Raw genomic sequence first — 115,008 nt, forward strand, 5'->3', positions numbered from 1 at the left:
CTTGATGTCGAGCGCCTCGCCCATCGTCGGTGCCGCGCGCCGATCGCGCGGCAGCAGGCGATACGCGAAGCGCAGATAGATCAGCCCCATCACCGTCAGCCCCAGGCCGACAGGCGCATAATCGAACATGCCGAACGGCTGCCCGGTCATCTCCTCGCGCACGCGGCTGACGATGATGTTGGGCGATGTGCCGATCAGCGTGATCAAGCCGCCGAGCAACGACGCCGTGGCCATCGGCATCAGGAAAACCGACGGGCTGGTATTGTTCTTCTTGGCCATCTGGAACGCGGCGGGCATCAGCATCGCCAGTGCGCCGATATTCTTGACCAGGGCGGAGGCAAAGCCGACTGCAGTGGTCAGCACGACCAGTTGCGAGCGGACCCGCGTCACGCGCCTGGACACGAACGACAGGGCGATCTCGATGATCCCCGAACGCTGCACGGCGGCAGAGATGACCAGCGCCGAGCCGACGATGATCACGATATCGTCGGAAAAGCCGGAAAAGGCCTCCTTGGGCTTGACGATGCCCAGCGCCAACGACGCGAGCAGCGCCAGTATGGCGACCACATCGTAGCGGAACTTACCCCAAATGAAGAGCAGCATCATTCCCGCCAGCGTGGCGACGGACAGCATCTGGGGAACGGTCATCGGGCCTCATCGATCGGAATTGGTGACATGCCTAACCCGCGACGCGCCAACTATCTCCCTCAAACGAGGGCGGCGGAGTGCTTTCGCGTCATCAAGTGGCGGCGCGGCTCGCTCAATAATCCTTCGACACGCGCACATTGGCGCTCTGCCGCCCCAGCGTCGAAATGCTCGACAGCAAAGACAACCAGCGCGTCACCTGGAACTCGATCTGCGTCGCCGAATAGCCCTGCCCGTCGGTCACGATCTCGGCGAACAGCCGGCGCGTGATATATTTCCCCGCCGCCACCGACGTTCCCTGCCCGGTCTGCGGATCGGCCGGGAGAATGCGCAACCGATCCAGCCCCGCCGCGCGCCGCACCGCGTTGATCGGGTTGAGCCCGCCGCTGCCGTTCTGCAACGCCGCCACGGCGGCTGCCAATTGCAGCGCTTCCGGCGCTGACAGATTGGTGATCGACGTGCCGAACAGCAATCGCGAGAGCAATTCGTCCTCGGGCAGCGCCGGCACGCTGGAGAAATTGATCTCCGGCTTCTGCGCGTTGCCGGTCACGCGGATCGTCGCGTTGATCCCGGTCGATCCGGCATTGGCGGCGATATCCAGCGAGGGATTGGCCGGCACCGATCCATCGAACAGGATGATGCCGCGTTCCAGATCGAATTCGCGCCCGGCAAATTCGTAATCACCGCGCACCAGATCGGCGCGGCCTGTGATCACCGGATTTTCCGGCACGCCCCCGATCTTGATGTCGGTCGACCATTCGCTCGAAAGTCCGAGCCCGGTAACGCGCAAATTGTTCGGCGCGCGCGCGCGAATGTCCAGTCGCCACGGCTTGCGCGGCGCATCTTCCTCTTCGCCGCCATACGGCACGTTGATCTCGCGAATGTTGAGCCGCGGCACTGCGCTTGCCGCCGTCGCCCGGCCGAGCCGATAGCTGCTATAATCCAGCGTCACATCACCCGAGATCATCCCGCCCGCCCCGTCCGACGTAAAGCTCAGCGGCCCGGTGACCGAGGCGGCGATATCATCGCGGTTGATCAGTGCTGCATTGCGCGCCTGCATCCGCAGATCGATGCCGAAGCCATTTGCCGCGGAGAGATCGAACAGGCCGGTGCCGGAAACCTTGCCTTTGCCGGCGTCGGCGGTGAACGTGGCGAGCCGCAACCGTGATCCGGCGAATTGCCCGCTCGCCTGCACGTTGGTCAGCACCGAACCGGTAACCGCGCTTTCGATCCTGGCGCCGCTCGCGCGCACCACACCGCGGATCTGCGGATTGTTCGCGCGCCCGCCGACATCGGCGGCGATCGCCACCGGCCCCGTCAGGTCGAACAGTTCGATCCCGGTCAACCGCCACAACGTATCCGCCGGGCCGCTGTAGCGCAGTTGCCCGAACACCGCGGCGGTGCTCAGCCGGCTGGCGAGATCGCCGCTGCCGAGCGGCATCAGCCGCGCCTGCGCCCGCCCGACCGTCCGCCCGCCGCTCGCCATCACCGCGCGGGCCACCGCCTTGTCAGCCTGCAGCACCGCGGCAATGCCGACGTCGATCGGCTGCGATGACAGCACCAGCCCGGAGCGCGTCAACCCGCGCACCGTCATGTCGACCCGCCCGGTCGGGGCCTGATCCTGTCCTTGCGCGAACGACAGCTTGCCCGATGCGGTGCCACCCAGCCCCAGCCCGGGATATCCGATGTCGAGGATCGCCAGCGGCATGCGTGACACGCTGGCGTCGATCGCGCTCGACGTGCCGGTAAAGCGTCCGCCCACTTGCGCCTCGCCACCAGCAAAGCTCAACTTGGTTGGCGCGAGGCGCCAGCCATCGCCATCGCGCGCAAATACCGCGGGGGTCAGCAGCTTGAGCGGTCGGCGATCCAGCGTTCCCTGCGCTGAAACGCTGTAGCTATCCGGCGTCACCTCGGTGACCGACTGGATATCGAAGGCGCGGCCGCGCGAGCCGGCGATCGACGCGGTGATCTTGCCCGCCCCGCCGCGCAACGACGCCGTGCCGGCAAAACGCCCGATCGTTAGCGCGCCGCGGCGCAGGCCAAAGCCCGTGGCGGTCGCCTCGATCGACGTGCCGGCAGGATCGAGCAGCGCCACCATATCGACCCGCCCACGCCGCAGCGTCACCCCATCGAGCCGCGCATTGGCCAGCGCCAGATGCGCCTCGATGCGCTGCACGTCCGCCACCGGGCGGAACAGCAATTCGCCGGTCAGCCCGCCACCGGCCACCGCCAGCCGCCCGTCGAACCCACCATCCACCACCGTCAGCGCGCCATTGGCCGTCGTGCCACTGACGTCGAGCCGCGCGATATCGATCGTCGCGGCGCCACCGCGCGGCAGCAGGATCTGTCCGTTGCCGCTGAACGGTCCGAGCCGCGATCCGCCCTGTGCGGTGAACGCGAAGCCGGTGGCATCCGGATCGAGATGCGCGATCACGTTGCTCAGGCCCAACGTATCATTCGGCCGCTCGAACACCAGATCGAGCGTCGGCCGATCGATCTTGCCATCCAGCTTGAGCGTCAGCGGCCCATATGTCGCCTGCCGCCCGCTGCCCTCGAAATGGAACGTGCCATCGCGCCGGCGATAGCCGTTGCCGGTGATGCGGATGTCGGGTGCGGTCAGCACCAGCCCCCGCAAATGCAGGATGCCGTCGGGCGTCCGCTCCAGCCCGGTGGCGATGCGCGGCAGCCCGCCGGCCTGCGAGCGGAAAAAGGCGTTGTCGAGCCGCACCATCTGCGCCGTGCCCGTGCCGATCACGCGCGTGCCCTTGCCGTTCGGGCCAGGCACCACCTGCAGCTTGCTCGTCACGTCGACGATGCCGAGCCCTGGGATCAGATAGCGCCCGAGCGCGCCGTTGAGGCCCACCTCGTAACGCCCGGTCTTCAGATCGAGGATCAGGTTGATCCGCCCGGTCAATTTGTCCGAGCGCAAGCGCAGATCGCTGCCGAGCAATGTGTCGGCCGTGATCTTGAGCACGCCCTCCACGCTCAGATTCCGCAGGATGCCCCCCGCGACATCCCCTACCCCGGTGACGCGCGCGGCCACGAGCCGGATCGGCATGCTGATCGGCGCCTTGGAAAAGCGCCCCTTGCCGGCCGCGCGCACTTGCTCGAACCCGGTCTGGTCGAACGCCGCGCGCTGCGCCGTCAGCCGATAATCGAATGCGGCGGTGGCAAAAGCCCCGTCGAGGATCGCGCGCAATTCGACCCCGCGCCCGGTCATATTGGGGAATAACGCCGCCGGTTTCAGCAACCGCGCGATAATGCGCACGTTGCGAAACGCGTTCTGCCCGAGATCGATCACGCCGGTCGTATCCACCGCCAACGCAGCCGAGCGCAGCTTGAGCCCACCCTCAAGCCGTCGATTGCCAAAGCTCGCGGCCCCATCCACTGACACGCGGGGGCTGGTAAGCCGCATCAGCTTGCCCTTGGTGAACGGCGCCGGCGTTAGCGTGCCCGCCAGCGTATAGCTCCCGCTCTTGTTGCCCAGCCGCAGATCGAGCGCGCGCACATCGCCGATATCGCCCGTTGCGCTTCCGCTCCACGCGCTCCACCGCCCGTTGCCGGTCACGTCGAGCGCGATCGGCCGTTTCAATCCCGACAGCGCCGCTATCACGCCATCCGCGGTGCCCCGCGCCCGGATCATCGCGCCGAAGCGGTCGCGGTCGGGCTCGACGTCGAGCTTCACGGCCAGCGTATCACTGCCCTGCACTAACGCGGCCAGATCGATCATCGCACGGCCCGCGCGAATGTCGGCGCGCCCGCGCAGCCGTGCCGTGCGCACCTTGCCGGTGGTGCCGATCGTCAGCCGATCGACGCGCAACTCGCCGATCGCGATATCGAAGCTGGGCAGGATCGGCGCCTTGCGTCCGGTCGTGATGGTCTCGGGCGAGCGCAGGAACGTGGCCTGCGGGATAATAAGCCGGCGGATATCCAGCGTGTTGTGAATCCAGGCGAACGGGTTCCACCCGAGCTCCGCGCGCGGCGCTGCAAACACCAGCCCGCGCGGATCACTGATGCGCACATCGACCAGTACCGCGTTCGCGTAAATCGAGCCGTCGATCCGCCCGACGCTATAGCGCAAGCCATTGGACGGACGCTGCGCGGCGATCTGATTGGCGATCCAGCGATGCCCGATGCTGGTATCGAGCACGAACAGCACCGCCGCCAGCACGGCGACGATGCCCACCCCCGCCAGCACCAGCCACCGCCACCATGGCCGCCGCCGGACAACGGGCACCGCATCATCGCTCAAAACGCCTGCCCCAGTGACACGTACACCGCGATCCGCGCATCGCCCGGCTGCGGGTTGATCGGCGTGCCGACATCGACACGGATCGGCCCGAAATTGGAGTAATAACGCACGCCAAGCCCGGTGCCGAAGCGGAACTGGCTGAACTTGGGCAAAGGCGAGGTGTAGATATTCCCGCCATCCAGGAACGGCACGATGCCGAAATTGCCGAACGCCTTGATCCGCGCCTCGATCGCGAATTCGGTCAGGCTGCGCCCGCCGATCGGATCATTATTGGGATCGCGCGGCCCGATCGCCTGATAGCTATAACCACGCACCGAGGCGCCGCCGCCCGCATAGAAGCGCCGCGACGGCGCGACCGCATCGCGCGGCGCGCCGACAATCGTGCCCAGCCGCACACGCCCGGCCACCACCACGCTGTCCCCGATCGATTGATACCCGCTCGTATCCATCTGCACGCGCGTATAGCCAAACACCTGCCCCTGCAGCGACAGTTCGGGGGACAGCCGCCAGCTCAGCCGGAAGCCGCGTGTCGGATTGAGCAGATCGTCCGAGCCGTCATAGCTGAGGCTGGTCGGCAACGCGCCGATGAAAAAGGTGCGCCGCCGCGGCGCGCCGGTCGAGACGATCACGTCGCGCTCGTCGGAGGCGGTCAGTTCGCCGCCCAGCGACCAGGTCCACGTCTTCTGGAAGAAAATGTTGGTCTGCCGCTCCAGCGACCCCTGCAGCGAGAATGTCGTTGCCTGATAGGCGTCGCGATTGAGGTTGGAGCCCACCGCCTGCACCGTCAGCACGCGATCGCGCGCGTGAAAATTATTGCGGCGAAACACCACGCTGCCCAATTGCTCGCGCGTGCCCAGCACGCCGCGCACGGTCAGCCCGCCTTCGGGCGGGAACAGGTTGCGGTGCGTCCAGCTCAGCTCGGCGCGCGCACCTTCGCCCGTGCCATAGCCAAGTTCCGCCGCCACGGTGCGCGGCGGCGCCGGCTCCAGCGTTACCGCCAGATCGACCCGCCCGGGAAGCTCGCCCTCGACCGGCTTGAGATCGATCGTCGACACGAGCCCCGTCTGGATCACGGCACGGCGCAAATCGGCGACCGCAGAATCGGTATAGACGTCGCCCGGCCGGAAGCGGGCGATATCCTGCATATGCGCGGCATCGAACACCTTGTTAGGCGGGCTGGTAATCTGCCCGAAGCGTCGCGCACCGCCCGGATCGATCTTGAGATCGAGCGTCGCGGTGCGCGTCGCGCGATCAATCACGATTTCGGGTTCGCCGACCGTCGCAAAGGGGAAGCCCTCTTCCCCGATCTTGGTGCGCAATGCCGCCTGCCCGGCGACGATCGTGTCGGCATTCACGGCGTCGTCGGGCTTTACGCCGAACGCGCTTTGCAGCCCGGCGCTTTTCTCCCCCGCGGCCGCCAGCCCGTCCAGCGTTACGCCGGCAAAGGTATAGCGCGCGCCGGGGTCCGCCTCCAGCGTCACCACCGGACGTCCGTTTTGCGGCGCGATCCGCGTGGTCACGCGCGCATCATAATAGCCTTCCGCGCGCAGCAGCCCGGTCAGCAATTCGGCATCTTCACGCCCGCGCCGGTCGAGCTGCGCGGCGTTGGCCGGCGCCCCCTGGTTGGTCTTGAGCGTCGAGAGCTCGTCGAAGCGCTGGCGCAGCAGCGGCGTGGCCACCGCCTCGATCCCCTCCACGGCCACCGTATAGCGCACGTCGCCCGCCACCTCGGCCTGCGCGGTCGGATCAACCGGCTCGGCGGGCAAGGCGGACAGATCGGGCCAATCGACCCCAAGATCGGGTAGCGCCGCCAACGGCGCATTAGGATCGAGCGCGGTGAGATCCGGGGCGTCCTGCTCCGACGGCAACGAGGCAGCACCCTGCTGCGCTCGCGCGGGAGTCGTGCTGACAAGAAAGAGTGCGGCGGTGCAGCACATCGCACCACGCCGCCCGACCAAAGCGAACATATCTGCCGTCCTAGCGGCATCGCCGCGCTCGCAACAGGGCCGGCCCCGGCGAATTTATGCAAAAGGGCGCTAAAATCGTGGGGTTGATCGCAAGTCGATATCCACAATGGGATTATGTCGCGCGCGATCGATCGGCGTGTCCAAATTTGCGCAGCCCCGCTGGCGCCACCGTCATCGACATGCCAAGACGCGCCATGACCTCTCCTCCCCGCAACGTTGGGCCAAATTCGATGGCCGGTGGCTTCCTGATCGCGGCAGGCGCGATCCTCGGCGCGGGCGTGGGCGTCTTTGTGCAGCAACCGACAGCGGGGTTGCTCATCGGCGCGGCGACCGGCGCCGGCATGGCCATCGCCATCTGGTTGATCGATCGGCGGCGATAGCGCGGTGCTAGCGTAGCGATCGCGACAACCACACCACCTTCCCCACGATTTCCACTTCTGCCGCCGGTCGTGGCCCGATCGCCGGAAAATCAGGATTATCACTGAGGATCGTCATGCGATCCCCCGCCCGCGTGACGCGCTTTACCATCAGTACGCCATCCAGCCGGATCACATAGATGCCGCCCCGTGCGCCTACGCGCGTGTCCGCTTCATCGACCATGATCTGGTCGCCATGCTCGATCAGCGGGCGCATCGAATCGCCGTGCGCATCGATCATCGCCAACCGGGTGGAGCGGATTCCCAGCCGCTCGAGCATCCCGCGATCGAACGGTAACGTCGCCGCCGCGTGCTCCGCATCGACCAGCCGCCCAGGACCCGCCGACGCCGCAACATCGAGCAGCCGGACACCGATGACTGGCGCGGGCGGCACCGGCGCCGCCCCGCCCAGCACCGCGTCGTCCACGCCGAAATAACGCGCCAGCAGTTTGCGATCGCGCTCCGCCAACAATCGGGGCGTACCGCGCTTCACGAACTGCTGCAGATAAGCGTCGTTACGCTGCAGCATGCGCGACAGCGCCGCATAGCTTTCCCCGCGCTCCTGCACGAGCCGATCCAACACCGGCCTTGGGTCACCGATTTCCATCAATACATCTTAGCCATAGGAAATTTCCTAGACAAGTTGGAAATTGGAGAACAGATCAAGAACATGTTCAAGACTCGGAGGGTAGGATGACACTTATGAGCGAGATCGACCGCTATCTGCGCGCTACACGGATGGCGGAAACGAAGTTTGGTCGGCTGGCAGCGAACGATCCGCGGCTGGTGCGCGATTTGCGCAACGGACGCGAGGCGGGTCGGCGGATGCGTACGCGGATCGCCGCGTTTATCGCGGGGAGCCTGCCGCAATGAGCCGCGGCCCCGATGCCGGCGCACTGCTGGTGCGCGCGCTTTATCGCGATTCGTGCTGCGCCGGCTGCCCACTCGAAATCATCGAAGCCGATTGGGTCCGCTGGGCCAGCGTGACGTTCACCGGCGCGCGTCACAGGATGCAGTGGACCGGCCATGCCTCGCCGGCGCTCGATGCATGGCTAGCCGCCTTGCCGCGCGCCGATCTGCCGATTCGCGGCCATCTGCTCGCCGATATCACGGTCGCGGGGCTCACCCATCGCGCCGATAGTGTGAAGATCGAGATCGAGGCGCTGACGCTCGAACAGTAGTGGCAGGCGCGCGCTAAGCGTTGCTGGCCAGACGCCGTAAAATCGCGAGCGATTCCTGTAGTCGCTGATCGTGCGCCGACAGCGGCATCGCTGGCGCGCGGTTGCTGACGCCCTTTTCAAGCCGATCGAGCAGCGCCTGAATGCTCGGCGGCTCCTCTGCGCCGTTCGCGTCCGACGGCGTTTCGGAAGACGTCGCCGTCGGGCGCACCATCGGCGTCAACTCGAATGTCTCGAACCGCTCAGGATCGGCGCTATCCGGCAGCAACGCATCGTCGTTACTGATATAATCCGGCGTCAAGCCAAACGGATTGAAAGATGGCGCATTTCCCTCGCCCGGTGGCGAGCCATAGGCCGTCGGCACGTCGAGATCGACCGGGATGGCGCGTTCATTTGCCGCCGCGCCAGGCGTTGCGAGCGCCCAAAGCCCCGCGTCTGCCATGACATGCGCGGGCGCCCGGATATCGAGAAATGGCGTGCCCAGATCCTGCGTGGCAAACAGCGGGCGTCGCACCGGGGCGTCCGGATGCGCATCGGCACGGCGCAACACCGGCACGTCAAACGGCGCATCACGCGGGCCACGAAGCGAGATCGTTCGGCCGCCGATCAGCACATAGAAGGTGAACCACGTGAGCAGCCCAATCCCCCCGCCGCCCATCACGGTCAGCGCCGCACGCGCCGATGGGCCGAGCGGCCCCGCCGCTACAGGCGCCAGCGCCGCAATGCCGTTCGCAAGCACAAGGCTGCTCAGCGTGTCCCCCGGCAGCACAGCGATCACGATAGCGGACACCACTGCCAGCACACCGGCAATCAGCGCGGCGAGCGGGACGGTGAAGCGATGACTGTTGCGCGCGACCATGGTTGTCAAATGCAGTAGCATCGGTGAGTTTTTGGTAAATGGGTGCGTAACCCGCGACATCGGCGCCAATCACCCGTGCGTTGGGCAAACGCCCCCCTCGCAAACCATCAGCCCGCGCCGGGCGTAAGACCAATCGGCGCAGCCCAATAGCCCCGCCCCCGGAACGAACCCCGCCCCCCGCGCATTTCTCAGGCCTATGAGCGTCAGGATCATCTACCATGACGATGCCGAGGCCGGCATCACCCGCAAGAAGACGAAGCACGGTTGGGGCTATTTCCACGCCGATGGCACGCGGATCACCGATCGCGACGAGATTGATCGTTTGAACGCGATCGGCCTGCCCCCCGCCTATCGCGACGCCTGGTTCTGTCCCAAGCCCAACGGGCATATCCAGGCGGTCGGCTGGGACGAAAAGGGCCGCAAGCAATATCGCTACCACCTGGGTTTCCGCGAAAAGCAGGAAAGCGCCAAATACGATAAATGCGCCCCGTTCGGTCGCGCGCTGCCCAAGCTGCGCGCGCGCGTCGACGCGGATCTGAAACGCACCGGGCTCGGCAAGGCGGAGGCAGTCGCCGCCATCGTGCGCCTGCTCGATCTCGGCCATGTCCGCATCGGCAATGAAGGGTACGTCAAAGAGAATGAAAGCTACGGCGCGACCACGCTGCGCAAGCAGCACGCCAAGCTGCGCGGGCAGACGCTGAAGCTGCAATACAAGGCCAAGTCGGGCAAGATGCGCATGCTGACGATCACCGATCGCTCGCTCAGCCGCTTCGTCAAGAAATGCTCCGATCTCGATTGCCAGCATCTGTTTAGCTGGGTCGATGCGGCCGGCGGTACGCACCCGGTCACCTCCTCCGACGTCAACGATTACATCCGCGAGGCGACGGGCGGCGAATTCACCGCTAAGCATTTCCGCACCTGGAGCGCGAGCGTCATCGCCTATGAAACGCTGATCACCGCCGAACACGATCTGACCCTCAAGCAGGTGCTTGAGCCGGTGACCGAAGCGCTTGGCAATACCCCCGCCATCGCGCGAAAATCCTATGTCCATCCGGCGCTGCTGACATTGGTGAAAAAGGGCCAGAGCACGTTTCGCACAAAAGCCAAATTGCCGCGACAGACGCAGTATCTGTCACGCGCCGAACGCGGGCTGATCGCATTTCTCGAACCCGTTAAGCCTTCCCAGCGCGCCACGGCCGCCTAAGGTATTTTCATGACGACCAATAACAGCGCTGCCGCGGCGGGACCGATCATCCCCCAAGCGGAGATCGACACCCAAGTGCAAACGCTGATCAGCAGCAGCTATGTCTGGTTCCAGACCCATTGGTTGCAGATCATCATCGCCGCCGCCATCGGCACGGGCATCTTCCTGGCGCTGCACGCGGCCCGCAGGCTTGGCGAAAAACTATGTCGCCACGATGCGGGCGCGACCGGCTGGGGCACGATCTTCGGCAGGGCAATCGCCAAGACCGGCAATTTCTTCATCATCATGGTCGCGGTGCGGCTGGTCGAGGGCTATTCCGGCGCCCCTTCCCAAGTGGCCGCAACAATCAATTTTCTGTTCACCGTGGCGGCCGTGTTTCAGGCCGCCATCTGGGCGCGCGAAATCATCCTCGGCGCGGTGCGCCATCGCACTGAATCGGAGAATTATTCGGGTGAGGCGCTGGGCAGCGCAATGGGCATCATCCGCCTGCTCGTCACCTTCGCGCTGTTCGCGATCGCGCTGGTCGTGGTGCTCGACAATCTCGGCGTCAACGTCACCGGGCTGGTGGCGGGGCTGGGCGTGGGAGGCATCGCCATCGGCCTCGCGGCGCAGGGCATCTTCGCCGATCTGTTCGCCGCGTTGGCGATCATCTTCGATCGCCCGTTCCGCCGCGGCGATGTGGTCAGCTATGACACCAGCGGCGGCACGGTCGAGGCAATCGGGCTGAAATCCACCCGCATTCGCGCGGTTACCGGCGAAGAACGGATCATCTCGAACAAGAACCTGCTCGACAAGGAAATCCTCAACAACACGCGGCGCGAATATCGCCGGATCAAATTCACCTTGGGCCTCGTGCAGTGGACGCCGATGGAGAAGATGGAAGCGTTGCCGGGGATGCTTCAGGAAGTTGTCGAGAGTTGCGGGCAGACCTTCGTCCGCGCCGGGTTCATGCAGTTCGGCACCAGCAGCTATGATTTCGATCTGGAATTCGATTCGATGGACGCCGCCTTTGCGCCGTTTTTCGAAGCGCGCCACAAAGTCGGGCTGGCGATCATCAAGCGATTCAACGCAGAAGGCATCGAACTCGCTTATCCAACGCAGACCGAGTTCACCGCCGCGCCCGAAGGCGGCATGGTCTTGCCCTATGCCGAAGCGGCGCCTCCCGCCAGGCCAGCCCACGACCCTGCCGAGCCGGCACCGCAGGACGCAAGCAACTCGGTCGAGAATCATCCCGGGTTCGAGGGCAGCAGCGAAAACTGATTTTGCCTGCAAAGCGATCGGCCGCCTCGTTCCGGCAACTTTCGAACGTGCGGTCTGCACTGCCGACGCTACGGTATTGGCGATCTTCCTGTTCCGGGTTGGTCAGCCACTTGCGTCGCCGCCCGGCCGGTGTCATTTGCCGCCATACATTCAGCAATGAAGGACCGCGCGTGGCAACGATCAGCGTACAGGAGATGGCCGGCCGAGTCGGGACCGAGACGGTGTCCGACTGGGTCGAGGTGAGCCAGGACATGATCGACAAGTTTGCCGATGCGACGGGCGATCACCAGTTCATCCATATCGATCCAGCGCGGGCCGCGCTGACCCCGTTCGGCGGCACCATCGCGCACGGCTTCCTCACGTTATCGCTGATGCCGCTATTGGCCTCGAAGATCGTCGATCCGGTGGTGGTCGAGGGGATCAAGATGGGGGTTAATTACGGCGGAAACAAAGTCCGTTTCTTGACGCCTGTCCGTTCCGGCAAGCGCGTCCGCGGGCGGTTCAAGCTGCTGGACTTTGCCGAGAAGCGCCCAGGCCAGTGGCAGCAGACCAACGAGTTTACGGTCGAGATCGAAGGCGAAGACAAGCCGGCGATGATCGCCGAATGGATCAGCCAGATCTTCGTTTGATTGCAGAGTATTGGCCTCAGCCTTCGCTGGGGTGACGAATAGAGAGGACCTTCCATGCGTTCAGCCGTCATCGTCTCCACCGCGCGCACCGCCATCGGCCGCGCCTATCGCGGCGCCTTCAACAACACCCCTGCCCCCACGCTTGCCAGCCATGCGATCAAGGCCGCCGTCGAGCGCGCCGGCATCGACGGCGCCGAGGTGGATGACGTGGTGTTCGGCTGCGCGCTGCAGCAGGGCCATCAGGCCGGCAATATCGCGCGCACGTCGCTGCTGCGCGCCGGGCTGCCCGTCACCGTCGCCGGCATGTCGGTGGATCGCCAGTGCGCTTCCGGGCTGATGGCCATCGCCACCGCGGCCAAGCAGATCATCACCGATCATATGGATATCACCATCGGTGGCGGCGTCGAGAGCATCAGCCTGGTGCAGACGCCGCAGATGCGCGTCGCGCCCGATCCCGAGCTGATCGCCATGCACCGCGATGTCTATATGCCGATGCTGCAGACCGCCGAAGTCGTCGCCAAGCGCTATGGCATCAGCCGCGACGCGATGGACGAATATGCGCTGCAATCGCAGCAGCGCACCGCCGCCGCGCAAGCCGCGGGCTATTATGACCAGGAAATCGTGCCCGTCACCGCCAACATGGCGATCGTCAACAAGGAGACGAAGGAGGTCACCTATAAGGAAATCACCATCGCCAAGGACGAGGGCAACCGCGCCGACACGACGCTGGAGGGCCTGAAGGGGCTGAAGCCAGTGATGGGCCCCGATTTCACGATCACCGCGGGCAATGCGTCGCAGCTTTCCGATGGATCGTCGGCGTCGGTGCTGATGGAAGAGGCGATCGCGTCGAAGCGCGGCCTGCAACCCCTCGGGCGCTACATCGGCATGGCGGTCGGCGGCACCGAGCCGGACGAAATGGGTATCGGCCCGGTCGTGGCGATCCCCAAGCTGTTGCAGCGCTTCGGCCTGAAGATGGACGATATCGGCCTGTGGGAATTGAACGAAGCTTTCGCCGTGCAGGTGCTGTATTGCCGCGACAAGCTCGGCATTCCCGATGAGCTGCTCAACGTCTCGGGCGGCGCGATCTCGATCGGCCATCCCTATGGCATGACCGGCGCCCGCGCGACCGGCCACGCGCTGATCGAAGGCAAGCGCCGCGGCGCCAAACATGTCGTCGTCACGATGTGCATCGGCGGTGGCCAAGGCGCGGCGGGGCTGTTCGAGGTGCTGTAGACGATCTTGAATTTTGAGCTTTAATACGATAAGTGAAGATCAGGCGAAGTCATAGGCGCCTTTCTGAGAGCCCCGATCGTTGCAGCGATCGGGGCTCTACTCGTTTGGGGCTCAGCTTGCAGGCCGAGCCCCGCCCGTGCACCTTAATCCTTACGTGTTACTTCAATGATCTTTACGACCAAGGTCGCAAAGGCAAAGAGTGCACCCAGGATCAGGCACAGATCGGCAACCGTCATAGGTTATCCTTTCTGGTCGACGGCCAAATTGCCGCCGACGGAATGATAACCTGATACTTGATAAAGCCACTATTAAGTTGCTGTTGACCGATGCGGTCAACGGACGCTTTGGCGCACCCGCTTGCTGCGCGTGGCGGCATGATATTCGACGCGTTGAAACAACAGATCGAGATCTTCACGGCTGACGTCGAACGTTTCGCCGAGATCCGCCAACGCCAGGTCAACATCTTCCGGGTGCGGTATCGTATCGGCGGCTGGCAACCGCTGTCCGCCCGCTATAGCGCGGTGCGGATAGCTGTGCCCCGTCACCCGATGCAGTAGCATGCCGAGCAGCGCGAGCGTTGCCGCGTTCAGCCCCACAGGCACGATGGCAAACCAATATCCCATCGATACCACGCCGGCCCCGCCCAGCACGGCAAGCAAGGCCGCCGCGCCGCCCGGTGGATGCAACGAGCGGGTCAATGACATGACCAGGATGGCAGCGGCAACGGCCAGGCCCGCCGCGAGCGCCGTGTTCGGCACCAGCCCGGCGATCGTGATCCCGACCAACGCCGACAAAATGTTACCGCCTACCACCGGCCAGGGCTGCGCCAGCGGGCTAGTCGGCACGGCAAAGATCAGCACGGCCGACGCCCCCATCGGCGCGACAAGCAACGCCGCCGTGCGGGGATCGATGATCCGCGCACTGCACCATGCGGTCAAGGCGATGCCGATCAGCGCTGCGGCACAGGCGAGGATCCGGTCGCGCAGCGTGGCCCCGGCCAGGATAGGGGCGAAAAATGCGGTTTTCATGGCCGCGCCATGCCGCCTCCGGCCGCATCATGCCATGAGGAAACCCTTTGCCCGCTGAACGTTATCCTTCCGACCCTATCAGGAGATACGACATGGCCGATACGCACGACATCAAGCAGACGCTGTGGGACAAGATGGCCGACAGCCCCTTTGTGATGGTCGGCCTGACCGATACGCATCAGCATAGCGAGCCGCTCACCGCGCAGCTCGACAAGGATTTGGTGGACACGTTGTTCTTCTTTGTCGGCAAGGATAATCGGCTGATCGGCGGCGGCGCGGCGATGGCGCAGTTCGTGTCCAAGGGACATGATTTCTTCGCCTGCCTGTCCGGCACGATCAGCGAGAGCAACGATGCGCTGATGATCGACAAGCTGTGGAATAATCAGGTCGAGGCCTGGTTTCCCGGCGGCAAGAGCGACCCCAATCTGGCGCTGATCCGCATGGACATCGACAGCGCGGAACTGTGGGAAACCGATATTTCGCTCACCGGGCGGCTCAAGATGCTGGTCGGCGGCACGATCAAGCCGAGCGAGTCCGGCAGCCATGCCAAAGTGAGCACGACGGCAGCGTAATCCCCGCCACCCCATACCGTCACCCCAGCGAAAGCTGGGGTCTCACGCGCCGGGCGTCACGACCGCCGTTCAGAGACCCCAGCGTGCGCTGGGGTGACGTTTATGGGGAGCCGCGCTCAGGCGTTCGCCGCCATCCACTCTTCGACCACCGGCGCGATGCGATCGCGCCATTTGCTGCCGTTGAAGATGCCGTAATGCCCCGCGCCCTCGGCCATGTAATAGCGCTTCTTCGCCTCCGGCAGCCCGGTCGCGATGGTCAGTGCCGCCCTGGTTTGCCCCAGGCCGGAAATATCGTCCTTCTCGCCCTCGATCGCGAGGATGCCGACATCCTTGATCGCCGTCGGATCGATCGTCCGCCCGCGATGCTGCATGATGCCGCGCGGCAGGGCATGATCCTGAAACACCACGTCGATCGTCTGCAGATAGAATTCCGCGGTCATGTCGCAGACCGAGCGATATTCTTCGTAGAAATCCTTCGAGGCATCGGCGCTTTCGCCATCGCCCTGCACGAGATGCTTGAACATCTCGTAATGCGAATTGAGGTGATTGCCGAGGTTCATCGACATGAAGCCGGCCAGTTGCAGAAACCCGGGATATACCTTGCGCCCGGCGCCGGGATAATTGGCCGGGATCGTCGCGATCACATTCTGCTCGAACCAGGCATGCGGCCGCTCCGTCGCCAGCGTATTCACCGCGGTGGGTGCTTCGCGCGTATCGACCGGCCCGCCCATCATGGTCAGCGTCTTGGGGCGATAGGGATGCTGGTCCGCGCTCATCAGGCACGTCGCGGCGTAACACGGTACCGAAGGCTGACACACCGCCAGCATATGCGCGCGCTCGCCATCCCCAGACCGCCCGATCACATCGAGGAATTCGGTGATGTAATCGATGTAATCATCGAGGTCGAAGGAGCCGTCACTGAGCGGCACCAGCTTCGCATCGCGCCAATCGGTGATGTACACATCCGCCACCGGCAGCATCCGCTCGACCGTACCGCGCAGCAGAGTGGCGTAATGGCCCGACATCGGCGCGACGATCAGCAGCTTGGGCTCGCCAGCCACGCCGGCGCGCTTGAAACGCTTCAATTGCCCAAACGGTTTGCGCACCACGATCTCTTCGGCGACCGGCACCTGCTGGCCCGCGATCGTGGTGACATCCAGCCCGAACGCCGGCTTGCCGCGCGGCGCTGCGGCGTGCGCAAAGACCTCCAGCGCCGATGCCATCACCGTACCGCCGCCCATATAGGAGAAGGGATTGGCCGGATTGTTCAGCCAGCCGGCGCCAAAATCCGCCATCGCGCTTGCGCCGGCCAGCAGCGACTTTTGCATCTCATAGGCATTGTACAGCATGGCATACCCGATGTTGGAAAAATGGATTTCTTCGCAGTTGCGGCATAAACCGAGCAAGGCCCGCTGGCAATGCGCGCCGCCACGTGCCTGGCCCGTTGAGGGACGGCACTCGGCCTGCTAGTCGTGCGCGCCATGTCCGACACTCCACCAGGCCCCGCGCCCCTCGCCGATCCCGCGCCCAAGCGTCGCCTCGGCGATCTCGCCCTGGTGTGGCATCATGCCAAGAAATACCCCCGCCAGATCGGCATCGCCTGGCTCGCGCTGCTGACCACCTCGGCGGCGACGATCGGCATCCCCTATGGCTTCAAGCGGGTGATCGATCGCGGCTTTGGCCCGGGCGCGGGCGACGGGGTCGATACCTCGTTCCACTACCTGCTGATGATCGTCGTGATCCTGGCGCTGGCCACCGCGGTGCGCTTCTATTACGTTTCCTGGCTGGGCGAGCGCGTCGTGGCCGATATCCGCACCTCGGTGCAGGCGCATCTGCTCACACTGACGCCACGCTTCTTCGAGCAGAACCGCCCGTCCGAAATCGCCTCGCGGCTGACGTCGGACACCACGCTGATCGAGCAGGTCGTCGGCACCACCGTGTCGGTCGCGTTGCGCAACGTGTTTACCGGCATCGGCGGGCTGATCTATCTCTTCGCCATCTCGCCCAAGCTCGCCGGCATGCTGATGCTCGGCATCCCGGTCATCATCCTGCCGATGGCGTTGCTTGGCCGGCGCGTGCGCACGCAGTCGCGCCAGTCGCAGGATCGTGTCGCCGATGTCGGCTCGATCGCCACCGAGACGCTGGGGGCGATGAAGATCGTCCAGGCGTTCGGGCAGGAACGCCGCGAGGCCAAGCGTTTTTCCGATGCCGTCGCCGCCACCTTCGCCGCCGCGCGCCGCCGCATCGCGCTCCGCGCGGTGATGACCGCGATCGTCATCGGGCTGATCTTCGGCTCGATCACGCTCGTCCTGTGGGAAGGCGCGGTGGACGTGGCGGCGGGGCGGATCAGCGGCGGATCGATCGCCGCCTTCGTGCTGACCGGCGGGATCGTCGCCGGCGCGTTCGGCGCGCTGATGGAAGTTTACGGCGATCTGCTGCGCGGCGCGGGTGCTGCCGGGCGGCTGGCCGAATTGCTCCACGAACGCCCCGAGATCGCCCCGCCGGCGCACCCCGTCGCGCTCCCCGTCCCGCCGCGCGGCGCCTTGACCTTCGATGCCGTCGAGTTCCGTTACCCGACCCGGCTCGACACCGCCGCCTTGCACGATTTCTCGCTCGATATCGCGCCGGGCGATACCGTCGCGGTGGTCGGCCCGTCGGGCGCGGGCAAGACCACGCTGTTCCAGCTGATCCAGCGCTTCTACGATCCGGCCAGCGGCGAGGTCCGCCTGGATGGCGTGCCGCTGCGCGACGCGGATCCCGCCGAGATCCGCCGCCGCATCGCCATGGTGCCGCAGGAAACGGTGATCTTCGGCGCCAGCGCGCGCGACAATCTGCGCTATGGCAAATGGGAGGCGAGCGACGACGAACTCTGGGCCGCGGCCGAGGCCGCCAACGCGGCAGAATTTCTGCGCAAGCTGCCCGAGGGGCTCGATACGTTTCTCGGCGAAGGCGGCGCGCGATTGTCCGGTGGCCAGCGCCAGCGCGTTGCCATTGCCCGCGCGCTGCTGCGCGACGCACCGATCCTGCTGCTCGACGAAGCGACCAGCGCGCTCGATGCGGAAAGCGAACAGCTCGTCCAGCAGGCGCTCGAACGCCTCATGCAGCACCGCACCACCCTGGTCATCGCGCACCGCCTCGCCACCGTGCGCGCGGCCAAGCGCATCATCGTCATGAATGAAGGCCGCATCGTCGAAAGCGGCAACCATGCCGAGCTGATCGGGCAGAACGGCCTCTACGCCCGCCTCGCCAGCCTGCAGTTCAGCGAGGCGGCGTAACTGCTCCCCTCCCGCTTGCGGGAGGGGCTGGGGGAGGGCATGTTGCCGCCACCGCGCAGGAGTGAGGCAGGCCCTCCCCCGACCCCTCCCGCAAGCGGGAGGGGAGATTTGATGCAAGACTTCGACATCATCGTCTATGGCGCCACCGGCTTCACCGGCCGCCTCGTCGCCGACTATCTGCGCAGCCACAACACCCCACGCTGGGCGATGGCCGGGCGCTCGCTGACCAAACTGCAGCAAGTCCGCGACGAGATCGGCGCGCCCGCCGACACGCCGCTGATCGTTGCCGACAGCGACGATCCCGCCAGCCTCACCGCGCTGTGCGAACGCACCAGGGTCGTGCTCACCACGGTTGGCCCCTATCAGCTCTACGGCAACGATCTCGTCGCCGCCTGCGCCGCCACCGGCACTGCTTATGTCGATCTGTGCGGCGAGCCGGCCTGGATGCGCCACATGATCGACGCGCATCACGCGGCAGCCAGGCGCAGTGGTGCCCGCATCGTGTTCAGCTGCGGCTTCGATTCCATTCCGTTCGATCTCGGCGTCCTGACGCTGCAGGAAGCGGCGAAGGCCAAATTCGGCCAGCCGATGCGCCACGTGAAGGGCCGCGTGCGGAAAATGCAGGGCGGCGCGTCGGGCGGCACGGTCGCCAGCCTCAAGGCGTCGATGGCTGCCGCCGCGCGCGATCCGAGCATTCTCGGCCTGCTGGTCAATCCCTTTGCGCTGACCCCGGGTTTCGACGGCCCGAGCCAGCCCAAGGGGCTGCTGCCCGAATATGACAGTGCGCTCGGCGCGTGGGTCGCGCCGTTCATCATGGCGCCGATCAACACCAAGAACGTCCACCGCACCAATTTCCTGCTCGATCAGGCGTATGGCGCGGATTTCGTCTATGAGGAGATGATGGTCGCGCCCGGCCTCGGCGAGATGGGCCGCGCCGCCGCGGACGCCATTGCCAGGATGAACCCGTTCTCCGGCGACAAAGGCCCCAAGCCTGGCGAAGGGCCGAGCAGGGAGGAACGCGAGAATGGTTTTTACGATCTGCTGTTCATCGGCGAGATGCCCGATGGCACGCGGCTCGATGCGGTGGTCACCGGCGACCGCGATCCCGGTTACGGCTCGACCAGCCGGATGATCGCCGAGGCGGCTTTGTGCCTGGTGCACGATGTCGAGGGCGCCAATGACAAGGGGGGCGGCATCTGGACCCCGGGCGCGCTGATGGGCGCGCCGCTGCGCGAGCGGTTGATCGCGCGCGCGGGGCTGACGTTCACGGCTGAATGACAGCCATAAGCCCCTCCCCTTCAGGGGAGGGGTTGGGGTGGGGGCGTGCCCCAAATGCGACGTGGGATTCTCGGAGAGCCCCCACCCCTTCCCCCTCCCCTAAAGGGGAGGGGCTTATTCCAGCTTTACCGCTTCTTGCCCTGATGCCGGATATTGGCCGGCCGCCCGCGGCGCTTGATCACGCGCGCCGGTGCCACATCCCGCTCGACACGCTCGGCCTTGCCATCCACCATCTCGAAACGCAGCCCGCCCGAGACCGGATTGGCCTCCGCCAGCCGCAGCTGCAGCCGTTGCCCGCTGGCAAAGGTCGTGCCCGAATGCTCGCCGACCAGCGTCCGCGCCGCTTCGTCGAAGCGGAAATATTCGCCGCCGATATCGCGCACCGGCATCAGCCCGTCGCCACCGATCCCCTCCACCGTGGCGAAGAAGCCGAAATTGGTCACGCCGGTGATCCGCGCATCCACCACATCGCCGACGCGCTCGGCGAGGAACGCCGCAACATAACGATCGATCGTGTCGCGCTCGGCCTCCATGGCGCGGCGCTCCAGCGCGGAAATGCCCTCGCCGATCCGCTCCATCCCCTCGGCCTCGCCCTGCGTCAGCCCGCCCGGGCCAAGCTTGAACGCCGACACCAGCGAGCGATGCACGATCAGATCGGCATAACGCCGGATGGGCGAGGTGAAATGCCCGTAACTGCCCAGCGCCAGCCCGAAATGCCCATGGTTCATCGGGCCATAATAGGCCTGCGTCTGCGTGCGCAGCACCTGTTCCATGATCTGCGGGCGGAAATCCGCCTCGCCGACGCGATCGAGGATATGATTGAACGTCCGCGGCTGGATCACCTGCCCCAGCGCGAACTCGATCCCGAAGGTCTTGAGATAGTCTTTCAGCGCGACCAGCTTCTCGCGGCTCGGCGGCTCGTGCACGCGGTACATCACCGGCGCCTTCTTGCCCTCGAGCGCCTTGGCCGCGGCGACGTTGGCGGCGATCATGTAATCCTCGATCAGCCGCATCGAATCGAGCCGCTCGCGCGGGCTCACCGACATGATCCGGCCCTTCTCGTCGAGCACCACGCGGCGCTCGGGCAGATCGAGATCGAGCGGGCCACGCTTCTCGCGCGCTTTATACAGCGCGTGCCAGCAGTCCCACAGGGGCTGGAGGAGCGGGAGCAAATCAAGCCCCTCCCCTTCAGGGGAGGGGTTGGGGTGGGGGCTATCCACAAGCGTAGGCTCTTGAGGCACGCCCCCACCCCCAACCCCTCCCCTGAAGGGGAGGGGCTTTTCGGCGGCATCGATCGCCGCCTGCGCATCCTCATAAGCGATGTTCGCCGCCAGCCGCACCACGGCGCGCGTGAAGCGCCAGCTTTTCAGCTCGCCATTCTTGCCCACGCGCAGATGGCAGGCGAGCGCCGCGCGATCGACGCCCTCCTTCAGCGAACATACCTCCGCCGACAGTATCTCCGGCAGCATCGGCACCACCCGATCGGGAAAATAGACCGAATTGCCGCGCTTGCGCGCCTCGCGATCGAGCTCCGATCCGGGCCGCACATAGAAACTCACATCGGCGATCGCGACAATCGCCTTCCACCCGCCCTCGTTCGCCGGATCATCATCAGGCGCGGCCCACACCGCATCGTCGTGATCGCGCGCATCGGCAGGGTCGATCGCCACGATCGGCACATCGCGCAGATCCTCCCGGTCATCACCCAACGGCTGCTGCGCCATCCGCTCCGCCTCGGCCACGGCCTCGGGCGAAAACACCGTCGGGATGCCCAGCTTGTGGATCGCGATCAGCGAGAAGCTGCGCGGCGCGAAGGGATCGCCCAGTATTTCGGTGACGCGCACGGTGATGCGCGGCGGTCGCCCGCCTTTTTCCGCCAGCACGAGATCGCCGGGTTGCGCCTCGCCCGCATCCGCCACCAGATATTCGCTGCGATCGCGCTTCTCGACGCCGGTCAGCCACAATTTGCCGCCCTCCTGGCGCAGCACGCCGAGCACCAGTTCCTCGCCCTTGGCGAGCTGCTTCATCGGGTGCGCAATCCAGCCGGCGCCAGCCTCCTCGGTGCGCGCGAGGATGCGATCGCCGATGCCCAGCGCGCCTCGCCGGCCCTTTTCGCGCACGCGCAATTTGGGCGGCGGCGTCTCGGCATGCCAGTTCTCGGGCACGGCCCAGATATTGCCGCCATCATCGACGTCGGCGATGCGCAGCACGGTGACGCGCGGTACGCCGCCCATCTTGTGGAAGGCGCGCGCGCCGGCGCCGTCGATCAGGCCTTCATCGGCCATGTCTTTGAGCAAAGATTTGAGCCCGATCTTCTCCTGCGCGGTGAGGCCGAAGGCCTTGGCGATCTCGCGCTTGCCCGCCGGCGTGGTGGAAGTCGCGATGAAGTCGAGGATCTGCTCGCGCGTTGGCAAGCCGGTGGATTTTTTGGGCATGAAACGAATGTAGGGGTTCAGCCCGCCGCCGTCACCTCATTCGCGTGCGCCACCTGCCGCCGCCGGAGCATCACGCCGCCGCGCCAGTAATGGAAGATCGCCCAGGGCGTCGCCGCCGTTACCGTGACCAGCGCCCAGCGCAGCGATTCCGCCTTTCCGGTCAACGGCACCAGCGCATCGCTGAGCACGCCGATCAGCGTCGGCCCCAGCCCCAGCCCAATCAGGTTGATCACCAGCAGCGTGATCGCCGCCCACATCGCGCGCATGCGCAACGGGGCCAGCCCCTGCAGCATCGCAAAGGTCGGCCCGAGATAGGAATTGGCGAACAGCATGTTGAGCGCATAGGCGCCGATCGCGATCGCCGGCACGTCGGTGAGGAAGAAGATCAGCGTGAACGGCAAAGCCGCACATTTGAGCAGCCCGACCATCCAGCTTTGCGCATGGATGCCCCAGCGCTTCGCCGCCCAATCCGCCACGCGCCCGCCGCCGACCCCCGATACCGTGCCCAGGATCGCCGCGATCGGCGCGATGACCAGCGCAACCTGCCCGACGCTGAAGCCCAGGGAGCGCTGCAGATAGCTTGGCCCCCAGCTCGTCGTGGCGTAGCCGATCAGCGACGTCAGCGTGACGGCGAGCACCAGATGCCGCGCCGCCGCATCGCGCCACATATCGCGGAAGGCGGACCAGATCGTCGGCATATCGCCTTGCTCCGCCGCGCGCGCCGCATCGGACAGGCCACGCCGCGGCTCGACGACGAACAGCCGCACGACCACCGCCAGCAAAATGCCCGGAATGCCCACCGCAATGATCGCCACGCGCCAGCCATATTGGCTCGCCAGCCACCCGCCGATCATCGTGCCAAAGCCGCCGCCCAGCACGACGCCGAGCGAATAAATCGCCATCGCGCTGGCGCGTTTTTCGACCGGATACAGATCGGCGATGATCGAATGCGAGGGCGGGCTGGATCCCGCCTCCCCCACGCCGACGCCGATCCGCGCGAGCAGCAATTGCGTGTAATTCTGCGCCAGTCCGCACAGCGCGGTCATCAGGCTCCACAGCGCCAGCGACACCGCGATGATGTTGCGTCGATTGGCCCGGTCGGCAAAGCGCGCCACCGGAATGCCGAGGCCAGCATAGAAGATGGCGAAGGCAAAGCCCGCCAGCAGCCCGAGTTGCGTATCCGACAGCTTGAGATCGGCCTTGATCAGCTCGAGCAGGATGGCGAGGATCTGGCGATCCATATAGCTGAAGAAATAGGTCAGCGTGAGCAGGGCCAGCGTCAGCGTGCGCCGTTTGAGCGCGAGCGCATCGGCGATTTCGGGATGCGTGGCGGCCAGGGTCATGCGGCGTCCTCACCAAAAATTACCCCCCGCCCGGACCATGCCGGGCGGGGGGCTGTCAGTCATTACGATATGGCACAGCGCCGGTAACGTTTTGTTGCTGCTCAGAATTTGCCGCGCAGCGTGACGCCGTAGGTGCGTGGTTCGGCCAGGAATTGCGAGAATAGCTGGCGCCCGCCGGGATATTGCGGATCCTGGAACGCGGCGGTCGCAGCGCCCTCCTGGAACGGCGAGTTGAACGCGACCTGGGCATAATTCTTGTTGAAGATGTTCTGCCCCCACAATTCGATCGCCCAGCGCTGATCCTCGCCGCGCAGCCCGATGCGTGCATTGACCAGCACGAAGCTGTCCTGCTCCTTCTGCGGGAACAGATCGGAGCCGGTGTTATAATCGCTCGACAGTCGCGTATCGACGTAGAACAGCCCGGAAAGCCCGCTGCTCCCGATCGGCGGCGTCCACGCTGCCGACCCCGTCACGACGATTTCCGGCGCGTTGGACAGATTGTCCCCGGGCAGCTTGCGCAACGCCTGGTTGAGCGCCGCGCCGGCATTGTTGCCAACCAGCTGGTCGCGATATTTGGTTGAGGCATAGGTCATGCCGGCCGAGACGCGGAAGTCGCGCGCCGGCACCATCGTCGCCTCGAGCTCGACGCCCTGCGACACCACGCCGTAGCCGACATTGTCCGCGGCGCACGCGCCTGTCGTATTGGCGGGGTTGGTATTGGCGGCTGTCGGCGCGACATAGTTGGGTGCGGCGGCAAACTTGTTCTGATCGCGATCGCCGCCGTTCAGATTATCCGAACAGCCATTGACGTTCTGGACGATGAATACCGTGCCGTCATAGGTGTTGAGCTGGAAGCTGGTGAATTCCTGGCGGAAACCGGCAACCGACAAGCTGAACGGCCCGGTGGCATATTTGGCGCCGATTTCGAACGCATTGACCTTTTCCGGCTCGAACTGGAGACTGTTCACCAGCGCCTGCGCGCCGCCCAATGCGGCGAACGTGGTGGTCGGCGCGCCGCCCGGCGTCCGCGAATCTTCGATCGGGAATTTCAGCGCCGAGCGATCGAAATTGAACCCGCCCGCCTTATAGCCGCGCGAATAGCTGCCATAGAGCAACAGATCATCGATCGGCTTCCACGAGAGGATCGCGGTGCCGGTGAACTCGTCCTCATGGCGCTTGTCCGAGATGCTGACGCCATTCAGTTCGGCGGTGGAATTGCCCTGGCAGCCCAGCCCGATCAGTGCCCTGGCCAGCGCCCGCCCCGTGGCGTTGGTGCCGACCAGATCGTCGGTCAGCGTATTTTGCAGCGTCACACAGCCGGTATTGTCGTTGCCGAACGTCGCGCCGAAACGCTTGCGTTCGTCGGTGTAGCGCAGCCCCAGCGTCAGATCGACCGTATCGGTGACATGGAAGATATTGTGCGTGAAGGCGGCAAAGCTGCGGCTGCTCTGGCGATAACGATCGACCGTCGAGCCGACATTGTTGATCCCGTCGAGCGTCAGGAAGCCGTTGCGGATATCGGCGCCAAACGATCCCAGGGTGGCGAGGCCGACGCCCGGCGCGACGCAGCCCGGGCTGGTCGGTGAATAGAGGCCGGCAAGCCCGCCCCCCGAGATGATCCGGCAGGTGGCGAAGCGCCCATATTGGCTGCCGAAGCGAAGATTGCTTTTGCCGCGATATTGTTCGTCCGAATAAAACCCGCCGATCAACCAATCGAGCTTGTCGTCGAACGCGCTGCCCTGCAGCCGCAATTCCTGCGTGAAGGTCTTGAAGGCGCGGCGGTTGTTGCCGTCGGCGGCGTTATAGAGAATGTCGACCGAGCTGTAATCGGTGTCCGATCCCTGATCGTTATAATAGCTGCGATAGGCGGTGATCGAGGTGAGATTGACGTCGCCGAACGACCAATCGAGCTGGCCGGACACGCCCCAGTCCTGCGTCGTCCCGTCATAGCCGCGCCCCCGCGAGATCGACACATCGCGCGAATAGCCGCGGTTGAACGCGCCCAGATCCTGCCCCAGATCACGCAGCACGTTGACGATGTTGTTGCCACCGGGAAGCCCCGTGGTCAGCGGCGCCGCCGGGGTGTTCAGATTGCCGATGTTCGGATTGACGCTCGGCCCGACATAGGTCGCCGCGCAGCAGGCTTCCTTGCGCTTGCTGTAATCGCCGATCAGCCGGAAGCTGACATCGCTGGTGGGCTGGAACAGCAATTGCCCGCGCACGAAATAGCGATCGCGATCGTTGACGCGCGTATCGTTGGTGGCGTCGCGGTAAAAGCCGTCACGCTTCACGTAGACGCCGTCGATGCGCGCCGCGAGCTTCTCGCTGATCGGCCCGGTGACCCCGCCGGCCAGCCGCACGAAATCGTAATTGCCATACGTCGCCTCGCCATTGGCGCCGAATTCGAACGACGGCCGGCGGCTGACGATGCTGATCAGGCCGGCGGAGGAATTGCGCCCGCCCAGCGTGCCCTGTGGCCCGCGCAGCACTTCGATACGGTCGATCTCGCCCAGTTCGTTGAGCCCGATGCCCGAACGCGAGCGATAGACGCCGTCGATGAACACCACCACCGAGCTTTCGAGGCCCGGATTGTCGCCCACCGTGCCGATGCCGCGGATGCGCGGGCTGCCATTGGCTTCCGAGCCGGTGGAGGAGACGAGCAGTGACGGCGCCAGCTGATTGAGCTGGCGGATGTCGTTGGCGCCCGAATTCTGCAGCGATTCAGCGGTCACGGCGGAAATCGCCACCGGCACATCGGCCAGCGCCTGCGCGCGGCCCTGCGCGGTCACGATGATGTCGCTGATCTGGTCGTCGGCTTGCGGCGCGGCGGCGGCTTCGGATGGGGCGCCGGTGGCGGCATCGCTCTGCTGCGCCGCTGCCGGCGTGGCCAAACCAAGTGCGAGAACGGTTAGGGCACACGCCGACAGATACTGCTTGTTGAGCATCATTCTCTCCTGCTCGGTCAGCACTTTATAGCGCCGTACCTTATCCTCGAAATGACAGGATCACCCGGCGCTCGTCAAGCACTCATGTGCCACTTAATGACACGAAAGTTGCTGCTGTTGCCGAAAAGTCATAGTGCAAAGACCCGGGCCGGCCAGAACGCGTTTTCGAAACGGATGTTTTGGCCGGCCCGAAATGGGTTCAATAACCGTTGAGCCGGGCGAAGCGCTCACGGTGAAAAGCGGCATTGCCCCACATCGTCTCCAGCACGCGCGCGCGCTTGAGATACAGGCCGGCATCATGCTCGTCGGTCATGCCGATCCCGCCGTGCAGCTGGATCATCTCGCGGCTGACCAGATGCAGCGTATCGCTGGCGATCGCCTTGGCCAGGCTCACTGCCTGATCGGTATCGCTGCGCTTGGCGTCGATCGCCTCCAGCGCCCCCTCCACCGCCGAACGCATCAGTTCGAGCTCGGTGAACATCTTGGCCATGCGGTGCTGCAGCGCCTGAAAGGTCGACAGCGGCTGGCCGAACTGCACGCGTTGTTTGAGAAAATCGTTGGTCACGGCAAAGGCCTGCTCCGCCATGCCGAGCATTTCCGCGGACAGCGCCGCGGTGGCCAGATCGATTACCTGCGCGGTAAGCTCAGGCCCGCCCAATTTCTCCGCCGCGGCGCCGTCGAACGCCACCTGCGCATGGCTGCGCGAATCCGCCATGTGGCGCGCCGATCGCGTCACGCCCTCATCACCCGTGACAAGATACAGGCCGTTGCTCGCTGCCACCACGAACGCTTGCGCGCTATCGCCCTCGGCCACGAACTGCTTGGTCCCGCTGAGCACGCCGCCCACCGCCACCGTCGCGATCCGCGCCGGATCGTGCACCGGCCCCTCATCCACCGCCAGCGTCGCGACGATCTCGCCCGCAGCGATCCGCGGCAGCCAGTCGCGCTTTGCCGCCTCGGACGTGCCCAGCGCGATCGCCGCGGCGGCCGCGGCAGTCGAGGCCAAAGGCGAGGCGGTCAGGTTGCGCCCCAATTGCTCGAGCACCATGCCCAGCGACAGGTAGCCAAACGCCGATCCGCCAAACTCCTCGGGCACCACGATCCCGGCCCAGCCCATCTCGCCCATCTGCGCCCAGGCGGCGGCATCATAGCCCGCCGCCGGCGCGGCATTGCGCACGCGTCGGAACGCGCTCACCGGCGCCTCGTTATCCGCCCATTCGCGCGCCATATCGCGCAGCATCGTCTGTTCGTCGTTCAATACGGCCATGTCGTTCTTCCCTAAACCCGCAATCCGTCATCCCAGCGCAAGCTGGGATCTCCACGAGGCGCGCGGCGCGCCAGCCCCACCAAGACCCCAGCGTGCGCTGGGGCGACGTGGTTCGATCTCACTCACTGATGATCCAGCATCCCCAGGATGCGCTTGGCGATCACGTTGTTCTGAATCTCGCTCGATCCGCCATAGATCGACACGGCCTTGCCCCACAGCCAAGTGCGCGTCTGCGCGAGCTCCTCCGCGCTGAACCCTTCGCCGTCCCAGCCGAGGCCATTCATGCCCATGATCTCGATGCTCAGCTCGGCGCGATCCTGCGTGATGCGCGCGCCGACATTCTTCATGATGCTGGTCGCCGCCGATGGCCCCTGGTTGGAGCGCGCTTCCAGCGCCGCGCGCCTGAGCGTCAGCGCGAAGGCGCGGGCATCCATTTCGTGCCGCACGATGCGCATGCGCAGATCCTGATCGGGCACGCGGCCCGCCTCGTCCGCGCCGCGATATTCCTTGGCCAGCGCCCCCATCGGCTTGCCGGCGAACATCCGCGCCGCCGATCCGCCGCCCGACAGGCTGGAGCGTTCATGCTGCAGCAGCCGCTTGCCGATCGTCCAGCCCTCGCCCTCGCGCCCGATCAGATTGCCCTTGGGCACCTTCACGTTGGTGAAAAACGTCTCGCAGAACGGCGAGGAGCCGGAGATCAGCCGGATCGGCTTCACCTCGACGCCCTCGGCATCCATGTCGATCAGCAGAAAACTGATCCCCTCATGCTTTTTCGATTTATCGGTGCGCACCAGCGCAAAGCATTTGTCGGCCCATTGCCCGCCGCTCGTCCAGGTCTTCTGGCCATTGACGAGATAGTGATCCCCCCGATCCTCCGCGAACATCTGCAGGCTGGCCAGATCGGAGCCGGCACCGGGCTCGGAATAGCCCTGGCACCAGCGCACGTCGCCGCGCGCGATCGCCGGGATATGCTCCAGTTTCTGCTCCTCGGTGCCATATTCGAGCAACGTCGGCCCGAACATCATCACGCCCATGCCGCCAATCGGATTCCACGCGCCGACCCGCGCCATCTCCTCGTGCAGCACGCGCACTTCGGCCTTGTCGAGCCCGCCCCCTCCATAGTGTTTGGGCCAGGCCGGTACGCCCCAGCCCTTGTCACCCATGGCTTTCTTCCACGCCGCCTGTTCGGGCGTATCCTCGCTCGGCCCGTCGAGCGCGGACATGGCATTGTCCTGGCCCTTCAACGTGGCGGGGAAATGCTCGGCCAGCCAGCCGCGCACGTCGTGGCGGAAGGTGTCGAGCGGTGCGGCGGGCGAGTCGAGTTCGGCAGCGGAAGCCATGGATCCTCATCCTTTTCTACGATTCTGAATATCGGGTATGGCGATGGAATGCCACAGATCGGCGCATAAGCAAAGCGTCTGCGTGGGCGTGATCCAGCTCTTTCCTACACGCCAAACATATGGCATGTTCGGTTAATGTTCTGCGCCCGCCGGGCGGATATGGTGGCTGCGAAGAACGCGTCAGCGTCTCAACATTGTCAACATTCGCGCGCCCAGCGACGACTTTACAAAGCTTGCCGCCCTTGAGACGGTTGCGCCGACTCCGCCAGTTTCCACAGGAGGTTTTCCATGCCTTTTGCGAACCGCGCCGTGCCCTTCGTGCTTGCCGCCGTGCTGATCGACACGATCGGCTTTGGCATCGTCATGCCCGTGCTGCCCGCGCTGATCACCCGGCTTGGCCAGGTCGGGATCGACGATGCCGCGCGCATTGCCGGCTATATGCTGGTCGCCTTCGCGCTCGCGCAGTTCGTCGCCGGCCCGGTGCTCGGTAATCTCAGCGACCGCTTCGGCCGCCGCCCGGTGCTGATCGCCTCGATGCTCGCCTTCGGCATCGATTACGCGTTGATGGCGATCGCCCCCACGCTCGCCTGGCTGTTCCTCGGTCGTATGGTCGCGGGCTTTGCCGGCGCGGTCTACGGCCCGGCAAATTCAGTCATTGCCGATGTGACGCCGCCTGAGAAGCGCAGCGCCGCGTTCGGCTATGTCAGCGCCGCCTTTGGCATCGGCTTCATCATCGGGCCGGCGCTGGGCGGGCTGATCGCCGGGTTCGGTCCGCGCGCGCCCTTCATCGCCGCCGCGGTCCTGGCGCTGGGCAATGCCGCGATCATGATCGTGGCGTTGCCCGAATCGCTGGCGCAGGAACACCGCCGCCCGTTCCGCTGGCGCGACGCGCATATCATCGGGGCATTCAGGCCCCTGTTCGAAAGCCGCATCGCGGCACCGTTGCTGCTGGTCGCGCTGATCTGGCAGTTGGCGCACCAGGTCTATCCCGCCACCTGGGCGTTCTGGGCCACGATCCGCTTTAACTGGAGCCCGGGCGCGATCGGGCTCAGTCTGGCCTATGTCGGGTTGATCATGGCGCTGGTGCAGGGGCTGCTCGTCGGCCTGGTGATCGGCCGCATCGGCGATCGCCGCGCGCTGCTGATCGGGCTCGGCACGGGTGCGGCAGGATTTCTGGCCTTCGCCTTCGTCACCGCCGGGTGGCAGACCTATGCCATCATGATTTTTGCCGCCTTGTCCGGCCTGGTCGGCCCGGCGCTCAACGGGCTGCTCTCGCGCATGGTCGGGCCCGAGCGGCAAGGCGTATTGCAGGGCGGTCTGGGCAGCCTTGGCAGCGTCGCGGCGATCATCAGCCCCCTGATGATGACGCAGGCGTTGGCAGCGGGCGTCGAGCACGGTTTCCCCGGCGCGGCGTTCCTGCTCGCGGGGCTGCTCGTCGTGGCTGCGCTCGGCATCGTCGCCGCGAAACTGCGCGTTCCGGCGCACGCGGCCAGCGACACGGTTGCCGAGGCGTGATGGCGCTCCCATTTCTGGCGCGACACCATAGGAGCTGCCTGCATGATCGATCTGCATTACTGGCCCACGCCGAACGGCCACAAGATCACGTTGTTTCTGGAAGAGACCGGGCTCGATTACCGCATCGTCCCGGTCAATATCGGCAAGGGCGACCAGTTCGAGCCCGATTTTCTCAAGATCGCCCCCAACAATCGCATGCCCGCGATCGTCGATCATGCGCCCACCGATGGCGGCGCCCCGATCGCCATTTTCGAAAGCGGCGCGATCCTGCTCTATCTTGCCGAGAAAACCGGCCGCTTCGGCGGCGCCGATGTGCGCAGCCGGACTGAAATCAACCAGTGGCTGATGTGGCAGATGGGCGGGCTTGGCCCCATGCTCGGGCAGAACCACCATTTCACGCGCTACGCGCCCGAACAGGTGCCTTATGCGATCGATCGCTATGTTCGCGAGACCAACCGCCTGTACGGCGTGCTTGATCGCCGGCTGGAGGGCCGCGACTTCATCACCGGCGACTATTCGATCGCCGACATGGCCAGCTATCCGTGGATCCTGCCCGAAGCGCAGGGCCAGAATATCGACGACTTTCCCAACGTGAAACGCTGGCACGCGGCGATCAAGGATCGCCCCGCGACGATCGAAGCGTATCGCAAGGGCGCCGAGATCCAGCCAGCGCAATCGCCGATGACCGAGGAGCAGAAGAAGGTGCTGTTCGGCCAGACGGCGAAAGGCGATTGAGAAGGATGAGGCGGCGTGGCGCCGCCTCATCCACTTACTTGGTCGGCGCGACGGGCACCTGCGCCACCGGTGCGGCCACAACCATCGGTTGGCTCGGCGCAGCCACCGCGGCAAACTGCACGTCTTCATCAATAAAGCCCTTAACCGGCGAACCGGCAGCGACCATGGCGCTTGTTCCGGTCATGAAAAAGCCGGCGGGAAGGAAGACCAGGGCTGACACGGCGGTAGCGCCGATGCCGCCAGCAGTGCCCTTGTCGTCAAAGGCACCTGTCAACCGGATCTGGCGGCCGTTGGCCGTCAAATACAACACCCGCGCACCAAAATGGCCGGATTTGCCCCACATGCCCTTGTTACGCACTTCCATGATTTCGCCGACTGCTGGCGACCCGGCTGGAATGACCGTCGTACCGTTGATGACTACATTTTCCGATACTTCGAGATTGAAGCGCTGGCCGACCTTCAGCTTCTTGCCCTTCGTCGTTAGCTCTTCTGTCGTCCGCAACGGCACGGCCGTCCCGACACGCAGAACGGTCTCGCCTTTCGCCGGCTGGAAAGCCGCCACCGTTGCCGGCGATGCGGCCGGCGTCGAACTCTGGGCTAAAGCCGCGCCGGATGTTGCAGACACGATAAAAAATGCGCCCGAAAGCGCTGTACTGAACCTGTTCATGAAATCCCCCCATCGCCGGTTTTCCCGACCGGCGGATGTAAGTGACTGAAAACGGGAGATCATGTCAATTGACTCAACCACTTTGGAAGAAACAGATCATTTGTGTTCGAATCTTTGAGGTGGATTTCACCCCGCACCCCCCTCACGCACCCCTTTCGAACATCGCGTATGGCAATCCACCCTCTGCTGGACTAGCAAACTCGAACCATGGGAACCGACAACACCGCCGCCGCGCTGCTCGCCAGCGACTTCGCCACGCTGCCCGATCTGATCCGGGCGCATGCCACCACCCAGCCTGACAAGGTCGCGCTGGCCGAGGCGGGGGGCGAGCTTGATTATGCCGCGCTCGATGCGCTGATCGACCGCGTCGCCGCGGCGCTGCAGCGCGATGGCGTGGCGCAGGGCGCCGCGGTGGCGATCGTCGCTGCCGCCTCGATCGATTATGCCGCGGTTTTCCTTGGCGCGCTGCGCGCCGGATGCGTGGCCGCCCCGCTGGCGCCCTCCGCCACCCCCGAGGCGATCATCGGCATGATCGCCGATTGCGACGCTGCCGTAACCTTCCTCGATGCCGATGCAGCGGCTTTGCTCAAGGGCCGTCATGTGCCGGGCAAGCTCGTCCATCTCAAATCGCTGGGCAGTTGGCTGGCGGCGCCGGGCGCGCGCCCCGCCCCCGTCGCCATTGCGCCGGCGGACGGCTTCAACATCATCTATTCCTCGGGCACCACCGGCAGCCCAAAAGGCATCGTGCAGAGCCATGCGATGCGCTGGGCGCATATCGCGCGCAACGCCGCAGCGGGCTTCGGCGAGGCGGTGACGATGATCGCCACGCCGCTTTATTCGAACACCACGTTGGTCAGCTTCCTCCCCACGCTGGGTTGGGGCGGCACGGTCGTGCTGATGAAAAAGTTCGACGCGCGGGGCTATTGCCAGCTCGCCGAGCGCCACCGCGCGACGCACACCATGCTCGTCCCCGTACAATATCAGCGCATCATGGCGCTGCCCGATTTCGAGCGCTTCGACCTGTCCAGCTTCCGCCTCAAGACCAGCACCAGCGCGCCGTTCGCCGCGGCGCTCAAGGCCGACATCCTGGCGCGCTGGCCCGGCCTGCTGGTGGAATATTACGGCCTGACCGAGGGCGGCGCCTCGACCGGGCTCAACGCCACCGCGCACCCCGACAAGCTGCACACCGTCGGCCCGCCGCTGCCCGGCCACGAAATCCGCCTGATCGACGATGATGGCAACGAGGTCGCGCCGGGCGAGATGGGCGAAGTGGTCGGCCGCAGCCCGACGATGATGACCGGCTATCACGGCCGTGCCGAGGCAAGCGCGGCGGCGGAATGGCACGACCAGGACGGCAATCGCTACATTCGCCACGGCGATGTCGCGCGCTTCGATGACGACGGCTTTCTCATTCTGCTCGACCGCAAGAAGGATCTGATCATTTCGGGCGGGTTCAACATCTACCCCACCGATCTCGAAGCCGTGCTCAGCCAGCATCCCGCGGTCGCCGATTGCAGCGTGATCGGTGTGCCGTCCGAGGCGTGGGGCGAGACGCCCGTCGGCTTTTATGTGCCGCACACCGGCGTCGCTGCCAGCATCGACGAGATCCGCGACTGGACCAACGCGCAACTGGGCAAGACGCAGCGCCTCTCCGCCTTGCACGCGATCGACGAATTGCCGCGCAGTGCGATCGGCAAGGTGCTCAAGCGCGAATTGCGGGACCGGTTGCAGGAGGCAAGCGCATGACCTCGATCACCGACATGCTCGCCGCGGCGACCCTCACGGATACCGGCTTCACTGCCACGATCACGCCCAATTGGCTGCAGGGCCGCACCGCTTATGGCGGGCTATCGAGCGCGCTGGCGCTGCACGCCGCGCAAGCCTGCGAACCGGATCTGCCACCGCTCCGCTCGGCGCAAGTGTCGTTCATCGGTCCGCTGGCCGGCGACGTCACGGTCACCGCGACCAAGCTGCGCCGCGGTCGCAATGCGGCCTTCATCCAGTCCGATATCGTCTCCGAGGCGGGGCTGGGTTACCGCGCGACCTTTGTGTTCATGTCGGATCAGCCGTCGCGCATCGATCTCGAGGGGCGGCTCAACAACGCTGTCCGCCCGCCCGCGCCCGATGCCGAACTTTATACCGGCCCGCCGGAATTCTTCACCGGCAATTTCAATTTCTTCGATCTGAAAGAGGGGCTGGGCGAGGCCGAGTGGCTGCGTTGGGGCCGGCTGCGCGCACGCGACGGGCTTGATCCGATGGTCGAGGTCATGGCGATCGCCGACGCGCTTCCCCCGGCCGCGTTCAAGCTGCTCGGCAAGCAGCCAGCCCCGCTGAGTTCGCTGACCTGGATCGTCAATCTGCTCACCCCCACGCCGCGCACGACGGATGGCTGGTGGCTGCTTTCCGCGACGACCGATCATGCCAGGAATGGCTGTTCGAGCCAGAGCATGATGCTGTGGAATGCGGATGGCGTGCCAATCGCGCAAGGCATGCAAAGTGTCGCGATCTTCGCCTGATCGGCGGATATGCGGCATCCGATGCCGGCGCCATTGCACGCATCCGCTGGCGAGTCACGAAAAGGGCCGCCGGCCTTCGCCAGCGGCCCTCTCCCATCCCAACGGAACGAGCTTAAGCGAACGATACGGTCGTGCGGATCTTGCGGCGGCGCATCGATCCCCCGATCATGCCAAACCCCGCCAGCATCATCGCCCAAGTCGCAGGCTCCGGTATGGCCGGTGCGAATTGCTGATAGATGTCGCCTGTCGTGGCCAGATAGCTGCCGCCATTGGCCAGCGCATCGACGCTCAGATTCCAGCCCATCGCATCATAGGCAGCGAGATCGAGTGCCGTGACGACGCCTTCTTGGCCGAAGCAGAAGGTTGGATCGAGCAATCCGTTGCCCACCTGGCAACCCGCCGTGTCCTTCCAGTGCGACGCCTGGCGACCATCTCCATTGTACGAACCGGTCGACATCGTGTTGCCGAACAGCGCGGTCTGGCCGCCATCGATCGAGAAGTATTTCGTGCCGCCGACCGCCAGATCGAGCGTCGCCCCGGTGCCCGGCGCAATGCCCGTTGGATCATCGCTGTAGCGGAACATGTCGAGCGCACTGTAAATCGAAGTGTCGTTAAGACTATAGCCCAAAGCGCCCGCACCAGGGCCATCCGGACCGCCGTAATAATCGAGGAAGTCGACACCCGAGACGAAGCCCAGCGCATGGCCGATCTCATGAATGGCCACGCCGATGAAATCGAACGTGTTCGCGGTGATGCCGTCCGATGGGTTGAAGTCGAAGGCAAAATTGCTGCTGAACCGCACGGTCCCGTCCAGCGCGCCGGGGCTGCTCAAGTTTCCACCGATCGCCTTCACCACCGACGAGTTCAGATAGAGAACCTGGCTGCTGGTGCTGTCGCCGTCGATATAGGTAAGCTTGCTGGTGTCGTCATTGCCGTCTTCGTCGACGCCGTTGGTGATGAAGCTCGCGCCTCCCCCGGTCAGCGTCGGCAGCACGATGTTTTGATCCAGCGTCGAGTTGCTCTTGGTCGCATTGATCTGGTTCTCCCAGTTGGCGACCGAATAATCGAGACGCCGGCTGCCCGTCGAACCAATAATGCCGGGGTTGAGCGCGGCGAAGCTGACACCGAGATTGATTGTCACGCTGTTGGTAAGGATCGAGCCCCAATAGGCAGCGGCGATATTAAAGCCCTGCTCAGCCGCGGAACCCGTTACGCCGCCCTGATCGACAAGATTGATAACCGCCGCATTAGCCGGTGCCAAACACAGTGTGACCATTGCCGCGCTGCAGCACAAAATGCCCTTGAAATGCATGTCTGACCCCTCTTACCGGTGATTCTGAACCTGGTATTAACTATGTATAGTGAAGTAAAACGCTGCCCTGTCAACGTGAGATTGTTCTTTTATGGCGGTATGTTGACTGCCATGTGGCAGCTTCGCCTGGAGCCATGAATTGCGAAGCTCCTCTTATCGGATGGTCGGAACAATGAAGCGCCCAATGAGCAGTGCGGCTGCACAAATCGTGCTCACCGAACTGAAGACCGCTCTCCACCGCCGCGACCGCGCTGCGACGAATCGCGCCGTGACCGCCTTGCTGGACGGTGCCGCGCCGCTTGGCGAACAATGGCGCTCGATCTCCCGCCTGATGCAGGTCAGCGGCGAGCTGACGCTGGCGCACCGCGCGATTGATTGCTTCGTGGCGAGCGCCGCCGACAAGTCCGCCGCGCGCTACGCCAAGGTCGTTCTGCTCACCCAATCCAACCGCATCCGTGAGGCGCACGATTTGCTCGCGACATTGCCCACGCATGTCCCCGATCCCGCCGGCCATGCCTATGTGCTGGGCAACACCGCGATGACACTGGGCGATGTGACGCAAGCCCGCGCCCATCTGCAGACGGCGCTCAAGCATCGCCCAGGCTGGGGGCCGGCGTGGCTGTCATTAGCGACGATGGTCAATCTGGCGCAGGATCCGCTCGGCGATCGCTTGCTCGCCGAAGCCCCGGCAGCCGAGCGCCAGGGGCCGGCTGACCTGGCGCGTTATTGCTATGCGCTTGGCAAGCTGCACGCCGATCGCGGCGATCCGGCCGCAACCTTCGCGGCCTATGCCCGTGGCGCGCAATTGCTCAAATCGCAGACGCCTTATAGCCGCAACGGCAACGCCGCGAACGCGCAGTCGGCGATGACCGGCTATCCCGACGGCTTTTTCGACCGGATGCGCGCGCAGCAGACGCGGGACACAAGCCGCCCAATATTCGTCACCGGTTTGCCGCGTTCCGGGACGACATTGGTCGAACACATCCTCGCCAGCCATAGCGACGTGGTGGATGGCGGCGAGCTCAACATCGTTCAGCATGTCGCGGTGGCGGTGGGCGGCGTCTCGGGCGAGGCGCTCGAACAATATATGGCCGGCGGCGGCACGCTCGACACGCTCAGCGATCTGTATCTGCATCTGCTCGCCGAACGCTTCAGCGGCACCGGAAGGGTCGTCGACAAGACGATCGACGTCAGCCGTTGCCTGGGGCTGATCGCCGCCGCGTTGCCCGATGCGCCGTTGATCTGGATGCGGCGCGATCCGCTCGACAGCGCCTGGTCGTGCTTCCGGACCTTCTTCATCCACGGCGTTGCGTGGAGCTATGATCTGGCCGAAATCGCCGATCACTTCCGGCTGGAAGATCAGTTGATGGCGTTCTGGAAGGCGCAGCTCGGCGATCGCCTGCTGATAGTGCCATATCGCGCGTTGGTCGAGGATCCGGCGACGTGGACCGCGCGGTTGCTGGCGCATTGCGGGCTGCCAGAGGAGGCGGGTGCCTACACCCCACATCTGACCGAGCGCACCGTGGCCACCGCCAGTTCGCTGCAGGTCCGCCGCCCGATCAACCGCGATGGCCTGGGCGTGGCCGAGCCTTACCGGGCCTATCTGCAACCGTTCGTCGACGCCTATGACCGTGAGAACGACACCGTCCGCCCTCGCTGAGACGCCAGCTCCGACAGTGCGACACTTTGCGACAATTTTCGCCTTTGGCGACACACTGCAGTGACAAGCCGGTTCCATTAAGGTGGCCAAGGACGCGGGCAGGCCGCGCCTGCACAGTCGGGAACCACACATGAACAAGAAGCTCATCATCGCCGCCGCCCTTGCCGCTTCCGCGGTCGGCGGCATCGCCGTAGCCGCTGAAGCGGTAATCGGCCCGCGCGGCCCCATGGCGGCGGACACCAACAAGGACGGCATCATTTCTCGCTCGGAATTCTTCGCAGCGGCCGATGCCCGCTTCGCCAAGCGTGACACCAATGGCGATCGCAAGCTCAGCGGCGCCGAGATCGACACTGGCCGGCGCGGCGAAAAGCTTTTGCGTAACGACACGAATAAGGACGGCATCATTTCTTTTGCCGAGATCACGGCGGCCAAGTCCGCGCGCTTCAAGGCGAAGGATGCTAATCAAGACGGCAACCTGACCCGCGAGGAAATGCGCCCCAAAGGCCCGCGCGGTGGCGGTATGCGGGCCATGGCCGGCATGATGCTGCGCAATGCCGATGCCAACAAGGACGGCAAGATCAGTCGCGATGAGGTACGCGCCGAGGCGGACCAGCGCTTCGATCGCCTCGATGCCAATCGTGACGGCTTTGTCGATCGCGCCGAGATGGAAGCGATGCGTGGCCCGGGCCGCGGCCCCGGCGGCCATGGGGGGCCCGGCGCCGACATGCCCCCACCCCCGCCTCGCGACAGCGAGTAACGTAAACGCCAGGCGGCTGTGGTCGCCTGGCGCCTTCTCCGATGGGGAAACATCATGCTAAGCGCCGAACCGATGGGAGACATGCCACATCTGCTGCTCGTCGATGACGAGCGCTCGATCCGCGAACCGCTTGGGCAATATCTGACCAAACAGGGCTTTCGCGTTACGCAGGCGAGCGATGCGGCCATCGCGCGCACGCGGCTCGCGGCCTATGCCATCGACCTCGTCGTGCTCGACATCATGATGCCTGGCGAAGACGGCCTGAGCCTGACACGCCACATCCGCGAAACAAGCGAGATACCCGTCATCCTGCTCACCGCGCGCAGCGAAGAGACCGATCGCATCGTCGGGCTGGAAATGGGCGCCGACGATTATGTCGTAAAGCCGTTCTCGCCCCGCGAGCTTTCGGCCCGCATCAAGGTCATTCTGCGCCGTGCCGCTGCCGGTGGCACGCGCCAGCATGCGCCAGATAGCGGCGCGTTCGCCTTTGCCGGCTGGGTGCTCAAATCGGGCGAACGCGCGCTGGTCGATCGTGACGGCGTCTCCGTGCCGCTATCGACCGGCGAATATAATCTGCTCCACGCGCTGGTCACGCGCCCACGCCAGGTACTGACCCGCGATCAATTGCTTGATCTGACGCAGGGCCGCGAGGCCGCCGCGTTCGATCGCGCGATCGACAATCAGGTCAGCCGCTTGCGCCGCAAGATCGAGGCTGATCCGAAAAACCCGGATCTGATCAAGACGGTATGGGGCGGCGGTTATACGCTCGCGGCCGAAGTGACACGCTTGTGACCACGATGCGTTTCTGGTCGCGCAGTCTGGCCGGCCAGATGGCAGTCCTTGTCGCGCTCGCGCTGCTGGTCGCGCAATTGATCAATTTCGGCGTACTGCTCAACGAGCGCCGCAATTTCCGTTTCGAGCAGGCAACGGGGCCCGCCGTGGCGCGGATCGTCGATGCCGTGGAGCGTGCCGACCAACGCATCCTTTCGGCCGAACGGGGCCGCGTTCGCCTGCTTGAGGCTTCGCCGATCGACAGGGCCGCCGAGCATCGCCCAGAGGTTGAGCGTGGTATCCGTGATGCGCTGCGCGAGGCGGGGCTCCGTGTCGGGCGGATCGAAACGGCGGTGGTCGATCAGCGCCCGCCATTGCTGCAGCGTCCGGGGCCCCGCCGGGTGCGCGATCCGAGCAGGGCCAGTGGGGATCTGATCATCGCCGTCGAGCGCATGGGCGGCGGCTGGCTGGTCTCCGCCACGCCGTGGCCCCGTGGCGAAGGCCGATTGTTTATGCGGCTGATTGCGCAGACGCTGATCCTTTACGCCATCGTCCTGCTCCCCGTGCTATGGATCGGCCGGCGCATTTCGCGCCCATTGCGCAGCCTGGCGACCGCCGCGCGCGATTTCACCCCAGGCGAGGTGGACGTGCCGCTCGCGGAGGACGGCCCCGATGATCTGCGCGAGGTGGTCGCCGCATTTAACGCACTGCGGCTGCGCGTTACCGCCATGCTGGACGAGAAGGATCGCATGCTGGGCGCGATCGGGCACGATCTTCGCACCCCGCTCGCGGCCTTGCGCGTGCGCATCGAATCGGTTGAAGACGAGGCCGATCGCACCAAGATGGCCGACACGATCATGGAGATGGATCGCACGCTGGACGACATCCTGTCGCTCGCGCGACTCGGGCGGCCCAGCGAGCCATTGACCGAGGTAGATCTCTCCGCGCTGGTCGATGCGGTAGTGGAGGATTTTCGCGATCTTGGCGCCGAGGTGACCTTCGACGAGGAAACGCCACGGTTGCAGATGCGGCTGCGACCGTCGCTGATGCGCCGCGCGGTGCGCAATCTGATTGAGAATGCGGTGAAATACGGCATTTCCGCCGCCGTCACGATCGACGCGATGCCCGCGCACGTTAAAATTGTGGTGGCGGATCAAGGGCCGGGCATTCCCGAGGACCGTCTGGCGGACGTGTTCGATCCGTTCACGCGCCTCGAAACCTCGCGCAACCGCGATACGGGGGGAATCGGGCTTGGCCTGGCGCTGGCGGGTGCCATCGTCGCCGATGCGGGGGGCACGATAGAATTGAAAAACCGCCCCGGCGGCGGGCTCGACGCCACGATTATTCTGCCGCGATAAACCCATAATGGATCACGAAAGACAGCCTTCGCGCACTTTTGTTATAATTGAAGCTGTGCTATCCGTTGGAAATTGGTCCGGCCGACATTAGTCGGTGCATACTTGGGGTACGCGGCGGACTTAAGGGTGAACATTATGAACGCCTCCGACCTCTATTCGCTACTCAACGACGCCTGCCAGCAACTTGACGATAAAGGCGATCATGCGATCGCCGCTTATGTTGGGCTGGCCATGGCGCTGGTCGCCGATAAATATGACATCGATACCGATAACGACGAGGAGGCGGACGGCGCACATGCCGCCCATCTGCCGAAGTCCGGCGGGCGAAGCGGCGGTTCCTGGGCCTGAAGCCGCTCGCTAGATCAGGTAGAAGGTGGTGCGGGCGGTCGGAATCGAACCGACACTCCTTTCGGAACCGGATTTTGAGTCCGGCGCGTCTACCAGTTCCACCACGCCCGCATCGGCTGAGGATTCGAGCGTTTCCGCTCTCGTAACCGCGGATGGCCGAATGGCATAACCCGGGGCGCAACGTCCAGCCCTTTCGCGACTTTGATCGCAGGAAGCGGAACGCCGGGGCGCGAAAGAAGCGCTAGGGTCGAACGACGCAACGGGGACGGATCATGCACTATTACACGACGATGCGCTCTGCCGTCGGCGCGCTCAAGCTGGTGGCCAGCGACGCCGGTCTGACCGCAATCCTGTGGGAAAACGACGCGCCCGACCGGGTGCGACTTGGGGCGATGACCGAGGGCGACGATCACCCCGTTCTGCGCGAGGCGAAACGCCAGATCGCCGCCTATTTTGCGGGCACATTAACCGCCTTCACCGTGCCGCTCGATTTCCACGGCACCGATTTTCAGAAAAGCGTGTGGGAAGCGTTGCTCACGATCCCGTTCGGTCAGACGCGCAGCTATGGCGAGATCGCGCGCCAGATCGGTCGCCCAGGCGCCGCCCGCGCCGTCGGCGCTGCGAACGGACGCAACCCCATCTCGATCATCGCGCCGTGTCACCGCGTGATTGGCGCGAATGGCACGCTGACCGGCTTTGCCGGTGGGCTGGAGGCGAAAAAGCTGCTGCTCGATCTCGAACGCGTGCCCGCTTAGCTGCGCGGCGCCTGTCGCCGGTAGCTCAGCGCCTCGGCGACATGGATACGCCCGATCGCCGCACTACCGGCCAGATCCGCAATGGTGCGCGCGACGCGCAAGATCCGCGTATAGCCGCGCGCCGACAACCGCATCGCTTCGCTGGCTTGGGCGAGCAATTTGCGCCCGGGCTCGTCCGGCGTGGCCACGGCGGCAAGCAGTTCGCCATCGATTTCTGCATTGGTGCGAACGTCATGCGCGTCGTACCGCGCCGCCTGCAGCGCACGCGCCGCCGCCACACGCGCGCGCACCTCGGCCGAGCCTTCCGCCGGCGGCGGCAGCACCAGATCCGCAGCGCTCACCGCCTGCACCTCCACATGCAGATCCATGCGATCGAGCAGCGGCCCGCTGACCTTGGCCTGATAATCCGCCGCGCACCGCGGCGCGCGCGAACAGGCCAAAGCGGCGTCGCCAAGGTGGCCGCAACGGCACGGATTCATCGCTGCCACCAACTGCACCCGTGCGGGAAACGTGACATGCGCATTGGCGCGCGCGACGCTCACCGTACCCGTTTCGAGCGGCTGGCGAAGCGAATCAAGCACCGCGCGCTGGAATTCGGGCAGTTCATCAAGAAACAGCACGCCGAGATGCGCCAGGCTGACCTCCCCCGGCTTCACTTTCAGCCCGCCACCGATCAGCGCCGCCATCGAGGCCGAATGATGCGGCGCGCGGTACGGACGGCGGCGCGTCAGACGACCGCCCTGCAGCGTTCCCGCCACGCTCGCCACCATCGACACCTCCAGCGCTTCGGCCGCATCAAGCGGCGGCAGGATGCTTGGCAGGCAGGACGCCATCAGCGATTTGCCAGATCCCGGCGGCCCGATCATCAGCAGATTATGGTTGCCAGCCGCCGCAATCTCCAGCGCACGCTTGGCAGTTTCCTGTCCTTTGACCTGCGCGAGATCGGGGCCGGCCACATTGTCCTCCACCACCCCCGGTTGCGGCGCGGACAGCAAGCCATGGCCCTTGAAATGGTTGAGCAGGGCGAGAATATCGGGCGCGGCGATCACCTGGATCGATCCCGCCCACGCCGCCTCCGCCCCCTGCGCCGCCGGGCACACCAGCCCCTTGCCGATCGCCGATGCGTGCAACGCGGCAAGCAATACCCCGGGCGACGAGGCCACGCGCGCATCCAACCCCAATTCTCCCACCACGACATAATCAGACAAGGTCTCGGCATCCACGACGCCCATCGCGCCAAGCAGCGCCAGCGCGATCGGCAGATCGAAATGCGATCCTTCCTTGGGCAGATCAGCGGGCGACAGATTGACCACAATCCGCTTGGGCGGCAGCGCCAGCCCCATCGCCGAAATCGCGCCACGCACGCGCTCGCGGCTTTCTGCCACCGCCTTGTCGCCGAGCCCGACGACGTAAAAGCCAGGCAGCCCGGGGATGAGCTGCACCTGCACCTCGACCGCGCGCGCCTCAAGCCCGAGATACGCAACGGTCGATACGCTTGCCACCATGCCGTTGCTCCCCCCGAAGTCGGGCGAGCATAGCCGCATTTTTACGTGGGGAAAGAGCACCCGCTTTCCGTCACCCCGGGCTTGTTCCGGGGTCCGCCAAGCGGCTTGGTATTGAACAAGCGGCGGACAGCGCGCGGCCGGCACAGCGGACCCCGGAACGAGTCCGGGGTGACACGATAATGCTGTCTTGCCAAAACAATACACCCGCCCCACATCACTCCCGTGACCAGCACGAGCCGCCCCGCCCCGCACCCGTTCAAACGCTACGGCCAGCTTACGTTGGGTAGCCTGATGATCATTCTAGCCCCGCTTGCCGCCCCCCTGCCCGGCCCGGCCGGCGCGGTGCTGTTTGCTGGCGGGATGATTCTCGTGCTGCGCAATTCCGCGGCCGCGCGGCAGCGCTGGGCGCGGCTCAAGCGGCGATCGCCACGGATCGGCGGCTTCATCGATCGCCTGATGCGGCGCGGCAGTGCGCTACGCCGTCATGCGCGAGACAAAGCGCCGGTGGCGAATTGACTTTGGCGGCGCTCTTGCCTAATGGCCCGGGCTTCAAGGTCGCCCCTGTGGCGGCCTTCTTACATTCAGATACACCCCCTCGGGTTAGATTTTAGGGAATGACCGATGAAGCGGACCTTTCAACCGAGCAATCTCGTGCGCGCCCGTCGCCACGGCTTCCGTCTCCGCTCGGCGACTCCGGGCGGCCGCAACATCCTGCGCGCGCGCCGCAACCGCGGCCGCAAGAAGCTGTCGGCCTAACTCCTCCCGCTGGCGCTGCCAGCATATCGACCTTGCAGGTTCGCCGCGATTTTCTCGCGGCGAACGCGGGGAAACGCGCACCGATGCCGGGCTTCGTCCTGCTCGTGCGCGACCGGCAGGACGGATCGCCCGATATGCGTATCGGTTACACCGTCACCAAGAAAATCGGCAACGCCGTTATCCGCAACCGCATGAAGCGGCGGTTGCGCGCGCTGGCGCGCGAGTTGCTCCCGGAACGCGGGATTCGCGGCGCCGATCATGTGCTGATCGGCCGCAACGGCGGGATCGAGCGCGATTACGCGCAACTGCGGACCGAGCTGGCCAAGGCACTGGCCAAGGTGATGCGGTGACCCGCCCGACCCTGGCGGCCCGCCTGCTCATCCTGATCGCGCGCGGCTGGCAGCTCGGCCCCTCGGTCGTGCTGCCGCCGACGTGCCGCTATGCGCCAAGCTGTTCTTCCTATGCAATCGAGGCGGTTCGCCGCTATGGCGCCTTCAAAGGCGGGTGGCTGGCGGCACGACGGATCGCGCGCTGCCATCCCTGGGGCGGGTCCGGATACGATCCGGTCCCCTGATTTTCGCGAACGGATTGCTAACCTGTGAAAAACGACCAGAAGAATTTCATCCTGTTCGCGGTGATCGCGGCGCTGATCCTGTTCGGCTGGCCGTTGCTGCAGAACCGGTTCTTCCCCGCCGCCAACCCGCCGGTCACCAAGATCGTGGAGGGCAAGGCGCAAGTCGTGCCCAATCCGAGCGCCGATCCCGCCGCCGATGCCCCGTCCGCCGTGCGCGACCGCAATCTCGTGCTCGGCGAAACCCCGCGCATCCGCATCGACACGCCCACCGTCAGCGGCTCGATCAACCTGAAGGGGGCGCGCATCGATGATCTGGTGCTCAAATCCTACAAGGAAACGATCGCCAAGGATTCGCCGCCGATCCGCCTGCTCTCTCCATCGGGTAGCCCCGACGCCTATTTCGCCGGCTTTGGCTGGCGTGACGACGGGCTGAAGCCGCCCGCACCGGACACGATCTGGAAGGCCACCGGCAGCGTTCTCTCGCCCGGCAAGCCCGTCACGCTCGACGCCGCCAACGCGCAGGGGCAGCGCTTCCGCATCGAGCTGTCGGTTGATGACGGCTATATGTTCACCGTGCGCCAGACCGTCGCCAATGCCGGTGCCGCGCCCGTCCCGGTCGCGACCTATGGCCTGGTCAACCGCAATGGCGTGTTCAAGGAAGCCGACACCTGGACGGTGCAGATCGGCCCGATGTCGGCGCACAATGGCGCTGCCGATTACGGGATCAATTTCAGTACGATCGACGAGGGTACGCAGAAATTCTCCACGACCGGAGGCTGGCTTGGCTTTACCGACAAATATTGGCTCACCGCGATCGTCCCCGATCAGGCAGTACCATTTGACGGCCAGTTCCGCGCCGGTGCCAACAAGGCCTATCAGGCGGATTATTCGGTCACCCCGCGGCTGCTCGCCCCCGGCAAGACGATGACGCAGACGTCGCGCTTCTTCGCCGGTGCCAAGGAAGTGCGCCTGCTGGATCGCTATACCGATAAGGAAGGCATCGCCTTTTTCGATCACGGCCTCGATTGGGGCTGGTTCCGCATCGTCGAGAAGCCGATCTTCTATTATCTCGACTGGCTGTTCCGCATGGTCGGCAATTTCGGCGTGGCGATCATCCTGCTGACCTTCACGATCCGCGGCATCATGTTCCCGATCGCGCAGAAGCAGTTCAAGTCGATGGCCGCGATGAAGACGCTGCAGCCTAAGATGAAGGCGCTGCAGGAGCGCTACAAGGACGACAAGCCGCGCCAGCAGCAGGAGATCATGCAGCTGTACAAGACGGAGAAGGTCAATCCGCTCGCCGGTTGCCTGCCCACCTTGCTGCAGATCCCGATCTTCTACGCGCTGTACAAGGTGCTGCTGCTGACGATCGAAATGCGCCATCAGCCGTTCGTCGCGTGGATCAAGGATCTCTCCGCGCCGGATCCGGCGACGATCCTCAACCTGTTCGGCTATCTGCCCTTCACGCCGCCGCACTTCCTGGCGATCGGCATCGTGCCGGTGCTGCTCGGCATCTCGATGTACTTCCAGTTCAAGCTCAATCCCGCGCCGATGGACGACACGCAGAAGCAGATCTTTGCGATCATGCCCTGGGTGCTGATGTTCGTGATGGCGCCGTTCGCGGTCGGCCTGCAGGTTTACTGGATCACCTCGAACTGCCTGACGATCCTGCAGCAGCGCGTGCTCTACGCGCGGCATCCGGGCATGAAGGAAGCGGCGGCGAAATAGCCGCGGCAGCCGGCACCCCTGCCCCGTCACCCCGGACTTGTTCCGGGGTCCACCGGGCGGCATGCTATGGACAAGAGGCTCGACAGCAGCGCTCGCGGCGCAGTGGACCCCGGAACAAGTCCGGGGTGACGAATGGGGGAGTTGTCACCCCCGCGACACGAACGGATCGAACAAATGAACGACACACCTCCCCAAGAGTCCGCATCCGCGCCCTTCGAAACCGCCATGTTCGACCCGGACCTGGTCGAGCGTGCCCGCAAGACCTTTGCCGGGCCGGTCGCCTTCCTCAAATCCGCCCCGAAGCTCGAATTTCTGCCCGAGGCCAGCGTGCCCGAAGTGGCCTTTGCCGGGCGGTCCAACGTCGGCAAATCGTCGCTGCTCAACGCGCTCACCGGGCGCAAGGCGCTGGCGCGCACCTCGGTAACGCCGGGGCGCACGCAGGAATTGAACTTCTTCGATGTCGGTGAACCGCTGACCTTCCGGCTCGTCGACATGCCCGGCTATGGCTATGCCAAGGCGCCCAAGGATATCGTCAAGCAGTGGCGTTTTCTGGTGAACGATTTCCTGCGGGGGCGGCAGGAGCTGAAGCGTGCACTGGTGCTGATCGATTCGCGCCACGGCATCAAGGATGTCGATCGCGAGATTCTCGAGATGCTCGACAAGGCGGCGGTGAGCTACCGTCTGGTGCTGACCAAGGCCGACAAGATCAAGGCCACCGAGCTGGCCGAGGTCGCGGCGCGCACCGCCGAGGAAGCGCGCAAGCGCGCCGCCGCGCATCCCGATATCCTGCTTACCTCAAGTGAGACTGGTCTTGGCATTGCGGAGCTGCGCGCGGCGGTGATCGAAGCGATCGGCTAACCGCCGCGCGCCCAGCGCCTGTGCGATAACGAAAGCATTTCGCACGGCGCGCGACTATGCTTCACGAATATTTCGCGTTTTTGACATTATTCGAAAACCGCATTTCTGAAAAAGGCCGCTGTATGGGCTTACTGATCTTGACCACGGCGGCCGTGCTGTCCGCAACCCCGCCGCTACAGGTCGCCCCCGAGCCGGTTACGCCGGCCACGCAGCCGGCGGCGGACCAAGCCAGCCCGCCGCCAACGGAGGCGCCGCCGGCGCCTGGTCCCGGCGGCGACAGCCGCCAGGCGGACATCATCGTCACCGCGCCCTCGCCCTCGCCCGCTCCAGACCCGTTCCGCGGCGCCAACGCGCAGGCCTTCGCCATCACCGATGCGGTGGACAGCGCGATCGTCGGGCCAATCGCCATGGTCTACAAGAAGAACGTTCCCTCGCCGATCCGCAGCGGGATCCACAACTTCCTGTATAATCTGCGCGAACCCGTGGTGTTCATCAACTTCGTCCTGCAGCACAAGATCGGCAAAGCGGCCGAGACGTTGGGCCGGTTCGCGCTAAACTCCACCGTTGGCGCGCTTGGCCTGATCGATATGGCCAAACGCAAGCCGTTCAAGCTGCCGCGCCGCGGCAATGGTTTCGCCGATACGCTGGGGTTTTACGGCATTCCCAACGGCCCGTTCATGTTCCTGCCGATCGTCGGCCCCACCACGGTGCGCGATCTGTTGGGTGGCGCGATCGATCGCCTGACCATGCCGCTCCTGTTCGGCCGAACCTTCACACGCCCCGAGGTCGCCCTCCCACTTGGCATCTTGGGTGCGCTCGATCATCGCGCCGATTTCGAAGAAACGCTCACCGCGCTGCACGAGGGGCAGGCCGATCCTTACGCCAATACGCGCGATTTCTATCTCCAGCGGCGCCAGGCGGAGATCGATCATCTGCGCGGGCGCAAGACCGGCGCCTCCAGCCCGATGTCGGAAAAGCCGGTCGGCCCGATCCGCCTCAACGGCCGCGTGCTGACCCCAGCCGCCGATCCCGCCCCCATCCCCCCGGTGCCCCCCGCGCCGCTCGATCCCGCGGCACGCCCCCAGCTGCGCTGAGCTGTCACACGCCGGACATCGTCGGGCGGCATAGTGCCGCCGATCGCCGTTGCGCGCCACGTGCACCGCGTGCGCTAGGGGAAATGAGATGCTCGGACGGCTCGGTCTCATCGTGTTGGCGCCGCTCGCGCTCGCCTCCTGCAACAGCGAATCCGCCGAAATCCGCGTCACCGGATCATCGACCATCTATCCCTTCAGCAAGGCGGTGGGCGAAGCCTTCGTGCGGGCCAAGCCGGGTCACAAGGAACCGATCTTCGACACGGTCGGCACCAGCGTCGGCATCCTGCGCTTCTGCGATAAGGATCGGGCGATCGATATCGTCGACGCCTCGCGCCGGATGCGGCGGGCGGAATTCGCCAAATGCCAGGCAGCCGGCATCCGCGACATCACCGAAATGGCGATCGGGCTGGACGGTATCGCGCTCGCCGAATCGAACAACGGTCCGAAGATCGCGCTGACGCGACAGGACATCTATCGCGCGCTAGCGGCCAACCCGCTGGGCAAGCCGAACACTACCAAGACGTGGAAGAACGCCAATCCGGCGCTTCCGGCCATCCCCATCAAGGTATTGGGGCCGCCCACGACGAGCGGCACGCGCGATATGTTCGTCGATCTGATCCTGCAACCCGGCTGCCTTGCGGCGATGCCCGACGCCAAGGCGCTGCAGGCCGCGGGCGATCCCGCACAGTTCGACAAAGTCTGCCGCCAGCTTCGCGCCGACGGCCCTTATGTCGCCAAGGGCGAGGACGACAGCGTCATCGTCACCGCACTGGAGCAGGATCCCACCGCGCTCGGCCTGTTCGGCTATTCCTATCTCGAACAGAATGCCGGGCGGCTCAACGGCGTGCCGATCGATGGCGTCCAGCCGGATTACGCCAACATCGCCAGCGGCAAATACCCAGCGATGCGCACGCTGTATCTGTATGTGAAGACCAGCCGGCTGAAGGGGCGCCCGGCGGTGAAAGCGTATCTCGATCAATATGCCGCGATGTGGGCGCCGGGCGGGCCGCTCGTCAAGCATGGCCTGATCGCGCTGCCGGACAAGGTCCGCGCGCGATCGGCTGAAGCGATTGCGTTCGCCACGCCGCTTGATCCGGCGGCGTTGCCCTGAACATTGCCTGCCGCGGCGCGGCCAATCGCCTTCCCTGCCGCGCACTTCACCGCTATCCCGCACTCCCATGAAACTGATCATTGGCAACAAGGCCTATTCGTCCTGGTCTCTGCGCGGCTGGCTGGCCGCCAAACAATCCGGGCTGCTGTTCGAGGAAGTCGTCGTGCCGCTGTACGACGATGCCTGGGACAAACGCCGAGAGGGCGACGAATTCGCCCCCTCCTCGGGCAAGGTGCCGATCCTGTGGGATGGCGATGCGGTCGTGTGGGACAGCCTGGCGATCATCGAATATCTGGCCGAGAAGACCAGCCGCGATCTGTTCTGGCCGGCCGATGCCGCCGCGCGCGCCATGGCGCGGTCGATGGCGGCGGAAATGCATTCGAGCTTCACCGCGCTGCGCCGCAAGCACAGCATGAATATCCGCCAGTCGTTTCCGCCGGTGCAGCCCGATGACGATGTGATCGCCGATCTCGCGCGGATCATGGAATTATGGGCGCAGGCCCGCGCACGCTTCGGCGGCGACGGCGAATTCCTGTTCGGCCAGTTTGGTGCGGCCGATATGATGTTCGCCCCCGTCGTCACCCGCATCGTCACCTATTCGCTGCCCATCGCGCGTTTTGCGGCGGGCTATATGGATGCGGTGCTACAGCATCCGTTCATGCAGGATTGGATCGCCGCGGCGCAGGAGGAGGAATGGGTGATCGAGAAATTCGAACTGCCCAGCACCACCTGACGCGCCGCTATTTGATGCGGCGGGCCGGATAGGGCGTGCCATCCTTGTGCGTGTAGCCGTGCGGCGCGAAATCCATGTCGATATCGGCATAACAGCCGCCTTCGTCCGCGCCGGTGCCGATCGCCACGAACACGCAATCGGCATCGCTGCGGTTCTGCAGATGATGCCCGTTGGCCACTCCCTTGGGAAATGCGGCGCAATCGCCCGCGCGCAGCACCGTCTCGCCATCGTCTTCGATCAGCACCGCCTCGCCGGCCAGCATCACGACCAGTTCGTCTTCGCCGTGATGCCAATGACGCTGCGACGACCAGGCACCCGGTTTAAGCGTGACATGGCTGGCGCCCATCTGCGTCAGCCCCGCCACCGGCGCCATCCGCCGATACCAGCGGCCCGCCACCGCCTGGTCGAAGGGCGCCGGATAGCCTGTCGCATTGGTTTGCGGGATTGTATCGAGATCGAGCTTGGGCAATGTCCCCTCCATGTCCGAAACCAACCTGCACGATGTGGCCGTCCTAGCCAAGGCACTGATAACGTGTGACAGCGTGACCCCCGCGCGCGGCGCGGTGTTCGATGTGCTGGAGGCGGCGTTGTTGCCGTTGGGCTTTGCCGTCGATCGCTTCGTGAGCGGCGAAGCACCCGACGGCCCCGTGGAAAATCTGCTCGCCATTCGCGGCACCCATGGCCCGCATTTCGCCTTTGCCGGGCATCTCGATGTCGTCCCTCCGGGCCCGGGCTGGACCAGCGATGCGTTCGCGGCGGAGGAACGCGATGGGCTGCTCTACGGCCGTGGCGCGGTTGACATGAAAGGCGCCATCGCCGCCTTCGTCGCCGCGATCCCGGCGCAGAGCGACGGCACGATCAGCCTGATCATCACCGGCGACGAGGAAGGCCCCGCCACTTATGGCACGCCGGCGATCATCGCGCGCATGGCCACGCGCGGCATCAAGCCGGATCTGTGCCTTGTCGGCGAGCCCACGTCGACCGCGCGGCTCGGCGACGTGATCAAGATCGGCCGTCGCGGCTCAGTCAATATCTGGATCGACGTGCCGGGCAAACAAGGCCACGTGGCCTATCCGCACCTCGCGCATAATCCGATCCCTCCGCTCGTCGCCATGCTCGCGGAGATCGAGGCGCTGGTGCTGGACGAGGGCAATGCCTGGTTTCAGCCCTCCAACATCGAAATCACCGATATCACGGTGGGCAACCCGGCCACCAATGTCATCCCGGGCCACGCCGCGGCCCGGCTCAGCATCCGCTTTAACGACCTGCAGAGCGGTGCAGCGCTCGCCGATCGTATCGACGCGCTGGCCAAACGCCACGCGCCCGACGCCACGGTGATCGCGCGCGTGTCCGGGGAGGCGTTCCTGACCCCGCCCGGCGCATTTTCCACGCTGATCGGCGATGCGATCGAAGCACGTACCGGGCTGCGCCCCGAACTCAGCACCACCGGCGGCACCTCTGACGCGCGCTTTCTGTCGCGGCTTTGCCCGGTGGTCGAATTCGGCTTGCTCAATGCGACGATGCACAAGCTTGACGAAGCGGTGGCCATCTCGGATCTCGAAGCGCTGCGCGATGTCTACGCAGACATTCTCGCGCGCGCATTCGCCGAGCAACTTTAGCCAGCCATCACCCGCGTCTCCTCGGCGCGGGTCCATGTCATGAATGCCGCCTCGGGCATCGGCTCGGCGATCGCGAACCCCTGCATCACGTCGCAGCCCATCATCCGCAGAACATCGGCCTGGGCGCGACTTTCGATTCCTTGCCCTACCGCTTCGCAGCCAAGCCCGTGGATCAGGGCGATCAGCGCTTGCGCGATCATCCGCGCTTCCCCGCTATAGGCGAGCGGCGCGATCAAGCTGCGGTGCAGTTTGATGCGGTCGATAGGCAGTTCGCGCAGCCGTGTCAGGCTGGAATAACCGGTGCCGAATTCGTCAATCGCGATGGTCGCGCCATCCGCGCGTAACAGGGCAATAGCGTGGATCACCTCGCTCGAACATTGCATGGCCATGGTTTCGCTGATTTCGAGCTCCAGCGACGTGGCGGGCGCGTTCGCCTCCAGCATCGCCGCGCGCAGGCGCCGGAAGAACGCCGCATGATCCAGCTGCCGCTGCGATATGTTGATCGCCAAGCGTTGCTCGATGCCGGCATGCGCCCATCGCGCGATCGTCTCGGCCACGGTGGCAATCACCCATTCGCCGATTTCCATGATCAGCCCGGTTTCTTCGGCCAGTCGAATGAACGCGCCGGGCAGCGTCATGCCATCGCGCGGATGCTCCCAGCGCAACAACGCTTCGGCGACCACCATGTGACCTTGGCGAAGACAGACCTGTGGCTGATAGACCAGCGCAAATTGCTGTTGATCGATGGCCTCGCGCAACTCGCGCTCCATTTGCGCTCGCGCGGCCATTCGGGTTGCCAGCTCCTCGGTAAAATATTCCGCGCGACCCCGACCTTTTTCCTTGGCGTGATACATCGCGGCGTCGGCTGCGCGCATCATCGTCGTCAGGTCGCTGCCGTGATCCGGGCGCAGCGCGATGCCGATCGATGCCCCGATCTCGATCTCGGTACCGACGAGATCGAACGGCGTCCCCAGCGCAGTCAGGAGCGCGCGCGCGATGGCGGCAGCCGCCTCAGCGTCGGGGAGATGACCCACGAACATGGTGAACTCGTCGCCGGCAAGCCGCCCGATCAGCGCCTCCGCCCCATTGTCGTCCGCGCGCACGCCATCGCCCACCGCGCGCAGGCGGTTGGCGACCATCCCGAGCAGCAAGTCACCGCATGCGTGGCCCATCGTATCGTTGACCGCTTTGAACCGATCGAGATCGATAAAGAACAATGCGGCGGCCTCGCCGGGGGCCAATTCGCGCAGCATCTGCTCGCAGGTTTGGCGAAAATTGATGCGGTTCGGCAGCGCGGTGACGGCATCGAACAACGCCAGCCGCTGGACATTATCAAACGACACACTGACATGATCGAACAGTCCGCGCATTGCTCCCGCAAGCGCCGGAACGCGGCGGGAAATCTCGGCCGGGATGACGCCGTCAAAATCGCCCTGCGCCGCGCCGGATAGCCGCGCGATCACACGATCGATCACCTCCCCCGTATTGCCCAAGCCACGCTCGGCCGATGCCCAGCACAAGGTTGCGCAAATTATCGCCGCGATCACGGTGATAACGATGGCATCGATGGCAATTGCGCCGCCCGGCGTGGCCGCGATCAGCGCAAGGCTGAACACTACCGACCCGGTGCATATTGCAAACGCAATCGCCCGACCCTGTAGCGAAAGTTCATCCATCGCGTGCTTACCCCCGGTCCATGGATCTCCCACGACCCCGACTCGCTATAGCACAGTGACAGTTAATAAACTCGATTTGGTTCCGTTCGCCTCAAAACGATATATAATGCGCCAGCGCCACCGTGTCTTGGATGCGCGTTGCGTACTGCGGCGATGGCGCTGGCATGCCGCGATCCCGCCAGCCAATCGCCGATCGCGGCGCGGATCGCGCCGCGCGCGTGCGGGCGTTCGCTTTCCGGGCGGGGCGGCTTGCCGGTGACGAGCAATACGACGCGGTCACCCATGCGAATGGATTGCTCGAGCGCCCCATCCAGCGTGGCATAAGCGGTGGACAGATTGTGCCCGTGCAGATCGATCGAGCGATCGGGCGAGACGAGACCGCGGGCAAGCTTCTTGTCCCACGAGCCATCGAGCGTGCTGTGCGCGACGTGATGGCGCGGCGCGGGCGCCGGAAACGGCTGAGGCCGCGCCCGCGCACCAGCGCGCGCTTTGGACACGACGCTGCCGACACCCTGCTCGAGCAGTCGTTGGAATAGCTCGCTGCCGCTTGCCCCGGTGGGCGTAGCGACTTTCTGCGCTGCCTTGCCCGGGAGCGCCGCCGCGTGCTTGCTGGCGAGCGGCGGATGAGTCGTTTTCGCCAGTGTTGCGCTTGCCGCTGGCACCTTCGCCACCGGTTTGGGCGCGATCCTGAGCGGCCGGACCGTTTCCAGCACGCGCGCCCACAGCGCCGCTTCACCAGACGATAACGGCCGATCCGCCATCTTACGGCGCGGGTGCGCCCGGCGCGCCGGTCAGCCGCGCGATCGTGCCGATCGGCAACAGCAGGAAGGCGGTGCCGCGCGCGCTCATCCCGCCGGCAATGGCGCGCGCGTCGTCGCCCGCACCCCAGAAAGTGTCGAAGCGGTTGCTGCCCTTGATCGCGCCGCCGGTATCCTGCGCCACCCATAAACCGGTGGCATCGGTGCGATCCATCGACAGGAAAACGGGCGCGCCGAGCGGGATGAACTTGACGTCCGCCGCGACCGTGACGCCGCCGGTCACCGGCAGCCCCAAAGCGCCGAGCGGCGCCCCCTGCTGTTCGCGGAAGAACACATAACTCTTGTTTTCGCGCATGATGTCACGTCCCTCACTGGGGTGATCATGCAGCCACTGTACAATGCCCTGCATCGAAGTCTGGCCAGGGCCGAGCAATCCGCGCGCTTTCATTAACGCGCCGATACCGGTGTAGGACCGGCCATTCTGCGTATCGTATCCGACGCGCATCACCGATCCATCGGGCATCAGCAGCCGCCCCGATCCTTGCACCTGCAAGAAGAACAGTTCGACCGGATCCGCCGCCCAGCCGATGATCGGCGCGCGTCCGTCGAGCGCGCCCTGCTCGATCGCGGTGCGATCGAAATAGGGCACAAAGGCATTCTTCTCCACGCGACCGCGGATCTTCTTGCCCTTCAGATCATCCGAAAACAGACCCAGATCGGCTTCGACCAGATCGCTGGGCCGGCCATAGACCGGCACGTAACCGTCACGCCGCTCGCGGGCGCCGTGAATCTGCGGCTCGTAATAGCCTGTTGCGAAGGCGCGGCCGTCGCCGACCTGCGCGGTTTCGAACCATTGTGCAAAGAACGCGCGGGCATCGCTCGCCGAGGCGGCGGCAGCGCAGGCTGGCTGCCAATCGCTGCCCCGCGTGAGCCCGGACGTATCGGTGCGGCGCACCAACGAAGCGCAGGAGATGCGGAATGCGGCCAGCGCACCGCGCGCCTGGGCATCGCTAATCGGCAACGTGGCAAGCGGCGGCCCGGCGATCACGCCCGCAGCGGCCGCCGTCATGGCGCCTGTCACCGGAACAACCGGCACAGCGGAAAGCGGGACGGCCGCGACGGGTAACCGCACCGGCACCGCATTTTGTCGAGCGGGCACTTGATCAGACCGTGCCGCGCTACGTGGCGGTGCGGTACGCGACAAGCCACTGGGCGGCACGATGCCGCCGCCGCAGGCGCTCAGCATTAGCCCGAGCGCGGCGGTCGCAAGCCCCCGTCCCCCGATCAAGCGCATCACGCTTCGTCGGTGTCGGCGAGCTTCCAGTTCGGATCCTTGCTTTTCAGCGTCCGGGCAAAGGTCCACACATCATGCGTTTCGACCGCATCGCTCATCGAGCCGGCAATCACATTGCCTTCGGCATCACGCGTGATCGCGGCGACATCGGCATCGAAGCGCAACGTGATGCGGGCAACGCCGTCCTCGGCCGAGGCATCGGTGATCACCGCGCGCTCAATCGATACCAAGCGGTTATCGAGCACATGGCCGGTCTCGGCGCGCGCCGCGATCGCCTCGCCAAACGCTTGTTTGACGTCGGGTTCGACCAGCCATTCGAGCGCCTCCCCATCGCCCTTCCAATAGGCTTCGAGGATCATGCGGTAAGCGCCCTGCGCGCCCTCGACGAACTGACCGATATCAAAGCCCGGCTCCGCGGCCACGATCTGGCGCAGACCAGCTTCCGCCTTGCTCTCGATATTGCGGTTGGCGGCCTCACGCGGCTCCGCCCCGCCCTCGATCGGGCGTGGCAACACGGTGATCGGCGCGCGCTCCTCGGCGGCCTTGGGCAACGCCTGCTCATGCCCGGTGCGCTTGCCCAGCACCATATAAAGACGCAACGCCACAAACCCGGCGACCATCGCAAGCAATACAACGTAAAACACTTTGGTCTCCAACGCGGGGGTGCCGAACACGCAACATAGGCGTAACACGCGGGGCTTTCAAATGCTCCCCCCAAACCGTGCCCTTATAGATAAGGCCCCGTTGAACAAGCTTGCGCCCCCTGCTAGGCGCGCGGTCTTGAGCCGTCATGCGGCCGCCCTCTTTTCAAAGGATCAGTTTCGATGAGCGATCAGGACCGCGGCACGACCGCCGAGCCCTACAGCAATGGTGAAGATACGACGCCCGCCGTCGGCCTGCTGTCGCAATATGTGAAGGATCTGTCGTTCGAAAATCCGAACGCCCCGGCAATCTACCAGAACCAGACCGCGCCGCAGATCGACGTGCAGTTCAACATCGGCTCGGGCCAGGTTGGCGAAGACGTCTATGAAGTCGTGCTCAAGATCGAAGTGCGCGCCGAGGCCGAGAGCCAGGTCGCGTTTATCGTCGATCTCTCGTTTGCCGGCTTGTTCGGGCTGCGCAATATCCCGGCCGAGCATCTGCAGCCGTTCCTGCTCGGCGAAGCCCCGCGCCTGATCTTCCCCTTCGCCCGCCGCGTGCTGGCCGATGCGGTACGCGACGGCGGCTTCCCGCCGCTGCTGCTCGAGCCGATCGATTTCGCTGCGCTGTACCAGCAGCAGGCACAGGCCGAGGGCCAGCCCGCGGTGACCACCGGCGAAGTCGGCACGGCCTGAGCCGATCGTCATCCCGCACTCGGTTCGGGATCGAGGCGCGGTCACCTGCCTTATTGACGCGATAACGTGGCACCGACTGCGCCTGGATCCTGAAACAACTTCAGGATGACGTAAAATATAGGACGAAGCGGCCATGAACCTGACACGTGCGCTGGGGTCCGTCGGGGGGCTTACCCTCGCCAGTCGCGTGCTCGGGCTGGTTCGCGATTCGCTGTTCGCGCGGTTTATCGGTGCAAGCTTCGCCTCGGACGCGTTTCTCGTGGCGTTTCGCCTGCCCAATCTGTTTCGTGCGCTGTTTGCGGAAGGGGCTTTTTCCGCCGCCTTCATTCCCATGTTCAATCGCAAGATGGGCGCGGCGGATGGTGGGCTGCCGAGCGCGATAACCTTCGCGGAAGATGCGCTGTCGGTCTTGTTGCCGATCTTGATCGTGATGACGATCGTGATGGAGGTGGCGGCCTGGCCGGTGACTTATCTGCTGTCCGGCGGGTTCAAGGATCCGGGGCCGGGCGAATTCGCCTTCGCCGTCGGGTTGGCCCGCATCACTTTTCCCTATTTGTTGCTGATCAGCCTGGTGTCGCTGTTGGGCGGCATCCTCAATTCGTTGCAGAAATTCTGGGTCAACGCAGCCGCGCCGATCCTGCTCAACGCCACGCTGATCGCCGCCCTGCTGTTTTTCCACACCGATCCGCTGGGCACCGCACGTAACCAGGCGATCGCGGTGACGGTATCGGGCGCGCTGCAATTATTGTGGCTAGTGCTGGCGTGTCGCGCTTCGGGCGTGCGGTTGCGGCTGAAGCTGCCGCGGCTCAATCCCGACGTGAAGAAACTGCTCTCGCTGATCTGGCCCGCCGCGGCCGGCGCGGGTGCGGTGCAGATCAACCTCGTCATCTCGACAGCGCTCGCCGCCAGCCTGCTGCCCGAGGGATCGGTATCGTATATTTATTATGCCGACCGGCTGAACCAATTGCCGCTCGGGCTGATCGGCATCGGGCTCGGCACCGTGCTGCTGCCGACCATCTCGCGCCAACTGGGCCTCGGGCATGAAGCGGATGCGATGGAGACACAAAATCGCGGCATGGAGCTGGCATTGTTCTTCACCCTGCCCGCCACCGTGGCGCTGATCGTGTGCGGCGGGCCGATCATCGCCGCCTTGTTCCAGCACGGCGCGTTCAAGGCCGACGACACGCAGGCCACGGCGGGGGCGCTGGCAGCGTTCTCGATCGGGCTGCCGGCCTATATCCTGGTGAAGGTGCTGACGCCCGGCTATTACGCCCGCTCGGACACGCGAACCCCGGTGCGCTACGCCACGATCTCGATCGCGATCAATCTGGCGCTCAATCTTGCCTTCATCGTCCCGCTGCAGCATCTGGGGCCACCGCTGGCGACCGCGCTGGCGAGCTGCGTCAACGTATATCTGCTGTACCGGACGCTCCGCCAACGCGGTCATTTCGTGCCGGACGTGCGGCTGCGGCATCGCGCGGTGCGACTGCTGGGGGCGGCGCTGCTGATGGGCGTCGCGATGTACCTGCTCGCCGATCTTTTCACGCCGTACACGACGGGGCCGAGCCTGACGCGTTGGCTGGCGATGTTCGTACTGGTCGGCACCGGCGGGCTGGTCTACGCGATCGCCTGCTTCCTTCTCCGCGCCTACACCACCGCCGATCTGCGGATGATGTTTCGGCGCACCCCGGTCTGAGAGTATCTGATATGCGCGTCGTTTCCGGCATCAAGCCCACCGGCAATCTCCACCTCGGCAATTATCTCGGCGCGGTGAAGCAATGGGTGTCGATGCAGGACGAGATCCAGCAGCAGGGCGGCGAGACCTTGTATTTCATCGCCGATCTGCACGGGCTGACCGAGTGGATCGCGCCCGCCGAGCTGGCCGCTAACACGATCGAGATGACCGCGACGTTGATCGCTGCCGGGATCGATCCCGAGCGCTCGGTCCTGTTCAACCAGACGCGCGTGCCGCAGCATAGCGAGCTCGCCTGGCTGCTCAACAATGTCGCGCGCGTCGGCTGGCTCAACCGCATGACGCAATTCAAGGACAAGGCGGGGAAGAATCGCGAGGGCGCGAGCGTCGGGCTATACGATTATCCCGTGCTGATGGCCGCCGACGTGCTGCTCTACAATGGCACGCATGTGCCGGTGGGCGAGGACCAGAAACAGCATCTCGAGCTGGCGCGCGATATCGCGGCCAAATTCAACCTCGATTACGGCACCGAGTTGTTCACCCAACCCGAGCCGATGGTGAGCAAGGCGGCACCGCGCATCATGTCGCTGCGCGATGCGAGCAGCAAAATGTCCAAATCGAATCCATCGGTGCAGGCGAGGGTCAATCTGATCGACGACGATGCGACGATCGCCGCCAAATTCCGCAAGGCGACCAGCGATGCGGACGCGCTGCCGCAGGACGTTGCCGGACTGGCCGATCGGCCCGAGGCGAAGAACCTGGTGACAATCTATGCGGCGTTGGCAGACGTCACACCGGAGCAGGTCATCGCGGACCATGCCGGGCAGGGTTTCGGCGCGTTCAAACCGGCGCTGGCCGATCTGGCGGTGGCGACCTTGGGGCCGATCCGCGACCGCATGGTACGGCTGCTCGACGATCGCGCGGAAGTCAGCCGCCTGCTCGATCGCGGCGCCGAAAAAGCGCGCGACCTCGCCGCGCCGAACTTGCTGGCGGCGCAGCGTGCGATGGGATTGCAGATTTAAACGCTGACGGCTGGAGGGTTTTAACCCTCCAGCTCCCGCAGCAACGTCCGCACCGCACCATCGATTTCACGGTCGGTATCGCGCAGCGATTCGATGCGGCGGACGGCGTGGATCACCGTCGAATGATCACGCCCGCCGAACTTGCGGCCGATCTCTGGCAACGAACGCGTCGTCAGGCGTTTCGCAAGATACATGGCGATCTGGCGCGGGCGGGCCACGACCACCGCGCGGCGCGCGGAAACCAAATCGACCGGCTTCAGCTCGAAATGCGCCGAGACGGCTTTCTGGATCTCGTCGATCGTCACGCGACGTTCGGCGCCGCGCAACACGTCACCCAAGGTCGCCACAGCGAAATCAAGATCGACGCTTTCGCCGGTCAACTGCGCATAAGCGACAATGCGGCCCAACGCGCCTTCGAGGTCACGGATGCTTTGCGTGATACGACCGGCGAGCAGATCGAGCACCTCCGCCGGTACGCTGGCGCCAGGCATGTCGACCAGCTTGCGCTTGAGGATCGCCAGGCGCAGCGACAGATCGGGCGCCTTGATGTCTGCCACCAGGCCGACCGAGAGCCGCGAGGTGATGCGCGCCTCGACCCCGTCAAGGCCTTGTGGGCAACGATCGGCGCACACCACCAGACGCTGATTGGCGGCCATCACCTCGTTGATCGTGTGGAAGAATTCTTCCTGCGTGGCATCTTTGCCGGCGATGAACTGCAGGTCGTCGATCATCAGCAGATCGGCGGAGCGCAGCCGCATCTTGAAGCTGTGCGTATCCTTGGCGCGCATCGCCGAGACGAACTCGAACATGAAGCGCTCGGCTGACATCAGGATCACGCGCGCGTCAGGCACTGCTGCCAGATAGGCGTGACCCACGGCATGCATCAGATGCGTCTTGCCCTGCCCCGTGCCGCTGTGGAGGAACAGCGGGCTGAAGCGTGGCGCGCCAGGCTCGGCCAGCGCCTTTGCTGCATTGAACGCAACCTTGTTAGAGCCATCGACCACGAAGCGATCGAACGTAAAGCGTGTGTCCAGCGGGGGCCGCTCCGCCGCGGCCGTGGGCTTGGCCGCAACCGGCGCGCCCGAGTTGGCGACGCTCAATACCGTCGGGGCGGTCAGGGCCGGCGCGGCTGCGCGGCGCGTTTCGATCGAGACGCCGCGGACATCCGGCAAAATCGCCCGAAACTCGGCCGCCAGTCGATCAGCGTAATGGTTACGCACCCAGTTGGTCATGAACGCCGACGGCAAGGCCAGGCGAATCGTGTCGCTGCCGCCGTCATCGATCAATTCCATCGGCTTCAACCACTGATCGAACAGCCGAGCACCAGCGGATTCGCGTAGATGACCGCGTACGGTCCCCCATGCTCGCGCCGTCTCACCCTGTCGATCGACCTCAAACCTCACGATAAACGCACCCTTTATACCACGGCGCGATCTGCCCCCGCGCTGCTGAATTTCGTCTCGCAAAGCTCCGCCCGGGCCGGAATCACACCCGCCTGACGCCGAAAGCCGTCGCGATAGAAAGCGGCGCCGAATGGCTGCCGCCGAGCCCCCAATTAAGAAGATTGGGGCGGCGCAATCAAGGCCGCGACCGGTCACATATCCGAAATAATCGGCTTGACTCGAAACGGGCCTAGGTTTCGCGTCAGATTTCTCTCAAGATGTTGTTTTAACGAGGTTTTATTGGAACCGGCGCGAAATCACGTGTGCGAATCGCAGCGTTTCCGCGCCTGTTCTCGGCACGTTCCAAAACAGGTTGATGTCGATCAAAAACCCAAAAAACAGTCAGTTAAATCAACCGTTAACCACGAAAAAAAGCCCGCCGGAAATGCTTCCGGCGGGCGATTTACCTGTAATATAAGTGACTTTTACGCGAGCGCGGCAACCGCCTTGGTCAGACGCGCAAACTTCCGCGAAGCGGTGTTCTTGTGGTATACGCCTTTGGCTACGCCGCGCATCAGTTCCGGCTGAACCTGCGCCAATGCGACGCTGGCGGCGTCCTTGTCGCCCGATGCCAAAGCCGACTCGCACTTCTTGACGAAGGTACGAATACGGCCAACCCGGTTGCCGTTCACAATCGTGCGTGCCGCGTTACGACGGATACGCTTTTTCGCCTGTGGCGTGTTCGCCATGAAGCCCTCATCTGGTAATAGAAAGGGGCGCGGACGGCAAAGCCCGCAGCCCCGGAAAGCGCGCTCCTTAACTGCGCTCGGCTCCGCGGTCAACTCTCAACGCTGGCATTTTGGGCACCAGAAGGTCGAGCGCCCGCCTTCGCTGTAGCGCTGGACGGTCCCGCCACAGCCGCACGCCTCCCCTTCCCGGCCGTAAACTGCGAATTGCTTGGAGAAATAACCGAGTTCGCCGTCCGGCTTCGCATAATCGCGCAGCGTCGATCCGCCTGCGTCGATCGCCGCCAGCAGCACCTCCCGAATGGCGATCACCAGCCGCTCGAGTCGCACCAGCGAAACCCGCCCTGCCGCGGTCTTGGGCGAGATGCGCGACAGATAGAGCGCTTCGCAGACGTAAATGTTGCCGAGCCCGGCAACGATGCGTTGGTCGAGCAGCATAAGCTTGATCGACGCTTTGCGCCCACCGAGCGCGTCGTGCAGTTGCCGCGCGCTAAGTTCCGGCCCGAGCGGTTCGGGGCCGATACCCTGAAACGGCGGATAGCTATCGAGCGCGGCGGTGGACCACAGATCGACCGAGCCGAATCGCCGCGCATCGTTGAGCGCAAGGTGGCGGCCATTGTCGGTGGTTATCAGCAGGTGATCGTGCGGCAGCAAATCCGCCGGATCGACCCGCCACCGCCCGCTCATGCCGAGATGGAAGATCATGGTGTCGCCCCGATCGGTATCGATCAGCCCGTATTTGGCGCGCCGCCCGAGCGTGGTGACGGTGGCGCCGGTGAGCCGCTGCCGCAGATCTTCGGGAAACGGCCGCCGCAGATCGGCGCGGCGCGTCTCGATCGATGCGATCCGCTGCCCTTCAAGTACCGGGCGTAGGCCCCGGACGGTGGTCTCGACTTCTGGCAGTTCAGGCATCGCATACTCCGTCACCCCGCGAAGGCGGGTCGCCGCTTTCACGGCGATGACGGGGGGAAGTCAATCAACGTGGTTTGCGCCGCGCGCCGGCTCGGCTAGAGCCGCTGGATGACCGATCCGCTCCCAACCGCGCCCGACACCGTCTCGTTCGGCTATGAAGACATTCCGGCGCAGGAAAAGACCGCCCGCGTCGGCGGCGTGTTTACCAATGTGGCGGCGAAATACGATCTGATGAACGATGCCATGTCCGGCGGCATGCACCGCTTGTGGAAGGATCGCTTCGTGCGCCGCGTGAAGCCGCGCGAGGGCGAACAGATTCTCGATATGGCCGGCGGCACGGGCGACATCGCCTTTCGGCTGGCGGAGTCGGGCGCCGCGGTGACGGTCGCCGATATCAATCCGGCGATGCTCGAGGTGGGCATGGAGCGCGCCGCCAAGCGCGGGATAGACGGCCTGGTGTGGACCGAGGCCAATGCCGAGACACTGCAATTCCCCGATCGCTTCTTCGATGCTTATACGATCGCCTTCGGCATCCGCAACGTGACCGACATCCCCAAGGCGTTGCGCGAGGCACACCGCACGTTACGCCGCGGCGGGCGCTTCTATTGCCTCGAATTCTCGACCACGTTGTGGCCGGGATTCGGCGACATTTACGACGCTTACTCGCACAAGGTGGTGCCCAAGCTCGGCCAATTGCTCGCCGGTGATCCGGATTCGTACCGATACCTGATCGAATCGATCCGCCGTTTCCCGGATATGGAGACGTTCAAGGGGATGATCGCCGAGGCCGGCTTCGTGCAAACCAAGGTGGAGCCGATGCTCGGCGGGTTGGTCGCGATCCATAGCGGCTGGAAGATTTGATGGGCGGCGTTTCATTGTGACCCAGGCCACCACGCATCTCTGGCGGCTGCTCAAATGGGGCCGTATCCTCGCGCGGCATGGCGCGCTAAAAGGGCTCGAACATGATCCCAATACGCCGGCGCCAGTGCGCCGCCTCGCCCGCATCGCGCGGATTGGCGCGCGTGTGCCCGCGGTGCCGCGTTATGCCGATGCGCTGCAGGCGATCGGCCCCGCGGCGATCAAGCTTGGCCAGACGCTAGCCACGCGGCCGGACATCGTCGGCGAAGCAGCGGCGCTTGATCTGCTGCGGCTGCAAGACGCGCTCCCCCCCGTCCCCTATGAGACAATTCATGCGGCGATGACGCGCGCCTTCGGCCGCGACCCTTCCGCGCTGTTCGCCTCGATCGACCCCGTGCCGGTCGGCGCGGCCTCCATCGCGCAGGTCCACCGCGCGATCACCACCGATGGCCGCACTGTGGCAGTGAAAGTGCTGCGCCCCGGCGTGGAAGTGGATTTCGCCCAAGCGATCGACACGTACCAGTGGGCTGCGGCGCAAATCGAGGCGATGGGCGGCGAGCTTTCGCGTCTGCGCCCGCGGCTGGTGATCGAGACGTTTAAGCGTTGGACCGCGCGCGAGCTGGATCTGCGGCGCGAGGCGGCGTCGGCTTCCGAGCTGGCCGAATCGATGACCGCCGAGCCCGATTTCGTCGTGCCGGCGATCGATTGGCAGCGCACCAGCGGCAAGGTGCTGACGCTCGAATGGGTCGATGGGATCAAACTGAGCAATCGCGCGGCGCTGGTCGAGGCCGGCTATGATGTGCGGCTGCTCGCCAATACCTTGGTCCACGCCTTTCTGCGCCAGGCGATCGCCGAGGGCTTTTTCCATGCCGATATGCACCAGGGCAATCTGTTCGCCCTGCCCGGCAACAAGATCGCCGCAATCGATTTCGGCATCATGGGGCGGATCGATCGGCGCGCGCGCGTCTGGCTGGCCGAGATTCTCTATGGACTGATCACGGGCAATTATAAGCGCGTTGCCGAAATCCATTTTGAGGCAGGCTATGTCCCGGCGCACCACAATGTCGCCGAATTCGCCACCGCCTTGCGTGCCGTTGGCGAACCGATGCGCGGGATGGCGGTCAAGGACATGTCGATCGGCATGATGCTCGATGGCCTGTTCAACATCACGCGCGATTTCGACATGCAGACGCAGCCCCATCTGCTGCTGCTGCAAAAGACCATGGTGATGGTCGAGGGTGTGGCGACCAGTCTCGATCCCGATATCAATCTGTGGGATTCGGCGGCACCGTTCGTGCGCGAGTGGATCCGCACCGAGCTCGGGCCCGAGGCGTTCGTGGCCGACAAGATTATCACCGATCTGCGCACGCTGGCGCGGCTGCCCGATCTCATTCGCAACATCGAGGCGCGCTATCCCGCGCCCGGTGGCGCGCCACCCTCGCCACCGCTGCGCGAGATCGAGGTGGTGCGCATCGGCGGCGGATGGCGCTATGTGGCGGTTGCGCTGCTGAGCGCGGCAGCGAGTGGCGCGGGTATGTGGTGGCTGCTCGGGTGACAGCCCCCGTTCTCGCTCCTTGGGGACGGGCACGGACTTGATGCCCCGCCCGCTTACCCCCCTGTGGCTCACCGCGCCCAGCCGCTTCGCCACGCTGAGCCCGACCGTGGCGCGCTGGGCGCTGGGCGTCCTCACGCTGCTGCTCGCCGCCAGCCTGAGCGCGCTGATCGCCCCTGCCCCGTCCACCAACAGCCGAGGTTCGTCGGCGCAGGCGGACACGATGGGCGACATCGTGTTGTACGAGTCGATCGTTTCCGGGGTGCACGCGGGGGGCAATTATTACGCCGTGGCCGCCGCCGCGCTGCGCAGCGGGAATTATCCGCTCCGTCCATTCGTCGCCTTCCGTCTGCCGACGCTGGCCATGGTGCAGAGCCTGTTGCCGCCGACGCTGACCATTATCCTGCTCTATGCGCTTGCCGCCGGCGTTTTTCTCGCTTGGTTCTTTCGCTTGCGCGATGCATTGGCGGGCGCCCTGCCGCGCGCCGTCGCGCTGATCCTGCTCGCGGGGGGTATGGCCGCGTTCGTGCAAAGCGCGCTGATCGGGTTTCATGAAACCTGGGCCGGGTTGCTGATCGCATTGTCACTCGCGTTGCGCAGGCCGGGCCGTTGGGTCGATGCCGCCGCATTCGGCATGATGGCGATGCTGGTTCGCGAGACGGCAGCGTTGTTCGTCGTCCTGATGGCGGGGGCCGCGCTGATCGAGGGCCGCCGGCGCGAGGCTTATGGCTGGGCCGCCACACTGGCGCTGTTCGCCGTCGTCGTCACGCTTCACGCTTATGCCGTATCGCAAGTGGTGCGGCCGCTCGATCCGACTTCGCCGGGTTGGTCCGGATTGCTGGGGTTTGGCTTTTTCGTGCAGACCATGACGGTGTCCACGGCGTTGCTGCTGGCGCCTTCCTGGCTGGCGGCATTGCTGGTCGGCCTAAGCTTGTTCGGATGGGCGACATGGCGCGATCCATTAGCAGCACGCGCGCTGGCCGTGTTCGTCGCTTATGCCGCGCTGCTCGCCCTGTTTGGTCGCGTCGATACCTTTTATTGGGGACTGATGATCGCGCCCACGATGCTGATCGGCCTGGCCTTCGCGCCCGATGGCGTGCGCGATCTGATGAACGCGGCGCGCGCGGCACGGAAAATCACCATTACGAGGCTGACGCGATGAACATCCTGCTGATCGTCGGCGGCGGCATCGCTGCGTATAAAGCGTCTGAGCTGATCCGCTTGTGCCGCAAGGCCGGCATCGGGGTGACGTGCGTGCTGACCGCGGGGGGCGAACATTTCGTGACCCCGATGACGCTGGCGGCACTGTCCGAAAACAAGGTCTATACGACTTTGTGGGATCTCACCGACGAGGCCGAGATGGGCCACATCCAGCTCAGTCGCGCGGCCGACCTGGTCGTCGTGGCACCCGCCACCGCGGATCTGATGGCCAAGATGGCGGCAGGGATCGCCGACGATCTCGCCACCACGCTGTTGCTGGCGACCGACAAGCCCGTGCTGGCCGCGCCCGCCATGAACGTGCGCATGTGGCAGCACGCCGCCACCCGCCGCAACGTGGCGACATTGCGCGGCGATGGCATAACGGTGCTCGAGCCCGATGAGGGCGCGATGGCGTGCGGCGAATTCGGCCCCGGGCGCCTGCCCGAGCCGGCGGCGATCCTGGCCGCGATCCAGGCGGCGCTGCCCCGCTGATGCACGGGCTGCACATCATCGTCACGGCCGGCCCGACGCATGAGCCGATCGATCCGGTGCGCTATCTCGCCAATCGCTCATCGGGGCGGCAGGGCTTTGCCATCGCCGCCGCATTGGCCGCGCTGGGCGCACGCGTGACGCTGATCGCCGGGCCGGTGACGCTCGCCACGCCGCCGGGCGTCACGCGCATCGATGTGGAGACCGCGCTGGAAATGCAGGCCGCGGTGGTGGCGGCGCTGCCGGCGGAGGCGGCGGTGCTGGTCGCGGCGGTGGCCGACTGGCGCGTGGCGGGCGCGGCGCAGAAGATCAAGAAGAGCGGCGCGCCACCGGTGCTGGAGTTAGTCGAGAATCCGGATATTCTCGCCGGGCTGGCGCAGGATGCGCGGCGGCCGCGGCTGCTGATCGGCTTTGCGGCCGAGACCGAGCGCGTGATCGAACATGCCACCGCCAAGCGGCTGCGCAAGGGGGTGGACTGGATCGTGGCCAACGATGTGTCGGGCGATGTGATGGGAGGCGCCAGCAACACCGTCCATATCGTGACCGCCGCCGGCGTGGAAAGCTGGGAGCAGCTGCCCAAGGAAGACGTGGCGGCGCGGTTGGCCGAGCGGATCGCGACGGCGCTGGATCCTTTAGCCAAGAAGGGCTGACACGGCGCGCGCCGCGGTAAAGCCGCGGCGTCGGACGGCGGCCCGAAGGCCACCGCCGGCCGGGCGTGTGCGTCTCGGGTGCAGCTACGCTCCACCCGTGCGCATCACGCCGCGAACTGGTTCATTGTGTTGTGCGCGCCGCCCGCCTTCAGCGCCGCCTCGCCCGCGAAATATTCCTTGTGATCGTCGCCGATGTCGGAGCCCGACATGTTCTGATGCTTGACGCAGGCGATGCCCTCGCGGATCTCCTTGCGTTGCACGCCCTTCACATAGCCCAGCATCCCGGCCTCGCCGAAATACTCCTTGGCGAGATTGTCGGTGGAGAGCGCCGCGGTGTGATAGGTCGGCAGCGTGATCAAGTGATGGAAGATGCCCGCGCGCTCTGCCGAATCGCGCTGGAAGGTGCGGATTCGCTCGTCCGCCTCGTCGCCCAGGTCGGTGCCGTCATATTCCACCGACATCAGCCGCGCGCGATCAAACGCCGAAACGTCGCGCCCCGCTGCCGCCCAGGCGTCATAGACCTGCTGGCGGAAGTTGAGCGTCCAGTTGAACGACGGCGAATTATTGTAGACGAGCTTGGCGTTCGGCACGACCGCGCGGATGCGATCGACCATCCCGGCGATCTGCTCGATATGCGGCTTCTCCGTCTCGATCCATAACAGGTCGGCGCCGTTTTGCAGGCTGGCGATGCAATCCATCACGCAGCGATCCTCTCCCGTACCGGCGCGGAACTGGAACAGGTTGGAGGGCAATCGCTTGGGGCGCAGCAGCGTGCCGTCGCGATTGAGAATCACATCGCCATTCTGCGCGGTGGCGGGATCGATCTCCTCGCAATCGAGATAGGAATTATACTGATCGCCAAGATCGCCCGGCGTCTTGGACACCGCGATCTGCTTGGTCAGCCCGGCGCCCAGCGAGTCCGTGCGCGTGACGATGATGCCGTCCTCGACGCCCAGTTCCAGAAACGCATAGCGGCACGCCCGCACCTTGGCCAAAAAGTCCTCGTGCGGCACGGTGACCTTGCCGTCCTGATGCCCGCACTGCTTCTCATCCGAAACCTGGTTCTCGATCTGCAGCGCGCAGGCGCCCGCCTCGATCATCTTGCGTGCGAGCAGATAAGTCGCCTCGGCATTGCCGAACCCGGCGTCGATATCGGCGATGATCGGCACGACATGCGTCTGATGATTCTCCACCGCATTGAGCAGCCGTTGCTCCTCGATGCTATTGCCTGCGGCACGCGCGGCATCGATCTCGCGGAACATCATGCCCTGCTCGCGTGCATCGGCCTGGCGCAGGAAGGTATAGAGTTCCTCGATCAGCGCCGGCACACTGGTCTTTTCGTGCATGGACTGATCGGGCAGCGGGCCGAAATCACTGCGCAGCGCCGCGATCATCCAGCCCGACAGATACAGGTAACGCCGCTCGGTGCTGCCGAAATGCTTTTTGATGCTGATCATCTTCTGCTGGCCGATAAAACCATGCCAACAGCCCAGCGACTGCGTGTATTTTGCGGGATCCGCATCGTAAGCGGCCATGTCCCGCCGCATGATCGCCGCGGTGTAGCGCGCGATATCCAGCCCGGTCTGGAAGCGGTTCTGCAGCCGCATCCGCGCCACAGCTTCGGCATCGATCCCGTCCCAGGCGCCATTATGGCTGCGGATCAGGCTGGTCGTTTGCGCGATATCGGTTTGATATGTCATCGTGGCTTCCCGTCAAAAGAAGCATTCTTGTAGCGTGATTTACAACCGTAGCCACTGTGTCGCGTGGGCAATGAACGTGATCAGGTGTGCCGACAGCAGGGTGGCAATGTCGTTTTGTAACTAATTTACAGAGTTCATTATACTATTCGTAGACGCGCCGGCCGCCCGTGCAGGTAGACCGAGGCAGGATCATCGAACGGGAATCCGCCCGCCGCAGCCACGCCGAGAACCCGGCGCAATTGGAACAGGCTCAGTCGGCTGACGGCCCGTGCATCGACGGTATTCAGCCGGGCCTCGACGGGCAACACGCCGCCGCGAACCTGCACCGCCCTGCCCTCAGCAACGATCGCAGCCATGCGGCGCTGCACCGTGGAATATGGCAGCCCCAGCGCACGCGCCAGCGCGCTCGCCCGAACCGGGCGGCACAATCCCTCGGGCACCACCATCGTCGCATCGGCATAAACCCTCGCGAGCACGGGATCATCAGTCACATCGCGCATCGCGCCGCACAGGCTGGTGTAAAACAACGCCAGACTGGTCCAGCAACGGTGCAGCGTCTTGTGACCATCGGCCACAGCGAGCAACATCTCAAGGGCGCCCCGCACCGCGACATCAGGATCGTAAGGCGTGCCGCGCGCCGCGGGAACCGGCTGATCGAAGGCGATGAGATCTTCGGTCATCCGCACGAAAGCATCGTGCGTCAACACTAGCAGCGCCGCAATCGCCGGGCGCTGGCGACAATCGGGCGACACGATCACACCGGCGTTGGTCCGCACGCAGAGCCCCTCGGCGATCATCGCATTGACATGCCGGCGCACCGTCTCGAACGGTCGCGACAGGCAGGTTGCTAACGCATTCGTCGACATCGGGCTCGGCGTGGCCCCCGGCCCTCGCAGCCCGCTCTGCACCATGATCAATGCAAATATGCCGAACCGATCAAGATCGCCGCCAAACGCTTCAATCCCCGCACGCGCAATGCTCGTCAACATTTCCGCCAGCAGTCGCGTGATCAATCTAATCGGCAGGCCGGCCTCGCCGGCATCCGCCATGACATGCCCCCAGTTATTGTGCCACTTTTACCCGTTACTGCATGACCCAGGAATACCGCGCACGTCAATTTAATGATTTTTTTCTAAGGCGTTGGAAACGAAAGCGACCAAAACGGGTAGCTTGTCTCTTGTCTCGCATGGTCTTTGCACTGCATCCGGGCCACGGGAGAACGCATGATAGTTACGGACAAGATAAAAATCTGGCGTGATAACCGGCGACCGTCGAATCGGCAGTATGGCACCCGCGCGAACAAAGGCTTGCGCGTCGAACGCCAAGCCCCGGCGACTCCGCTGCCCCCGCGCGGTCTTGAACGTCTTGCCGATTTGGACCCACCCGCGGAGGATAACGTCTGGCACCCGGTGCCCGAATGGGCGACCTGGTTGATGCTCGGCGCCGGACTGGCAGTGGTGGCCGCGCTGCTCGCAGCGATTGTCTATCTGCTAGGGTGACGCCGTCGCGGGTTCCGGATGCATCCCGCGCGCCGCGTCAAAACAGACCGGGCACTTCGCGTTGCGCGGCGTTGGGGCGGGTCGAGCCAAGCAGCGCTGCCGGCGACACGGCGAGCGAGCGGCGAGCAGCGGAGACTGGCGCGCCGCCGATCGGCGTGCAGGCGCGGCCGGCGAGGAAATCGAGCGCCTGGCGTGTCGAGGCTTCGGCCGGATCGCCCATCGGCCGGCTGAGATCGTCCGTGGCCTGGCAGCTCGCCTCCACCTTGCTGGCGAGGCCATCGTAATAATCGCCTTGGCGATTGGCGTTCTGTAGCGAAAGCGCGATTACGCGCAGCCGATCGTCGCAGCCTGCATTGTCGCGCGCGATCTGCCCAACCGGCTTGCCATAGGTGTTGGTGCCGATCAGCCCGGCATTGGCGCGCAGATAAGGCACGAAGCCGTTGATCACCAATTCGCTGGCCGAAGCGGTGCCGGCCATGCCGATAAAGGCGATGCGCGTCGCGCTGATCGATTGCGGCTGCGGCGCGAAAAACGCGGTGGTGTTGTTCGAGGCCTTTTCCGGGCGGAACGATACATGGTCGAAGACATCGGCGGTGGAGCGATTGCCGCCAAGCAAATTGCCCATCAATTCCGCCGTCGAGAGCAGACCGCCGCCGTTATAGCGGAAATCGACGACGATCTGGGTAATGCCCTGCGTGCGGAAATTGGCGAAGGCGCTGCGCAATTGATCGTCCGCGGTCGAGATGAAGGTGCGCAGCTTAATATAGCCCACCTTCGTGCCGTTATCGTCGATCACGCGCGCATCACCTGGGCCGACGGGTTGCAGGTCGTAATCCGCCTTGGTGATCGTCACGGTGCGATCGCCGCCTATCCCTGCGAGCTGGAAGACGCGCGCCGTGCCGCTCGTATCGGGACCCAAAGCGGTGGTCAGTCCGTCCGATCCTTCGCTCGCGATGATCGAGCTGACCGTGCGCAGATTGGCGCCGGTCGTGCCGATCGCGACGATCTCGGTGCCACGCTGTAGGCCCGCCAGGCCGGCGGGCGCATTTTCGAACGATTCGGCGATCAGCAGCCGATTGGCGCCATCGAGCGACAAGCGGAAACCAAAACCCGCGGTCGCACCCGAATCGTAATAGGCATTCTCCTCGGCGATCGAGGTGAGATAAGTGAAGTAACGATCCTTGCGTTGCCCCCGCGCGGTGGCGGTGAGCGCGTCGAGATAATCGTCGACGTTGCCGTAGCTCGCCGGATTGAGCCCGGTCGGCAAAGTCTCCGGAAACAGATACCATTCCTGCATTTGTGCCGCGACCCAATCCTGCCGCGCGCGCAGCGAACAGCCGGCGCTGGCGGCCGGCGTGGGCGTCGCGCTCGGTGCCGAGCTGGTGCCGCTTTGCGCGACGGACGATGCCCCCCCGCCCCCACAGCCGGAAAGCATTGCCGCCAGTGCGATCAAGGATACGAACGGGCGAAATGCGGGGGATGTGATGATCATAGCGCGAGGCTTTCAGAAAAAGCCCGACGCGTCACGTGCTTTCAGTCGCCGCCGAAGCTGAATGCGCTGATCCCGCGTTCGCGATCGTTGATGGTCAGCGCGCGCCCCATCGGCGGGGCCGAGCGTTGCGGGCAGCCGTGGCGCTGGCACGCGCGGCAACCGAGACCGATCGGCGTCGCTTCGCCCTTCAGATCGATGCCCCGCGCCGCGGCCAGCGCGCCGGCATGCGCCGCCGCCACGCCGATGCCCACTGCGAACTCGGCCGGCACCGCGCCGTAGCGGCGCTGCTGCGGGGTCACCGTGCGCGCCAGCGTCAACCAGCGCGACGCATCCTCGAGCTCCACCAATTGCACCGTCAGCGTTCCCGGGCGATCGAAGGCGTGATGCACACGCCATAACGGGCAGCGCCCCTCCGCCTCGGCCAGCGCGGCGTTGCTCGCGCCGGAAAACCTTTTCGACGCCTGTCCGGCGCGATCGATGCGCACCAGGAAGAAAGGCAGTCCGCGCGCGCCGACCCGCTGCAACGTGGTCAGGCGATGCGCCACCTGCTCGAACCCGGCGCCGAAACGGCGCTGCAGCAGTTCGGCATCGTATCCGGTCGCCTCGCACGCGCGCAGGAAGCGCGCATAAGGCATCATCACCGCGGCGGCAAAATAGCCCGCCAGATGTCGCCGGAACAGCCTTTCCGCCTGTCGGTCGGCAAAACCAGCGCCCTTGGCCAGCGCATCTATCTCGCCCCGCGCCTCGATCTGCGCCAGTTGGAAGGCAGCGGCAAACGTGCGCGAGGCGGGATCGAGCGTCTCGCTCAATTGCAACTGCCGCGCGTGCAGATCCATGCGGCGCAGCAGATCGGGCATCACCTCGACCGGCAGCACGCGGATGGTCAGTTGGTGCTTCACGCGCAGCCGCTCGGCGATCGCGCCATAGAGATCGCCCGCGCCAAGCCGCAATTCATCCGCCAGAGCCTCGGCCAGCGCATCGAGATCGGCGAAATGGCCGCGCCAGCGCTCGATCTCGCGGCGCACCTCGGCCATCGGGTCGGCCGCGCCAGTCATCGTATCGCCGCCCGCAGCCATGCGATCGAAAGCGCGCGCGAATGCTTCCGCTCCGCCCGGGGCACCGGCCAGCCATTCCTCGATCTCGTTGCGATCGATCTCAAGGTCAGCAAACAGCGGATCGGCCAACCGCCGGCGGATGGCGGCCTCGCCCCCGCCAGGCTCGCCCGCGGCCAGCGCGCGTGGATCGAAATCGAACGATTCGGCCAGCTTGACGAGCAACGAGGCGGACAATGGGCGCTGGTTCTTCTCGACCAGATTGAGATAGCTGGGCGATATGGTGAGTATTTCAGCCATCGCCGCCTGCGTCAGCGCCGCCTGCCGCCGCAGCCGCCGCACCGCATGCCCGGCGAACAATTTACGATCAGCCATCTGTAGTCGCCTCATCACCTTGCGCGGCAATGCCTCAGGTTGTCACGTCTTTACAATAGCACAGGCGTCATGCCCTGATCACCGACGGCTTCACCGAGCGCGGTATGATGCGGGGGTGCCGCTTCCAACATTTCCATGACTTAAGCAGCCGCACACCGCGGCGCTGCTCTGCAGGACGTGGACCAAGTTTCCTGGGGAGGAAAGGATGCCCGTCGAGCACGCTGCTCGGCGGGCATTTCCTTGCATGGCACAATCCGATGCCTGCATCGTTCGCTCACACATATCGCGTGACAACATCGAGGAACTTAGCGTGGCGGCAGCGAAAGACGACGGCTCGAACATCGTCATTGTTGCCGCGCTGGTAGCGAACATGGGCATCGCCGTCGCCAAGTTCATCGCGGCGGGGTTTTCCGGATCATCGTCGATGCTGACCGAAGGGTTCCATTCGGTGGTCGACAGCCTCAATCAGGTGCTGCTGCTGTTCGGCCAGCATCGCGGCAAGCAACCGCCGGACAACGCGCACCCATTCGGCTATGGCCGCGAACTGTATTTCTGGGCGTTCGTGGTCGCCATCCTGATCTTTGCGGTCGGCGCCGGCGTATCGATCTATGAGGGTTATACGCACTTTCTCGCGCCGGAACCGCTGCGTGATCCGCTGATCAACTATATCGTTCTCGGCGTGGCGTTCGCGCTGGAAGGCGCCTCCTGGACGATTGCGATACGCGCATTCGCCGCCTCCAAGGGCGAGGCTGGCTGGTGGCAATCGATCCACCGCTCGAAGGATCCGTCCGGCTTTATCGTGCTGTTCGAGGATTCGGCCGCGCTCGCCGGTCTGATTATTGCCGGGATCGGCGTGTGGGCGAGCCATGCCTATCAGGACCCGCGGCTCGACGGCATCGCCTCGATCGCCATCGGGGTGATTCTCGCCGGCGTCGCCGTGCTGCTGGCGCGCGAGGCCAAGGGGCTGCTGATCGGCGAGGGCGCGGATCCGGCGATCGTTGCTACCGTCCGCGTGCTGGTCGAGGGCAATGCGGCCATCACCAGCGTCAATCACGTGCGCACGATCCACACCGCGCCGGATTCGATCTTCGTCGCGATCAGCGCGGATTTCCGCGACAGCGTGACGATGGGCGAAGCGGAGACGTTGATCGAGCAGATCGAGGATCAGTTACGCATCGCCGTGCCGCAATTGTCGTCGATCTATATCCGCCCGGAGAAGATCGAAAATGCCGCAGTGTTCCGTCCGCCGCTATCGAAACGGCCGAAACGCGCGCTGCTTACCTGGCCGGAAGCATCTCGATAACGTCGAGCGTGGATTCGAATCGCGGATAGGGCAACATGACGCGCCAGCGCTGCGCGCCGACGCGCTGGACGATCCCGGCCATGTCTCGATCGGCATCGCGGCCGTATTCCAGCGCGTTCGTTTCATCGCCCAGCATCATCGTGCCAAGAAAGATCGCCCGCCCCGAGCCATCCGGAAATGCCAGCCCCACCGGTCGCTGCGAGCCATCGGTCTTGTAGAAGCTGGAGACATCGCCTTCCGCTTCCACGCGGCAGGCGAAGAAGGGATAGGCGGTGAAATCCCTGGTTCCGGTGCCGCGCCCACCGAGCTTGAAAATGCGGCATTGATACTTGCCCGCCGGCGGCATCGCGCCATCCAGCGCATGATCGGGATCGAACAACGCTCCCTGCGCGTCGATCGCGGCCGCCGCGCCGGCCGCCCGCGCCTTGGCCGTTGCCTCAATCCACGCCACGCGCCAATTGCGCAGCCGCGCGCGATCCGCGGCGGTCGCCACTTTGCGCCAATCCATTGTGGCCGCCGTCCCCGCCGTGGCGGGCCGCTCGCCGCCGCCCGCACAGGAGGCGAGCATCGCGCACGTCGCCAGGCCCCAAGCCATTTTCACCGTCATGCGCGATTCATTCCCTATATATCGCGCCATAAACCATTGGCGTTGCAGCTTGCCAAGGCGCTCAGGCAGCGGTCCATCCGCCATCCATCGAGAGGTTGGCGCCAGTGATCGATTTGGCCGCGTCACCGCACAGGAAAACGGCCAAGGCCGCGACCTGTTCCTGCGTGACGAACTCCTTGGTGGGCTGCGCCGCGAGCAACACGTCGTTGATCACCTGATCGCGGGTCAGCCCGCGCGCCTTCATCGTATCGGGGATCTGCCCCTCGACCAGCGGCGTCCAAACGTAACCGGGCGAAATGCAGTTGACCGTGATGCCGTCGGTCGCGGTTTCCAGCGCGATCGTCTTGGTCAGCCCGACGATCCCGTGTTTGGCCATGACATAGGCCGACTTGTTGGGGCTGGCGACGAGCGAATGCGCCGAGGCCGTCGAGATGATCCGACCCCACCCCGCCGCCTTCATAAACGGCACCGCGGCTTTCATCAGATACCAGGCCGAGGTCAGGTTGATCTTGATTATCGCCTCGAACGTGTCGGCAGGGAAATCTTCGATCGGCGCAACATGCTGGATACCGGCATTGTTGACGATGATGTCCGGCCCGCCCAGCTCATCATGACAGCGCCTGGCGAGCGCGGCGATCTGCTCGGGCTTGGTCATGTCGGCCGGATCGTAGAGTGCCGTCGCGCCGCTGGTCGCCGCTAGCGCGGCGCGCTCCTGCTCGATTGCCGCGGCGTCGCCAAAGCCATTGATCATCACGCTCGCGCCCTCGGCGGCAAAGGCTTTCGCATAAGCCAGGCCGATGCCCGAGGTGGAGCCGGTGATGATCGCGCTCTTGCCCTTCAGGAACATGCACTTCTCCTCAATTTTCGGAATGCAGATCGCGGTGCGGCAGCACCTTGCGCGCCAGATCAAACGCGGCGCTCTTGCCGGTTTCGATATTGGCGGCGACCAATTGCGCATTGGCCATCGTCTCCGCTACCGCCTCGACGCCCGCCTGCCAGTGCTCGCGCATCGTGCGTGCGGAAAATTCGAAATCGCGGCTGCCGCCTTCCCAGGCATTGGCGCGGTAGATCAAATGGACCAGGTTGACCGGATCCTCTTCGGAGCGCGCCGCGAGCGCTTGCACGTCCGGATCATCGAGCAGTTGAGGCGGCAGTTTGGCCAGCACCTTGCGCACCGCCTCGCGATCCTGGCGAATGCGCATCACTTCATTGGATACTTGCCGCGTCCGGCTCGAGAAACGGATTTCCTTTTCGCGCGCGGCGACATCCATGATCGTCCGCGGCAATTCCGCCGCTGCGGCGAACAGATCGACCTGAAAGGCCAGCAGCGCGCCCTGCTGGTGATCGAGCACGTGCGTCAGCGGCGTGTTGGAGACGAGCCCGCCATCCCACCACAGCCGCCCATCAATCTCGATCGGCGGCAGCCCGGGCGGCAGCGCGCCCGAGGCCATGATGTGCCGTGCGTCGATGCGCGTTTCGGTCGTGTCGAAATAATGGAAATTGCCGCTGGCGACATCGACCGCGCCGACCGACAGGCGCACCGCACCGCTGTTGAGCAAATCCCAGTCGATCAACGCATCGAGCGTCTCTTTCAGCGGCGCCGAATCGTAGAAACTCAGCGCCTCGGGCGTGCCCGGCGTGGCGAACATGGGCGACATGGTCCGGGGCGTGAAAAAGCCGGGCACGCCGGTCATCATGATATAACCCGCCGACCATTCGTGGATGAACTCGCGAATCTGATCGTTGGGGAAAATCGGAAAACTCGGCAGCGATCCGGTCATGCGATCCCAGAATGCCTGCAGTCGCTTGACGCGCAGCGGTTCGGGATTGCCGGCATAGATCGCCGCATTGACCGCGCCGATCGAGATGCCCGAGACCCAGTCGATCTCGATACCACTGCCCGACAGCCCCTCGATCACCCCCGCCTGATAACTGCCCAGCGCCCCGCCCCCCTGCAGCACCAAAGCCACGCAATCGGGCAAGGGCAGCGTTTTCGCGTGGCGGCGCGGTTTGGAATCGGTGTCGGCCATGGCCTAGACATGCGCCGCGGCGGCGCGCGGGGCAACGGTGGTTGGCGAATTGTTACGTGGCTCCCCGCCCTGCCCGGGATCGCCACTGCTATTTGCCCGCCATTGCAACAACAGCGCCGCCCACGCATTCATGCCGGTACAGCAACGAACAGAGGCATGCCATGCGGCTCGACGATTTCGATCCCAACATCAACGTCGAGGACCAGGGCAACCGGGGCGGCGGGTTCAATCTAGGCGGTGGCGGTGGTGGCGGCGGAATGCTGCTCGGCTTCCTGCCGCTGGTATTCAGCAAGTTTGGCTGCGGCGGCGTGGTCGTGCTGCTGATTGTGTTCGCGGTGTTTGGCGGTGGCCTCGGCAGCATCGGGCAGTTGACGGGGACGGGCCAGCAAGCCGCGCCGCAGACGCAAAGTGCCGACACGGCCACCGGCGCCACGGCGATCTGCGCCAGCGATCCGGCCAAGCGCGCGGCATGCAATGCGTTCAGCTCGGCCGAGAAGACCTGGGCGGCGATTTTCGCCGAATCGGGCCAGCGCTTCGAACAGCCCAAACTGTCGTTCTTCGACTCCAATGGCCAATCGGGCTGCGGCGCGGCGCAAAGCGCGATGGGGCCATTTTATTGCCCGACCGATCGCGGCATCTTCCTCGACACCGGCTTTTTCGACGAACTCGCCAACCGCTTCGGCGCCAAGGGCGATTTCGCGCAGAATTATGTCATAGCGCACGAATTCGGCCATCATATCCAGAATCTGCTGGGGACGTCGGCGCAGGTGCAGCAAGTGCAACAGCGCGGTAGCCGCAGCGAGGGCAACGCCGCCTCCGTCCGGCTCGAGCTTCAGGCGGATTGCTATGCCGGCGTGTGGGCGGCGCAGAACCGCGACCGGATGGAGCCGGGCGATCTGCAGGAAGGCATGACCGCTGCGCAGGCGATCGGCGACGATACGCTACAACAACAGAGCCAGGGCCGGGTCGTGCCGGACAGCTTTACGCACGGCACGTCGGCGCAGCGCCAGAGCTGGCTCAAGCGCGGGCTGGATAGCGGCGATCCGGCGCAGTGCGACACGTTCAGCGGCGCGATTTGAGCGGTAACGTATCGTTTGCGAGTGACGCTCGGTGGGGGGCGTCACTCGTTTATAACAGAAGTCCACGCGGTCCTCGGCGGCGGGTTTCGGCGGCGGCGATGGTCTGCTCTCGGCTTGCCCGGGCTTATCGGAAACGCTGAAAAATCGCCCCGGTCGGGCCGTTGCGTCGCGCGAAAAGCCTCGCTAAATGCGAAGGCCGTCCGCGGGCCGAGCATGGAGCGGGGCTGTAGCTCAGATGGGAGAGCGCTGCAATCGCACTGCAGAGGTCAGGGGTTCGATTCCCCTCAGCTCCACCAGTTCCTGACAACTGAAGTACGAGCATATATCCCCGGCCGGATGCGCGCCGTGGCGGAGCGACCCGCTGCGATATCGCGCCGGCATCGCAAAGGAGGGTCGCCATATGGGCCGATTGCGTTTCCCACCGCCCCGGTGGAGGCGATGAGCTCCTGCAAATAGCCCGGGCGAGGGATGAGGCATGCCCCCCGTTGGCTTGTCACTATGGCCCACTACAGCGTCAAATTGTGCTTCTGGCCCCAAGTCTTTGGCCACGTATAGTTGCTATGCTGCAGCACCTGTCGCGCTCTAAGGCAGCCAGGAGATACAATCCATGGCGCTCGTGAATGCCAACGAGCGGGATCAATCAGAGGGTTCGTTAACTGATTGCTCGGAACCCTCTACTGACGGTGAGAATTTTCCCGTGATTACTGCTTAACCACCTGCTGTATCGTTCCTGGTGACAAGATAGCTGGCCCGGAAGTTGTCGTAGAGCGTCGCAGCGACGCCGCCAACCAGCGGCATTGCAGCCACTTTTTTCTGCGTTCCACCCGATACTTTTAGCTTTTCTCGCGTGCCGCTTGCCGCGGTTAGTCCGTGGCGAGCGAAAACCCGACGCAACTCGGCTGAACTCCGATAAAAGGTCTCGGTCTCGCTGTAATGATTGAAGATTTCAGTACGCTCATCAAGGGGTCTCTCGGAAAAAAACGGCGCACTATAGCCCAGTCGGAGCATGGTCTTGATGGCGGCCTTCCGAGGTGCCCCTTTCGGAAGCCAGTGTACGATAGGCGTGTACATATGCGGCTCTTTGAAGCAATACTTTGCAGGAAATATGTGAACTCCTTCGCCGCCTGGCGCAGTTATTCTGGATATTTCTGATGCTACCGCGTCAACCTGTTCTACGTGCTCTAGAACCTGATCACTGATCACCAAATCAAAATAACTGTCCGGAAATATCGATCTGCCATCTTTAAGAAGTGATAGCGCCGGATATTCCCCTTCATCGACAAAATATCCAGACCCATTATCGATATATGACTCAACCACATCGACGCCGTATGCGTCATAGCCCCGGTTTCTCAGTACTGCGACAGTCCCACCGATGCCGCAACCAAAATCAAGTACGCGTGCTGGTCGCCCAACTCTTGTGGAAACCTTTTTCAATGCCGCCCAGGTTATCTGCTGAATGTGCGTCTTAGCCACGATCGCATCGGATAACGCGGTAAGCTTGTTGTGAGGTCGATCGGCGAATTTCGGCAAGTCCATCGGTACTACCTTCCCTTATCTATAAGACAGAAGCCTTCCGTAACGCTAAAGCGCCTGTAACAATGCTTTAATAGAGCACCTGCAAAATACGAATCGCGCAATAATTACATGATTTACGCAGATGGGCTAATTGAATCTTGGCGCGTGCACCTCACATCTATAGGCCCAAAAAATCGCGCCAACGCACCTGCTCGGTACTAACTGCTATCATCCCGCCCCAATGCATTGCGCAGCCTCACATCGTAATTGTAAGAATCAAACACAAAGCTTCTAATAGCATACGTGTAGCGTAGTTACGGCCGGCAGATCGTGGTGGCGGAACGGGCGGAAGGTGAATTAGCCATATTGTTGGGTAAAGCGGCGAGCTGGTCGTCTGGCGCTGCGGTACGCGACGAAGTGAAAGCTATTCCCAGCTGTGTTCTGCTAGGCTTTAGCCACCACGAGCAGATGGGTCATTTCAATTGCACGCGCTACGGGGCCGAACCTCGCATCGCAGCCGCAGATCACGCCCCGCGCCCTCCAGCTCCGCAGCGAAACACGCCAGAATGGTTTGGAATCTCTCGTCATATTGGTTCTACATTGCATCTTGAGCAGTTCCGGTTATTTATAGTGGCAGGTACTGAACGTGCCGCACGGGGGTCCAAGTGCTTGAAAGAACACGATTCTCGATGTTGGAAGGGCTGCGCGCTTATTTGGCGCTGGCTGTCGTCGTTGGGCACGCCATGCAATTTGTCCCGTTTGAAGCGCCCTTTCCGCTGTCGAAATTGCTTTCGCCTGGCTATGCCGTTCAAAATTTCATGATCCTGAGCGGGTTCGTGATCACCCACCTCCTATTGGGAAAGCAGGAAGCCTACGGGCCATATATCTTGCGTCGTTTCATGCGGCTCTTTCCCATCCTGCTCGTTGGGCTGGTGGGCGGTTGGTTGACCTATGGCTGGCTGCAGCACGGGGTGTCCGCGTTGCCATGGGCTTATGACCCGTCCTTTCGGTCTTTCGTCGACAAGTATAATCATCGTGCCGAGCTGACGATGGCAGCGCCCGCCGCACATTGGCTGCTGCACCTCACGATGCTTCACGGCCTAGTGCCTGAAGAGGTCTTGCCCCAGGTTGGGCATAGCATCTTGGCTCCCGCCTGGAGCATTTCGCTCGAGTGGCAATTTTATCTGCTGGCGCCACTAATTGTGTACGCCATCACGCGGCGTTGGGGCTGGCCGGTTTTGGCCCTCGCGGTGCTTGCGGGGCTGGCGGTCGCGCGCAGCCGCATCCTAGGCACGTTCGATTATGCCTTCTTGGGCCATGCATCGCCGTTCTTCGCGATCGGGTTTGCGAGCAGACTGGCATTACCACACCTAGTACAAGTCGATCTCAATCCCTTCGCCACTGCTTTTGTAGCAACCTTGGCTGTACTGGTATTCGCAAAAGACCCCCTCGAAACTTTGCCGTGGTGCATTGTGTTCCCGTATCTCGTCGCTGGCTGCCAAGGCAAAAGCAACAAATGGTTCGATCTTGTCTTTTGTAACCGGATTACTCTCGCAATCGGGCAGGCATCTTACTCTCTCTACTTGTTGCACTACGTTGCATTTTCAATTTTAATATATTCCATCGTATACTTTATTGATGCCCCTTCTCCGATAACGGTCCTAGCAATACTGCTCGGGTCGATCCCAATTATTGTTGGCGTCAGCCTGATGTCATACCGCTATATCGAGCTGCCCGGTATAGCCCTCGGCCGCTTTTGGGCGGGCAGAATTCAAGGCAGGCCAATCCCAACGGCATTGCGGGGCCCTAATGTGCAATCGCCACCATTTGACGAGTTGGGGTTCGCCAAAGAACGCTGAAGGAAAGGCCACCCCACCCGACCGTCGATAGCGGCGGACAGACGCCTTCGGCCAACTCGGGTCGATTTCAGGCTAGCGACGATCGTTTGAAAGCGGCCGCATCGGATCGGGGCATTCAAAGACAATAATCGATCGCGCAACGATCTCGTTTCTTGCAGGCGAGCTCATCAAAAATGCGAGATGGCCGTGCACCTCGAGCTGCTTAGCGGTAACGAACCGTTAATGTAGGCTGGACTTCGCACCCGCGCTGACTTACCAAAATAGGGGTCGATCCGGCCCGCCGTGCAGAAAAGTATCGGCATCGATCGCCGGAAGATATAGTCCTTTTGGCGTCAAAGATGGATTGTCCCGGCGAATGCGTGCGCTTTAGCGCATCTGTCGTCGGATGTTATTACCATGTCGCGATCGCGGCGCCGTCAATGATCGGCGTTGTCGTTGGATATTCAGGCAAAAGTGGGGATGATATGAAGACAGCGCGACCAATGCTTTGGACGTGGATCGCCATCGTCTTCGGCTTTTTCGTCTGGCAGAATACGATGGCGCACGGCCTCGCCAATTGGCTGCTGGAGTGGCAGTATAGCGATTTTGCGCGTTTCCGGCCCACATCCACGCTGATCGGCATGGTCCTGCTGGCCGCGATCCCGGCGTTTATTGTGTATCTGCTATATTGGCGGCGCCAGAATCGTCGCCGCATCGGCCCCGTGTCCCCCGTCGCGGCGACGCGCTTTGCCGTTCGCCAGTTGCGCATCTTGCTGATCATGGCGGGCATCGCCGCGGTTGGCGCAATCGCCAGCCTGCTGTTGCTGCTGACGCTGCCCAGCGGGGACGGCCCGATTCAGCCGGTGTCGGTCAGCGGTCCGGTCGGCGCGCCGTTGCCGACTGGCCATGCCAGTATCGACCCCGTCATCCCCAACGGGCCGCAGCTGCGCTATACGATGCGGCTGCTGATGACCGATTATGTCGTGCGCTATGTGCCCGTCAGCACTGGCGCGGGCGCTACATCGCGGCTGTTCGTCCAGATCGACGATTCCGGTCGCGTGCCGACGCGGCTCGTCGGCACGATGGCGCGGAATGCGCTTCCGCCTAGCGTGCGCAACGTGTTTATCGAGAATAATCTCGTCTCGCCGGGGCCGCATTACGTGTTGTTCACGCAACCCGATCAATTGCCGCGCCCATATCTGCTGGCCGCGGTGCAGTTTGCCATCGCGGGGCTTGTGATCCTGCTCATCGCATTGTTGCAATGGAATAATGTGCGGCGTGCGCGCCGATCGGCCGACCGCATGATGGAGGATAACCAGGCGGTCGATCAGCCAACGTCGGACCAGCCGGCGCCCGATCAGCCAGCGGCGGCCCAAGCGTAAACGCCGCGCTAACCAGTTCTGTCAACGCCGTCTTTTGGCGACGGCGATACCTACCATGGCATGCGCGCCATGGCCATTCTTCTCCCCATCTCGTTTACCAGCATGGTGTGCGCCGGCTGTGCAGCGATCGCGATTGCCGGTCTGACGCCATCTTCGCCTACAGCCGGTGGCGATATCGCCGCCGCGGCAATGACTGACACGCCATCTGCGGCGCCCGTACAAATCGGTCGTGATCCGATCGGGCGTTGGCAGCGAGCGCCCGATGGGCTGTTTTACGTCAACGCCACGGTCAATGGCGTGCGCGTGCGCTTCCTCGTCGATACGGGCGCTAGCGTCACCGTGCTGACGTCGGAGGATGCGCGTCGCGTGGGGGCCGGGGCAATCGGCCCCGCTACGACCATCGCAACGGTCGGTGGTTCCGCACCAATGCGATGGACCGAGCTGGAGAAGGTTGCGCTGGGCGGCAAGCGGCTCGGCCGGATTTCCGCCGCCGTGGTCGATCGCCCCGGCGGCGTATCCTTATTGGGTCAGAACACGCTTCGCCGGATGAAAACGTTTTCGATCAACGGCGACGAGCTGACGCTTAGTTAGAGGCCGCAGCGATCGGGGCCAAGCCCCGCGCCCGGCGACGACGCAGCGCCACGCCCACCGCCCCGAACGACAATACCATCAGCAACCAACTAGATGGCTCCGGCACCGCCGACACGGGCGGGGCTCCGCCGCCGCCACCGCCACCGCCACCGCCGCCGGTACCACCACCGCCGCCGCCGGTACCACCGCCACCGCCGCCAGCACCACCGCCGCCCGGTCCGCCACCGCCGCCGCCACCGCCGGTGCCGCCGCCGCCAGGCGATGCAACGCCGTCCGGCAGCAAACCGCCAGCACCGGGAATCGCGTCATCAAGGCCGGATACGGCGCCGGGCAACACATCACCCACGCCATCGGTAACAGGATCAACAGCACCAGGCCCGGCAAAAGCCGATCCGCCAACCGGCCCTGCGCCCCGGCGAAAGTCCGGTCCGCCAACGCCGCCAAAACCGCCGCGGCCCAATTCCGGCGCGGGCGACAGAACGGCGGCCATAGCAGAGGGCGGGATCGGCGATGCGGCGAACGCGCCGGGCGCCCAGCCGAGCATGTCGCGCTGTTCGCTGATGGCAAAGCTGGCCACGGCGAGAAGCACCAGCAGCAGTCCATCGACTCCCGCCGCGGCGCGATATTGATTCTTGAGCGAGATTGAAGGATCCATAGCAAATGTTATCAAGATATTAACACTGGAGCACAAGCCCTCAAATATTGCCCTGTGCCAAATCGGGCCGAATCACCGGCCGCGTTCGACAAAGCTCGCAACTTGCCATAAACAAACAGGCGCTTGGTCCAGCGCGACCGTGCTTTGCTAAGGGGCTCGCTGCACGCGATGACGTCATCTCCAGTGCTGATCACCGATCGTTCGCCCTCCACCGCGCGACAGCCACGTTTGGCCATCGGCGAGTGGATCCTCGCGCTTGGCATTGCCGCTTTGCTGCTGCCCACGCTGTTGCGGCTGGCGCAGCTCAGCTGGTCGACCGAGGCTGGCGCGCACGGCCCCATCGTCTTCGCCACCGGCCTGTGGCTGTTGTGGCGTGATCGGGCGGCGTTGCAACTGGCCGTTCGTCGCCCTTTCCTGCCGGCGGGATTGGCGCTGGTTGTGCTGCTGCCGCTCTATGCGGTCGGCCGGATCACCAGCGTTTTGATGATCGAGAGCCTGTCGCTGTACGGCGTGTTGATCACGCTAGCGTATTTGCGCTGGGGCGAGGCGGTGATCCGGCGGCTGTGGTTCCCGATTTTCTATGGCCTGTTCCTGATCACGCCGCCGGAGAACTGGATCTTCGTGCTGACCCGGCCGATCAAGGTTCTGCTATCCACCGGCGCCGTCGATCTGCTGGCCTGGGCGGGTTTTGCCATTGGCAGCACCGGCAGCATGATCCAGATCGAGGGCTATCAATTGCTCGTCGCGACCGCCTGTTCGGGGATCAACTCTCTGATCGGCATCAGCGCGATCAGCCTGTTCTATGTCTATTTGCGGCATGATGACGCGCCGCGCTATGCGCTGGTGCTTACTGTGTTGGTGCTGCCGATTGCCGTGCTGACCAATTTCGCCCGCATCATCATCCTGATCCTCGTAACTTATTGGTTTGGCGAGGATATCGCGCAGGGCATCGCGCATGAAGCGGCAGGCATCCTGATGTTCGTGCTCGCGCTGACCCTGTTTCTTGCGCTCGATACGGTGCTGCACCCCTTGTTCCGGAGATTGGGATGGACGCGTTGACCGCTATGCCGGCGCCGATGGCGCCGACAACTGCCATCGGGCGCCGCGAGATGTTGATCGGCGGCGCGCTGTTGGCGACGGCGGGGATCGCTTTTGTGCGGCTCCCGCGCTTGCCCGTCATTGCCGTTGGCGGATCGATTAAGGACGTCCTGCCCACGACGGTGGGGGCGTGGCAATCCTTCGTCGATCCCGATCTGGTGATGCCGCCCAATGACGAGCGCGCCGCCGCCGCAGTGTATGAGGAGCAGATTTCGCGTACCTATCGTGCCGACAACGAAAATCCGATCATGATGTTGATCGCGTATGCGCGGCGGCAAAGCGGCATGCTGATGGTTCACCGCCCGGAATCCTGCTATCCCGGCTCGGGCTTCACCATCACGGCGGACCGCGCGGTGCAGATTCCGCTGGCGCGCGGCGTCACGCTGGGAGGACGCTTCTTGTCGACGGCGCGCGATGAACGCATCGAGCAAGTCCTGTATTGGACACGACTCGGCAACGGTTTCCCAATCGATTGGGATGAGGAGCGTTCCAACCTGGCGAAGCAAAATCTACAAGGGCTTCAGCCCGACGGCGCGTTGATACGGCTTTCGATGATTTCCCCTGATCCAGCGACAGCGCTCGCGTCGCTCACGCGGTTCGCTTCGGCCTTGTTCCACGGCAGCGGACGCGACGGGCGTGCGCTGCTCGCGGGGCCGGCTAACGTTTAGTCGGGAAAGGCTTTAGCACGATGAAGACATACGCAATGCTTGCGGCCAACACCGCAATCGACGCCGCTGCATGACCATTGTTGCCCAACCAGTTGGACAAGGCACAGCCGATTGCCGGGGGTGCATACTGCCAAATACTGTCCTGCAATTCATCCTGCGTAGAACGTTGCAGGAACAACACGACGAGACCAGCGAAAGCCGCTAGAGTTAACCAGTCGAATACCGTCTGCATCTTGCTCTCCAACCCAATCCGGGCGACAGCCTTGGAACCCAAGGAAAGGCTTATAATAATATGTGCTTGGCACCGCTTAACAGGCGCATCCGATCCACGCAAAGCTTACGGATCGGCTTAGTCGCATTGCTTGCATCGACCACTGCATGCAACCGTCAGGAGGCCACCGGGCAGACCGTGGCCGTCGTTAACGACAAAGGCATTACAGCCAGCGAACTGAAGTTGGAGCTCAATAACGTGCCGCCCGCGTCGCGCGAAAGCGTCAAGGGGCAGGTGTTGCAAGCGATGATCGACCGTCGCCTGCTTGCCGCCGATGCCGAGGCGCAGAAGCTCGATAAGGCCCCCGGGTTTATCCTGCAGGAACGCCGCATGCGCGAAGTGATGCTGGCGCAGCAAGCACTACAGGGCTTTGCCGCCGCCAGCCGGCGGCCGATCTCGCAGAACGACGTCAATGCGTATATCGATAGCCATCCGAACATCGCTGCCGATCGCCGTATTCTATTGGTCAGCCAAGTACAGTTTACCACCCCATCGCAGGAGGTGTTGAAGGCGCTTGTCCCGACGCAGACGATCGATGAGCTCGTCGCGGTGCTGCAACAGAACAAGGTCGCGATGCAGCGTGGGCGTGCGCAAGTTGATACGGCCGCCATCTCGGACGAAGAGATGGCCAAATTGGCATCGCTCAAGCCTGGCGAGCCATTGGTCTCTACCTCCGGCCCAACATCCGTTGCCAGCGCAGTGATCGAGCAACGCGCCGCGCCGCTTAATCAAAGTGAACAGGAAGCCGTGGCACGCCGTCGGATTGAGGCGGAACGCGCGCAAAAGGCCGTCAAGCAACGCACCGCCGGTCTGCGTCAAGCAGCCAAAATCAGCTATTCGGACGCCTATAAGCCAAAGCCCGGCGCTAAGCCGGCTGCGCAATAACGCGTAAGACTGGGCCGAGCCGGTGTTCCGGCTCGGCCCGGCGCCGCCGGGCTGGGATCATCGGCGTAATCCACGCTGTCCGACGCGGTACCAACCCACTCCATACCACCGCTGATCAGCGCCTTGATGTCGTTGATTGTCAGCACCCCCAAGCGTTCGGCTTGGTGCAAACCACGCTGTGGTCGAAATCGCCCTTCCCAACGAGATTTGGCCGCGGCGCGAGCCGGTGCGCTGGTATCAGCGCGGCACTCAATGTGCCGCTACGTCTATGCTCGACCTGTACACTGGTGCCAGTGGGTGGGATCGCCAGCAAATTGCAACCGATCCCTAGCATTAGCGTCAGCCCGTCTCGGGAAGGAAATCCCGCATAGGGGCAAACAGTATCAAAAAAGCTTTTCGTGGATGAAAAGCGTGTCGCCTTCCTGCGCCAGACTGTTCAGATCGACTTTCTTGAGCCGTTCGCCACCGCGATAAATCGAAATATTGCGCTCCGAACCGGCCAAAGTCGGCCCCCCGGCACGCGCCAGCACCTGGCGAATAGTCATGCCGCTGGTGATCGTGAACGAGCCGGGCGAATTGACCTGGCCATAGACGAAGATCGTCGGCGCCACCGGCACGAACAACGTGTCACCGGCGCGCAACGGCGTCGTGCTGCTATACTCGCCACCGAACGACGCGACGGGGATACGGTGCTCAGTCGTGTCGTTGGCCCGGCGCAAGACGACAAAATCGGCTCCATCGGCGCGCGCGCCGCCAGCGCGGGCCAGCATCATCGCCACGGTCAGCGGGCGATCCAGCGGGAACACGCCGGCTGAACCGACGGCGCCATAGATGGTCACCGAATTGCTGACATATTGCGTGACATCCACGCTGACCACCGGGCGGGTGAAGAAGCCCTCGTTGCGCAGCTGCAGCGTAACGCTCTCGGCCAACTGCCGCGCGGTCAGATCACGCGCGACAACGGTGCCGATCAGCGGCAGCGTCACCGTGCCGTCTTCCTTCACGCGGGTCTTGGTGATCTGGGCCTGCTGGCCTTGGCCAAAGATCGTCACTTCGATCTCGTCGTTAATACCGAGCTGGTAACCATCCGCAGGCGCCATCATCGGCGCGGGCGGAGCAGGCGTCTGGGCCGCTGCCACCGCGGCGACCGTGGCGGAGGACATCAGTACAGCAATCATTCGAGCGAACATGAATTGTCCTTCCATTAGAATTTCGCGCCGACTGAGGCGCCAATAACCGTCGATTTATAGTCGTAACGCGCCACGTCGGCATCGCGCCACCGCTTGCTTATTGATAAGCCGAAGCGGAAGATGCGGGCAGTGTCGTATGTATAAGCGGCGGTAATGATGTTGGTGCTGTCCTCACCGATCACGGTGGCGAGGGGTAGCGTGCCCCGACCGGCGAAATCACGATCGATCCGCGTCGCCGACATGCGCACGCGGCTGCGCTGGCTTGCGCGCCAACTAGCGCCGACGCTATAATCCTCACGTATGACATAGGTCGCGTTGATCCCGTTTTGGCTCGTGATATCGCGCTTGGCCACGGCGTCGATAACCAACCGCGGGACCGGGGCCCACGTCACCGCACCGTTAAACGAGGCGCCGGAGAAGGTCTCTACAGCCGCGCGGTCGGGATTGGCGCGCACATAGCCGCCGCCGGCCACGAAACTCAGGCGCGGCGAGACATTGCGGTTGAGCGACAGCTGCAATTGGGTCACCTCCGTACCATCCTCGGCGCCCAACAGATCTTCCACGCCAGGGCGCCTGATACGGGAATGCGAGCCGATCAGCGAAATCACGCCGAGGCTGGGCTTGGCATAGGAGATGCCGACTCGCTCGCCCAACGTGGTCGAGCCGAACACGTTTTGCGCCTGAGTGCTGCGCTTGCTGTAGCTCAGGCCGGCCAGCGGCGAGAAGCCCGACGAGCGATTGCAACTGGCCAAAACGTCGTAAAATTGCTGCCGCGTCGTCGAGGCGATGATTTCGTCGACGTCACCAAGATCGAACTGGTATTGATCATAGCGCGCATCCACGCTGACCGAGCAGATCGCGCCGACCGGCGTGCGCAACCCGCCACCGACCTCGATGCGGGTGCGATCGAGGAATTTATAGCGACTGTTGAAATCATAGCCCAACGTGCCGGCAACGTTGACAGCGGTGCGCCCAAACGTGCGCCGCGCAATGATATCGACCCCCGTGGTGACCCGGAAATTGTCCCGCGGCTCATTGCCTTCGTCGTTCTGGCGCAGCACGTTGGTATCGTAGGCGGACCGCACGCTGGGCGTCACGATCAGCCGTTGCTGATTGCCATCGCTCGCTGTCGACAAGGATTGCGCCGCGGCGATGCCGGGCCAGAACCCAGCGGTACAGAACAGCGTCGCGCCGAACGCAAGCGTCACGGCACCACGCCCATTGGAACTCGCGCGGCGCCGAGCGACTGGCGCAGCAATGCAGGTCATCCGAATGAGCTTGCCCCTTAAACCGCATCATTACGGCTTCGATAACCATATGGCCACGTCCACTGCGACGCAAGTCGAGTATCGCAATGATATACCTGAGATTGATCGGACGCGACATGCGGGAAAGGGACCGGGCCACGCACGCCGCCTGCCCCCTTTCCCGCGCACTGATCAAGAACCTTACAGCGGCATATTGCCTTGCAGCAACACCATGTGCGGCGTTGGCACACCGGCGGTGACCTGGTTGAGGCGGAAAAGATACGTCGGGCTCCACCATTTGCCGGCGCCCCACGCCGTCCAGCCGATCACCGCACCACTGGCATTCAGCTTGGTCAGCATGGCGGGATATTCGATCTGGCATTGGGCATTGGCGCCGCCGGCCGCTATTTCGCCAAAGAACAGCTTCACCTTTTTGGCCGCCGCCCAGGCAAGCGCGGCATCGACGCGATTGGCGGCCCCCGCCGTGCACGTCGCTGACGTCCCGCTCGAATCCTTATCGAGATACTGGTGCAATTCGAACGCGAAGTTGTTGCCCGGATCGATGAATTTCTCGGCCAGCGCGGCATTGCCTGATTTGATCCACGAATGCGCACCGGTCCAACTGATCCCGGGCACCATCAATTTGTTGGTGATGCGCTGCGCGCGCAGGTCGGTCGTTACCTGCTGCACGCTGGTCCACCAATCGGCTGCAGGCAGGCCGTTGGGTTCGTTCATCAGTCCGAGCCAGACCTTGGGATTGTCGCGATAATCTGCCGCGATCTGCACCCAGGCGTTTGACAAGGCCGAGGCAGTGACGGTGGCTGACCCCACCTTGGTATTGACGGTGGCGCCGACCGTGGCGTGCCGCTGGGCATAATCGTGCATATCGAGCACCACCACCATCCCTTTCGACGTGGCATAATTGGTCGCGTTCAGCAGCGCCTTGCGATCAACCGCCGACAGTGCACCGTACAAGGTGGGCTGCAGCCGTTCCCAGCGGAATGGGATGCGGATCACCTTGAAGCCGAGACCGTAGAAATAGTCGATCTCAGCAGCGCTCGGATAGATATATTGCGTGTAAATCTTGCCCGGGACGGAACCGAACTCGCCACCCGAGATGTTGATCCCCGCCAGCACCTTCTCCTTCACGGCGGCGGGTGCAGGCGGCAGTGCGATGGATACCGCCGGCGCGGTCTTGTTCGCCTTGGCTGTCGGCGATGCCGTCGCGGCCGTTGCGGCTTGGACGACGACGACTGGCGCGGACGCGGCGTTCTTGAGCGAAGTAGACGACGAATTGGTCGCCGCGGCTGCCGCGATGGCGGCCACCGGTACGCCTAACGCCAACAGTAATAGCGATTTCCTGAACTGCGATTTCGTCAAGACTTCCATCCCTTTGCCACGCGTCATCGGGGCCTGGTCGGCCGCCTGAGGGGATTAGGAAGAACCGCTTTAAGATCGCGCGGACAGAGATGGAAAACGCCGGATTAAGCTAAAATAATATTAAATCACAAGAACATAGAATAATGGTTCTATCGCGCTGGGAGCGACGCGATTGCGCCCAATAACACATCGCCGACTTCGCCCCAATCGAGCAATTTTGCGCCAAATGTGCGGTCGCGCGGCGTGGCCAGCGCCTGCGCCACCGGCGCTTCCACGCCGCCGGGAGCGGCCACATCATAATGGATGAAATTGGCCGCTTCGAGCCCTAGACCCTGCGACAAAAGGATCGGCAGTCCGCAATAAGAATATTGCTGAATCTTGAGACTCGATTGAACGAGATAATCGGCGCCTTCCACCGGCCGGTATGGCGCCAGCCCGACATCGGCATGGACCATGAACGGCAAGGTGCGCTCGAACGGCAATTCGCCGTGCACGATCACGTTGGCGGGCGGATCGGCCATCGCCGCGCCGATCACATGCACAAAACCGTTGGCCGGCGCCGCCGCCGCCGCGATGGCACGCACCGCGCCATCGTCGAACAGCATGTTGCCGACCGACACGATGTTGCGCGTGCCCGGCGCATAGGGCGAGGGCGAATCAAACCGGATCTTTTCCTTGTCGACGCCCTGCGGCACGTAGAGCCCCTTGGCCGCCGCCGGCAGATAGTCGAGCAGACGCTCGGCATTGGTGCGGACCAGATCGAATTCGGGCAGCAGGCGGTCCGCCAGCGCCAATACTTCGGGCCGGAAACCGACCAGATCGAGCCGATCATTGTAAAAGGCCAGATAGCGGGCGTCCGGGTTGAGCCGCCGGATCGCCTCGTACCAATACAGCGCATAGCCGCATTCCAGAATCACCACGTCCGCCGCCATGGCCGCCGCGGTCAGCACCGCGTCGGGCCGGCGCCCATAGACGCGGTTGAGCGGCGCGGTCAGCCGTTCGATCTGCGCCGAGCCGCTTGGCGGGTGCACCAGTTCGCGATGCACATGCGCGTGGATGTTGGGCGGATTGACCCCGGCTGCCGCGGCGGCATCGGCTGCGGCGACATACGCACGCGTCTCGCGCTTCATCGCCTGTTTCAGGCGGCTCTGCCCCATGGTGATGAAATCGACATGATGCCCCTTCGCCGCCAGCGCCTTGGCGAAGCGATGCATGCCCGCATCGCGGTAGGTCGGCGCGAAGAAGTGCGCGGTGCCGATGAGGAATCTCATGATAGGCCCCGCTTGTTTTTCAGGCCGCGCGGCAAAAGCGATCGCGCGAACCCCCATATATCGTCCACCGCTTCGCGCGCAATCAGCAGCGCGGCCGCGACATACACCGCCCCGCCAACCCCCGCGAGCACGATCAATTGCACCAGCGGCCCGGCGTGCAGATCGGGCACCGCCAACACCGCCACCGCCATCACGAGGGTGCAGGCCAGCGGCCGGCCAATCGCCATCAGATAGCGCCCGAGCGGAAACGCGGTCAGCCTTGTCAACATCGCCAGCGTGAGCACGAAGATGATCGGCGTCGGCGCCGACAGGCACAAAGCCACGCGCACCGGATCGCGCCCGCCGACGAGCATGATCGCCGCCAGCGACAGGGCCATTTGGAGGAGTGTGAACAGCAGGATCACCTTTGCCTTGCCCAGCGCCATGACCATCTGGTTGAGGATGCCGAGGCTCGGCACGAAAAGCCCGAACGCCGCCAGCACCGTCATGATCGGCGCCGCGTCCAGCCATTTGCTGCCGAACAACACCACGATCGCCACCGGCGCGGTCAGCGCGATGCCGGCGAAGAGCGGCGCGGTAAGCGCCATTACGAGGCGGCCGACGCGCACCGCGGCGTTGCCGAACCGCACCGCGTCGCCGCTGACCTCGGCGAAGGCCGGCAGCGCGACGGACGCCATGGGTTGCCAAAGCGCGATATGAATCGCCCCCACTACCCGCTTCGCTGCGGCATAAAGGCCGCCGCTCAGCGGCCCGAGCAGATAGGTGATCAACGCGGTATCGAAATTCTGCGCAATGAACTGCAAGCTCTGATTAGCCCCCAGCGGCACGGCGGTTGCCAACAGCGCCTTGGCGCGGGACCACGAGAAACGCAGTTTGGGGCGCCAGGGGATCGCCCGCCATAACAGCAGCAGACCGAGAAGCGCCGAAATGACTTGATTGAGCACCAGCGCAGTCAGGCCAAAGCCCATCACCGCTACGGTGATACCAATCAATCCGGCGACGGCCGTACTTATGGTGTTGCGCATTGCAAGCGAGCGGAAGCGGAAATTCCGTCTCGCCCAGCCGACATGGGCATAGGATAGGCCAAAAAGCAGCACGATGACGCTGGTTGCGCGGATCACGCCAGAAAATTCGTCAATGTGATAAAGCCGTGCGAGCGGGTCTGCCGCGAGGTTGAGAATGACAAAAGCAATGCCTGCAATGATCACGCACAACCAGAATCCGGTGTCATAGTCTTCATCGACCGGGCTGCTGAGCGTCACCAATGCCGTAGAAACCGACGTGAGCACCGTGCTGCGCATGAGCAACACGAACACCAATGCGGTCGAGACAACGCCGAACAGCGCGGGCGATAACAACCGTCCGAGAACCACGAAAATCACCAGCGACAGCACCTGCTGTGCAGCGTTGTCGAGGAAGCTCCAGCCCGCACCACTGACCACGCGCGATTTGAGCGTCGCGACCGGCGCTTCTGAATCCACCGCAATCGGCAGATCAGCGTGCTCTTCGACGGCTTCGAGGGGAATGCTCAATTTCGGAATCCCACCCGTCGCGCAGGCACACCGACATTGATGCTGTAGGGTTCAGTCGATCGCGTGAGCACAGCGCCGGCACCAACGACCGATCCCTGAGCGATCGTCACGCCATCAAGAATGCGCACACCGGCACCGATCCAAACATCGTCCTCGATCACGATGCCGATCTTAGTCTGGGGCTGGCGGAACACTGGCTGGTCGCGCGCGATGCCGTGATTCGCTGGCACAATGACGGTATGCGCTGCGATACGCACGCCTGATCCGATGCGCAGCCCGCCATGGCCATAGAGTACGGCCAATTCGTTGACGGTTGAATCGTCTCCCATTTCGATCGAGCCGCCATGGCAGTTGAGGACCGCGCCGGCGCCGATTTCGCATCGCGCTCCGATACGAATGCGCCCTTTGCCGCCGGCAAAGAAACGGGCCGAGCTGGAAACCTTGGCACTTTCATCGATCCGTATGTCGAACCGGTGCTGCAACCGCCAACGGCGCACCCGCGCCAAAAGGTGTGAAATGCGGCTCATACGGGTGCCCTTTCCGCTACGTCGATCAACACCCGGCGCCATTGCGCCATCACTACCGTCAGTTGAAATCGCGCAACGGCAGCTGGCCCGCGGGCACCCATCACTTCTGCAGCTTCTCCGTCGGACGCAAGCGTATCGATCGCCGTGGCCAATGACACGTCGTCGCCAACGGGGACCAGCAGCCCGTTGGTTCCATGCTCGATCATGTCATGAGCACCGCTGGGCAAAATGGTCGAAATTACCGGACGTCCAAGACTCATCGCTTCGAGCAGGACGTTAGGAAAGCCCTCCCATCGGGACGATAGCACGAACATTTCGCATTCTCTCAGCAACGGAAAGGGCTCATCAATATGGCCGACGAAATGGACATGTTTTGCCACCCCTTCGCTCTCGGCTATCGACTCATACCAGCCACGATGCCCGCCCTGCCCCGCAATGACTAATGCCATCTTTTCACGCGCTCGGGACTGTGCATAGGCCCGTATCAGCACGTCGAAGCCCTTTTGCGGCGCGAGGCGGCCCATTGCGAGAATGTATTTTCCCGCAAAATGCGGCGCAGCGGGGTTACTGTCAGCGACATCATTTATGGAGGGGTTCGGAATGACGGCAGTCCGTTTCAGCCCGAAATCTTGCCGCATTACCCGCGCCATAGTCTCGGTTTGCGCGATCAAGAGCGTTGTGCGGGGATAAAGCAGCCGCCTCAGCGTCTCGTCGCCCGCGCGCTCGTTATTATGCCGCGGGTCATTACGCTCACAAATGACGACCCGGTGAGACGTCCCTACCGTGGCCAATAAAGTCAGGTTGTTGGTACGCGTCATCAATGACACCACAACGTCAGGCTTTTGTCGCCCCAATATGCTCCTCAACTTGAGCACCTTCCGTGCCATGCGCAGCGCCTTGCGCAGGCGACCGCCCCCGCTCGACGATCCGATAACCTCCCTGCGGACTGCCGGCCCGACATGATACTGATCGGTCTCGGGTCCCAGTTCCGTGACGACGCAAACTTGGTCGCCGGCCTCGACCAAGCTATTGGCCAAGTAGCTACTGACGCGTTCCGCCCCGCCGCCCCGCAGGCAGTATACGACAATGACAACTTTCATGGTCTATAGATCAGCGCGTTTGCAGCAAATTGCTGACAAGGTGCTTGCCTCATTGTAACGCCTCGTCCGAGATAAATGTCGTCGGTCGCGCGAGCTGCAGACCATCAAATTTGCCTATGACAGAGCAACTGCAACATTGCACCCCTCGATAATGCCTTGATGCGGGACGATGTCGCAAACCTACCGCGAAACGTAATCGCATTGCCGACCATGCTGCCGTATAGAAGATCACGGCTACGAGGGAACATAGCGTGAAGATATATAGCTGGACCGGCGAGCATCCGAATTTTGGTGATGATCTCAACCACTTCCTGTGGGAATTTCTCATGCCAGAGGTGGTCGCTGATGCTGATGACGGCGCCCTGCTGGTCGGCGTGGGCACCGTTCTTTCTAACAAGCTGCCGGCGGCCAAAATGCGCGTGGTCATGGGCAGTGGCGTAGGCTATTCTGCTGCACCGCGGGATATCAGCGGCCCGAATTGGGCGGTCTATGCAGTCCGCGGTCCGCTAACCGCTAAGTTGCTCGGATTGCCGGCTGATCGTGCAGTCATCGATCCCGCCGTGCTGTTACCAGGCATGCCCCAGTGGCCGACCGACAAACAGCAGACTCCAATCTTCATTCCCCACTGGATCACCGCGCAGGACGATGATTGGCGCTGGGCGGCGGCAAAGACCGGTCTGCGTTACGTCGATCCGCGCCAGGATCCGATGACGGTCATTAGCGAAATCGCGCGTGCGCCGCTGGTCGTGGCCGAATCGATGCATGCCGCGATCATTGCCGATGCCTTTCGCGTGCCGTGGATTCCAGTCATCGGCATGCATCGCGCGATCTTCAAATGGCAGGATTGGGCGAGCTCGCTGTCGATGGACTACCGCCCGCATAGGGTCGGGCTGTGGGCGCGCGTGCAGCACAGGTTATCGCCCAATCCCCAGTTCACCGGGAATTTCGGCGGGACGGCCAGCAGCAGCCCCGCAAAGCCCAAGTTCAATCCGGCGGAGGCCGCCCGCAGCTTGATCGGACACATGCCCCGGCCGGTGCGGCGCGAGATGATGGTCCGTGATATGGCGAAGGCGCAGCGCAAGCCGTCGCAATTGAGTGCTGACACAATGCTTGCCGGGCGCCAGAATCTGCTGCGCGAGCGGATCGAGCAGCTGCGCGAAGATTACGCTTCCGGTCGTATTGTCTCGCGCGCCGCGAGCTCGATCGTATGAATATCGTCCCGATATACCTTATCAACCTCGATCGCTCGGTCGATCGGCTGCGCTTCGTGACGCGGCGGATGGATACATTGGGGTTGGATCATACGCGTATCGCCGCTGTCGAAGGCGCGCGCCTGTCGGGCGGCGAGCGCGCGGCCTTTGTCGCCGCGCGGCCGCGTGATGGCAAGCGCGGTTGGCGCGATGGGCAGATCGGCTGTTTCCTCAGCCATCTCGACGCATGGCGACGGATCGCCGCCGGGCCGGATGCCTACGGCCTCGTGCTGGAGGATGACATCCATCTGTCCGATGCCACGCCGGCCGCGCTGGCCGACACCGCATGGATCCCGCCCGATGCCGATATCGTGCGGTTGGAGAGCACGGGGCAATGGCTGGCGCTCGGTCCGCCCGTATCGCAAGCGGCCGGTCGGCCGGTGCGACGCATCCGCTCCGCCGCCTGGGGGGCCGGCGCCTATCTGCTGTCGCGTCAGGCGGCCGCGCGGCTGGCGGCCAGCGATCCCTTGCTGCAGACCCCTGCCGACGATTTCCTGTTCAACCTTGCCGGTTCAGCCATCGCGCGGTCGCTGACGACCTATCAGGTCGTCCCCGCGCTTGCCGTGCAGGACAAGTTCAACGCCGAAGATCATGCGATCGAGGGCTTTGGCAGCGATATCGAGACGGATACGGTCAACCAGCGCCTCCGCGGGCTATCCGCATTGCGGCGTCGCATCACCTCCGCACTGCGCGGCAAGACGGCGGTCGAGTTCGCTTGACCGTGCCTGCCGTCCCTGCCCTTCCCGCCCGCCCGCTGCACATCCGTCACGTCGTCCGGCAATATCATCCGGCGATCGGTGGGCTGGAGGAATCGGTCGCGTTGCTCGCGCAGACGCTGAACCAGACGCCGGGCGTAACGAGCTCGGTGGTCACGCTCGATCGCCAGTTCGGCGATCGCGCCACGCCGCTGCCGGCGCATGGCGAACAGGATGGCGTGGCGATCACGCGCCTCCCGTTCCGTGGTTCGACACGCTACCCGCTCGCGCCCCGCGTGCTCGGCGCGCTCGAGGGCGCGGATATCGTGCATGTCCACGGAATCGACTTCTTCTTCGATTTCCTCGCCGCCACGAGGCCGATTCACCGCCACGCGCTGGTCGCCTCGACACATGGGGGCTTTTTCCACACGCAATTCGCCAGCCGCGCCAAGAAAGTGTGGTTCAACACCGTCACGCGCAGCTCGGCGCGGGCCTATCACCGGCTGTTCGGGTCCAGCGAACAGGATGCGGCGACCTTCGCGCGCATTGCCCCCGGGCGTACCATGGCGATCGAGAACGGCGTCGATATCGACAAATGGGCGGATGCCGCCTCGCCCGTGGCCGTGCCGGTAATGATTTTCATCGGGCGCTTCTCGGTCAACAAGGATGTCCCGGCGCTGATCCGCGTGGTCGCCGCGCTGGGCGCGCCGTGGCGCCTGATCATCGCCGGGCAGGATTCGGATCTCACCGCCGCCGATCTCGCGCGCGCGGCGGCCGAGCATCACGTCAGCGATCGCGTGACAATCGTCAGCGCGCCGGACAAGCAAGCGATTCGCGCGTTGATCGGCCAGGCCAGCTTCATCGTTTCGGCCTCGCGTTACGAAGGTTTCGGGCTCAGCGCCGTCGAGGGCCTGTCGGCCGGTCTCACGCCGGTCCTCAACCGCATCCCGCCGTTCGAGCGGCTCGTGTCGCACACCGGGCAGGGCTACACCGCCCCCTTTGCCGACGCGCCCGCCACTGCCGCGGTGCTGCGCATGGCGCTGGCGGACCTCAATGCGGATCGTGCCGGGCACCGCCAGCGCAACATCGCCGCCAGCCGCGCCTATGGCTGGGGCGGCGTGACCGAGCGCTTCCTGGCCGAATATCGCATGATCACCGGCTCCGGCGCGTGACCCCGTCCCGTTCTTGCGCGAAAAGCCCCGGCGCGCCTTGCCCCCCCGCCTATCCTGCGCAACTTTTTCAGCGAGCGATCCACCCATGCTGACCATCAAAGACCAGCAGCGTGCCGCAGGCCGGCGTTCGCTCGCGCCGCCCGCGCTGCTGACGGGCGCCAATTTGCAATGGGCGTGTCTGATCCTGCCGATCGCCGCCACCTTATACTCGGCCGTGATCGCGCTGGGCGTGGCCCACGGCCTCCCGGGATCCTACCAGACAGTAGTCCTATGCGAGGTTCTGCTGCTTGGTTTCGCCGTTGCCTCGCTGCTTGCCAGTGGCCTTACGTCCGATGATTGGCCGCCGATCCTGTTGCTGTATTTCCTGGTCGTGATCGCGGTGATCCTCTCGATGGTCAACAGCCGGCCGATGATCGAAACATTGCGATCCACCTTTCTGATCGGCATTTTCGCCATGATCGGTCAGCGGATGACCGCCAAAACGCTCGATACCGCCTTTTTCGTAGTGGCGATGGTTGTGGTGGTCGTGCTGCTGATCGAGATTTTCGCGCAAGGGACATATGTCTGGCTGTTCCAGCCGCAGGCATTTTTCACCGCTACCCGCGGCATGCAGGCATCAGAATACAATAATAGCGGCTTGTTCAACAACGCCTCGAGCTTCGAGGGACGATTCAGTTTCGGCTTTTTCGATATCCCGCGGACGTCGTCGGTATTTATGGAGCAGGTCTCCAACGCCAACTTCGCCTGCGTGCTGGCGTTGTATATTTCGGCGCGCTGGGGCGCTCTTAGCAGCGTCAAGCGTGGCGCCTTGCTCGGCACGGTGGCGCTTATCCTGGTCTCCACCAACGGGCGGTTCGCGTCGCTGCTGGTGCTAGCAATGGCGCTGGGCTTTTTCGTCTTCCCGATGCTCGGCCGGATCACGCTGCCCTTGGCCAGCATGGCCATCGCCGGCATCGCGATCGCAATCAACATGATTTATCCTTTCCAGCCCGGCGACGACCTGATCGGCCGCATCACCTTTGCCGGCAAGATGTTCGGCGAGGCGGATTGGCCCTTCTATCTGGGTGCCCGGGCCTCCGATGCATTGCGCCAGCGTGACAGTGGTTACACCTACCTGATCGGCTCCACGACGATTTTCGGCGCGATCGCGCTCTGGGCATTCGTCAATTTTTACCCGCGGGCTAACGATGCGCCATCGCGCCGGCTAGCTTTCGGGGTGGTCGGCTATATGCTGGGACAATTGCTGGTGAGCAGCACCAGCCTTTTCTCGATCAAGACGGCGGCGTTGCTGTGGGCATTAGTCGGTTGCGTGCGGATGCAGGAGGCGATCAAACCCCGACGCCGGGCGGAAGCATGAGTGCGGCGCGGCCCGGCTCGGGAATCGTGCGCTGGATGATCGCGCTGCTGGCGCTGCTGGGGGGCGGCGCGCTGGCCGCGATGATGCTGCAAGCCCCGGCCCCGGCCGCGCCGGCAAAAGGACCGCCGCTGGTGCCGCGTTATGCGGGCGTAAATCTGGCCAGCGGCAGCTTCGGGACCAAGGCACTGCCGGGCATTTATGGCCACGACTATATTTATCCCAATGCCCGGGATGCGGCGCCCTTTCTTGCCGCTGGTATGACCGCGATTCGGTTGCCGTTCCGCTGGGAACGCGTCCAGCCTGCGCTGGGCCGGCCGCTCGATCCGGCTGAGATGCGGCGGCTCGATGCTGCGGTCATGGCACTCAGCGGTTTCCGCATGATCATCCTCGATCTCCATAATTACGCGGGCTATCGGGGCACCAAGCTCGGTACACCACAGTTCCCCGGCAGCGCGCTGGAGGACGTGTGGCGCCAGCTTGCCGCGCGCTATCGCAGCAACCCCCGCATCGCCTTCGGCATGATGAACGAGCCGACCGGCATCGACGCATTGGCGTGGCGGCAGATCGCCGAAAGCACTTTGTTGGCGATCCGCGATACGGGCGCGCGCAACCTCGTTCTCATCCCGGGCACGCGGTGGACCGGCGCTCATTCCTGGGCCAAGGGCACGCCGTCCAACGCCGAAGCGCTGACCGGCGTGCGCGATCCCATCAACAATATCGCCTTCGAGATGCATCAATATCTCGATCCCAACTCGTCCGGCACCGGCGCGACATGCGTTTCTGCCGAAGCCGCAGCGGCACGCCTGCGGGTCGCCACCGCCTGGCTTCGAGCGCAGAAAGCGCGCGGCTTTTTGGGCGAATTCGGTTCGCCCGCCACGCCCGAATGCCATGTCGCGCTGGATGCGCTGCTGACAACAATGGACAATTCCGACGATGTTTGGCTGGGCTGGACCTATTGGGCCGCGGGCGCGCGCTGGAATAAATATGCACTCAGCGTCCAACCCGACGCGAATGGTCCAAAGCCGCAAATGGCGATACTTGCCAAGCATCTGCCGAAATAGCGGCTGTCCACCTGCCCCTTGTAGCAAAATGAGGCGTTAACCAAAGGTGCGACTGGTTGTGCTTCGCAGCATTTTCTCGTAGCAGCCCGACATCCGGAGGCATGTTTGTGAGTTGGCAGCTAAAGAAGCGAGTATCGGCATTATCGCGCTGGCTTAATGGCAGCAGCGCGAACCGGCCGAAGTACGCGCGCCCGCCTGTTGTCGTTCCCGCGCCGGACGCGTTCGTCCCCAGCGAGGTCGATCCCGCACCGGTGGTGCCCCAGGCGAATCCGCTGCCGAACCGCCTAATTCTCGGCCGGGTGTTCGATTCGGCGCATCCCGTCCGCAGCCGCGAAGAATTGCTCGGTCGACGTCGTGAACTCGACGAACTGTTAGCCGCCACGCTCGATTTCGGCCAGCACGCCATCGTTCACGGCGCACGCGGCTCCGGTAAGACTTCACTGGTGCGCATTTTCGGCGATCATGCCGATCAGGGCGGCGCCGTCGTGATCTACATGGCGTGTGAGCCCGGCGTATCGTTCAGCGAACTGATCCTGCCTTATCTGCGCGCTATTCCCACCGCCGCATTGCGCCCTGGTGCGCGTGAAGCATTCGCGCGCGGACTCGACGCCCTGCCCGCGACCTTCGGCCCCCGCGCGGTGGTGGAATTGGTCGCAGAGCAGGTATCTTCTCCCGTCCTGTTCATTCTCGACGAGTTCGATCGGATCACCGACACGGTGGTCAAAGCGGATATCGCTGCGGCGATGAAATTGCTCTCCGATGCGCTGGCGACGGTGTTGTTCGTCCTGGTCGGCATCGCCCGGGACGTATCGGATGTTGTCGATGCACACCCGTCGTTGCGCCGCCATCTGCGCACCGTGGCGCTGGGCCGGATCGAACCGACCAGCGTCGATGCGCTGATCACCAATGGCGCGGCCGCTGCGGGGCTGGTGTTCGACGATCGGGCGCGCGCGGTCATCGCACGGGCTTCGTGCGGGTCCCCGTTTCACGTCCGCATCTTCGCCCATCACTCTGCGCTGGCGGCGGTCCGTGATGGCTCGTCGGTGGTGCGCGAAGCCGATGCCCGCACCGGCCTCAAGACCGCGCTGGAACATTGGGCGTCGATGAACCACGCCGATGCGGCAACCTTCGTCCGTCTGGTCGAAACGGGGCAAAACCTGCACCTGCTCGAACGCACCGCGCGCCGCGCGGCGGTCAACGACCGGCTTGAGCAGGATGGATCGGCGGAGACCGCCCACACCAATATTCTGGCCGATGCCGTACGCGCCGAGCCCGGCATGGATACCGCGTTGGTCTTCCGCGACAGCGTCGCACCACAATTCTTGATTGCTTTCATCATGTTGGCGGAGGTTTCGGCGCCCGCTTCGGTCCCTACCGCCAGACAGGAGCTCCCCGATGCTGTCGATTCCTGATCTCGCCGTTGCGCTGCGCAAGCGCTGGCGGCTTGAACTCGTCGTCCTGCTGGCCGTCCTGCTCGGCGTCGCCATCTGGACCGCGATGTCGACCAAGACCTATGTCGCATCATCCTCGATCCTGTTTGACGATATGTCCATCGATCCGGTGCAAGGTACGACCGGCGGCGGCGATAATCTCAGTTCGCTACTGGCGACGCAGACCGATGTCGTGCGCAGTGAAGCAGTGGCGGCGGAAGTGGTCGCCGAGCAACAGCTCGCTTCGCCAGCTGTCGTGCAGGCCTGGCGCAAAGCGACCGGCGGCCTTGGCGACGTCAACAGTTGGTACGGACGTCAGCTCCTTTCCGGCCTCGATGTAATGCCGGAAAAGGCATCGCGCGTGCTGACCATTCGCTATCGCTCGGCCGATCCGCAATTTGCCGCTTTGCTCGCCAATGGTTTTGCCGTGGCCTATCTCGATGCGCGGCTCAAATCCAAGACCGATCCGGCGCGCACCTATTCGCGCTGGTTCACTGAACGCACGCGCGAAGTACGTGCCAATCTAGAAAGCGCCCAAGGCCGTCTGACGGATTTCAAACGAAAGACGGGGATTGTCGATTCGGGCTCGCTGGACGCCGAGGCGGCGCGGCTTGGCGAGCTTTCTGGGCAGTTTACCGGTGCACAGGCATCGGCGGCCGATTATGCCGCGCGTGCCGGCGGCAGCACGTCGCAGTCGCCGGACGTCCAGAATTCAGCCGTGGTACAGGGCCTGCGCTCGCAGATCGCCAACAAGACGGCGCAGCTCAGTCAGATGAGCCAAGGCCTCGGGCCCAATCACCCTGATTTAGTAGCCGCACGCGCGGAACTGAACGAGCTGCGGTCGCGGCTTGGCTCCGAGATCGGTACCGGTACGCGCTCGGTTCGGGTGGCGGGCGCCGCGGCGAATTCCAAAGAAGCCAGCCTGCAGCGCCTGCTCAACGAGCAGCGGTCGCGCATGTTGGGGCTTGCCGGTGATCGGGCGCAGTTCGATGTGCTGCAGCGTGATGTCGATTCGGCCCGTGCGGCATACGATGCCGTCACGCAGCGGCTTGAAGCGATGCGGCTCCAGGCGCTTGCACCTTCGACTAACGCGCGGCAGCTGGACGTTGCCAGCCCGCCGGTAATGCCATCGGACCCTAATGTGCCGCTGCGCATCCTGCTCGGCTTGATCCTTGGCGTGTTGTTGGCCGCGGGCGCTGCCATTGCTATGGAAACGTGGCGTCCGCGCGCGCGGACGACGGCGGGCATCGTCGCCGTCTCCGGGTCGCCAGTTCTTGCGACGATCAATTTCAAAAACTCGAGCATCGGCCCTTTGCTGATGTCGGAGGCAGTATGAGACTTCGTTCAGGCGAACGCCAAACAACTGCCGCCGAGGATCTGCGCACAGGCGCGCTTGATCGCCAACGTATCGGCGACATGCTCAATCTCGATGCGACGACCACCGCCGCGATCGTCGCGCATCAAGCCAGCACTGGCCGCTTGTTCGGCGAGGCAGCGATCGAGCTTGGTATCGTCACCGCGGATCAAGTGCAGCGCGCCGTCGAGGAACAACAGGGCTTTTCGGTGCTGGAAGCGGGGGATCCACGGATCGATCCGCTTGTCGTGAGCGCGTTCGATCCGGACGATTCGCTGGCCATGTCGATTCGTGCGCTACGCGCGATGGTCACTGGCGCCAAACGACCTGATGGTACGGCGGTCAAATCGATTGCCATGCTCGGGCTTGATAGCGGCGCGGAGACCGCAGTGCTGGCCGCCAATCTTGCCGTGGCCTTCGCGCAGACCGGGTATCTTACGTTGCTGGTCGATGCCGATCTCACCAACCCGCAGCATCATTCCTTGTTCAGGCTGGGCAATCGCGCCGGCCTTACCACGTTGCTGTCAAACGCCAGCCGCGCCGAAGCCGTCGCGCAGCAGTCCGCCATCAAGCGTCTGTCCGTCGTCACCAGCGGACCTGCTGTACCCAATGCTTCCGAGCTGCTCGATCGTCGCCGTCTGGCGGCCGGGCTGGAGCCGATGCTTGACGATTATGATCTCGTCCTCGTCGACGCCGGCGACGCGAGCGAGGGTGCCGTCAGCGCGGCACTTGGGCTCGACGCCAGCATCCTGATCATCCGCCGCGACGTGACCGAGACGCGGGTTCTGTCGCGCCTGGTCGATCAAATGGAGACCGGCGGCCTGACCATCCTCGGTACGATCCTGGTAGATTGACCACCCCCATGCCCGCGCCTCCCGCAGCGGTGCCGGCCCGGGAGATCGGGGGGATCGCGGTTGCCGCCGCGAGCCACGACGAGGCTTTGGCGTTAATGCTCGCCGCCGTGGAGCGCGAAGCTCCGGCTATCTTCACTTTCTGTAATGCGCATACGGTCAATCTGGCCCGGTCTTCCGTGCCGTTGCGCAAGGCGCTGCGCCACGCGACAGTGTTTAACGACGGCATCGGCATGGATATCGCGTCGAAATTGCTGTTCGGGGCGCCATTTCCCGACAATCTGAACGGCACCGACTTGACGCCCGCGCTGCTCGGCGCGCTGCCGGAGGGTATTGCCGTCTATCTGCTCGGCAGTCCGGCCGGCGTCGCCCAAGATGCACAGGCCGTGTTGGCCGCGCGCTTCCCGACGCTGCGCTTCGCAGGAGCGGAACATGGCTGGTTTGCGGAAGCGGATGAACCCGCCATCGTCGAACGCATCCGACAGAGTGGCGCGCAGCTGCTGATTGTCGGCATGGGGCAACCGCGGCAAGAGTTATGGGCCGCGCGCCACGCCGCAGCGCTCGGCATCGTGCAGCTCTGCGTCGGCGCCTATCTCGATTTCGCCGCCGACCGCTTTCCGCGCGCGCCGTTGTGGGTCCGGCAAGCGAGGCTCGAATGGGCCTTCCGCTTGGCGCAGGAGCCAACCCGACTGGCGCACCGGTATCTCGTCGGAAATGCAAAATTCCTGATAAATGTGGTTCTGGAGCGGGGGCGCCGGTGATAAAATATCGTGCCGACATCGATGGCTTGCGTACCCTTGCCGTTCTTCCAATCGTAATGTTTCATGCTGGCGTCACGCAGATTCCTGGTGGATTTACCGGCGTCGACGTCTTCTTCGTGATCTCCGGGTTTCTCATCACCTCGATCATCCAGGGTGAGATGGCCGCTGGGCGTTTCAGCATCGCGACCTTCTATCGTCGGCGCGTCGTGCGGATCGTCCCCGCGCTGTTCGTGGTATTGGCTGCCACCTTAATCGCCGGATGCCTGATCTTATTGCCTGGCGAATTACGTGAACTCGGCCGCAGCGCTGCCGCTGCAGCTGGGTTCAGCTCAAATATCTTCTTCTGGCGCACTTCCAACTATTTCAGTGGTGCGGCAGAATCCAAGGCGCTGCTGCACACTTGGTCGCTCGGTGTCGAAGAGCAATTCTATATTTTCTATCCGCTCCTCCTGATGATCGTAGCGCGCTTCATTCCGCGGCGCATTACCGCCGTGCTTGCCACCCTCGCCATCGGATCTTTCCTGCTTGGTATGGTGATCGAATGGAAAGTGCCCGGCGGTGCGTTCAACTTCTACATGCTGCCCTCGCGTGCCTGGGAACTGGCCCTGGGAGGATTGATTGCGGTCGGCGGTTTCCCGGAGCTCCGAACAGGAATGGCGCGCACTGCGGCGGCGAGCGTGGGCTTGGCGTCGATCATTTTGGCGCTGTTCGTTATCGGGCCGGATGCTTCGTTCCCTATCCCATGGGCAATGCTGCCCGCGCTGGGATCTGCGCTGCTGATTGCCTATGCGCCAGATACGGCCATCGGCGGCTTGCTGAGCACCCGCCCCGCGGTGGCAATCGGCCGCATCTCTTTCTCGCTATACCTGTGGCATTGGCCGATCATCGTGTTCTACCGGCTTGTCACTGGCGCCGAACTAAGCTGGCAGGCGACGGTGGGGCTCATCTGCTTGTCCTTGATCGCAGCTTTCATCTCGTACCAATGGATCGAGAAGCCCTTCCTGGCGCGGTTCCGCCAGGCGCCGTCCGGCCGCACTATTGCAGTAGGCCTCTTTTCGCTGTTGAGCATCGTGGTTGCCGGCTTGGTCGTGTCGTTCAACGCGTCGCACATCCGCGTGCTGCCGCCAGCGGTGCAGGTGGTCGCCGGCTACGGCGACTATAGTGAAAGCAAGGCCTGGCGGTATCAATATCGCCGCGGCCCGTGCTTCGCCGGCGAAGGCCTTGCGTACGATGCCAAGGCCTGTTTACGCCCCAGCGCCACAGGCACCAACATATTGGTCCTGGGCGACAGCCACGCCGCGCAATATTGGCGCGCAATCGCGCTGCAATTGCCCAAGGCGAACGTGATGCAAGCAACTGCCTCGGGGTGTCGCCCTGTTTTGCCGGTAAGTGGCCTGGAGCGCTGCACAGACATGGTGAGTTACGCGCTCGGACCGTTCCTCGACGCCCATAAGATTGATACTGTCATCCTCGGAGGGCGTTGGCGCGCGGAGGATGTTGCGGCCGTGGGGCCGACGGTGGCCGGGGTGCGCGCGCGTGGCATCAAGATCGTCGTGATCGGGCCGACAGTCGAATATCATGGCGAATTTTCGCAACTGCTCGCCCGCGCCATGATCCGGCAGGATTTCGCGGCGTTGGAACGACTTCGTGCGACGGAGCAACGCGACATCGATCGTGCCCTGGCGCCTGTCGTGCTCAAGGCGGGGGGCCGATACATCTCTGCCTACGATATCGAATGCCCTGGCGGACGATGCGTCTATCGTGCACCCGGCGGCGCGCCGATGCAGTTCGATTACGGCCACTTGACCTTGCCTGGCGCACGCTACGTGATCGCAAAAGCCGGCTTGTAGGTCCTGCCAGCCCGGCGTGGAATTTGAGCTTCGCCACCTACAACTTGTTAAAGATGTACGATGATCCCTGTGAGCCGAGATTACCAGATTAACCCGACGATGCCCGCGTAAGCACCAAGCAACAACAGCACTCCGACAAAGCGCGAAACTTGGTGCGCCGCGCCGTCGAACAGCATCGGCTGCGGAGCGATCGGTGCTGGCACCACAAGGCGCTCGACCAAGCTTTGATGCATCGCGCCAACGACGCCGCCCAGTTCGGTCGTCATGCGGGTCTCGCCTGCTGTGGGCGAAACATGTTTGCGGGCAGAATTGGGCATGCGTGTTCTCCGACTTCCCCTCTGTAGTGCCGCTGCGTCGTTAAAATTGCATGAAGCAGGGGCTTCGGGGATAGCGCCTTGGGCGCGATCGACCTGGGCGATCACCGATCATGACTTATCAGTTGCATTTTTGTCTCAAATCGGGGCATGATATGTGAACAAACGCGTAGACCGTTTTCGGTGTGGCAACGTCAGCGGCTCAAGTCGCGATGTAAGAGGATGAGAGGATGCAAAGTGTGATAGCTAGCAGCGGACGTCCCGACGCATCGGTTTTTCGCAAGCGGTTCGACGCATGTGAATATTGGCTTTCTCGCAGCGCCGGTTACCTTGCGCTCACTGCGGCGTGCGTGGGGATTTTGCTCTGGTTATTATGACACGCGGTTGCGCAGGCCGATCGAGGCCAATGCGCTGATTCAAAGAGCCCTCACCGCTGAATCCGTCGATGCTCGCAATTAATGGCGGCATCGCACCCGCCAGCCCCGAGATGTGTGTGACGAGCGTATCGTGATGGACGAAGCCTGGCGGTAGCGCTACGGCAAGGAGATGGTTGCCGCCGATTCGGCGGCTGGGGAATATATCGCGCTGATGCTTGGTTGGCGCAATGGTTGAATGCGGGAAATCGCCATTTCTCCACAAGCTCGTGCGGAGAGTGTCAAAAGTGAACGTGGGGGCATCATCAAATAAGGTTTTCGGTGCGGATAGGCCGGCTGCTCGGCAATTGATGCCAAGTCCCCAGCAAAACCGCATATTGGTCTATCTGGCGCAGCTGGTGTTCGATGTCGTTGCGCTAACCTCCTCGACGGTCGCGGCGGGCTATGTGCGCTTTGGCACTGCAGGGCTGATACCGGACCTGACCTTGTTACTGACGCTGGTTCCGCTGTATGTCGCGACGAGCTTCAGCCTGCGCGCGCATAGCTACGATGTTTTGGTATCGCTCTCCTCGTCTGTTACCAAGGCGTTGGCCTCGCTAACGCTTGCTCTGGCATTGCAACTGCTTGTGCTGTTCGCAATCAAGGGCAGCGAGGACATCTCCCGCCTGATGTTCTTCCTCAACGCCGGATTTTGCGTCGTCTTCCTCATCGCCTTTCGCTTGCCGATCTTTTGGCTGGTCCGACATGTGCTGGTGGCGCGCTTCGTGCGCCGCGTGCTGATCCTTGACGGGTACCGTGTCCAAGCGCCTGATTCATTCGAAGTGATCGACGCCGAAGCCGAAGGCATCCTGCCCGATATCCAAAATCCGTACATGCTGCACAATTTCTCCGGCATGATCGCTGGCGCTGATCGCGTGATCGTCTCGTGTGCGCCAGATCGGCGGTCGGATTGGTCGCTCTATCTCAAAGGCGTGGGCTGCCGGGGCGAGCTGCTGGTGCCCGAGCTGCTGGGTGTCGTGCCGCTGCACGGCGATCACGATCTCGGCACAATCGGCATTGTCGTATCCGCCGGGCCGCTGGATCTGCGTAATCGCGTGCTCAAACGCATGCTCGATCTGGCGCTCAGCGTCCCGGTAATGATCCTGCTCACCCCGTTGCTGCTATTCGTCGCGATTGCCATCAAGCTGGACAGCCAAGGACCGATCCTTTTTCGGCAACGGCGCATGGGGCGCGGCAATCGGTTGTTCGACGTCTACAAATTCCGCAGCATGCATCACAATCAATCCGATCCGGACGGCAAGCAATCCACGCTGCGCCAGGACAAGCGCGTGACGCGCGTCGGTCGGCTGATCCGCGCGATGAGCGTTGATGAGTTGCCGCAATTGTTCAACGTGATCGAAGGCGACATGAGCCTCGTCGGCCCGCGCCCGCATGCCTTGGGATCACGCGCTGGCGATCAACTATTCTGGCATGTTGATCCCGAATATTGGCTGCGTCACGCCATCAAGCCGGGCATCACCGGCCTGGCACAGGTCCGCGGCTACCGCGGCGCGACCAATCACCGCGACGATCTGGCCAATCGCCTGCGCAGCGATCTGGAATATGTCGCCAATTGGTCCATCCTGGGTGACATCTCGATCCTGGTGCGCACGGCGACCGTAATCCTGCACTCGAAGGCGTATTGACGCCCGCTGCGCTAGCCAGGCTGGCGCACCGCCCCTACATCCGGCCAATGGCCGTCCACACCCCCACCCCCGCCGCAACGCTCGTATTGTTCCGAGAGCGCGCTGGTGCGTTGCCCGAAGTGTTAATGGTCGAGCGCGCCAAGGCGATGGTGTTCGCTGGCGGCGCGCTGGTATTTCCCGGTGGGCGCGTAGATCCGGGTGACCGTGCGCTGGCCTTGGAATTGGGGGGTGAACCGATCGATACCGCCGGCCGCATCGCCGCCATCCGGGAAACGCTGGAAGAGGTGGGCTTGCCGATCGGCTTGGTGCCGTCCCCAGATGCCGCCTCGCTCGCCAGGCTGCGCGACGCGCTGCATGACGGCGTCGCGTTTGGCGCGGTGCTCGATAGCGCCGGCATAAGACTCGATCTTTCGCTGCTGACGCCATTCGCCCGGTGGTTGCCGGCGCATGCGCATATGCGCATCTTCGACACATTGTTTTATCTTGCGCGGCTGCCTGCCGACGCTCCCCTGCCGCAGGTCGATGCGACCGAAAATGTCCGCTTATTCTGGTCCAGCGCGCAGGCAGTGCTCGACGATGCCGATGCCGGCCATGTCACGATCATCTTCCCGACGCGACGCAATCTCGAACGGTTGGCGCGCTTCGTGAGCTTCGACGACGCCATTGAGGATGCCGCCCGCCACCCGATCCGACCCGTAACGCCGTGGATCGAGCATCGCGATGGCGCAGACCATCTCTGCATTCCCGACGATCTCGGCTATCCCGTCACCGCGGAGCTGTTGACGAGCACCGTGCGCGGTTGATGCGCCCCCTGCGTCGCATCATCGGCTGGCTGGTGACGCTCGCCGTGATGAGCTTTGCGGGGCTGGCGGTGTTTGCGCTCAGCCGCGGACGCCCGCAGGATCTGCCTTGGGCGCCGCTTGATCTGTCACAGCCAGCAGGGCTGTTCACCGGTCGGAAGATCGCGGCGCTGGGCGACGATATCGCTGCCTGCGGCGCCCAGCTGAACCGCGCCGGTGTGCGGCACACCGTGTTGCCCGCAGTGCGTGACGGTCAGTGCGGCTACGCCAACGCCGTGCGGCTCTCCCCTGGCGGCGCGCGCCAAGTCGCACTCGCGCCCACCGCGGTAGGCCTGTCATGCCCCGTGGCGGCCGGGCTATCGTTGTGGGAGTGGGACGTCGTGCAGCCCGCCGCGCGGCGCTATTTCGGGCAGCGTGTGGCGAGCCTGGACCATTACGGCAGCTACAGCTGCCGCCGGATTTATGGTCGCAATACGGGCGATTTGAGCGAGCATGCCAGCGCCAACGCGCTCGACGTGGCGGGCTTCCGGCTGGAGGATGGCACGCGCATCACCGTGCTGGGCGATTGGAAAGATACCGGCGACAAGGGGAAGTTCCTGCGCGCAGTACGCACCGGCGCCTGCAATGTATTCGCGACCGTGCTCTCCCCCGACTACAACGCCGCGCACCGCGATCACCTGCATCTTGATCAGGCCGATCGCGGCACGGCGGGCTGGCGCGCGTGTCGCTAGCTCAGTGCGGCAACACCGCCGCATCGACCTTTTCGACCCATTTGGGGAAAAAGCCTGGCGCGCGGTTCGACCAGCCGGACGCGGTCGCCGCCGCCTCGCTGATCGACTGCAGCAATTTGCGGCGCAGATCGGGATGCAGATGGGGCAGCGCGGCGGAAGAACAGAACGCCGCCGGCAGCCATGGCCGCACGTCCGCGCCGATCAGCCGCTCATAAAGAAAGCGATACGCGGAGAAGCTCGTCAACCGACCCTGCCCCAGATCGAACGCGCTGATGCTGATTAGCGGTGCGAGGAACGGCTCGATCGCCTCCAGCCCGCTCTCATCCGGCACCATCGCACGCAAATCGGGCAGCCGGCGATAGACATGCGCCTGCGCGCGGATGCTGGCCGTCTCAACAGGATCGCGCGACCAGCGCTGCAACGCGTCGTCCCGGTCCAAGCCGATATCCAGCGAGCGCCGCACATAACGCTGCGTCGCCGCCGGAAAGCTCGCAAATTCCTTCATTTCCGCCAAGGTCATCGCCCCGGTCGCCGATTTCATGCCAGAAGCCATACTGCACCCGCCCCGCTGATGTGGAACCGTAGTCACGATACCGGGCAACAATGCGCCACGCTGGTTAACGCACTGCCAACACCCCCCGGTACATACATGGCATCACAGATCGTTGTGCGTTGCAACGTATCTGTCCTATTATTGCGATGAGCCGCATTCGTTGCGCCGCATTGTCACCCTCCCCGCCGCAAATGCGCAAACAAAAGCCCGCCACCGGGAGGGTGACGGGCCTTTTGCCTACGCGTACGCAACTCGTTACAAAGAGCGGTCAGCCTTGCTTGTCAGCTTTCAACTTCGCCTCGGCTTCGGGATCGAAACCAGAGGATTCCGGCGGTGCATTGTTATGCACGGGTTGCGTCGACGCTGGCGGGTCGGACGCATCCATCGACTCATCGAGCCCGGCATCGAGCCGCGCATCGCTATTTTCCGGATTGCGGGCCAGGCGCTCGGCAATCGATGCGTCGCGACCGGCATCCTGGCGCGGATCGACGCTATGACCCTTGCCGTCATCGGGTTCGGGGGGCGCGACCGACAAGCTGTCGAGCGCCTTTTCGTCGATCGTATTGCTGTCCATGGCCAATCCTCTTGCGGCTGTTGCGCTAATAGAACGATCATCACCGACAGGCGTTCCACCACCGAAGGCTATATCATCGTCGGCCAGGCAATTTACCCGCACGACCTGTCGGTTCATCGCGGCCGTGCCGAACACGGTCATGAAGGCGATGTCGGTCGCATCACGACCCACTGCTACGCGGACCAGATCGTCACATTTGGCCATCCCGGTCGCGTCGATCAGATGCCAGCCGCCATCCAGCCAGAGCTCCGCCACGGCATGAAAGTCAGGCGGCGACACGCCGGGTGCGTAGGCCGCCACGCACCGTGCAGGGATGCCCCCGGCGCGCGCTAATGCAACCACCAGATGCGCGTAATCACGGCATACGCCGCGCCGATCGGCAAACGTCATCAGCGCGGTGGTCACGCCGCTGCTGCTGCCCGACTGATAAGTGAGGTTCGCGCCAACCCATTTGCCGATCGCCGCGGCCAGCGCGCCCCCGCCCAGACCATCGAATTCCGACTGCACGAAGCCCTCGAACCGGTCGGACTCGCAATAGCGGCTGGGCATCAGATAGGGCACGGCATCGCCGGGCAGATCGGACAGGTCTGTCGCCGGGAGCTGCGAGAAATCGACGCCTGCGCGATCGATCTTGACCACCGCCCGATAGGAGACGCGAAACGTGCCCGATCCCTTCGCCCAGGTGCGCTGCCCGATGGCGTTCTCGCCAGGCACGGCGCGCAGCGGTTCCAGGCAATAGATGCGCAAATCCTGATGCTCGAGATGCTGATCGACCATCGCCGCGGCTTCGATCTGCAACAAGATCTCAGCCTGATTGTCGATCCAATAATCCAGCTCCACGTCGATCGACAGGCGCATATACATTCCCATTTTTGATGACCCGCCGACGCGCATGGTGCCGAGCGGGAAGCCCCGTATAGCGGGGATCGACAGCCCCACCAATCGGCTCAGAACAGTTTTCGCAGCGTCAGGCTGATCGTTCGCCCAACCGGATCGAGATAGTCGCGTTGGAAGCGATTGGGCACACGTCCATTGCCGTCCCGCACGCTTTGCCGCGCATCGGTGACGTTGCTGATATCGATCTTGAGTTGCAACTTGCGCGCCCAATCTTGCTTAGGCAGCAGACGGTCCAGCCCGACAAACACCCCCATGTTGAGCTTGAAAATCGCGGCGAAGCGGAGATTGGCGGCGCGATCGGCATTGCGCACGCGATTGGCCCCACCATACCAAAAATCGAACGTGCCGCCCGTGCCGCGGTGGCTGATCCCGCCATAGGCGTAGCTGGAGAGGCGCGGACTCCCCCCGCCGGTCACAGTGTCTCCCCGCAAGAGATCGAGCGTCGGCGCGCCCGGCATTAGCTGCAACCGATCGCTGAATTTAATGCTGGGGCCAGCGCCGACATAGAAAAAGACGCGCTCCGCGGCGGGCGGCGCGCCAGTGGCGGGCGGGGGCGGTGGCCGTCCCAGTGGCCCGTTGGCCGATATCGTGAGGTTCAGCGCACGCTGATCCTCGCGGTAGAAATTGATCGGTTGGAAGGTTTGCGACACCAGCCGCCCCGCTCCATCACGCACGAACAAATCGGGCAGGATCGGCTCGATCTGCGGCGTGAACGCATAGACCGTGCCCGTCTGGTTCCGGATCGCGGTGGCGTCATAGGTCGCGCTCAGCCTGAGCTCGCGTTTGGCGAACGGCTTGAGCGTCATAGTCAGCGATCGCACCTGGCGGCGTTCGGCGAGCAGATCTGGATTGCCGCCTTGGATCACGGTGATCAATTCGGTGCGACCGTTGCGATAATCGAAGGCCGGCACGTTGGTGATGCGCACTATGGGCGAGGACAGCATTTCGAAGTTGGGCGCGGCCTCGCTATGCTTGATCTGCGCCAGCATCTGCAGCCCGGGGAACGGCGCCCAACTCATTCCATAGCTGCGGTCGTTCAAGCCGCCGAAGCCGCCAACCGTGCGCACCGTCGCCGCGCCGTTGACCGAGAGCTCGCCGAGCGCGGGCAACACATCCTCGCGCTTGGAAGCGATCGGGAGATCGATGGCGAACCCGCCCTCGATCCGCGTCCGGCCCAGCGACAGCGCCGAGGGGTTGGCGCCGCGCGTGGCGGAGATGGCGGAGGATCGCTCCGCCTCCGCCGTCAAGGTCATATTCACGCCACCCGCTGGCACGTCGAACGGCATACTGCTCGCCACCGTCTTGATCCCGCCGTTGCGCGTGCGCAACCGCGCCCGATCGGTTTGCCTCTCGCTGAGCAAAGCGGGATCGAGCGGTGCGAAAGGATCGACGCCGCCAGCGATTGCCGCAGCGGCCGGCGCCAAATCCACGCCTAGTTGGGTCGCCCCGCTCACGCGCTTTTGGTCCAACGCGATCGTCGCGTCCCAGCGCCACGCGGCCAGCGCGCCGCGCACTGCCACGCCGGCATGCAGTGTCGTGGTCGTCTGGTGCAGACGGAGCGGATCGACTTCGGTTAGATAGCGATTGAGCAGCACCGGACCGGCAAAGGGCGAAGCGGGATTGCTGCCCGGCACGACCAGGATCGCGGTCGCTGGCCCGCTCACGTTGCGGTCGCGGCTTTGCTCGGCAGAGAGATTGAGCGATCCCGACAGATCACCGATGCGGTCGGCCAGCACGAGTTCGCCTTTCACCGCATCGTTGCGCGGCGCCAACCAGCGATACGGCCCGAGGTCGAACGGTCGCGGTCGATTGGCATCGGCGGCAAAGCCCGCCAGCGTGCGTGCGCCCACAGCTTCAGGCACCGGGGCGACCGTCACCATCCCACCGGCAGCGGCAGACAATGCCGGATCGATTTCCGCCCCATCCCGCCCGGTAATGTTGCCGA

General features: G+C 64.1%; 103 protein-coding genes, 2 tRNA genes and 1 pseudogene (2 of these 106 cut by a window edge). 61 read left to right on the forward strand and 45 right to left on the reverse strand.

All coding sequences use genetic code 11. The features are described from left to right. From ABC969_RS03600 to ABC969_RS03610, 3 genes are all read right to left on the reverse strand, one after another. Nucleotides 1-648 carry the start of an SLC13 family permease gene (locus ABC969_RS03600; RefSeq protein ID WP_345863011.1) on the reverse strand. Its footprint begins 1,128 nt before the window's first position, so only the first 648 of its 1,776 coding nucleotides appear in the window; the start codon lies at nt 646-648; the stop codon falls past the left edge of the window. A 112-nt stretch (nt 649-760) separates the two neighbouring features. Continuing rightward, on the reverse strand, nt 761-4,897 hold the full coding sequence (locus ABC969_RS03605; RefSeq protein ID WP_345863012.1) for a translocation/assembly module TamB domain-containing protein: 4,137 nt from the start codon (nt 4,895-4,897) through the stop codon (nt 761-763). Beyond that, nucleotides 4,894-6,864 (reverse strand): autotransporter assembly complex protein TamA, encoded by a 1,971-nt coding sequence (locus ABC969_RS03610; RefSeq protein ID WP_345863013.1) that lies wholly within the window; start codon nt 6,862-6,864, stop codon nt 4,894-4,896. Before ABC969_RS03610 ends, ABC969_RS03605 begins: the two co-directional genes overlap by 4 nt. Before the next feature lie 194 nt (nt 6,865-7,058). Between ABC969_RS03610 and ABC969_RS03615 the strand changes: the two genes are divergently transcribed. Beyond that, on the forward strand, nt 7,059-7,244 hold the full coding sequence (locus tag ABC969_RS03615) for a hypothetical protein (RefSeq protein ID WP_345863014.1): 186 nt from the start codon (nt 7,059-7,061) through the stop codon (nt 7,242-7,244). 7 nt (nt 7,245-7,251) lie between these two features. Here the strand turns inward: ABC969_RS03615 and ABC969_RS03620 are convergent, their stop codons facing one another. Beyond that, nucleotides 7,252-7,887 carry a S24 family peptidase gene (locus ABC969_RS03620; RefSeq protein WP_345863017.1) on the reverse strand — a complete coding sequence of 212 codons (636 nt, stop codon included), beginning with the start codon at nt 7,885-7,887 and terminating at the stop codon, nt 7,252-7,254. Nucleotides 7,888-7,982: 95 nt separating this feature from the next. On the opposite strand from ABC969_RS03620, the gene ABC969_RS03625 reads away from it, so the two are divergent. Both ABC969_RS03625 and ABC969_RS03630 read left to right on the forward strand, forming a co-directional pair. Further along, on the forward strand, nt 7,983-8,153 hold the full coding sequence (locus ABC969_RS03625; RefSeq protein WP_380808679.1) for a hypothetical protein: 171 nt from the start codon (nt 7,983-7,985) through the stop codon (nt 8,151-8,153). Next, the gene (locus ABC969_RS03630; protein WP_345863021.1) at nt 8,150-8,461 is read left to right on the forward strand and encodes a hypothetical protein; all 312 of its coding nucleotides are present in this window, start codon (nt 8,150-8,152) and stop codon (nt 8,459-8,461) included. The genes ABC969_RS03625 and ABC969_RS03630 overlap by 4 nt, the downstream gene beginning before the upstream one ends. A gap of 13 nt (nt 8,462-8,474) precedes the next feature. Here the strand turns inward: ABC969_RS03630 and ABC969_RS03635 are convergent, their stop codons facing one another. Continuing rightward, nucleotides 8,475-9,326 carry a hypothetical protein gene (locus ABC969_RS03635; protein WP_345863023.1) on the reverse strand — a complete coding sequence of 284 codons (852 nt, stop codon included), beginning with the start codon at nt 9,324-9,326 and terminating at the stop codon, nt 8,475-8,477. A 187-nt stretch (nt 9,327-9,513) separates the two neighbouring features. Between ABC969_RS03635 and ABC969_RS03640 the strand changes: the two genes are divergently transcribed. From ABC969_RS03640 to ABC969_RS03655, 4 genes are all read left to right on the forward strand, one after another. Next, nucleotides 9,514-10,521: a DNA topoisomerase IB gene (locus tag ABC969_RS03640; protein WP_345863026.1), complete on the forward strand. Its 1,008-nt coding sequence runs from the start codon at nt 9,514-9,516 to the stop codon at nt 10,519-10,521. Between the two features lie 9 nt (nt 10,522-10,530). After that, on the forward strand, nt 10,531-11,781 hold the full coding sequence (locus tag ABC969_RS03645) for a mechanosensitive ion channel family protein (RefSeq protein ID WP_345863028.1): 1,251 nt from the start codon (nt 10,531-10,533) through the stop codon (nt 11,779-11,781). A 194-nt stretch (nt 11,782-11,975) separates the two neighbouring features. Continuing rightward, complete coding sequence (locus tag ABC969_RS03650; protein WP_345863811.1) at nt 11,976-12,410, forward strand: MaoC family dehydratase; 435 nt, start codon at nt 11,976-11,978, stop codon at nt 12,408-12,410. Between the two features lie 54 nt (nt 12,411-12,464). Further along, complete coding sequence (locus tag ABC969_RS03655; RefSeq protein WP_345863031.1) at nt 12,465-13,643, forward strand: acetyl-CoA C-acyltransferase; 1,179 nt, start codon at nt 12,465-12,467, stop codon at nt 13,641-13,643. A 332-nt stretch (nt 13,644-13,975) separates the two neighbouring features. Here ABC969_RS03655 and ABC969_RS03660 read toward each other — a convergent pair whose 3' ends face one another. Then, complete coding sequence (locus tag ABC969_RS03660) at nt 13,976-14,671, reverse strand: HPP family protein (RefSeq protein WP_345863033.1); 696 nt, start codon at nt 14,669-14,671, stop codon at nt 13,976-13,978. Nucleotides 14,672-14,763: 92 nt separating this feature from the next. Here ABC969_RS03660 and ABC969_RS03665 point away from each other — a divergent pair, with 92 nt between their 5' ends. Then, nucleotides 14,764-15,243, forward strand: coding sequence for a pyridoxamine 5'-phosphate oxidase family protein (locus ABC969_RS03665; protein WP_345863035.1), 480 nt, complete (start codon nt 14,764-14,766; stop codon nt 15,241-15,243). A 116-nt stretch (nt 15,244-15,359) separates the two neighbouring features. Here the strand turns inward: ABC969_RS03665 and ABC969_RS03670 are convergent, their stop codons facing one another. Then, the gene (locus ABC969_RS03670; RefSeq protein ID WP_345863037.1) at nt 15,360-16,592 is read right to left on the reverse strand and encodes a polyhydroxyalkanoate depolymerase; all 1,233 of its coding nucleotides are present in this window, start codon (nt 16,590-16,592) and stop codon (nt 15,360-15,362) included. A gap of 132 nt (nt 16,593-16,724) precedes the next feature. On the opposite strand from ABC969_RS03670, the gene ABC969_RS03675 reads away from it, so the two are divergent. Beyond that, a complete protein-coding gene (locus ABC969_RS03675; protein WP_345863039.1) occupies nt 16,725-18,518 on the forward strand; it encodes an ABC transporter transmembrane domain-containing protein in 1,794 nt (597 codons plus the stop codon). A gap of 111 nt (nt 18,519-18,629) precedes the next feature. Continuing rightward, nucleotides 18,630-19,796: a saccharopine dehydrogenase family protein gene (locus ABC969_RS03680; protein ID WP_345863040.1), complete on the forward strand. Its 1,167-nt coding sequence runs from the start codon at nt 18,630-18,632 to the stop codon at nt 19,794-19,796. A gap of 125 nt (nt 19,797-19,921) precedes the next feature. Here ABC969_RS03680 and ABC969_RS03685 read toward each other — a convergent pair whose 3' ends face one another. The 5 genes from ABC969_RS03685 to ABC969_RS03705 form a co-directional block, all read right to left on the reverse strand. Next, nucleotides 19,922-22,231 (reverse strand): ribonuclease R family protein, encoded by a 2,310-nt coding sequence (locus tag ABC969_RS03685; protein ID WP_345863041.1) that lies wholly within the window; start codon nt 22,229-22,231, stop codon nt 19,922-19,924. 17 nt (nt 22,232-22,248) lie between these two features. Beyond that, the gene (locus tag ABC969_RS03690; RefSeq protein WP_345863043.1) at nt 22,249-23,574 is read right to left on the reverse strand and encodes a spinster family MFS transporter; all 1,326 of its coding nucleotides are present in this window, start codon (nt 23,572-23,574) and stop codon (nt 22,249-22,251) included. 101 nt (nt 23,575-23,675) lie between these two features. Beyond that, complete coding sequence (locus ABC969_RS03695) at nt 23,676-26,519, reverse strand: TonB-dependent receptor (protein ID WP_345863044.1); 2,844 nt, start codon at nt 26,517-26,519, stop codon at nt 23,676-23,678. Nucleotides 26,520-26,718: 199 nt separating this feature from the next. Continuing rightward, the gene (locus tag ABC969_RS03700; RefSeq protein WP_345863045.1) at nt 26,719-27,786 is read right to left on the reverse strand and encodes an acyl-CoA dehydrogenase family protein; all 1,068 of its coding nucleotides are present in this window, start codon (nt 27,784-27,786) and stop codon (nt 26,719-26,721) included. 122 nt (nt 27,787-27,908) lie between these two features. Next, the gene (locus ABC969_RS03705; RefSeq protein ID WP_345863046.1) at nt 27,909-29,126 is read right to left on the reverse strand and encodes an acyl-CoA dehydrogenase family protein; all 1,218 of its coding nucleotides are present in this window, start codon (nt 29,124-29,126) and stop codon (nt 27,909-27,911) included. Nucleotides 29,127-29,414: 288 nt separating this feature from the next. Between ABC969_RS03705 and ABC969_RS03710 the strand changes: the two genes are divergently transcribed. Both ABC969_RS03710 and ABC969_RS03715 read left to right on the forward strand, forming a co-directional pair. Further along, on the forward strand, nt 29,415-30,641 hold the full coding sequence (locus ABC969_RS03710) for a TCR/Tet family MFS transporter (RefSeq protein WP_345863047.1): 1,227 nt from the start codon (nt 29,415-29,417) through the stop codon (nt 30,639-30,641). A 42-nt stretch (nt 30,642-30,683) separates the two neighbouring features. Beyond that, nucleotides 30,684-31,376: a glutathione S-transferase N-terminal domain-containing protein gene (locus ABC969_RS03715; RefSeq protein WP_345863049.1), complete on the forward strand. Its 693-nt coding sequence runs from the start codon at nt 30,684-30,686 to the stop codon at nt 31,374-31,376. Nucleotides 31,377-31,410: 34 nt separating this feature from the next. Here ABC969_RS03715 and ABC969_RS03720 read toward each other — a convergent pair whose 3' ends face one another. After that, the gene (locus ABC969_RS03720) at nt 31,411-32,043 is read right to left on the reverse strand and encodes a hypothetical protein (RefSeq protein WP_345863050.1); all 633 of its coding nucleotides are present in this window, start codon (nt 32,041-32,043) and stop codon (nt 31,411-31,413) included. A 207-nt stretch (nt 32,044-32,250) separates the two neighbouring features. Here ABC969_RS03720 and ABC969_RS03725 point away from each other — a divergent pair, with 207 nt between their 5' ends. Beyond that, nucleotides 32,251-33,789 carry a class I adenylate-forming enzyme family protein gene (locus tag ABC969_RS03725; protein WP_345863051.1) on the forward strand — a complete coding sequence of 513 codons (1,539 nt, stop codon included), beginning with the start codon at nt 32,251-32,253 and terminating at the stop codon, nt 33,787-33,789. After that, on the forward strand, nt 33,786-34,559 hold the full coding sequence (locus ABC969_RS03730; RefSeq protein ID WP_345863053.1) for a thioesterase family protein: 774 nt from the start codon (nt 33,786-33,788) through the stop codon (nt 34,557-34,559). Before ABC969_RS03725 ends, ABC969_RS03730 begins: the two co-directional genes overlap by 4 nt. Before the next feature lie 112 nt (nt 34,560-34,671). On the opposite strand, the gene ABC969_RS03735 is transcribed toward ABC969_RS03730, so the two are convergent. After that, complete coding sequence (locus tag ABC969_RS03735) at nt 34,672-35,871, reverse strand: NF038122 family metalloprotease (protein WP_345863054.1); 1,200 nt, start codon at nt 35,869-35,871, stop codon at nt 34,672-34,674. A gap of 184 nt (nt 35,872-36,055) precedes the next feature. Here ABC969_RS03735 and ABC969_RS03740 point away from each other — a divergent pair, with 184 nt between their 5' ends. The 5 genes from ABC969_RS03740 to ABC969_RS03760 all read left to right on the forward strand — a co-directional run bounded on the left by ABC969_RS03740 (nt 36,056) and on the right by ABC969_RS03760 (nt 40,765). After that, nucleotides 36,056-37,531 (forward strand): tetratricopeptide repeat-containing sulfotransferase family protein, encoded by a 1,476-nt coding sequence (locus ABC969_RS03740; RefSeq protein WP_345863055.1) that lies wholly within the window; start codon nt 36,056-36,058, stop codon nt 37,529-37,531. 82 nt (nt 37,532-37,613) lie between these two features. Further along, entirely contained in the window at nt 37,614-38,288 is a 675-nt protein-coding gene (locus ABC969_RS03745) for an EF-hand domain-containing protein (protein WP_345863056.1), read from the forward strand. Between the two features lie 72 nt (nt 38,289-38,360). Further along, complete coding sequence (locus ABC969_RS03750) at nt 38,361-39,080, forward strand: response regulator (RefSeq protein ID WP_345863812.1); 720 nt, start codon at nt 38,361-38,363, stop codon at nt 39,078-39,080. 5 nt (nt 39,081-39,085) lie between these two features. After that, the gene (locus ABC969_RS03755) at nt 39,086-40,417 is read left to right on the forward strand and encodes a sensor histidine kinase (RefSeq protein WP_345863814.1); all 1,332 of its coding nucleotides are present in this window, start codon (nt 39,086-39,088) and stop codon (nt 40,415-40,417) included. Between the two features lie 135 nt (nt 40,418-40,552). Beyond that, nucleotides 40,553-40,765 carry a hypothetical protein gene (locus tag ABC969_RS03760; RefSeq protein ID WP_345863057.1) on the forward strand — a complete coding sequence of 71 codons (213 nt, stop codon included), beginning with the start codon at nt 40,553-40,555 and terminating at the stop codon, nt 40,763-40,765. A gap of 26 nt (nt 40,766-40,791) precedes the next feature. On the opposite strand, the gene ABC969_RS03765 is transcribed toward ABC969_RS03760, so the two are convergent. Beyond that, a tRNA-Leu gene (locus ABC969_RS03765) sits at nt 40,792-40,876 on the reverse strand. A 161-nt stretch (nt 40,877-41,037) separates the two neighbouring features. Here ABC969_RS03765 and ABC969_RS03770 point away from each other — a divergent pair. Continuing rightward, entirely contained in the window at nt 41,038-41,520 is a 483-nt protein-coding gene (locus ABC969_RS03770; RefSeq protein WP_345863058.1) for a methylated-DNA--[protein]-cysteine S-methyltransferase, read from the forward strand. Here the strand turns inward: ABC969_RS03770 and ABC969_RS03775 are convergent. Next, a complete protein-coding gene (locus ABC969_RS03775) occupies nt 41,517-43,025 on the reverse strand; it encodes a YifB family Mg chelatase-like AAA ATPase (RefSeq protein WP_345863059.1) in 1,509 nt (502 codons plus the stop codon). The genes ABC969_RS03770 and ABC969_RS03775 overlap by 4 nt on opposite strands. Nucleotides 43,026-43,316: 291 nt before the next feature. Between ABC969_RS03775 and ABC969_RS03780 the strand changes: the two genes are divergently transcribed. From ABC969_RS03780 to ABC969_RS03820, 9 genes are all read left to right on the forward strand, one after another. After that, on the forward strand, nt 43,317-43,541 hold the full coding sequence (locus tag ABC969_RS03780; protein ID WP_345863060.1) for a hypothetical protein: 225 nt from the start codon (nt 43,317-43,319) through the stop codon (nt 43,539-43,541). Nucleotides 43,542-43,646: 105 nt separating this feature from the next. Beyond that, nucleotides 43,647-43,781 (forward strand): 50S ribosomal protein L34, encoded by a 135-nt coding sequence (rpmH, locus tag ABC969_RS03785; RefSeq protein ID WP_261292588.1) that lies wholly within the window; start codon nt 43,647-43,649, stop codon nt 43,779-43,781. A gap of 83 nt (nt 43,782-43,864) precedes the next feature. After that, on the forward strand, nt 43,865-44,131 hold the full coding sequence (gene rnpA, locus ABC969_RS03790; protein ID WP_380808663.1) for a ribonuclease P protein component: 267 nt from the start codon (nt 43,865-43,867) through the stop codon (nt 44,129-44,131). A gap of 11 nt (nt 44,132-44,142) precedes the next feature. After that, complete coding sequence (gene yidD, locus ABC969_RS03795) at nt 44,143-44,355, forward strand: membrane protein insertion efficiency factor YidD (RefSeq protein ID WP_345863816.1); 213 nt, start codon at nt 44,143-44,145, stop codon at nt 44,353-44,355. Between the two features lie 24 nt (nt 44,356-44,379). Next, nucleotides 44,380-46,083: a membrane protein insertase YidC gene (yidC, locus tag ABC969_RS03800; protein ID WP_345863062.1), complete on the forward strand. Its 1,704-nt coding sequence runs from the start codon at nt 44,380-44,382 to the stop codon at nt 46,081-46,083. Between the two features lie 225 nt (nt 46,084-46,308). After that, the gene (yihA, locus tag ABC969_RS03805; protein ID WP_345863063.1) at nt 46,309-46,941 is read left to right on the forward strand and encodes a ribosome biogenesis GTP-binding protein YihA/YsxC; all 633 of its coding nucleotides are present in this window, start codon (nt 46,309-46,311) and stop codon (nt 46,939-46,941) included. Nucleotides 46,942-47,078: 137 nt separating this feature from the next. Beyond that, nucleotides 47,079-48,035, forward strand: coding sequence for an MlaA family lipoprotein (locus tag ABC969_RS03810; RefSeq protein WP_345863065.1), 957 nt, complete (start codon nt 47,079-47,081; stop codon nt 48,033-48,035). Between the two features lie 88 nt (nt 48,036-48,123). Further along, complete coding sequence (locus ABC969_RS03815) at nt 48,124-49,146, forward strand: substrate-binding domain-containing protein (RefSeq protein WP_345863066.1); 1,023 nt, start codon at nt 48,124-48,126, stop codon at nt 49,144-49,146. A 67-nt stretch (nt 49,147-49,213) separates the two neighbouring features. After that, entirely contained in the window at nt 49,214-49,879 is a 666-nt protein-coding gene (locus tag ABC969_RS03820) for a glutathione S-transferase family protein (protein ID WP_345863067.1), read from the forward strand. Between the two features lie 7 nt (nt 49,880-49,886). Here the strand turns inward: ABC969_RS03820 and ABC969_RS03825 are convergent, their stop codons facing one another. Next, on the reverse strand, nt 49,887-50,348 hold the full coding sequence (locus tag ABC969_RS03825; protein WP_345863069.1) for a cupin domain-containing protein: 462 nt from the start codon (nt 50,346-50,348) through the stop codon (nt 49,887-49,889). Nucleotides 50,349-50,358: 10 nt separating this feature from the next. On the opposite strand from ABC969_RS03825, the gene dapE reads away from it, so the two are divergent. Beyond that, nucleotides 50,359-51,498, forward strand: coding sequence for a succinyl-diaminopimelate desuccinylase (gene dapE, locus ABC969_RS03830; RefSeq protein ID WP_345863070.1), 1,140 nt, complete (start codon nt 50,359-50,361; stop codon nt 51,496-51,498). Here dapE and ABC969_RS03835 read toward each other — a convergent pair. From ABC969_RS03835 to ABC969_RS03850, 4 genes are all read right to left on the reverse strand, one after another. After that, complete coding sequence (locus ABC969_RS03835; protein ID WP_345863071.1) at nt 51,495-53,174, reverse strand: putative bifunctional diguanylate cyclase/phosphodiesterase; 1,680 nt, start codon at nt 53,172-53,174, stop codon at nt 51,495-51,497. The genes dapE and ABC969_RS03835 overlap by 4 nt on opposite strands. Nucleotides 53,175-53,236: 62 nt before the next feature. Further along, complete coding sequence (locus ABC969_RS03840; protein WP_345863072.1) at nt 53,237-53,935, reverse strand: Smr/MutS family protein; 699 nt, start codon at nt 53,933-53,935, stop codon at nt 53,237-53,239. Nucleotide 53,936: 1 nt separating this feature from the next. Continuing rightward, entirely contained in the window at nt 53,937-55,226 is a 1,290-nt protein-coding gene (mltA, locus tag ABC969_RS03845) for a murein transglycosylase A (protein WP_345863073.1), read from the reverse strand. Next, the gene (locus ABC969_RS03850; RefSeq protein WP_345863074.1) at nt 55,226-55,870 is read right to left on the reverse strand and encodes a Tim44/TimA family putative adaptor protein; all 645 of its coding nucleotides are present in this window, start codon (nt 55,868-55,870) and stop codon (nt 55,226-55,228) included. The genes mltA and ABC969_RS03850 overlap by 1 nt, the downstream gene beginning before the upstream one ends. Before the next feature lie 180 nt (nt 55,871-56,050). Between ABC969_RS03850 and secB the strand changes: the two genes are divergently transcribed. From secB to trpS, 3 genes are all read left to right on the forward strand, one after another. After that, a complete protein-coding gene (gene secB, locus ABC969_RS03855) occupies nt 56,051-56,560 on the forward strand; it encodes a protein-export chaperone SecB (RefSeq protein WP_345863075.1) in 510 nt (169 codons plus the stop codon). 133 nt (nt 56,561-56,693) lie between these two features. Next, complete coding sequence (gene murJ / locus ABC969_RS03860; protein ID WP_345863076.1) at nt 56,694-58,256, forward strand: murein biosynthesis integral membrane protein MurJ; 1,563 nt, start codon at nt 56,694-56,696, stop codon at nt 58,254-58,256. An 11-nt stretch (nt 58,257-58,267) separates the two neighbouring features. Beyond that, complete coding sequence (gene trpS, locus ABC969_RS03865) at nt 58,268-59,275, forward strand: tryptophan--tRNA ligase (RefSeq protein ID WP_345863077.1); 1,008 nt, start codon at nt 58,268-58,270, stop codon at nt 59,273-59,275. A 20-nt stretch (nt 59,276-59,295) separates the two neighbouring features. Here trpS and dnaA read toward each other — a convergent pair whose 3' ends face one another. The 3 genes from dnaA to mutM form a co-directional block, all read right to left on the reverse strand. Further along, complete coding sequence (dnaA, locus tag ABC969_RS03870; RefSeq protein ID WP_380808959.1) at nt 59,296-60,696, reverse strand: chromosomal replication initiator protein DnaA; 1,401 nt, start codon at nt 60,694-60,696, stop codon at nt 59,296-59,298. Between the two features lie 446 nt (nt 60,697-61,142). Next, nucleotides 61,143-61,406 carry a 30S ribosomal protein S20 gene (rpsT, locus tag ABC969_RS03875; protein ID WP_345863078.1) on the reverse strand — a complete coding sequence of 88 codons (264 nt, stop codon included), beginning with the start codon at nt 61,404-61,406 and terminating at the stop codon, nt 61,143-61,145. Nucleotides 61,407-61,502: 96 nt separating this feature from the next. Then, nucleotides 61,503-62,315, reverse strand: coding sequence for a bifunctional DNA-formamidopyrimidine glycosylase/DNA-(apurinic or apyrimidinic site) lyase (mutM, locus tag ABC969_RS03880; RefSeq protein ID WP_345863079.1), 813 nt, complete (start codon nt 62,313-62,315; stop codon nt 61,503-61,505). Nucleotides 62,316-62,423: 108 nt separating this feature from the next. Between mutM and ABC969_RS03885 the strand changes: the two genes are divergently transcribed. The 4 genes and pseudogenes from ABC969_RS03885 to coaBC all read left to right on the forward strand — a co-directional run bounded on the left by ABC969_RS03885 (nt 62,424) and on the right by coaBC (nt 67,064). Beyond that, the gene (locus tag ABC969_RS03885; protein ID WP_345863081.1) at nt 62,424-63,176 is read left to right on the forward strand and encodes a class I SAM-dependent methyltransferase; all 753 of its coding nucleotides are present in this window, start codon (nt 62,424-62,426) and stop codon (nt 63,174-63,176) included. A 16-nt stretch (nt 63,177-63,192) separates the two neighbouring features. After that, complete coding sequence (gene ubiB / locus ABC969_RS03890) at nt 63,193-64,728, forward strand: 2-polyprenylphenol 6-hydroxylase (RefSeq protein WP_345863082.1); 1,536 nt, start codon at nt 63,193-63,195, stop codon at nt 64,726-64,728. Nucleotides 64,729-64,768: 40 nt separating this feature from the next. Continuing rightward, nucleotides 64,769-65,887: a hypothetical protein gene (locus ABC969_RS03895; protein WP_345863084.1), complete on the forward strand. Its 1,119-nt coding sequence runs from the start codon at nt 64,769-64,771 to the stop codon at nt 65,885-65,887. Then, nucleotides 65,884-67,064: pseudogene (gene coaBC, locus ABC969_RS03900) on the forward strand (bifunctional phosphopantothenoylcysteine decarboxylase/phosphopantothenate--cysteine ligase CoaBC). Before ABC969_RS03895 ends, coaBC begins: the two are co-directional and overlap by 4 nt. Nucleotides 67,065-67,168: 104 nt before the next feature. Here coaBC and ABC969_RS03905 read toward each other — a convergent pair. Together ABC969_RS03905 and ABC969_RS03910 are read right to left on the reverse strand one after the other, a co-directional pair. Then, complete coding sequence (locus tag ABC969_RS03905) at nt 67,169-68,764, reverse strand: isocitrate lyase (RefSeq protein WP_345863085.1); 1,596 nt, start codon at nt 68,762-68,764, stop codon at nt 67,169-67,171. Between the two features lie 137 nt (nt 68,765-68,901). After that, nucleotides 68,902-69,813, reverse strand: coding sequence for an ArsR family transcriptional regulator (locus tag ABC969_RS03910; protein WP_345863086.1), 912 nt, complete (start codon nt 69,811-69,813; stop codon nt 68,902-68,904). 174 nt (nt 69,814-69,987) lie between these two features. Between ABC969_RS03910 and ABC969_RS03915 the strand changes: the two genes are divergently transcribed. Continuing rightward, entirely contained in the window at nt 69,988-70,263 is a 276-nt protein-coding gene (locus ABC969_RS03915) for a hypothetical protein (RefSeq protein WP_345863087.1), read from the forward strand. Nucleotides 70,264-70,300: 37 nt separating this feature from the next. Here the strand turns inward: ABC969_RS03915 and ABC969_RS03920 are convergent, their stop codons facing one another. Beyond that, a complete protein-coding gene (locus ABC969_RS03920) occupies nt 70,301-71,755 on the reverse strand; it encodes a S41 family peptidase (RefSeq protein ID WP_345863089.1) in 1,455 nt (484 codons plus the stop codon). 41 nt (nt 71,756-71,796) lie between these two features. Then, nucleotides 71,797-73,182 carry a helix-turn-helix domain-containing protein gene (locus ABC969_RS03925; RefSeq protein ID WP_345863091.1) on the reverse strand — a complete coding sequence of 462 codons (1,386 nt, stop codon included), beginning with the start codon at nt 73,180-73,182 and terminating at the stop codon, nt 71,797-71,799. A gap of 310 nt (nt 73,183-73,492) precedes the next feature. On the opposite strand from ABC969_RS03925, the gene ABC969_RS03930 reads away from it, so the two are divergent. Then, on the forward strand, nt 73,493-74,485 hold the full coding sequence (locus ABC969_RS03930) for a cation diffusion facilitator family transporter (protein ID WP_345863092.1): 993 nt from the start codon (nt 73,493-73,495) through the stop codon (nt 74,483-74,485). Here ABC969_RS03930 and ABC969_RS03935 read toward each other — a convergent pair. The 3 genes from ABC969_RS03935 to ABC969_RS03945 all read right to left on the reverse strand — a co-directional run bounded on the left by ABC969_RS03935 (nt 74,460) and on the right by ABC969_RS03945 (nt 77,122). Next, nucleotides 74,460-75,092: a DUF4893 domain-containing protein gene (locus ABC969_RS03935; RefSeq protein ID WP_345863093.1), complete on the reverse strand. Its 633-nt coding sequence runs from the start codon at nt 75,090-75,092 to the stop codon at nt 74,460-74,462. The genes ABC969_RS03930 and ABC969_RS03935 overlap by 26 nt on opposite strands. 61 nt (nt 75,093-75,153) lie before the next feature. Further along, entirely contained in the window at nt 75,154-75,939 is a 786-nt protein-coding gene (locus ABC969_RS03940) for a 3-hydroxybutyrate dehydrogenase (RefSeq protein ID WP_345863094.1), read from the reverse strand. Between the two features lie 10 nt (nt 75,940-75,949). Beyond that, entirely contained in the window at nt 75,950-77,122 is a 1,173-nt protein-coding gene (locus tag ABC969_RS03945) for a patatin-like phospholipase family protein (protein ID WP_345863095.1), read from the reverse strand. Nucleotides 77,123-77,283: 161 nt separating this feature from the next. Between ABC969_RS03945 and ypfJ the strand changes: the two genes are divergently transcribed. Both ypfJ and ABC969_RS03955 read left to right on the forward strand, forming a co-directional pair. Beyond that, entirely contained in the window at nt 77,284-78,201 is a 918-nt protein-coding gene (ypfJ, locus tag ABC969_RS03950; RefSeq protein ID WP_345863097.1) for a KPN_02809 family neutral zinc metallopeptidase, read from the forward strand. A gap of 220 nt (nt 78,202-78,421) precedes the next feature. After that, nucleotides 78,422-78,497: transfer RNA gene (locus ABC969_RS03955), tRNA-Ala, on the forward strand. 412 nt (nt 78,498-78,909) lie between these two features. Here ABC969_RS03955 and ABC969_RS03960 read toward each other — a convergent pair. Further along, the gene (locus ABC969_RS03960; protein ID WP_345863098.1) at nt 78,910-79,740 is read right to left on the reverse strand and encodes a class I SAM-dependent methyltransferase; all 831 of its coding nucleotides are present in this window, start codon (nt 79,738-79,740) and stop codon (nt 78,910-78,912) included. Between the two features lie 668 nt (nt 79,741-80,408). On the opposite strand from ABC969_RS03960, the gene ABC969_RS03965 reads away from it, so the two are divergent. From ABC969_RS03965 to ABC969_RS03975, 3 genes are all read left to right on the forward strand, one after another. After that, nucleotides 80,409-81,578 (forward strand): acyltransferase family protein, encoded by a 1,170-nt coding sequence (locus tag ABC969_RS03965; RefSeq protein ID WP_345863099.1) that lies wholly within the window; start codon nt 80,409-80,411, stop codon nt 81,576-81,578. A gap of 482 nt (nt 81,579-82,060) precedes the next feature. Then, nucleotides 82,061-82,939: a hypothetical protein gene (locus tag ABC969_RS03970; RefSeq protein WP_345863100.1), complete on the forward strand. Its 879-nt coding sequence runs from the start codon at nt 82,061-82,063 to the stop codon at nt 82,937-82,939. A 69-nt stretch (nt 82,940-83,008) separates the two neighbouring features. Continuing rightward, complete coding sequence (locus ABC969_RS03975; RefSeq protein WP_345863102.1) at nt 83,009-83,530, forward strand: retropepsin-like aspartic protease family protein; 522 nt, start codon at nt 83,009-83,011, stop codon at nt 83,528-83,530. Here the strand turns inward: ABC969_RS03975 and ABC969_RS03980 are convergent. Further along, the gene (locus ABC969_RS03980; RefSeq protein WP_345863104.1) at nt 83,523-84,185 is read right to left on the reverse strand and encodes a PEPxxWA-CTERM sorting domain-containing protein; all 663 of its coding nucleotides are present in this window, start codon (nt 84,183-84,185) and stop codon (nt 83,523-83,525) included. The two genes, ABC969_RS03975 and ABC969_RS03980, sit on opposite strands and share 8 nt — an antisense overlap. A 168-nt stretch (nt 84,186-84,353) precedes the next feature. Between ABC969_RS03980 and xrtV the strand changes: the two genes are divergently transcribed. Further along, nucleotides 84,354-85,244: an exosortase V gene (gene xrtV, locus ABC969_RS03985; RefSeq protein WP_345863107.1), complete on the forward strand. Its 891-nt coding sequence runs from the start codon at nt 84,354-84,356 to the stop codon at nt 85,242-85,244. Beyond that, nucleotides 85,232-85,951, forward strand: coding sequence for an exosortase-associated protein EpsI, V-type (gene epsI, locus ABC969_RS03990; protein ID WP_345863109.1), 720 nt, complete (start codon nt 85,232-85,234; stop codon nt 85,949-85,951). Before xrtV ends, epsI begins: the two co-directional genes overlap by 13 nt. Here the strand turns inward: epsI and ABC969_RS03995 are convergent. Continuing rightward, complete coding sequence (locus ABC969_RS03995) at nt 85,941-86,183, reverse strand: XrtV sorting system accessory protein (protein WP_345863111.1); 243 nt, start codon at nt 86,181-86,183, stop codon at nt 85,941-85,943. The two genes, epsI and ABC969_RS03995, sit on opposite strands and share 11 nt — an antisense overlap. A 66-nt stretch (nt 86,184-86,249) precedes the next feature. On the opposite strand from ABC969_RS03995, the gene ABC969_RS04000 reads away from it, so the two are divergent. Next, a complete protein-coding gene (locus ABC969_RS04000; protein ID WP_345863113.1) occupies nt 86,250-87,107 on the forward strand; it encodes a hypothetical protein in 858 nt (285 codons plus the stop codon). Nucleotides 87,108-87,490: 383 nt separating this feature from the next. On the opposite strand, the gene ABC969_RS04005 is transcribed toward ABC969_RS04000, so the two are convergent. The 3 genes from ABC969_RS04005 to ABC969_RS04015 form a co-directional block, all read right to left on the reverse strand. Then, nucleotides 87,491-88,297, reverse strand: a complete 807-nt coding sequence (locus tag ABC969_RS04005) for an SLBB domain-containing protein (protein WP_345863114.1) — start codon at nt 88,295-88,297, stop codon at nt 87,491-87,493. A 14-nt stretch (nt 88,298-88,311) separates the two neighbouring features. Next, complete coding sequence (locus ABC969_RS04010; RefSeq protein ID WP_345863115.1) at nt 88,312-89,505, reverse strand: outer membrane beta-barrel protein; 1,194 nt, start codon at nt 89,503-89,505, stop codon at nt 88,312-88,314. A gap of 240 nt (nt 89,506-89,745) precedes the next feature. Then, a complete protein-coding gene (locus tag ABC969_RS04015; protein WP_345863117.1) occupies nt 89,746-90,693 on the reverse strand; it encodes a glycoside hydrolase family 5 protein in 948 nt (315 codons plus the stop codon). Between the two features lie 25 nt (nt 90,694-90,718). Between ABC969_RS04015 and ABC969_RS04020 the strand changes: the two genes are divergently transcribed. Continuing rightward, on the forward strand, nt 90,719-90,973 hold the full coding sequence (locus ABC969_RS04020) for a hypothetical protein (protein WP_345863118.1): 255 nt from the start codon (nt 90,719-90,721) through the stop codon (nt 90,971-90,973). 100 nt (nt 90,974-91,073) lie between these two features. Here the strand turns inward: ABC969_RS04020 and ABC969_RS04025 are convergent, their stop codons facing one another. The 4 genes from ABC969_RS04025 to ABC969_RS04040 are packed head-to-tail and all read right to left on the reverse strand — an operon-like array spanning nt 91,074 to nt 95,354. Continuing rightward, nucleotides 91,074-92,195, reverse strand: a complete 1,122-nt coding sequence (locus ABC969_RS04025; RefSeq protein ID WP_345863119.1) for a GumK N-terminal domain-containing glycosyltransferase — start codon at nt 92,193-92,195, stop codon at nt 91,074-91,076. Beyond that, nucleotides 92,192-93,727 carry a lipopolysaccharide biosynthesis protein gene (locus tag ABC969_RS04030; protein WP_345863121.1) on the reverse strand — a complete coding sequence of 512 codons (1,536 nt, stop codon included), beginning with the start codon at nt 93,725-93,727 and terminating at the stop codon, nt 92,192-92,194. The genes ABC969_RS04025 and ABC969_RS04030 overlap by 4 nt, the downstream gene beginning before the upstream one ends. Continuing rightward, nucleotides 93,724-94,254, reverse strand: coding sequence for an acyltransferase (locus tag ABC969_RS04035; RefSeq protein ID WP_345863123.1), 531 nt, complete (start codon nt 94,252-94,254; stop codon nt 93,724-93,726). Before ABC969_RS04035 ends, ABC969_RS04030 begins: the two co-directional genes overlap by 4 nt. Further along, a complete protein-coding gene (locus tag ABC969_RS04040) occupies nt 94,251-95,354 on the reverse strand; it encodes a glycosyltransferase (protein WP_345863125.1) in 1,104 nt (367 codons plus the stop codon). Before ABC969_RS04040 ends, ABC969_RS04035 begins: the two co-directional genes overlap by 4 nt. 251 nt (nt 95,355-95,605) lie before the next feature. On the opposite strand from ABC969_RS04040, the gene ABC969_RS04045 reads away from it, so the two are divergent. The 10 genes from ABC969_RS04045 to ABC969_RS04090 all read left to right on the forward strand — a co-directional run bounded on the left by ABC969_RS04045 (nt 95,606) and on the right by ABC969_RS04090 (nt 107,135). Further along, entirely contained in the window at nt 95,606-96,565 is a 960-nt protein-coding gene (locus tag ABC969_RS04045; RefSeq protein ID WP_345863127.1) for a polysaccharide pyruvyl transferase family protein, read from the forward strand. After that, on the forward strand, nt 96,562-97,323 hold the full coding sequence (locus tag ABC969_RS04050) for a glycosyltransferase family 25 protein (protein WP_345863128.1): 762 nt from the start codon (nt 96,562-96,564) through the stop codon (nt 97,321-97,323). The genes ABC969_RS04045 and ABC969_RS04050 overlap by 4 nt, the downstream gene beginning before the upstream one ends. 2 nt (nt 97,324-97,325) lie before the next feature. Continuing rightward, nucleotides 97,326-98,471: a glycosyltransferase family 4 protein gene (locus ABC969_RS04055; RefSeq protein WP_345863818.1), complete on the forward strand. Its 1,146-nt coding sequence runs from the start codon at nt 97,326-97,328 to the stop codon at nt 98,469-98,471. An 85-nt stretch (nt 98,472-98,556) separates the two neighbouring features. Then, the gene (locus ABC969_RS04060) at nt 98,557-99,828 is read left to right on the forward strand and encodes a hypothetical protein (protein WP_345863129.1); all 1,272 of its coding nucleotides are present in this window, start codon (nt 98,557-98,559) and stop codon (nt 99,826-99,828) included. Next, nucleotides 99,825-100,889: a glycoside hydrolase family 5 protein gene (locus tag ABC969_RS04065; protein ID WP_345863130.1), complete on the forward strand. Its 1,065-nt coding sequence runs from the start codon at nt 99,825-99,827 to the stop codon at nt 100,887-100,889. The genes ABC969_RS04060 and ABC969_RS04065 overlap by 4 nt, the downstream gene beginning before the upstream one ends. Nucleotides 100,890-100,996: 107 nt before the next feature. Continuing rightward, the gene (locus tag ABC969_RS04070; RefSeq protein WP_345863131.1) at nt 100,997-102,301 is read left to right on the forward strand and encodes an ATP-binding protein; all 1,305 of its coding nucleotides are present in this window, start codon (nt 100,997-100,999) and stop codon (nt 102,299-102,301) included. Continuing rightward, on the forward strand, nt 102,285-103,655 hold the full coding sequence (locus ABC969_RS04075; protein WP_345863132.1) for a GNVR domain-containing protein: 1,371 nt from the start codon (nt 102,285-102,287) through the stop codon (nt 103,653-103,655). Before ABC969_RS04070 ends, ABC969_RS04075 begins: the two co-directional genes overlap by 17 nt. After that, complete coding sequence (locus ABC969_RS04080) at nt 103,652-104,527, forward strand: P-loop NTPase family protein (protein ID WP_345863134.1); 876 nt, start codon at nt 103,652-103,654, stop codon at nt 104,525-104,527. The genes ABC969_RS04075 and ABC969_RS04080 overlap by 4 nt, the downstream gene beginning before the upstream one ends. Continuing rightward, nucleotides 104,524-105,285 (forward strand): WecB/TagA/CpsF family glycosyltransferase, encoded by a 762-nt coding sequence (locus ABC969_RS04085; protein WP_345863135.1) that lies wholly within the window; start codon nt 104,524-104,526, stop codon nt 105,283-105,285. The genes ABC969_RS04080 and ABC969_RS04085 overlap by 4 nt, the downstream gene beginning before the upstream one ends. Continuing rightward, nucleotides 105,282-107,135, forward strand: coding sequence for an acyltransferase family protein (locus tag ABC969_RS04090; protein WP_345863136.1), 1,854 nt, complete (start codon nt 105,282-105,284; stop codon nt 107,133-107,135). Before ABC969_RS04085 ends, ABC969_RS04090 begins: the two co-directional genes overlap by 4 nt. An 80-nt stretch (nt 107,136-107,215) precedes the next feature. Here ABC969_RS04090 and ABC969_RS04095 read toward each other — a convergent pair whose 3' ends face one another. Further along, on the reverse strand, nt 107,216-107,401 hold the full coding sequence (locus tag ABC969_RS04095; protein WP_345863137.1) for a hypothetical protein: 186 nt from the start codon (nt 107,399-107,401) through the stop codon (nt 107,216-107,218). A gap of 772 nt (nt 107,402-108,173) precedes the next feature. On the opposite strand from ABC969_RS04095, the gene ABC969_RS04100 reads away from it, so the two are divergent. Genes ABC969_RS04100 through ABC969_RS04110 form a run of 3 tightly spaced genes read left to right on the forward strand, consistent with a single transcriptional unit; the run spans nt 108,174 to nt 111,039 of the window. Next, nucleotides 108,174-109,508 (forward strand): sugar transferase, encoded by a 1,335-nt coding sequence (locus tag ABC969_RS04100; RefSeq protein WP_345863139.1) that lies wholly within the window; start codon nt 108,174-108,176, stop codon nt 109,506-109,508. 47 nt (nt 109,509-109,555) lie between these two features. Further along, nucleotides 109,556-110,311 carry an NUDIX hydrolase gene (locus ABC969_RS04105; RefSeq protein ID WP_345863141.1) on the forward strand — a complete coding sequence of 252 codons (756 nt, stop codon included), beginning with the start codon at nt 109,556-109,558 and terminating at the stop codon, nt 110,309-110,311. Further along, nucleotides 110,311-111,039: an extensin-like domain-containing protein gene (locus ABC969_RS04110; RefSeq protein ID WP_380808629.1), complete on the forward strand. Its 729-nt coding sequence runs from the start codon at nt 110,311-110,313 to the stop codon at nt 111,037-111,039. The genes ABC969_RS04105 and ABC969_RS04110 overlap by 1 nt, the downstream gene beginning before the upstream one ends. Before the next feature lies 1 nt (nt 111,040). Here the strand turns inward: ABC969_RS04110 and ABC969_RS04115 are convergent, their stop codons facing one another. The 3 genes from ABC969_RS04115 to ABC969_RS04125 all read right to left on the reverse strand — a co-directional run. Next, nucleotides 111,041-111,580: a hypothetical protein gene (locus tag ABC969_RS04115; protein ID WP_345863143.1), complete on the reverse strand. Its 540-nt coding sequence runs from the start codon at nt 111,578-111,580 to the stop codon at nt 111,041-111,043. Between the two features lie 280 nt (nt 111,581-111,860). Next, the gene (locus ABC969_RS04120; protein WP_345863145.1) at nt 111,861-113,024 is read right to left on the reverse strand and encodes a transglutaminase-like domain-containing protein; all 1,164 of its coding nucleotides are present in this window, start codon (nt 113,022-113,024) and stop codon (nt 111,861-111,863) included. Nucleotides 113,025-113,113: 89 nt separating this feature from the next. Next, nucleotides 113,114-115,008 carry the 3' portion of a TonB-dependent receptor gene (locus ABC969_RS04125; protein WP_345863146.1) on the reverse strand. 577 nt of this gene lie beyond the right edge of the window, so only the last 1,895 of its 2,472 coding nucleotides appear in the window; its start codon lies beyond the right edge, outside the window — the gene reads right to left on this strand; the stop codon is at nt 113,114-113,116.

Source organism: Sphingomonas qilianensis (genome assembly GCF_039614825.1).
Classification (GTDB): Bacteria; Pseudomonadota; Alphaproteobacteria; order Sphingomonadales; family Sphingomonadaceae; genus Sphingomonas; species Sphingomonas qilianensis.

Bases quoted from the DNA above. Each gene is read 5' to 3' on its own strand.
- ABC969_RS04080 (WP_345863134.1), top strand. From the start codon at position 103,652: ATGAGACTTCGTTCAGGCGAACGCCAAACAACTGCCGCCGAGGATCTG.
- ABC969_RS03960 (WP_345863098.1), bottom strand. From the start codon at position 79,740: ATGGACTTGCCGAAATTCGCCGATCGACCTCACAACAAGCTTACCGCG.
- ABC969_RS03970 (WP_345863100.1), top strand. From the start codon at position 82,061: ATGCTTTGGACGTGGATCGCCATCGTCTTCGGCTTTTTCGTCTGGCAG.
- ABC969_RS03750 (WP_345863812.1), top strand. From the start codon at position 38,361: ATGGGAGACATGCCACATCTGCTGCTCGTCGATGACGAGCGCTCGATC.
- ABC969_RS04115 (WP_345863143.1), bottom strand. From the start codon at position 111,580: ATGAAATCGGCGACCGGGGCGATGACCTTGGCGGAAATGAAGGAATTT.
- ABC969_RS03885 (WP_345863081.1), top strand. From the start codon at position 62,424: ATGACCGATCCGCTCCCAACCGCGCCCGACACCGTCTCGTTCGGCTAT.
- ABC969_RS03920 (WP_345863089.1), bottom strand. From the start codon at position 71,755: ATGATCATCACATCCCCCGCATTTCGCCCGTTCGTATCCTTGATCGCA.
- ABC969_RS03980 (WP_345863104.1), bottom strand. From the start codon at position 84,185: ATGGATCCTTCAATCTCGCTCAAGAATCAATATCGCGCCGCGGCGGGA.
- rnpA (WP_380808663.1), top strand. From the start codon at position 43,865: ATGCCGGGCTTCGTCCTGCTCGTGCGCGACCGGCAGGACGGATCGCCC.
- ABC969_RS03905 (WP_345863085.1), bottom strand. From the start codon at position 68,764: ATGACATATCAAACCGATATCGCGCAAACGACCAGCCTGATCCGCAGC.
- xrtV (WP_345863107.1), top strand. From the start codon at position 84,354: ATGACGTCATCTCCAGTGCTGATCACCGATCGTTCGCCCTCCACCGCG.
- rpmH (WP_261292588.1), top strand. From the start codon at position 43,647: ATGAAGCGGACCTTTCAACCGAGCAATCTCGTGCGCGCCCGTCGCCAC.
- ABC969_RS03940 (WP_345863094.1), bottom strand. From the start codon at position 75,939: ATGTTCCTGAAGGGCAAGAGCGCGATCATCACCGGCTCCACCTCGGGC.
- ABC969_RS03815 (WP_345863066.1), top strand. From the start codon at position 48,124: ATGCTCGGACGGCTCGGTCTCATCGTGTTGGCGCCGCTCGCGCTCGCC.
- rpsT (WP_345863078.1), bottom strand. From the start codon at position 61,406: ATGGCGAACACGCCACAGGCGAAAAAGCGTATCCGTCGTAACGCGGCA.
- ABC969_RS03915 (WP_345863087.1), top strand. From the start codon at position 69,988: ATGATAGTTACGGACAAGATAAAAATCTGGCGTGATAACCGGCGACCG.
- ABC969_RS03675 (WP_345863039.1), top strand. From the start codon at position 16,725: ATGTCCGACACTCCACCAGGCCCCGCGCCCCTCGCCGATCCCGCGCCC.
- ABC969_RS03720 (WP_345863050.1), bottom strand. From the start codon at position 32,043: ATGAACAGGTTCAGTACAGCGCTTTCGGGCGCATTTTTTATCGTGTCT.
- ABC969_RS03645 (WP_345863028.1), top strand. From the start codon at position 10,531: ATGACGACCAATAACAGCGCTGCCGCGGCGGGACCGATCATCCCCCAA.
- ABC969_RS03935 (WP_345863093.1), bottom strand. From the start codon at position 75,092: ATGACGGTGAAAATGGCTTGGGGCCTGGCGACGTGCGCGATGCTCGCC.
- ABC969_RS03975 (WP_345863102.1), top strand. From the start codon at position 83,009: ATGGCCATTCTTCTCCCCATCTCGTTTACCAGCATGGTGTGCGCCGGC.
- trpS (WP_345863077.1), top strand. From the start codon at position 58,268: ATGCGCGTCGTTTCCGGCATCAAGCCCACCGGCAATCTCCACCTCGGC.
- ABC969_RS03610 (WP_345863013.1), bottom strand. From the start codon at position 6,864: ATGTTCGCTTTGGTCGGGCGGCGTGGTGCGATGTGCTGCACCGCCGCA.
- dapE (WP_345863070.1), top strand. From the start codon at position 50,359: ATGTCCGAAACCAACCTGCACGATGTGGCCGTCCTAGCCAAGGCACTG.
- ABC969_RS03660 (WP_345863033.1), bottom strand. From the start codon at position 14,671: ATGAAAACCGCATTTTTCGCCCCTATCCTGGCCGGGGCCACGCTGCGC.
- ABC969_RS03755 (WP_345863814.1), top strand. From the start codon at position 39,086: ATGCGTTTCTGGTCGCGCAGTCTGGCCGGCCAGATGGCAGTCCTTGTC.
- ABC969_RS03700 (WP_345863045.1), bottom strand. From the start codon at position 27,786: ATGGCCGTATTGAACGACGAACAGACGATGCTGCGCGATATGGCGCGC.
- yihA (WP_345863063.1), top strand. From the start codon at position 46,309: ATGTTCGACCCGGACCTGGTCGAGCGTGCCCGCAAGACCTTTGCCGGG.
- ABC969_RS03630 (WP_345863021.1), top strand. From the start codon at position 8,150: ATGAGCCGCGGCCCCGATGCCGGCGCACTGCTGGTGCGCGCGCTTTAT.
- ABC969_RS04105 (WP_345863141.1), top strand. From the start codon at position 109,556: ATGGCCGTCCACACCCCCACCCCCGCCGCAACGCTCGTATTGTTCCGA.
- ABC969_RS04035 (WP_345863123.1), bottom strand. From the start codon at position 94,254: ATGAGCCGCATTTCACACCTTTTGGCGCGGGTGCGCCGTTGGCGGTTG.
- secB (WP_345863075.1), top strand. From the start codon at position 56,051: ATGAGCGATCAGGACCGCGGCACGACCGCCGAGCCCTACAGCAATGGT.
- ABC969_RS03945 (WP_345863095.1), bottom strand. From the start codon at position 77,122: ATGGCCGACACCGATTCCAAACCGCGCCGCCACGCGAAAACGCTGCCC.
- mltA (WP_345863073.1), bottom strand. From the start codon at position 55,226: ATGCGCTTGATCGGGGGACGGGGGCTTGCGACCGCCGCGCTCGGGCTA.
- ABC969_RS03690 (WP_345863043.1), bottom strand. From the start codon at position 23,574: ATGACCCTGGCCGCCACGCATCCCGAAATCGCCGATGCGCTCGCGCTC.
- ABC969_RS03770 (WP_345863058.1), top strand. From the start codon at position 41,038: ATGCACTATTACACGACGATGCGCTCTGCCGTCGGCGCGCTCAAGCTG.
- ABC969_RS03895 (WP_345863084.1), top strand. From the start codon at position 64,769: ATGCCCCGCCCGCTTACCCCCCTGTGGCTCACCGCGCCCAGCCGCTTC.
- ABC969_RS04120 (WP_345863145.1), bottom strand. From the start codon at position 113,024: ATGCGCCTGTCGATCGACGTGGAGCTGGATTATTGGATCGACAATCAG.
- ypfJ (WP_345863097.1), top strand. From the start codon at position 77,284: ATGCGGCTCGACGATTTCGATCCCAACATCAACGTCGAGGACCAGGGC.
- murJ (WP_345863076.1), top strand. From the start codon at position 56,694: ATGAACCTGACACGTGCGCTGGGGTCCGTCGGGGGGCTTACCCTCGCC.
- ABC969_RS03780 (WP_345863060.1), top strand. From the start codon at position 43,317: ATGATCATTCTAGCCCCGCTTGCCGCCCCCCTGCCCGGCCCGGCCGGC.
- mutM (WP_345863079.1), bottom strand. From the start codon at position 62,315: ATGCCTGAACTGCCAGAAGTCGAGACCACCGTCCGGGGCCTACGCCCG.
- ABC969_RS03620 (WP_345863017.1), bottom strand. From the start codon at position 7,887: ATGGAAATCGGTGACCCAAGGCCGGTGTTGGATCGGCTCGTGCAGGAG.
- ABC969_RS03965 (WP_345863099.1), top strand. From the start codon at position 80,409: ATGTTGGAAGGGCTGCGCGCTTATTTGGCGCTGGCTGTCGTCGTTGGG.
- ABC969_RS04060 (WP_345863129.1), top strand. From the start codon at position 98,557: ATGCTGACCATCAAAGACCAGCAGCGTGCCGCAGGCCGGCGTTCGCTC.
- ABC969_RS03625 (WP_380808679.1), top strand. From the start codon at position 7,983: ATGAGCGAGATCGACCGCTATCTGCGCGCTACACGGATGGCGGAAACG.
- ABC969_RS03715 (WP_345863049.1), top strand. From the start codon at position 30,684: ATGATCGATCTGCATTACTGGCCCACGCCGAACGGCCACAAGATCACG.
- ABC969_RS03730 (WP_345863053.1), top strand. From the start codon at position 33,786: ATGACCTCGATCACCGACATGCTCGCCGCGGCGACCCTCACGGATACC.
- ABC969_RS03740 (WP_345863055.1), top strand. From the start codon at position 36,056: ATGAGCAGTGCGGCTGCACAAATCGTGCTCACCGAACTGAAGACCGCT.
- ABC969_RS03910 (WP_345863086.1), bottom strand. From the start codon at position 69,813: ATGGCGGATGCCGGCGAGGCCGGCCTGCCGATTAGATTGATCACGCGA.
- epsI (WP_345863109.1), top strand. From the start codon at position 85,232: ATGGACGCGTTGACCGCTATGCCGGCGCCGATGGCGCCGACAACTGCC.
- ABC969_RS03650 (WP_345863811.1), top strand. From the start codon at position 11,976: ATGGCCGGCCGAGTCGGGACCGAGACGGTGTCCGACTGGGTCGAGGTG.
- ABC969_RS03835 (WP_345863071.1), bottom strand. From the start codon at position 53,174: ATGGATGAACTTTCGCTACAGGGTCGGGCGATTGCGTTTGCAATATGC.
- ABC969_RS03640 (WP_345863026.1), top strand. From the start codon at position 9,514: ATGAGCGTCAGGATCATCTACCATGACGATGCCGAGGCCGGCATCACC.
- ABC969_RS03995 (WP_345863111.1), bottom strand. From the start codon at position 86,183: ATGCAGACGGTATTCGACTGGTTAACTCTAGCGGCTTTCGCTGGTCTC.
- ABC969_RS04020 (WP_345863118.1), top strand. From the start codon at position 90,719: ATGGATACCGCCGGCGCGGTCTTGTTCGCCTTGGCTGTCGGCGATGCC.
- ABC969_RS03665 (WP_345863035.1), top strand. From the start codon at position 14,764: ATGGCCGATACGCACGACATCAAGCAGACGCTGTGGGACAAGATGGCC.
- ABC969_RS03925 (WP_345863091.1), bottom strand. From the start codon at position 73,182: ATGGCTGATCGTAAATTGTTCGCCGGGCATGCGGTGCGGCGGCTGCGG.
- ABC969_RS04075 (WP_345863132.1), top strand. From the start codon at position 102,285: ATGCTGTCGATTCCTGATCTCGCCGTTGCGCTGCGCAAGCGCTGGCGG.
- ABC969_RS03775 (WP_345863059.1), bottom strand. From the start codon at position 43,025: ATGGTGGCAAGCGTATCGACCGTTGCGTATCTCGGGCTTGAGGCGCGC.
- ABC969_RS03695 (WP_345863044.1), bottom strand. From the start codon at position 26,519: ATGCTCAACAAGCAGTATCTGTCGGCGTGTGCCCTAACCGTTCTCGCA.
- ABC969_RS03685 (WP_345863041.1), bottom strand. From the start codon at position 22,231: ATGCCCAAAAAATCCACCGGCTTGCCAACGCGCGAGCAGATCCTCGAC.
- ABC969_RS04100 (WP_345863139.1), top strand. From the start codon at position 108,174: ATGCCAAGTCCCCAGCAAAACCGCATATTGGTCTATCTGGCGCAGCTG.
- ABC969_RS04040 (WP_345863125.1), bottom strand. From the start codon at position 95,354: ATGAAAGTTGTCATTGTCGTATACTGCCTGCGGGGCGGCGGGGCGGAA.
- ABC969_RS04110 (WP_380808629.1), top strand. From the start codon at position 110,311: ATGCGCCCCCTGCGTCGCATCATCGGCTGGCTGGTGACGCTCGCCGTG.
- ABC969_RS03820 (WP_345863067.1), top strand. From the start codon at position 49,214: ATGAAACTGATCATTGGCAACAAGGCCTATTCGTCCTGGTCTCTGCGC.
- ABC969_RS03710 (WP_345863047.1), top strand. From the start codon at position 29,415: ATGCCTTTTGCGAACCGCGCCGTGCCCTTCGTGCTTGCCGCCGTGCTG.
- ABC969_RS03760 (WP_345863057.1), top strand. From the start codon at position 40,553: ATGAACGCCTCCGACCTCTATTCGCTACTCAACGACGCCTGCCAGCAA.
- ABC969_RS04065 (WP_345863130.1), top strand. From the start codon at position 99,825: ATGAGTGCGGCGCGGCCCGGCTCGGGAATCGTGCGCTGGATGATCGCG.
- ABC969_RS03615 (WP_345863014.1), top strand. From the start codon at position 7,059: ATGACCTCTCCTCCCCGCAACGTTGGGCCAAATTCGATGGCCGGTGGC.
- ABC969_RS03705 (WP_345863046.1), bottom strand. From the start codon at position 29,126: ATGGCTTCCGCTGCCGAACTCGACTCGCCCGCCGCACCGCTCGACACC.
- ABC969_RS03725 (WP_345863051.1), top strand. From the start codon at position 32,251: ATGGGAACCGACAACACCGCCGCCGCGCTGCTCGCCAGCGACTTCGCC.
- ABC969_RS03655 (WP_345863031.1), top strand. From the start codon at position 12,465: ATGCGTTCAGCCGTCATCGTCTCCACCGCGCGCACCGCCATCGGCCGC.
- ABC969_RS04025 (WP_345863119.1), bottom strand. From the start codon at position 92,195: ATGAGATTCCTCATCGGCACCGCGCACTTCTTCGCGCCGACCTACCGC.
- ABC969_RS04005 (WP_345863114.1), bottom strand. From the start codon at position 88,297: ATGTTCGCTCGAATGATTGCTGTACTGATGTCCTCCGCCACGGTCGCC.
- ABC969_RS03680 (WP_345863040.1), top strand. From the start codon at position 18,630: ATGCAAGACTTCGACATCATCGTCTATGGCGCCACCGGCTTCACCGGC.
- ABC969_RS03735 (WP_345863054.1), bottom strand. From the start codon at position 35,871: ATGCATTTCAAGGGCATTTTGTGCTGCAGCGCGGCAATGGTCACACTG.
- ABC969_RS03670 (WP_345863037.1), bottom strand. From the start codon at position 16,592: ATGCTGTACAATGCCTATGAGATGCAAAAGTCGCTGCTGGCCGGCGCA.
- ABC969_RS04050 (WP_345863128.1), top strand. From the start codon at position 96,562: ATGAATATCGTCCCGATATACCTTATCAACCTCGATCGCTCGGTCGAT.
- ABC969_RS04095 (WP_345863137.1), bottom strand. From the start codon at position 107,401: ATGACGACCGAACTGGGCGGCGTCGTTGGCGCGATGCATCAAAGCTTG.
- ABC969_RS03840 (WP_345863072.1), bottom strand. From the start codon at position 53,935: ATGGCGGATCGGCCGTTATCGTCTGGTGAAGCGGCGCTGTGGGCGCGC.